Raw genomic sequence first — 115,343 nt, 5'->3', positions numbered from 1 at the left:
GGGGAAGCCCTTCTTGGGGGCTTCGGCGGCCGCTGCGGGTGCGGCGGCGGGCTTGGCGGAAGGCTTGGCAGCCATGGGCGTCTCCAGAGAGGTCTGGTCGCCCGGGCTGCAAGCCGCGTGCCGCGCCCTTGGAGGGCTCTGCGCAGGCCTGCCGGCTGGGGAGTCAATCTACCGGCGACACCGTGCGCCAAAAAACCGGCGCTTCTGTCCGACTGCCCTGACTGTGCGTGTCAGCGCCCCTCCAGCACGCCCAGCGCCAGCGTCAGCATCGCCCGCGTGCCGTGCTTCAGCGCGTCCTCGTGCAGCAGGAACTCGGGCGAATGATTGTTGGGCGCGCGCGCCGGGTGGATCTCCGGGCCGGTGCTGCCGACGAAGAACAGGAAGCCCGGCGCGCGGTTGGCGAACTCGGAGAAGTCCTCGGCCACCGTCTGCAGCGGCATCTCCTTCACCTGCTCGGCGCCCATCAGCTCGCGCAGCCAGGGCCGCACGCGCTGGGTCAGCGCCAGCGCGTTCGCGGTCACAGGGGCGGTGTTCTCGACGATGAGTTCCGCCTCGCCGCCTGCGGCATCGGCGATGGCCTTCGCAGTGCGCTCGAAGCGCGCGATCACGTCCGCGCGCACGTCCATGTCGAAGGTGCGCAGGGTGCCTTCCATCTCCGCCGTCTCGGGAATGATGTTGAAGCGGATGCCGCCGCGCACCGCGCCAGCGGTGAGCACCACTGGCGAGCTGGTGATGTCGATCTGGCGGGCGATGATGCTCTGGCTGGCGATCAGGGCCTGCGCGGCGATGGTGATCGGATCGACGCCGCCCCAGGGCCGCGAGGCGTGGGTCTGCTTGCCGCGCACCTTCAGCACCCACCGGTCGGCGCTGGCCATCATCGGCCCGCCGCGGAAGCCCACCGTGCCGACCGGCAGCTGCGCCCACACGTGCAGGCCGAACACGGCTTCCGGCTGGAAGTCGTCGAACACGCCCTCGGCCAGCATCTGCTTCGCACCGCCGGTCTCGCCGGGTGGCGGCCCTTCCTCGGCCGGCTGGAACAGGAACAGCACCTCGCCCGGCAGCTCCTCGCGCACGCTGGCCAGCGCTTCCGCCACGCCCATCAGGATGGCGACGTGGGCATCGTGCCCACAGGCGTGCATCACGCCGGTGGTCTGGCCGTTGTACTCGGTGGTGACCGTGCTGGCGAAGGGCAGGCCGGTGGCCTCGGTCACGGGCAGGGCATCCATATCGGCGCGCAGGGCGACCTTCGGCCCCGGCCTGCCGCCGCGCAGCAGGCCGACCACGCCGGTATGCGCGATGCCCGTGCGCACCTCGATGCCGAGCGCGCGCAGATGCTCGGCGACCTTGGCCGAGGTGCGGAACTCGCGGTTGCCGAGTTCCGGATGCTGATGGATGTCGCGACGCCACTCGACGACCTTGGCGTCCACCGCCGTGGACAGGGCTTCGACATCGAAGGCTGCGTGCGCCGGGGACGAGAGCAACAGGACGAGGGCGAGGGCGGGCAGCAGGCGCATGGGGTGTTTCCTTTCGGGCGTCAGTGGAGGCTGGTGCGTGCGCAGAGTGCGCCACGCGAGCTCATGGGATCTCAAGCCCAGCTTGCGACTATCCGGCCCATAGGATGAGCAAGCGGCATCCCGCTCTCGATCCCGGGTGAGCCGCACCCTGCACACTACCGGCTTCGAATCCCGAATCCCGTATCCCGGCTCTCCAATGTCCTACGTCCGCTGCCTGCGCGGCCTCGCCTCCGGCCGCGAGTACTCCGCCAATGTGCCCATGAACCTCGACCCGGTCGACGGCCGGCCAGTCGAGATGGTGCTGGATCTGGAACGGCTGGCCTTCGAGCAGCCGGGTCTCGCCTGGTATCGCCCGCAGCGCCGCGATATGTGGCGCTTCGGCGGGCTGATGGCGCTGGACATCAACGACCCCGCCGACGCCCGCCACATCCTCAGCCTGGGCGAAGGCGCGACGCCCAGGCTGCCCTTGGCACATCCCGCGGCCGACGCCGCGGGCCTCAGGCTGCAGCTCAAGGAAGAAGGTCGCGCGGTGCCGGGCCATGGCGCCAACCCGACCCAGAGCTTCAAGGACCGCGGCATGGCCATGGTGGTGGCGCAGGCGCGGCGGCTGGGCCTGACCCGGCTCGCGGTGCCGACCCAGGGCAATGCCGGCGACTCGCTGGTCCGCTACGCGCTGGAAGCGGGCATTGAGGTGCATGTGGCGATGCCGCCGGACACGCCGCTGCCGATCCTCGGCAGCGTGGCTGCGGCGGCGGTGAAGCATCCGGGCCGCGTGCATCTGAGCCTGGTCGGGCCGACGATCCGCGAGGCCGGTGCGTTCCTCAAGGCCGAGATCGTTCCACGGGGATTCTTTCTGGTCGCGACCTTCCAGGAGCCGGGCTGGCGCATCGAGGGCAAGAAGAGCCTCGGTCTGGAGCTGGCCGAGCCGCTTTACGGAGACACCCGCTGGCAGCTGCCGGATGCGGTGATCTATCCCACCGGTGGCGGCACCGGCGTGCTCGGCATGTGGAAGGCCTGGGCCGAGCTGGAAGCGCTGGGCGTGATCGACAGCCGACGTCCGCGCATGTACTGCGTTCAGAGTGAGGTCACGCCGCCGCTGGTGCGCGCCTTCGAGGCGGGCGCGCTGGACACCACGCCGGTCGAGGCTGGCCACACCCTGTCGACCGGCCTGAACGTGCCGGGCGGCGTCGGCCACTTCCGCGTGCTGGAGATCATCCGCGCCTCGAACGGTGCGGCGCTTGCGGTCAGCGAAGCCGACACGGCCGCCGAGCTGCAGCGGATCTGGCGGCGCGATCATCTGTGGATCAGCCCCGAGGGCGCGGCCTGTGCGGCGGCGATTCCGCAGCTGCTGGATCGTGGCCTGCTGGAGCGCGGCGAGCGCGTGGTGATCGTCAATACCGGCTCCGCGGAGAAGTACCTGTCCGAGCTGCGGCACGTGCTGGATTGACCCCGCCGACCGCGGGCGCCGAAGCGCTGCGGTCGGCGGGGTGCGCTGGACGCGCCTCCTCAGGGCAGGCGGTACTCGATCTTCAGCGTCGCCTGCGTGCCGCTGCCCACCCAGAGGTAGCGCGTGCTGCTCTGGTTGCCCTCGAAGCGCAGCCGCAGCTGGGTGCGGCCGCTGCGGTTGATGCTCGCCAGTGCGGCCGTCGAGAACGCCGCGCTGTCCTGGGCGCCGCTGGTGAAGCGCGGCACTTCGGCGACCGCGTCGAGGGTGCTGGCGGCACCGTGGTCGCTGGCGATGAGCGCGCAGTCGCCGCCGAAGCAGCCCTGGCGCAGATCGATCAGCAGGCGATTGCCGGCCGGGTTGGCCCAGGGGTCGCCCGAGGCGCCGCGGTGGGTGAGGCTCAGCCGCACCGAGACGATCTCGGCGCCCGCGGGCAGCTGCGAGGTATCGAAGCTCAGCAGTGCGCGGTTGAACTTCGAGTCCGAGCCACGGCCGATGGCCAGTCCGTACAGGGATTCCAGGGTGCCGACCTCGGCGCTGCTGCCCAGTGTATTGGCCTTCGTGTATCCATCCTCGATCGCCACGCTGGCGAGGCTCAGCACCGGGTTGCCGGTCGGCGGCGGTGGAGGCGGCGGTGGGGGCGGATCACCGCCTCCGCCGCTGCTGCCGCCGTCGAGGCCCCAGAAGCGCCCGACCCAGTAGCTGCTGCAGATGTTGGCATCGAGGATGTACGCGCCGGCGGTACCGCACTGCGCCTCGCCCGTGCCGGGATCGACCGCCGTGCCGTGGCCCATGCCGGTGATGCTCAGGGTTTCCACCACGGTGCGGCCGCTGGCATCGCGGTATTGCCGGCGCGGATAGCCGAGCAGGGTGTCCTGCACCTCGGCGACCTGATCGACGCCGTGCACGTTCGTCCACTGCTCCATGGCTTCGGTCAGGTTGACCGGCCGCACCACGAAGTCGGCGTCGCCGTGCCAGATCGAGACGATCGGCCATGGCCCGGTGTGCGTGCTGGCTGCACGCACCCGATCCCCCCACTGCGCGGGCGTCAGGTTGGTGCCCGGGTTCATGCACGAGAACGCCGCGCTGGTCCCGATGCCGCAGCGATAGGGCAGGCCGGCCATGATCGCGCCGCCGGCGAACACCTCGGGATAGGTCGCCAGCATCACCGAGGTCATCGCGCCGCCGGCCGACAGCCCCGTGACGTAGACCCGCGCCGGGTCGTGGCCGTGATCGCTGGCCATGCGCGCCACCATCTGCCGGATCGACAGCGCCTCGCCGCTGCCGCGGCTGATGTCGACGTTCTCGAACCAGTTGAAGCAGGCGTTGCTGTTGTTGCCGCTCTGCTGCTGCGGCAGCAGCAGGGCGAACTGCCAGCGGTTGGCCAGCGCCACCCAGCCGGTTTCGGCGGCGTAGGCCGCCGCACTCTGGGCGCAGCCGTGCAGGGCCACCACCAGCGGCCGGTTGGCCGCCAACCCGCTGGGAACCACCTTGAACATTCTCAGGTTTCCCGGGTTGCTGCCGAAGCCGGTGACTTCGCTCAGCGTTTGCGCTGGCGCAGCCGGACTCGCCAGCAGGGCGGCGCAGCCCGCCCACTTGATCAAGCGCTTCATTGTCTTTCCCCTCCCTTGGCCTGCCGTTTCCGTGCAGCAGTGCCAGCGGCGTCTCCGACGCCCGATGTCCGCACGTGGTGCGGACGCTCGTCCCGGCGGCAGTAGGGCATGCGCGGCGAAGCGCGACCATTGGCCCTTGGGGCAAGCTGCACTGCAGCAGTACAGTCGCGGCTTGGCCAACAGAGAGGCGCAGGATGAGCGAGGCACTGATCACCCACACCGGCGGCTGCCACTGCGGCGCCGTGCGCTTCGAGGTGGACGCGCCCGCCGACATCGAAGCGGTCGACTGCAACTGCTCGCTGTGCGCGATGACCGGGTTCCTGCACCTGATCGTGCCGGCCAGCCGCTTCCGCCTGCTGAGCGACCCCGCGGCGATGACCGAGTACAGCTTCGGCACCGGCACCGCCCGGCATTTCTTCTGCGCCATCTGCGGCATCAAGAGCTGGTACGTGCCGCGCTCGAACCCTGATGGTTTCGACGTCAACGTGCGCTGCCTCGACCCGGCGACGATCGCCTCGGTCCGCGCCACGCCCTTCAATGGCCGCGAAGACTGGGAAGGCCAGGCTGGCAGCATTGCCCACCTGAGCCGCGAGCCCTGAGAGCTTCCCAGCGCGGCGTCGCGGTTCAGGTGTTGTCGAAGAATCATCGTTCCGTCATCCCCGCGAAGAGCCTGTCCTCGCGAAGGCGGGGACGGGGATCCAGTGGTCTTGCGACTGGGGCGGACCGGAACTGGGCCCCCGCTTTCGCGGGGGCGACGATTCGTGGGGTCGCAAGCGTTCTGTTTCTTGAGAGCGTGCAGCCCATGGCGCGCCTATACTCCCGGAGCATGAACCGACCCCGCCTGCTCGCCCTGACCTGCGCCCTCTGCGCTTCCCTGCTTCTTGCCGCCTGCGGCAACCGCGGCCCGCTGGTGCTGCCCGAAGACGCGCCGCCGCCGATGCCCGCGCCGGCCGAACAGGCCAAGCCCGCAGACGCGGATGCCGGCAAGGACGGAGCCGGGCGATGAACCCGCACGCCGCCCTGCGCGGCCTGCGCTTCACCAAGATGCACGGCGCCGGCAACGACTTCGTCGTGCTGGATGCGCGCGCGGGTCCGCCCGAGCTCTCGCCCGAGGCCATGCGCTGGATCGCCGAGCGCCGCACCGGCGTCGGCTTCGACCAGCTGCTCAGCGTCGAACCCGCGCGCAGCGAGGGCTCGGCCCTCTACTACGGCATCTGGAACACCGACGGCAGCGCCGCGGGCCAGTGCGGCAACGGCGCGCGCTGCGTCGCGGCCTGGGCGCTGCGCGCCGGTCTGGTTGACGCATCGACCTTCCGCATGGACAGCCCCAGCGGTGCGGTCGAGGTGCAGGTGCACGCGCTGGACGACATCGAAGTGAGTCTCGGCGTGCCTGACTTCAGCGCGCGCGCCCTGCCGGCGCGCGGCGTGGGCGCACCCGACGGCGTGCTCGAGTTCGAGGGCGAGGTCTACAAGTACCGCGGCGTGTCGATGGGCAACCCGCACGCGCTGATCGAAGTGGCCGATCTCGCCAGCGCACCGGTGCCTGGCGTCGGCGCGACCCTGCAGGCCGATCGCCGCTTCCCCGACAGCGTCAATGTCGGCTTCGCCGAAGTGATCGACGCAGGCCATATCCGCCTGCGCGTGTACGAGCGCGGCGTGGGTGAAACCCAGGCCTGCGGCAGCGGCGCCTGCGCCGCGGTGGCCGTGCTGCACGCGCGTGGCCGCGTCGATGCGACGCGCGGCGTCGCGGTCGATCTGCCCGGCGGGCGTCTGCAGATCCATTGGAATGGCCCGGGCGATGCGGTGCGCATGCGCGGGCCGGCCGTGTTCGTTTTCGAAGGAGTGTTCTGCGAATGAGCGATACGACCCTGGCGCCGGAGGCCGTGGCCGCCTACCTGCGCGCGCATCCGGAGTTCCTGCAGCTGCATCCGGAGCTCGCCGCCAGCCTGGCGGTGCCGCGCGAGTCCGGCGGCGCGGCCTCGCTGACCGCCTACCAGCTCGACGTGCTGCGCGACAAGAACCGCGAGCTCTCGCGTCGACTGCAGGAGCTCTACGCCACCGCGCAGGAGAACGAGCGCCTGACCCTGCGCACCCACCAGCTCACCCTCGCCCTGCTGCGCGCATCGACGCCGCTGGCCGCGCTGCAGGCGATGGTGGCGAGCCTGATCGAGGACTTCCACAGCGACCTGCTGCGGGTGGTGCTGATCGGCCAGAGCTTCGAGCTGCCGGCCGCCGAGTGGCTGATCGAGCGTCCGCCGCAGGCGCCGGAGCTGGCCCAGTTCGCCGAGTTCCTGCGCGGCGGCGAGCCGCTGTGCGGGCGGCTGGCGCCGCAGAAGATGGAGTTCCTCTTCGGCGCGCAGTCGGCGCAGGTGCAGAGCTGCGCGCTGATCCCGCTGCCCGCGCGCGGGCTGCTGGCGATCGGTTCGCGCGAACCGAACCGTTTCTATCCCGGCATGGGCACCCTGTTCCTGCGGATGATGGGCGAGGCGCTCGCCGCTGCGCTGTCGAGGCATCCCGCCTGATGGCGCGCGCGCCGACCGCAGCCGGCGAGGCGGTGCGTGCGCCGGCACCTGCGCTGCGGCAGGCGGTCGAGGACTGGCTGGGTGCGCTGCGGGTGGAGCGCGGCGCTTCGCCGCACACGCTTGAGGCCTACCGTGCCGATGCCGACACCCTGCTGGCCTGGTGCGCGCAGCGCGGCGTCGACGACTTTGGCGCGCTGGATGCCGAAGCCCTGCGCCTGTACCTCGCCGCCGCGCATCGCGCCGGGCTGTCGCCGAAGAGCCTGCAGCGTCGACTGTCCGCCTGCCGCGGACTGTTCCGCTTCCTGCTGAAGCACGGTCGGATCGAGCGCGACCCCAGCGCCGGCGTGCGCGGCCCCAAGGCGCCGCGTCGCCTGCCGCAGGTGCTGGACGCCGACGAAGCGCAGGCCCTGGTCGAACTGCAGGGCGAGGACCCGCTCAGCCTGCGCGATCGCGCCATGCTGGAGCTGTTCTATTCCTCCGGTCTGCGCCTGTCCGAGCTGTGCGGCCTGCGCTGGATGGATCTCGACTTGAGCGAGGGCAGCGCGCGCGTGCTCGGCAAGGGCCGCAAGACGCGGCTGGTGCCGGTGGGCCGCCACGCCGTGGAAGCGCTACGCGCGCTCGCCGTGCAGGGCGCCGCGCCCGAGTCGCCGGTGTTCACCGGTCGCGGCGGATCTGCCATCGCGCCGCGTACGGTGCAGCAGCGCATCAAGTTGGCCGCGCAGAAGCAGGGCCTGTGGAAGCGCGTGCATCCGCACATGCTGCGGCACTCCTGCGCAAGCCATCTGCTGGAGTCCTCGGCGGACCTGCGCGGCGTGCAGGAGCTGCTGGGGCATGCCGACATCGCCACCACCCAGATCTACACCCACCTCGATTTCCAGCATCTCGCCCGCGTCTATGACGCGGCGCATCCTCGTGCAAAGCGGGTGCGTGGCAGCGAGTGAGTTCGCGCACGGTTCGCGGCTCCGCTTTCGAATACTCCCGAATCCCTAGAAGACCAAGGCCGACCCGCGCCCGCAAGGGCGAGGGTCGGCCTCTGCAACGCAGGGCACCGGTGCCGCCGGCTTACCTGCGGCGTCCGCGAATCGTGCTCAGAAGCGGTAGCCCAGGGTCAGGCCGACCACCAGCGGATCGACCACCGCGGTACCCACCTTGCTGCCGTTGACCTTGACGTCGGAATCGATGTCGATCCAGCGCGCATCCAGCACGAGGTCGATCGCATCGCTCATCTTGAACACCAGGCCCGCTTGGGCGGCGAGGCCAAAGCTGTTGTCGAGGCCGATCTTGGCGCCGGCGACCGGCCCGCCGGCAACCGGCTTCTCGTCGTACACGAAGGTGTAGTTCAGGCCCGCGCCGACAAACGGATTCACCCGACCCTCCGGGTTGAAATACCACTGCAGGCTGACTGTCGGCGGCAGGTGCTTGAAGTCCACCGCCTTGGCGCCATTCAGCTTGGCCGTGTGCGAGAACGGCGTGGCGGCCAGCACCTCGACGGCGAGGTTTGGCGACAGGTGGCGGCCGAGGATCAGGCCCAGCTGGGTGTTGCTGTCGATGTCGGTCTTGAGTGCGCCGCCGGCGAGCGTGCCGTTGTCGGACTTCGGCGACACCTGCACCGCGCCAACCCGGACGAACCATTCCTCGGCATGGACGGGCAGGGCGGTGACGGCAAGTGCGGCGGCGCCAAGCAGGGGGAATATGTAGTTCTTCATGGGGCAGTCCTCTGGGGGGATGTGTTCGGCGGTGGCAAGTCTGTGCCGCCGCAACACTCCGCATCTTGATAACTGTCAAGCGCGAACCTCGCGATCATGGGCGCGCGACCGGTGATTCGCCGATGGCGGTTTTGGCTATGGGGGTGAACAGAAACGCGACTGCGATTGGAGCGCCTCCCAGTCCGGCTTCGCGGACCTCGTGCACTTGAGGAAGCCAGGACTCGTCATCCGCGCGAATGCGGGCCTCCGGGATCCAGGGCCGGGCATCCGGGGCCGCTGCACGGCAGCGCGGCCGGCTTTCGCGGGGGCGGCTGCGAAGGAGGTTGGCGTGGGCGCTGACCCTACTGGACAGGCCGGCGACTCGCCTCGAACCGATGCGCCAGGCCCGACGGACCCGCGATCCTGGGTGACTCGTTGCGGAACAGGCCCGCGCTCCGGTTCGCAGTGCGGCACTCCGGATGCGGGGAATGTGATCCAGCACAAACATGCGTGGGCAAGGCCACTGCTAGCGTCGCCGCACTTCGAGTTCAAGTCGCGACGGGTCGGGGGATTCCGCGCGACGCCTGCAGGGCGAGGGATGCGTCCTGCCAATCCAGCCAAGGCGCCGGAGTGCGCCACACCACTCGAAACGGGGAGATCCAATGCGTACTTCGATCCGGCGCCTGTGCGCCGCGCTGTGCTGCGTGCTGCCGATGGTCGCAGTCGGCGGCGAGCTGCACGTCCTGCCTGCACCCGACCTCGCCAAGCTGGCGATGGAGGATTCCAAGGCCGTGGGCGGGCCATTCCGCTACGGCATCCAGATACCGGTCAAGGGCTTCAGCTACGACGGGCGCGGGCTGTCCAAGTCCTCGTGGGTCGAGGGCAAGGACGGCGTCTCGCACTTCACCTGGTCGATTGCCGCCCCCGGTGCTCGCACCCTGGACTTCCACTTCAGCCGCCTTGCGCTGCCCGAAGGCGCCAGCCTGATCCTGCGCGGCGAAGGCGAGGACAACGTCCGCAAGATCACCGCCGAGGCGCTGAGCGGCAGCGAGGGCTACTGGGCGCCCTACATCGCTGGCGAGAAGGTCAGCATCGAGCTGCACGTGCCGACCTCGCTGCGGGCGCAGGCGCGCGTCGAGCTGGCATCGGTGACGCACGGCTACCGCGGCCTGTTCGAGTCGGCAGAGCCGGCGCAGAAGTCCGGCAGCTGCAACGTCGACACCGCCTGCCCGGCCGGCGCCGGCTGGACTGATCAGATCGACTCTGTCGGCCACTACACCTTCAGCCAGAGCGGCGGCTCCTACGTCTGCACCGGCAGCCTGGTGGCCAATGCCGCCGGCACGACCATTCCCTACTTCCTGACCGCCAACCACTGCCTCAGCACGGGCACGGTGGCGTCGACGGTTGTCGTGTACTGGAACTACCAGAGCGCGACCTGCCGCACGCCGGGTTCGAGCGCTTCGGGTACGCCGCTGTCCAAGACCATCGCCACCCACACCCAGTCGGGCGCCAGCCTGGTCGCGACCAACGCGGCCAGCGACTTCGCCCTGCTGCGGCTGAATGCGGATGTGCCGACCGCGTCGAATCCGTTCTGGAGCGGCTGGGATGCCAGCGGCGCCACGCCGAGTTCGGCGGTCGGCATCCATCATCCGGCCGGTCATGAGAAGCGGATCGCCGTCGAAGACCAGGCGCTGGGTATCACTGCCTATGGCGGCGGCAGCGGCAGCACGCACTGGCGGGTCATCGACTGGGACCAGGGCACCACCGAAGGCGGCAGCTCCGGCTCGGGCCTGTGGGACCAGAACAAGCGCCTGGTCGGTCAGCTGCACGGAGGCTCGGCGGCCTGCGGCAACAACCTGTCGGACTACTACGGGCGCCTGTCGGTGTCCTGGACCGGCGGCGGCAGCGCGGCGACGCGCCTGCGCGACTGGCTGGATCCCAACGCCAGCGGCTTGACCTCGATCGCCGGCTACCGCAGCGGCTCGACGCCGCCGCCCCCTCCGCCGCCGTCCAACGCGCTCAGCAATGGGGTTCCGGTGACTGGCCTTGCCGGCTCGGCCGGCACCGAGCTGCGCTATACCCTGAGCGTGCCCGCGGGCGCCAGCAGCCTGAGCTTCGCGATGAGCGGCGGCAGCGGTGATGCCGATCTGCACGTGCGCTTCGGCACAGCGCCCACCACCACCACCTACGACTGTCGGCCTTATCTGGGCGGCAATGCCGAGACCTGCAGCTTCGCTGCGCCGCAGGCAGGCACCTACCACGTGATGGTGCGGGGCTACTCGGCGTTTTCCGGCGTGAGCCTGACCGGCAGCTTCAGCACGGGCGGCGGCGGGACGCAGCCGAGCTTCTTCCAGAACACCACCGTGTTCAACATCGCCGACAACAGCACCATCGAAAGCCCGATCACGGTCAGCGGCCGCAGCGGCAACGCACCGTCCACCCTGCAGGTGGCGGTCAACATCAACCACACCTACAAGGGCGACCTGAAGGTGGACCTGATCGCACCCGACGGCTCGGTCTACGTGCTGCACAACCGCAGCGGCGGCAGCGCCGACAACATCGTGCAGACCTTCACCGTCAACGCGTCCTCCGAACTCGCCAACGGCACCTGGAAGCTGCGCGTCAATGACAACGCAGCGGGTGATACCGGCAGGTTGAACAGCTGGAGCCTGCAGTTCTAGGCAAATTCTGACTTCTCGGGGCTCCCGGCGCGCCAGGGATGGCGCGCCCGCGAACCGAGCGCACCAGTGCTTGATCCAGCGTGAGTGAGTACGGACATGTGCCGGACTCATGGCGTTCGAGCAACTCCCGGATGGAGTTGTTCAGACCGTCCCTGGCGGACTCGGCATGCGCGTCGGACAGGAGTCCGGCGCGCAGCCCAGCCCTTCGGTTGCCGCGCCGGGGCCTTCGGGTGTCCAGCCATACGCCCATCCGAGGTGGGTAAACACCATCACAGCGCTCGATCGATTCTGGCTCTGGCCAGACCTTGCTGTTGCGCTGCCGCGCAAGCGAGTGGGTTCTTCGCGCTGCTTGCACATCCGATTCACGGAATTCCGCAGTGTGGGGCGCGCGCGCGCCTTGCAGGCCAAGGGTTTGCGCGCGATCCATCGCTTGCTCTTCACTCATGCGATGGGGCGTGCTCGTGCAGCTTGCGGTCATGCCATCGCTGCCCTATGGTTGCCGGATGGCGACCGGCTCGCCATAGGGTCAGGAATCCTTCAGCGGGGGCGCTGTCGATTTCCCGGGTGTGGCGGACGCGTACGTCACTCCGATCCCAGGGGTAGAGGCTCGGAACGCGATGTTCCGGGCCACGGGGAGGGCGGTGTCAGCCGTCGGAATCAGCATCACTGCCTACGTGTGGCTTCCCTGCCTCGATGCAGGCCGGTCGGCTGGGGTCGTTCGCGGCCTCTGGTGCCGCACTCGAATCGTGTTCCGGTACGGGGCTGCGCCCATCGATCTCCATCGACACCGCGTGCGGGTCGATGGACCTGCGTCAAACGGTCCCCGCGTGCCCGGGGGCGCGTCCAGCACTCAAGGAAGTCAGCATGAAATCAAACTCACCCAAGCTCAGGATCCGCAGCCTCGCGCTGCTGTGTGCCCTGGTCCCGGCAGCCATGCCCGCATTCGCGGAACTGCCGGTGGAAAGCCTGCTGGATGCGCCAGCGCAGTTCTCTGAAGCGGATAGCGCCGGCCGCTACGTCTACCTGATCCGCTTCGCGGAGGCAGGCTTGGCGGAACGCGCGCGTGCCAGCGGCGCGGCACTCGATGCCCGCTCGGCAGCCTCGCAGGCGATCCTGACGGAGATCCAGGGCCAGCAGCGCGTCCACGTCGAGTCGATGGCGGCAACCCTCGGACGCGGCGTCCAGCCCAGCCATTATTATCTTGCGACCCACAGCGGCGTGGCCGCGCGTCTGACCCCGGCCGAAGCGCAGAAGGTCCTGGACCTGCCCGGTGTGGTCGCAGTCGAGCGCGAACAGGTGTACGAGCTGCAGACCCGCCGTACGCCGGAGTTCATCGGCGCCAATACGATCTGGAACGGCACCAATGTTCCCGGCGGTGCGAACGTGCTCGGCCAGGGCATGATTACCGCGATCCTCGACTCGGGCGTGGTGCCAACGCATCCGTCCTTCAGCAATGACAACGCCACCTGCGGCTTTGGAACCGGCGGCATCCCGAACAAGCTGTTGAGCGCGGTCGACTGCGCCGCCACCGATGCCGGCGGTCTGTGCGCCGGCCCGAACCCGGTCGATGTCAACGGCCACGGCACCCATGTCGCCAGCACGGCTGCCGGCAACTTCGTCGGCACCGACGCCACACCGGCTCCGGTCGCGCCGATTGCCGGCATCGCGCCCTGCTCACACGTCCGCTCGTACAAAGTCTGTCCGGGCAGCAGCTGCCCCGGCGCCGACCTGACGGCCGGTCTCAACAACCTGCTGCTCGACGGCGATGCCGACGTCATGAACTACTCGATCTCGGGCGGTACCTCGCCCTGGACCGACTTCGACCGCACCAAGCTCGACCTGGTCAACGCCGGCATCTTCGTCGCCGCTGCCGCAGGCAACACCAACGCGACAATCACCAATCCGATCGGCCAGGTGAACCACCGCGGCCCTTGGGTGATGTCGGTGGCCAATACCACCCATGATCGCGTCACCAGCAACGCGGTGAGCATTTCCCTGGGTGGGCCGCAGAACGTCTATGGCCTGAAGGGCCTGATGACCATCCCTGCAGACGTGACTGGCGAAGTCGCCGACAGCCTGGCGCTGGGCAACGAGCTGGGCTGTACCGCGCAGGGCGGCTTCCCGGCCGGCAGCATGACCGGCAAGGTCGCGCTGATTCCGCGCGGTGTCTGTGGATTCGCCGAGAAGCTGGCGAATGCGCAGGCGGCTGGCGCCATCGGCGGCATCATCTTCAACAACAACCCCGGCCAGCCGCCGATCGCCATGGGCGCCACTGAGACCTCGATTCCCGCGGTCATGGTGTTCAATTCGGACGGCCTCGCGATCCGAGCCCACGTCACCGCCAATGCCGGCGCGCAGGCGACGATCTCATCCACCGCGGTCACCTCGTTCGATGCAGCCGCTGGCGACATCCTGTCCTCCGGCAGCCTGCGCGGTCCGACCCCATCGCCGCTGCAGCACCTGCAGAAGCCGGATATCGCTGCGCCCGGCAGCAGCATCTATGCTGCCTTGGCGACAGCACAGGGCAACCCGACCTACGGTGATCTGAGCGGCACCTCGATGGCCAGCCCGCATGTGGCCGGCGCGGCGGTTCTGGTGCGCCAGATCCACCCGACCTGGTCGGTGCAGGAGGTCAAGTCCGCCCTGCAGATGACCGCCAAGCGCACCGGCTTCAAGGACTTCGTCAACGGTACGCCGAACTCGGGCCCCTGGGACGCCGACGACGTTGGCAGCGGTCGTGTCGACCTGACCAAGGCGGCGCGCGCCGGCCTGGTCATGAACGAGACCACGGCCAACTTCCTGGCGGCCAACCCGGCGACGGGCGGCGACGTGCGCACGCTCAATCTGCCGGCCCTGCGCAACCTTGACTGCTCGCCGACCTGTACCTTCACCCGCACGGTGCGCAATACGCTGAGCACGCCGAGCTCCTGGGCGGTGGCCAGCTCGATGGTCTCCGGCAATTTCAACATCCAGGTCAGCCCGGCCACGTTCACCTTCAGCGGTGATCTGGCGCAGACCCAGACGATCACGATCACGGTTTCGCCGAATGGCGTGCAGAACGCGGTGACCCACTTTGGCGCGGTCACCTTCACCGAGGCGGGCGGTGCATCGCCGCAGCTGCATTGGCCCCTGGCCCTGCGTGGTCTGGAGCAGACCCCGCCGGTGCTGCAGTACACGCCAGAAGCACTGGACGCCGTGGTGGTCGCAGGCGGCAGCCGCACGCTGCCGATCACGATCACCAACGCCAATCCGACTGCTTCCCCACTGACTTTCAGCTTCGCCGAAGCGCCGGCCCGCCCAGTGGTGCTGGACCTGGAAGCCAAGCAGGAGGAGTCGGTCACGGGCGGCGTCAGCCAGCCGGTGAATCTGCAGCTGGACGGCGGCATCGCCACGATCATCGGCTTTGGCACCCAGCAGTGGCTATGGTTCAACCGCTTCTCGCCGACGCTGCTGCAGGTGCCCTTCACGCTGCAGCAGGTGCAGGTTGCGATGGCGCCCGGCAACGGCAATGTCCTCGCCGGCGACCTGTTCGACGTGCATGTATGGATCGATCCGGACCGTGACCCGTCCAACGGTGCGACCCTGGTGGCTTCCGTTACCAATCAGGCGATCACCGCAGGCGTCGGCTTCAAGCCGGTCAACCTGCCGGCGGGCGTTGAGATCACGGCAGCCAGCGGTGACGTGCTGATCGGTGTGGTCAACCGCACGGCTCGCGGCAATCCGCCCACCGCACCCAACTACAGCTCCGCCGTTGCTGATGCTCCGGGCAACTCGCAGGGCCGTTCGTGGGTAGCCGGCAACTTCCCGGGTGGTATCGCCGCGAATCCGCCGGTACTCACGGATGCTGGCACGCTGAGCCTGATCGAGCCGGCGATTCCGGGTCGCAACTGGGCCATCCGAGCGACTGGCACCGGCGGTACCAACTGCCTGGCGCCGTCCGAAGTGCCGTGGCTCTCGGTGGCTCCGGCCTCCGGCAGCGTGGCAGCCAATGCCAGCAGCACGGTGCAGGTCACGCTGAACTCCACCGGCCTGGCGCCGGGCGAGTACGACGCCCTGTTGTGCCTGCAGAGCAATGACCCCGCGCGTCCGCTGTCGGTGGTGCCGGTGTCGATGCAGGTCGTCACCAACGACCAGCTGCCGACCATCTCCGTCGCTCCCGCGTCGCTGAGCCTGCAGGCCACCGCCGGCGGCAGCGACACCGATAGCCTCGGCATCGGCAACACCGGCACCCTGCTGCCGCTGAACTGGGAACTGATCGAGGCGGGTGCTGACCAGGTGGCCGGAGGCGACATCGTCGTCGTCGACAACGTCAACTTCACCTTCCCGGCCGATGCGACCGGCGGCTCGATCAACTGGTTGACGGGCGAAACCTGCAATTGCGATACGACGCCGTTCAACTTCAACGTCTGGACCAACAGCGGCAACATCGCGTTCTTCTGGCCCGGCTCCGCGGTGCGTGGAGCGGTTGCGACCGCTGCAAGCGGTGGGCAGTACCGCGTGCTGGTGCCCGGCGATCAGATCGGCCCGAGCTCGGTGTTTGCGACTTCTGCGCTGACAACGCCGTGGCGCCAGGCCGCCAATGTCGATGGGTACCTCGGCTTCCGTTTCGTCAACACCGGAACGGGCCAGACCAACTACGGCTATGCGCGTCTGCAGACCACCGGCACCACGGGCAATCCCGCACGCATTGTGGGCTACGCCTACAACCGCGCAGGCGGCCCGATCACCATTCCCGTGCCTTCGGTCTGCGAGAGCCCGAGCAACATCGCGTGGCTCAGCACCGCCGCGACTTCCGGTAGCACGGCGGCTGGCGCAACCAGCAACGTTGGCGTGACCGCGGACTCGACGGGTCTGGCGGTGGGCACCGTGGAAGCCACGCTCTGTGTGCGCAGCAACGATGCGGCCAGCCCGCTGGTCGAAGTGCCGGTGAGCTTCGAAGTGACGCCGGCCACGCCGGAGATCTTCGCCGACGGGTTCGAGAGCGCGAACTGAGGAACTGTCTGCGGCCGGTGCAGTCCGCAAGGTCTCACCGGACCGCAGTGAACACGGGATCGCGAAGGCTGCTTCTTGCAGTGCTAGCGATCCGGATTGAACACACGAAGGGCCGCCCATGGGCGGCCCTTCGTGCTTTTGGGGGCTCAAGCCGGACCTGTGGCCGTTGACATCGCGTTCCGGGCAAACAAGGATGCGTCGCGCCGCGGTCTGCGCGCGAACAGGGGATCCATGTGAAAAGGACAATCGCCGCGGCGATCGGCGCCGTGCTCTCTGCGTGCGCGTTCGCTGCCCTCGCCGGCACGCCCCAGCAATGGCGCGCCATCGGCCCCGGCCCCTCGCACGGCGGCCAGGTCGAGAACATCACCAATCGCGAAGTGGTCGGCGCCATCAATGCCGTCGCCACGCATCCGACCGATGCCGGCATCGTCTATGTCGGAGCGGTCAACGGTGGCGTCTGGCGCACCGCCAACGCGACCGCGGCCGCACCGAGCTGGACGCGGCTGACCGACGCCCTGGGCTCGCTCTCGATCGGTTCCATCGAGCTCGACCCCACCGACGCGCAGTCGCGCACCGTGGTGGCGGGCGTGGCGCGTACGTCCAGCCTGTCCCGCGACGGCGGTGCCCTGATCGGCCTGCTGCGCAGCACCGACGAGGGCGCGAGCTGGACGGTGTTGAGCAGTCTGGCCAATCGCGAGATCCAGGGTGTGGCGCCGCGCGGTGCGGTCATCGTGGCTGCGACCGACAATGGCATCCATCGCTCCACCAACACGGGCGGCAGCTTCACCCTGCTCTCGGGGGCGGCGGGCAGCGGCCTGCCAGCGGGTGCCACCCTCGACCTCGCCGGCCACCGTGCCGCACCGGCCGTGCTGTACGCGGCGGTCACCGGCGGCAACGCGCGCGGCATCTTCCGCAGCAGCGATACCGGCGCCACCTGGACGCGCGTCTCCGACGCCGCCATTGAGGCCCGTATGAATGTGGGCACGGCCGGCACTCGACGGACCGAGCTGGCGGTGGGTGCGGCGGGGCAGGTGTTCGTTCTCGTCGTCGACGACACCGGCCGCGCCTCCGCGGTGTTCCGTTCGGCCGACGGCAGTCCGCCCTGGCTCGACCTCGGCGTGCCGCAGACGGCCGAGCAGAACGGCGTGCTGTTCGGCATCCACCCAGGCGGACAGGGCAGTATCCATCTGTCGATCGCGGCGGACCCGAGCAACGACCAGCTGGTCTACATCGGCGGTGACCGTCAGCCCTACTTCGGTGAAGGCGTGTCCGGCAGCTCCATGTTCTTTCCCAATTCGCTGGGCGCACGCGACTACAGCGGGCGCCTGTTCCGCGGCGACGCGAGCCTGCCCGCGGGCCAGCGCTGGGCGCCCTTGACCCACAGCGGCACGCCGAACAACTCGGCGCCGCATGCGGATTCGCGCGACATGGCCTTCGACGCCGCTGGCGGTCTGATCCAGGTCGACGACGGCGGCATCTACAAGCGCACCCTGCCGGCGACGGCCGATGGCATCTGGCTGTCCTTGAACGGCGATCTGCAGACCACCGAGTACCACGGCATCGCCTGGGATGCGGTGTCGAACCGCATCATCGGCGGCGCGCAGGACACCGGCACCACCCAGCTGCGCAGTCCCGGCTCACCGATCTTCGACAGCCTCTCGACTGGCGATGGCGGCGACGTGGTGGTGGAGGACCGCTCTTCAGCCACCACTTCCACCCGCTACACCAGCTTCCAGAACCTCTCGCAGCTGCGCCGTCGCACCTATGACGCCAACAATGCCGCGATCTCCAACGTTGCACCGGCGCGAACCCTGCTGAACGGCAGTCCCGCGCTGGTCGCGCAGTTCTACACGCCGCTCTCGGTGAACTACGCCAGTGCCACGCGCCTTGTCATCGGCGCCAGCAACGGCGTGTATGAGTCGCTTGATCGTGCAGACAGCATCGAGCGCGTTTCGACCGCGCGCATCAACGCCTTCAACGGCGATCCGGTGGTCTACGGCGTCGCCGGCAACCCGGGCTTCCTCTACTTCGGCGCAGGCACCGCCCTGCACCTGCGCACGCAGGACGGTGCGGCGCTCGATTCGATCGCCACCTTGCCCGCAACGGTGGTCGACGTCAGCGCGGACATCAACGATCCACAGCGCTTGTTCGCCATCACCCAGACCTCGGTGCACTACTCGAGCGATGGCGGCGCCAACTTCAGTCTGGTCACCGGCAACCTGGTCAGCGGTCTCGCGCCCGGGCGTCTGCGCAGCATGGAATACGTCCCCGACGTCGACCCGGCCCTGGTCGTCGCCGCCAATCGCGGCGTCTACATCGCGTACGAGAGCAGCGGCTTCAGCAGCTGGAGCCTGCTCGGCACCGGCCTGCCAAACGTGGTGGTCTACGAGCTCGAGTTCGACCACATCGACCGCGTGCTGGTCGCCGGCACCCTGGGCCGGGGCGCCTGGGTGCTCGACCTGCCGCAGCCCAACGAAATCTTCAAGGATGGCTTCGAATGAGCGCTATGACTGGCACGCGATCCTTCGTCAGGCCGCTCGCGGTCGCCCTGGTGCTCGCCCTGCTGACGCAGAACCAGGCGCTGGCTGCTGGGGCCCATCACGAGCTGGCGGAAGGCGTCTGGGTGGCGAACGAGGCCGACCGCGTCTATCTGTCGAATGCACAGGGCTTTCCGGAAGCGCGCGAGCTTGAGGATGGCCGCCTGCTGTGGACGGCCACGGAACCGGCGGTACTGATCTGGCACGCCGACGCGCGCTGGCTGGCGCTGGGGCAGTCGGGCAAGCGCGGCGAGGGCCGACTGCTGCTGATCGACGCCGCCTCTGGCGCTGTCCAGCAGCGGATCGACTTCGCGCTGCCCGATGCCGTCAGCGCAGCAGTGAGCGCCGAGCCCCTTCGTCGTTTCGACGTGCGCGCCGAGCGCATGGGCGATGGCGTGCGCCTGCACTGGAGCTACGTGGCCCATCCGCTGCGCGGCGCCCTGCTCGCATCGGACGGCGGTGCGGTGGCCAGCGAAGGTGTCGAACTGCAGGGCGTCGTCGATGTCGATCTGGCATCGGCCCGCCCGATGGCCCGCGCGCGCGGGGACGTCGAGACCGCTGTCGCGGGGCGAGCGCCGGATCTGCGCGGCGACGCCCGCATCGCCGAGCTCGGTGAGCGGCAGTTCCGATCGGCCGACGACGCCCACGCCATGGCGTCTGAGTCCAAGCCCGACCCGACCTTCGGCACGGTCTGGCGCTGGCAGCTCGCCAGCCGCAGCGAAGGCATCCTCGACGCGCAGCTCGACCTGCCCTTCAGCTACGCGCCTTTCCTGATCGACGAGCAGCGACTGGTCTATCGCGCGCCAGCGCTCGGCTACCGGCAGCCCTCGGGCGCGTGGCAGCACGCCGGCCTGCGGCTGGTCGTGCACGGGCTGGAGTCAGGGCGCGAGCTGTGGTCGGTGGAGGTGCTGGACCGGGAGTTCAGGGGTGTGCTGCCGCCTTGAGTGGGCGGCGGCAGCGTCAACGCGGCTGTCGTGCGGAAACTGCGTCTGTGCCGCATTCGCGCTCGCTGCAGATGATGTTCTGCAGCGTCCCCATGTCAGTGTCGCCGGTCTCGCTTTCGTCGCGAGCTGATTAGTACTCGACGGCGGTTCCGGCGATCCGTGGCCGCGGATGACGAGGGCGTACTTGGCGTGCACGCAACTTGCACATCCAAGCTCTGCAAAGCCGTGCTCAGAGTGCTTCGCGGCGGCGATTTCGCTACTGTGTAACGTTGCAAAATTTCCACACGCGTTCGGGCAGCCTCCCAACGACATCCGCAAAGCGCGATGTCGGACCCTGAAGAACCTAGCCCCGGGGGGCACCCACCATGAAGATGAGTTCCCATCACGCCGCGATGATGGTTTTCGTTGCGGCATTCTGCTGCCAAGCGTCGGCGCGCGCTGCCGACGGCACGCCCGGTCGAGCGCCTGAAGCGTCCAGCGTTCACGAGTCGGGCATGCGGGTCTATCTGGACCCGGAGACGGGCCTGCTCTCGCCTGTGCCTGTCACGCCTGAACAGATGGTCGAGGACGAAATGTTCAACGCCGGTCGCGCGCCGGCACCGATGGAAGAACTCCGGCGCGCCGACGGCACCGTAACCGTGCGGCTCAACGGCAACTTCGAGGTGGCCAGCCAGGTGGTGATCGCGCCGGACGGCCGGAAGATCTCCTTGTGTACGGACGCAGCACATGCCGGGCAGGCGCCCCATGCGCACGTTCTTCCACTGCCGACCGCCGAGGAGCGTTGACCCATGCGCCGGGAACTCAAGCCGCTTCTCGTCTCCTCCGCCATCGCACTCGCCCTGCTCGCCGGTTCAGCGCAGGCCGCGACCATTACCATCGTCAACGCTGACGGCCCGGATGAAGGGTTCAACGACCCCACGCCCGTTGCGCCATTGAACTCCAACCCCGGCACGACGCTTGGACAGCAGCGTCTCGCCGTGTTTCAGCAGGCAGCCGAACAGTGGGCCGCACTTCTCGTCAGCGATGTCGAGATCCAGGTCCGCGCGGCCTTCAACCCCTTGACCTGTAGCGGTACCTCGGCGGTGCTCGGCTCAGCAGGTGCGCGCACCGTGCACCGCAACTTCCCGAATGCGCCCTTGCCTGACACCTGGTACTCGCAGGCACTCGCGAACTCGCTGGCAGGGGAGGACCTGGATCCGGTTACCGAAGACATCAACACCCAGTTCAACACCGATATCGACTCTGGCACTTGTTTGACCGGAACGGTGGGCTGGTACTACGGCCTCGACCCGGAGCTGGATCCGCCACCTGCCGACCGGACGCCTTTGTTGCCCGTGGTGTTCCATGAACTGGCGCACGGCCTGGGCTTCCAGACCTTCACCAGCAACAGTAGCGGTGCGTTCTTCAATGGCTTCCCCGACATCTGGACGAACTTCCTCGCGGATGCGCCCAGCGGGACCACATGGAGAGCCATGGCGAGCAATGCCGAACGTGCCGCCTCGGCGCTCAGTGATCCCAACCTCGTCTGGACGGGGCCGAACGTGACGGCGGACAAGGAGCTCTTCCTCGGCCCAACGCCGTCGCTCATCGTCACATCACCGTCTTCAATCGTCGGCACCACGGCGGCCCAGCCTGCGACCTTTGGGCCTGCAGTCACGGATCCGGGCGTGTCCGGAGAAGTGGCAGCCGCCGAGCCCGCGCTGGCCTGCGATCCCATCACCAATCCCACGGCCCTCGCCGGCAAGATCGCTCTAGTCGATCGCGGCGTGTGCAACTTCTCGGTCAAGGTAGCCAATGCCCAGGCCGCAGGCGCCACCGCGGTGATCGTGGCGAACAATGCTGCGACGGGTCTTCCCGGCATGGGCGGCGAGGACCCGACGATCACGATCCCCTCCTACGGCATCCTCCAGTCCGTCGGACAGGCGATCCGCGCCGAACTCGCGAACGGTCCTGTGCAGGTCACCCTGGGCTTCGGAGCCAGCCTCGCAGGCACCAATCGCGGCTTTGTGCGCATGCACGCCCCTGCCGTGCTGGCCCCGGGATCCTCGGTCTCGCACTTCAGTGTCGACGCCTCGCCCAACCTGCTGATGGAACCCTCGCTCAACCGCGACATCTTCAGCGAGGTGGACCTCAGCATCCCGCTGTTCCGCGACATCGGCTGGCGAGACAACGGCGCGCCGGGCGTACGCGTTTTCGAGGACGGTTTCGAAACCGACTGACCGATCGCAAACTTCAGGCAAGAACGCAGCGAGGCGAGGGGAAACCCTCGCCTCGCTGCGTTTCAGGCCTTTGTCGTGACGTTCGGATGGGCTTGAACAGCACGTCCACCGACCTTCTGGAGGCGCGGTGCCACAGAGGGACGATCGCGCTGATGCACGGCCCACAGCGAGATTGATCCGCCCGCACTGTCACCTGATCGAACCCGGGCTCCTTTTGCGTGTGGGAGGGGGTCGTCGTTCCGTCCCCCGGGTTGGTTGCCGCGGTTCGAGGACCAGCCCACAGGCTACGCCCCTGTCGGGCAAGCCTTTCCAGCGCTTGGAGAACTCTATGCTCAGTCGGCTCACACGTCTTCTTTCGGGCGCGAAGTCCTTGACGCTTGGCCTCAGGACAAGGGCGCCCGAGAGCGGCGCAGTGCTGACCAGCGATCAGCAATCCGAGACACCCAGAAGTCAGTCGGATCGCAACTCGCGGACCCGCATGGCCGCCCGCCTTCTTGCGGGAGCAGCTGCGCTTGCAAGCTTGGGCATCGCAGCGGCCGGCGTATACGGACTGGACAGGGTGACCTGCCGGCTTTTTCAGGACCACCGATTAGTTGAGGGAGGCTCGGTGGGTTGATGCTTCGCTCTGCTGCTTCTGTTCGTCCTTGAACTGCTTCGGGGTCCGGTACCCGAGGCTCGAGTGGGGGCGATCTTCGTTGTAGTGACGACGCCAGCTCTCGATGATCACCCGCGCTTCGGCCCGGCTTCGGAACCACTCCATGCTCAGGCACTCGTCGCGGAACTTGCCGTTCAAGCTCTCGGCGGTGCCATTCTGCCAAGGCTTGCCGGGGTCGATGTGCGCCGTTTCGATGCCCTCCTGCTGCAGCCATTTCAACACCGCATGGCTGACGAACTCGGGGCCGTTGTCCGAGCGCAGGTAGCGCGGCGCGCCGTGTTCGCTGACCAGGCGCGACAGCACCTCGATCACGCGACGCGAGCGCAGGCTACCCTGCACGTCGATCGCGAGCGCCTCGTGGGTCCACTCATCGGTGATGACCAGACATTTCAGGGCTTGGCCGTTGGCGCAGGCATCGAACACGAAGTCGTAGGCCCAGACCTGGTTCGGCCCGGTGGCCGGTATCGACCGCGGCCTGGAAGCGGCGATTCGCCTGCGCGGCCGCTTCTTCGGCACCTGCAGCCGGGCCTGCTGCCACAGCCGGAACATCCGGTCCCAGCCCAGCTGGAAGCCCTCGCGCTCCAGATAGATATGGATCCGGCGATAGCCAAACCGCGGATACAGCGCGGCGTAGTGCTTCATGCGTTCGATGACCGCAGCATCCTTGGCAGGCAAGCGAGCTTGGTAGCGCAGCGCCGAGCGGGCCAGCCCCAGCAGCACGCAGGCACGTCGCTGGCTGATGCCACGCTCGACCATCCGAGGGATCAAGGCGCGCCGGGCAGGCGCGCTCACCACTTTTTTGCAGTGATCTCCTTCATCACCTCGATCTCAAGGTCTCGCTCGGGCAGCAACTTCTTCAGGCGCGCGTTCTCCTGCTGCAACGTCCGCAGCTGTTTGACGTCAGCGGTTTCCAGCTTGCCGTAGCGCTTGCGCCAGACGTACAGCGTCTGCTCGCTGATGCCGTACTTCTTGGCCACCTCCGCAACCGGCGACTTGTCGGCCTCGCGGAGGATCTTGACCATCTGCTCTTCGGTGAATCGGGACTTGCGCATGGGCTCCTCGCTGATGTCAGGAGCCATCCTCTCAACTTTCAACTGGTCCGAAAATCGCCGAGCAGGTCAGTTACCGCCGCCAGTCGCTTCGCACATTCTTTCGTCGATGATGCACTCGCTCGCAATGGCATTGAGTGATGGCAGCATGCCTGCTAGCAATGCAAATTTAAGGGTCTTCTTCATGATTTCGGCCTTTGGTTTCTATGGTTCGCGATTGTGGTCGGGCTTTCTGGAGTGGATCTCTTGCGCACAGGCTGGCGCCGAGTTTGCACGGTCCTCACTGATTTTGTGCGTTTGTCCTCGCTGTCTTGGGCTTGCCCCTGTTGCGTTATCGTTCTAGCTTGGCTAGTTTCTCCGCCAGTTTGGCGCAATTGGCTGCTCGGTGGTGATTGTTGGTGCCGCAGGCTCTTTCGTGCAATTCGCCAAGCACTGCTTTCTGCTCTAGCCTGCTGTTGGGGCTCCTGACGAGATGGGAGTTGCGAAAGGTTGGTTGGTTGGCCTTCGCGATGGCCTCCTCTATGCGAGCTTGAGCTAGGAGGTTTCGCAGCAGCTCCAGCATTATGTGGTACGAAAGCGGCGAGTCCTCACCGTATTGCTCCAATATTGATGCGTAAGCGGTTTCGGCCAATTCCAGCGCCTCACCCAACGATGCTGGATCACCCTTGATTCTCAGGTGTCGTGCCAGGTTGATTGAGACACGCACCGAATTGATGTGAGCCGCACCCCGCGCTCGCGTCATGGCTGAAAGGCTCTTCCTGCCGGCGCTGATTGCTTCGTCGATTCGGTCAAGGCGGGCGAGAAGTGTTGCCAGCTGAGAATTGGCCGAAGCCACCAGTATGCTGTCAGGGCCCATAACCCGCGACGCTACCTCGATCTCAGCCGACAGTTGGGCTCCGATATCGGAGGTTGGATTGGCGCGAGCCATGAGCCCCAAGAGGCTAAGTCTCGAGTCAACTAGGCGAGGGTGCTCAGGCGGTAGCTCGGTCAGCTGCCATGTGACTGTGGACGCCATCAGGGAGATGGCTTGAGGCAGGTCGCCCAGAGAAGCCAGAACGCTTGATTCCAGCCACCGGATTTCCGTCATTGCGCGGCTGCTTGGACCGATCTCCTGGAATCGGTGCCTTGCCTCGCTGAGGAGGCGCGCGGCCGGCTCGAGGCCGTCTCGCGATCTGACGATGCGCGCGCGAAGTAAAGCCCTCTCGGGCGAATCTTCGCGCTTGAGGTTCGTCAGCCGCACTTCCAGCGCCTCAGCTTGAACGTGCAAATCATCGCGCGCCCATGCAAGAGCGCCGCTGTAGAGCAGTGAGGCACTGAGCTCTGGATCCGCCACCCCCTCTTTGTCTATCGCCTCCAGACCCTGAATGGCCCATTGGACTGCTTTGGGCCGCTGGCCGAGGTCGAGTTCCACCCTTGCGAGAGTGGCGGCGAGTCTTGCGAAAACCTGAGGTTGAGTGTCTTGCAGCTCGTTCAGGCGGATCGCGGCTGCATCAAGAATCTGACGTGCCGTTACAGTATCCCCGGACGATTCGGATGGATCCGCATTCCGAAACGCCGACTCCAGAATCTCCACCACCTGCAGCGCGCGGTCGCGTTCGACCACCGCAAGATTGCGCTGCTTGCGCAGTTCAATGGCCTGCAGTACGAGGCCGCTGCCGAATGCGGTGATCGCGAGGATCAAGGCGGCCGACAGCCCGACCGCCGTGCGATGCCGGCGGATGAACAGTCGGCTCCGGTAGGCCCAGCTCGGGGCACGCGCGGTGACCGGTCGACCTTCCTGCCAGCGCTGAAGCTCGGCGTCGAGGGCATCGACGTTGCGGTAGCGCTCGCCGGGTGACTTGCGCAGGCAGGTGGCGACGATGGCGTCGAGGTCGCCGCGCAGCTCGCGGGCCCAGGGCTGGGCGCTGCGCTCGCTCATCAGCGGCGGGGCCACCTGCAGGATCAGACGCTCGATCTCGGCAGCGCGCAGGTCCTCGAAGTCGAAGGGCAGGGTCCCGCTGAGCAGCTCGTACGCCAGCGCGCCCAGGCTGTAGACATCGCAGGCGACGCCGGCGGGTTCGCCCAGCAGCTGCTCCGGCGCGCTGGCGTTGGGCGTGAAGAAGCGCTCGGCGGTGCGGGTGACGCTGGCCTGCGCGTCTTCGATCGATTTGGCGATGCCGAAGTCGAGCAGCTTGGGCTGGCCGTCGGCCGTCACCAGCACGTTGTGGGGCTTGATGTCCCGGTGCAGCAGCAGGCGATCGTGGGCGTGGGCCACGGCGGCCAGCAGCTTGCGCAGCAGTTCGACGCGCGCGCGCAATCCGAGCGCATTGCGTTGGCAGTAATCGATGATCGGCTCGCCCTGCACGACTTCCATCACCACGTAGGGCGTGCCGTCGGCGAGGCTGTCGGCGTCGATGAAGCGACAGATGCCGGGGTGGTCCAGTGCCGCCAGGTGTCGGCGCTCGGCTTCAAAGCGCGCGATCAGGCCGGCACCCGCGCGATCCGGGCGGATCAGCTTGATGGCGACTTCGCGGGCGACGGGCCCCTCGCTGCGGCGGGCCAGGTAGACGCGGCCCATGCCGCCCTCGCCGAGCAGGCGCAGGACCTGGTAGGGGCCGATCTGCGCCGGAGCGGGGTCGAGTTCGGGCAGCGCCTCGCGCAGCAGGGGCTGGATCTGGCCGGACAGGGTGGCGTCCAGTGGGCCGGTCTCGGCATCGCGCGCCAGCAGCGCGCGAACTTCCTGTTCGAGCCGCGGGGAGTCTTCGCGCAGACGCAGCAGTGCTGGCTCGCGCTCGGTCGGCGGCAGGTCGGCGATGGCATCGAAGGCGGCCAGCAGGCGGCGGCCGAAGTCGGCGCGCTCGGCGTCTGCTTCCGGCGTGGTGTTCGGGTTGTCCGGGTGCATCGGGCTAGGGACTCAGGTGCTCGGCCAGCCAGGCGCGCGCAAAGCGCCACTGGCGACCCACGGTGGCGGTGGAGCTGCCCATCACTTCAGCCATCTCCTCGATGCTCAGGCCGCCGAACACGCGCATCTCGACGACGCGCGCGCAGTCGGCGTTGATTGCTGACAGCGCCCGCAGGGCCGAGTCCAGCTGCAGCCAGTCGAGCGGGTCAGGCTGGCCGGACTCGAGCTGCTGCAGCTGGGCGTCGAGGTCGATCCGTGCTGCATCGCCGCCGCGCTTCTGGCTGCTCTTCTGACGCAGGTGGTCGACCAGGATCGAGCGGATGGCGGTGGCCGCCATGGCCTGGAAATGGCTGCGGTTTTCCCAGTCGACCTGCTGCTGACGGCGCAGGCGCTCGTAGGCCTCATGCACCAGTTCGGTGGGCTGCAGGGTGCGCACGCCCGGGAATCGGTTGAGCTGGCCGCGCGCGATCTCGCGCAGCACGGGATAGAGCGCTGCCATCAGCGCCGACTCGGCGCCGGCTTCGCCGGATTTCCACGCCTGCAGCAGTGCGGTGACTGAACTCTCGGACATGCATTCCTCGGCGCCGCGCCTGCTTCTTTCCATCCCCTCATCAGCTCTGTCCAGGCCGGCGAGCGTCTGCCCGTTTCGCCCGTCCCGTCCCCGCGCGCGTCCAAGCTCAACCCGCGGACACCAGTCGATCTGTGCCTGCGCCGCGGGCTCCGAGGCTCACGCCTGCGAAGAGTGGCAGGGTGTCCGCAGCAGAGGGCGCGAGGTTCAGCGGCCTTCACGCTTTGGCATCCAGCAGCGCCGAGGGCGCGCCATGCTAGCAGCGCCGGTGCGGGCTGCAAGTTTCTGACCGATTGCGTTCATTCCAGCCGTCCAGAGCCATGGCGTGGCTGCAGTTCGCGCCGGCCATCGCGCGTCAGGGGGCTGCCGCTGGCTTGATTCGAACACCTCGATGGCGCTTTGGTCATCCGCCCAGCGCTCTGGCATTCTCGACCGATGAACCTCGCCTACTTGCATCTTCGACGCCGCGTGCTTTGCGTGGCCGCGCTCTTGCTGTTGGGAGTTGCACTCGCGTTCGCAGCCCCCGTCATGCCACCGCCCATCGACGCGATGTGGGATCGCGACGTGATCCTTGCGGAAGCCACGTACGTCGATCAGCCTGCGCCGCACCGGCTGCGCTTCATCGACGTTGATGTCGTCCACGGCGGCGAGGCGCGCGACGAGGTCACGGTACAAGTCGATGACAACGCGCTGCCGCTGGTGCAGCCCGGCAAGCGCTACGTGCTGGCCTGGCAGGAAACCCAGCGATCGCCTTCGACCAAGAAGCTGCGGGTGATGCGTGCCGAAGGTCCCCAGCTGTTGATGAGCGCGGGCGCCAATCCGGCGCTGTTCGAGGCGCGCCCCGAGACGCGCGAACTGCTGCTGCAGCCGCCGACGCCCGAGCGCCTTGAGGGACGCGAGCATCTGCGACGCGCGATGGCTGGCCTGCGTTCGGCCGACCCGCAGATGCAGTCGCTGTTCGCAGCCGAACTGTTTGCGCGCTCGGCGCTGCGCGAGCAGCTCGGCGGGGCCGAGCGGCGCCGGCTGCGCGCCTTCGTGCTGCGTGGCGATCGCGCCTACGAGGCGCGTTCGATGATCCTGGAGGCAGCGCTGATCTACCCCGCGCACTACGGCAGCGACTGGGCGCGTGTTGCCGCACGCGTGATCCGGCATGAGCCGGTGTCGGCGTTGCCGGGTCAGCCCAATGAAGGTCTGGTCTGGTCGGCCTTCGGGCTGCTGCAGCGCGACGCTGCGTCGGTGCCGCTGGCGCAGCTGGCGCGCTGGGTGGCCTCGGGCAATGGCGCTTTGTCCGAGCTCGCGCTTCACGCCATTCGGCGGCAGGCGCCGGAACGCGAGCTGCCGCTGATCGACCAGGCGCTAGCCGACGAAGCGCTGGCCGCTGGCACGCGCGAGTTCCTGCTGGATCACCGCAGGCGTCTGCTGCTGTCGCAGTCCAGCGAAGGCTGACCGGCAGCGAGTCGATCTTGCTGTCGATCGGAATCCCGCATGGTGCAGTCGGCGCTGCAGGCCGCTCTCTGCCGGGAACGTGAAGGCGGGCTGTGGGGGCGTCTGCTGCCTTGGGGCCGGTGAATCGCCGGGGAGCTGCGTACCAGAGCCTCGCGCTGCCGCTGCGGGCGGCACATGCGCGCCGGAGCCACAGGCGTACACTCGCGGCGGCTGCGTGGGGATGCCGCAGCCGCCCAACACAACTTCCCGGGGGAACACGATGTCGTCGAGATTGCACCTGAGCCTGCTTGCGAGCGGGCTGCTGTCGCTGCTGCCCATATGGGCGCATGCGGCCACCGAAGCCAGCGAGGAAGCGCGCGTGGAGACTGCGCAGGCCGTGCGCTCCGACGTCTCCCCACCACTCTCCGAGCTGCTGCGCGCAACGCCGACGCGCGCGGTCGGGCCCACGACGGAAATCCCCAATATCCTGCTGAAGCCCTCGCCTCTGGACAGCCGCCAGCCGCAGTGGTTGGCCGAGCTCTCCGGAGTCCAGTCGGCGCCGCTGGGCAACGCACCCGTGCCTGCGCCGCTGCAGTCCTTCAATGGTCTCAGCTTGAACGGTTCGCTGCCGCCCGACACCAATGCGGACGTCAGCGACACCCATGTGATCCAGTGGGTGAACACGCAGTGGAACGTGTTCAACAAGCTCACCGGTGCGCCGATCGGCGCGCCGATGGAAGGCAATGTGTTCTGGTCAGGCTTCGGCGGCGCCTGCGAGAGCCAGGACGCCGGCGATCCGATCGTGCTGTTCGACGACGTGGCGCAGCGCTGGGTGTTCAGCCAGTTCACCGGCTCGGCCGTGCCGCGGCAGTGTTTCGCGATCTCGCAGACTTCGGACCCGATGGGCCCCTACAACCGCTACGAGTTCGTGTTTCCACAGTTCAATGACTATCCGCACATCGGCATCTGGCTGGATCGCTCGGCCCGTCGAGACGGCTATTACTTCGTGGTCCACGAGTTCCAGGGCAACACCTTCCGCGGCGCGGCATTTGTGGCGGTCGACCGCAACCGCATGCTGGCCGGCGCGCCAGCGGCCCAGGTCTCGATGCTGCGCTTCCCCGGCATCGATGCCTACGGCGCGCTGCCCGCCCACCTCGAAGGCACTACGCGCGCAGCGCCCGGGGCCTGCGCGCCTTTCGTGCATTTCGACAGCAGCACGTCCGAGTACCTGTTCTGGGATCTTTGCGCCGACTGGGCCACGCCGGCCAACTCGACCTTGAGCACGACGCCGACCCGGGTGGCCGCGAGCGCGCCGTTCTCGAACGCGATCGGACCGTCGCCGCAGGCCGGCACCACCCAGGGCCTGGATACCTTCGCCCTCAACCTCATGTATCGCGCCAGTGCGCGGGCCTTCCCCGCAGGCGCACCGACCGAGACCTCGATCGTCGTCAACCACACGGTGAACGCCGGCGGCGCCAAGCTGGGCGTCCGCTGGGCGCATTTCGACATGCGCTCGCCCGCGGCCCCGGCAACGCCGGACGTGTTCGCCGACGGCTTCGAGCCGCTGGCCCCGGTGGCGCCTGTGCTGCTCAGCAAGGGACTGGTCGAGGATGGCGTCTTTGCCCCCGACGAGCACAACCGCTGGATGGGCGCGATCAATATCGACCGCAACGGCTACATCGGCTTGGGCTACTCGGTGTCGAGCACGACGCTGAATCCGCAGGTCCGCTACAGCGGCCGCACTTTCGCCACGCCGGCCGGCATGCTGCTGGATGAGGCCAGCTGCACGGCCGGCATCGCCAACGGCTCGCAGACCAGCACCTCTGGGCGCTGGGGCGACTACGCCTCGATGAGCACCGATCCCGAGGACGAGTGCAAGTTCTGGTTCACCACCGAGTACCTGGCAACGACCTCGAACGCCGGTTGGACCACCCGCATCTGCAGCTTCCGCTTCCCCGAGTGCGGCCAGCCCGATTTCCGCCTGGTGCCGGAGTCGGCCACGCGCTTCGAGTTCTGTGCGGCAACCGCCAGCAACCCGGTCGTGCAGTTGCGCGGGGGCGTGGTGTCCGGCCAGTCCGGTAGCGCAGCGCTCAGCTTGGTGGGCCTGCCGGGCGTGACGCCAGCCTTCAGCGCCAATCCGCTGGCCCTGCCGGGAGCCGCAACGGTGACCCTTGGCGGCGCCACTGCACTGGCCTCGGGCAACTACGCGGGAACGCTCGATGCGACCGTCGATGGCAAGACCCGCAGCCTGCCGATCAGCCTCGGCGTGTCCTCGGCAGCGCCCGTGGCCCCCGTGCTGAGCGCGCCGGCAAACAACGCCGTCGGTCAGGTGGTGCGGCCGACGCTGAGCTGGGCGGCCGTGCCCGGCGCATTGCGCTATCGCGTGCAGGTGTCGACCAACTCCGGCTTCACCGCCATCGTGTTCGACCAGGTGGTGGAAACCAACAGTGCGGTCACCGGGGTGCTGTCCGCCAACACCGCGTACTTCTGGCGGGTGCGCCCCATCAACCACTGCGGCGATGGCGCGCTGTCCGCCACCTTCCAGTTCAGCACGGGCACCCCGGGCACCTGCCCGGCCGGCACCACGGCCAACCAGGTCTTCTTCGACGACAACGAGACGGCAGCGATCGTGTGGTCGACGCCCGTCGGCGTCGGCACCAACACCTGGTCGCGCCGCGCGGCGACCGGCACCGGCATGAGCTCCACGGTCTGGCGCGCCGACAACTCGAGCAATGCCTCCAACGACCAGCCGCTGATCTCGCCGCCGATCACCCTGCCCGCGGCCGCGCAGAGCCCGCTGCAGTTGACCTATCGCACCTTCCACGTGTTCGAGACCGAGGGTGCGAACCAGTGCTGGGACGGCGGTCTGCTGGACATCAGCACCGACAACGGCACGACCTGGGCGCCGATCAACAGCCAGCTGCTGACCGACCCCTATGACGGCACCAGTGCGGGCGGAGCGAACCCGGTCGGTGCCGGCGTGCCGATGTGGTGCCGATCGGTCGGCGGCGCGCGGACATCGGTTGTGGATCTGAACGGCTTTGCCGGGCAGACCATCCGCCTGCGCTACCGCGCCACCGGCGATGACAACACCGCTGCGGCACTGCCGAACGGCTTCGAGATCGACGACATCCGCGTGTTCGGCTGTCAGTAAGCCTCACGCCTCAGGCTTGGCCGAAGGGCGCGTCGAAAGACGCGCCCTTCGTCTTTTGCTGCGGTCGTGGCAGTGCGCGTGCACTGCCCCTGGGGGATTCGCGCGAGTGCCGGCGCGCCGATGATCCGCCGCGAATCGCGGAAGTTTCAGCAGCCCACCCAGGCCCGGCCTGTCATCGCCGGCTTCTCAGTCCTGTATCCCCACCATCCACTGCACGCCGAAGGGGTCGCGCGCCATGCCGAAGCGCTTCGACCAGAAGGTCTCGCCGGCAGGCATCGTGATGGCGCCGCCATCGGCGGCCAGCGCCGCCAGGGTGCGATCCACGTCTTCCGACGTGGCGACATCGAGCGACAGCGCGAAGCCGCTGGGCACGCTGGCCTCAGTGCTGCAGCCGTCGGACAGCATCAGCCGCAGCGCGCCGATTCTCAGGCTGGCGTGCATGACCTTGTCGCCCCAGTCGGCGGGCAGCATGCCCTCGGGCGGGGGGTCGGGCGCATCGCGGAAGCGCATCAGCATTTCAAGCTCGGCGCCGAGCGCGTCGCGGTAGAACCCGGCGGCGCGTTCGGCGCGGCCGTCGAAGAACAGATAGGGCTGGATCAGCATGCGGGTCTCCTTTCGTTCGAGGTGGCCGGGTTGCGCAGGGTCCGGTGCTCCCTGGTCGTGCGGGGCCGCCTCGGATCGACAGCGCGGCACGACTCGCGGGCCTGGGTGTGCGCGGCTACAGTGAACGCCCCGACGCCTGCCCCGGTCCAGTCCGTCCATGCTCAGCGCGATTCCCGACGACTACTCGGCCTACGTCAGCGCGCTGGGCCTGGGCCTGCTGATCGGCATCGTCCGCGAGCGCCAGCGCGACAGCCAGCAGAAGATCGCCGCCGGCATGCGCACCCACACCCTGGCCGCGCTGGTCGGAGCGGTCGGCTGGCAGCTGGGCCTGCCGGTGTTCGCGATCGCGCTGGCCGCGGTCGCCCTGCTCGCCTTCGGCAGCTACCGTCTGAATCCGTCGAGTTCACCTGGCCTCACCGGTGAAGTCGCGCTGGTGCTGACCACCCTGCTCGGCGGGCTGGCCCAGCCCGAGCCGGGCCTGGCCGCGGCGCTGGCCGTGCTGGTGGCCCTGCTGCTGCAGTCGCGGGCCGCTCTGCATCGCTTCAGCCGTGAGCTGATCAGCGAGGCCGAGGTGCGCGACGGGCTGCTGCTGCTGGCCGCGATCGTGCTGGTGCTGCCGCTGCTGCCGAACGCGGCGGTGGGTCCGTATGGCGTGCTCAATCCCGCCAAGCTGTGGCAGCTGGTCGTGCTGGTGATGGCGATCAGCGCTGCCGGCCATATCGCGCTGCGGGTGGTGGGCAGTCGCTTCGGTCTGCCTTTGGCAGGCTTCTTCGCCGGCTTCGTCAGCAGCACCGCCGCGATCGCCGGTTTCGGCCAGCGGCTGCGCGAGCAGCCGGCCCTGCGTCGCTCCTGCGTGGCCGCCGCCGAGGCTGCGGCGCTGGCCTCCCTGCTGCTGGCGATCCCGGTGCTCGGCACGGTCTCGACCACTTACCTGAGTCTGGTGCTGCCGCAGCTGCTCGCCTTCGGCGCGGTGCTGGCGCTGGCGGTCCTGCTCGGCCTGCGCGGCGATGGTGTCGATCCGGAAGCGGCGATGCCGACGGCGGCCTCGCGCATGTTCAGGCTCTCGCACGCACTGGTGTTCGCCGCGCTGATCGCCGGCGTGCTGCTGCTGTCGGCCTTTTTGCAGGAGCGCTTCGGCAGCGCCGGCGCGCTGCTGACCTCGGCGATCGCCGCCCTGATCGAGCTGCATGCGGCGATGGCGTCGATCGCCCAGCTGGGCGGCAGTGGTGCGCTCAACGACACGATGGCCGAGTGGGCGCTGCAGGCGGTGCTGCTGTCGAGCGTGCTGGCGCGCGCTGCGGTCGCCTTCACCGCCGGTGGGCGCGCCTACGGGCTGCGTGTGGGCGGCGTGCTGGCGCTGGCCTGGGCGGCGTCGAGTGTGGCGGTGCTGCTTTAGCGGAGTCTCTAGCGAAGCGCGCGGGCGCTGTGACCTGCAGCTGACCGGGGGGTGCGGACGCCCCTGCCGGGGGCGTCCGCACCGAAGCCGATCACTGCACGCGGAAGCTCACGTCGTCGACATAGACGTAGACGTCATAGCTGGTCTGCGCGCGGGTGATCACCACGCTGTCGAGGGTGACGCTGGTGGCGGTGATGGTGCCGTTGCCGCCGACCCAGGCCGACCACTGCGCGGCGTCGTCGAGCCGGACTTCGTGGAAGGTCCAGGTGTTGGCCGGCAGGGTCCGCGCCACCGACAGCTCGGTGCCGTCGCTGTCGTCGACCAGGTACTGCACGCTGACCCCGCTGGCGCCGGTGTAGAACCAGGCGCCGAGGCGGCCGCCGGCCTTCTGCAGGCGCGCGTTGTTGGCGGGCGTGCCGCCGCCGGACAGCAGGCGCACGAACCAGTCGGCGCTGCTGCTGACGTTGTCGCGCAGGAACACCTGCAGGCTCCAGCTGCCGTTGCGGGCCTGGATGTTCGAGCGTTGCGCGGTCGACACGGTGGAGATGCCGACCGTGCTGCCGGACAGCGTCGGCGCGCTGTTGAAGCGGCCCACCGAGGCTTCGAAGCTGTCGAGCACGCTGGCGGCAGGCGGCGGCGGAGGGGGCGGCGTCGTGCTGCTGAGGCGCTGCACCAGGGTCGGCAGCCAGGGCAGGAGCAGGCCCGGGCAGCTGTTGCTGGTGTGGCCGGACCACTCCTTGTGGCCGAGAATGTTGCTGCGGCTCTTGGGGATTCCGTAGCGGTTGACCACCCAGCGGCTGATGTCGGTCAGCGCGTTCAGCTGCGACTCGCGCGGCGAGAAGTTCACGAAGGTACCCACCACGCTGATGCCCACATTGTTGGTGTTGTGGTTGCCGACATGCGCGCCGGTGCGGTCAGGGTCGCGGCCCTCGTAGACCTTGCCGTCGATGCCCACCGTGTAGTGGTAGCCGAAGTCGCACCAGCCGTTGTTGTCGATGTGGTAGGCCTGCATCTGGCGCATGCGCGCGGCCGGCGTGATGGTGTCGTTGTTCGGCGTGGCCGTGTGGTGGACCGTGAGGAAGCGCGGGCTGTGGGTGCTGCCGCAGGCGCCGGTGGCGCGGGCGCCCCACTGCGCGCGCGAGATCACGCCCGGCGCCAGCGGCGCCTTGGCAGCCGCCGCCTCGAACGGCAGATCGCGGGCGAGCCGGCCGCGCTTGGGCAGGGCCTCGGTCAGCGGTTCTGCCTGCAGGAAGTCGATCTGCGTCTTGCCGCGCTGCAGTTCGACGCGCTGCGCCGGGCGCGGCAGCAGGATGCGGCCGACGTGCGCGGCGCCTTCCGACCAGGTGATCTCGACACTGCCGGCATCCAGCGCCTCGCCATCCGCGCCGTAGGACACCCAGCCGAGGCCGTCGACCCGCTTGCCGTCGAGCTTCAGGCCGACGCCGTGCAGCGGGGCGCCGTCGAGCGCCTCGACGCGGCCGCCATCGGCGAAGAAGGCATCAAGGCCCTCGGCCAGCGCCGAGATTTCCTCGCCGTCGACGTAGTAAGGCGTTTCCGCGGCGCGACCGCTGCGCAAGGATTCTTCGACCAGCCAGGGCATCTGCCACTGCTTGAGGCTGTCATCTGCGGTCTCGGCGGGCAGCGCCTGCGCGGTGAGCAGGGTGGGCAGGCAGAAGCCGAGGCTGATCAGGCCGAAGCCGAGCGGTCGCAAGGCCGCGCGGCGGCGCATGAAGGTCTGGAACATGGATTTGGATACTCCCCGAAAGTGGACAGGGCGACGCCACCCAGGGCGCCCCCGATTGAACGCCTGTGGCTCCGACACCGGGCCCGGCGCACTGCAGTCCTCCCTGACGGCTGCCCCCCGCAGCCTTCCCGCCGCCGGCCCAGAAACAGCCCGGCAGGCCGCGAAGGTGGCCGGGATCGCAGTGCAATGTCAATGATCGTTACGTTACACGTGGATGCCGGATGGATGACGGGCGGACCGAGCATCGAGGCCCGGGGCGCTTGCAGACCTCGCCTGCAAGCGCGAAGGGCGCGGCGCGTGACGCCCATGCCGCATGCTTGGCACGCCTCCTGCTCCCAAGGCGTAGGCAATCCGCAAATGAGGACTTCCGCGATGTCGCTGCAGTGGCGTCTGATGGCCGGCGTATTGGGTCTGTTCTGTCTGCTGGCCGTGCTGGCCTGGCTGGGCCTGCGTGGCCTGACCGGCAGCCTGCGCGAGGCCCTGGGTGAATCGGCGACCGAGGTCGGCCGCGCCGTGGTGACCGTGCTGCGCACCGCCCCGGACGGCAGCACGCTGCCGATCGCAGCCGCCGATGCACAGGCCTCTTCGGAAGCAGCCGTTCCGGGCATCGGAATGCGCGAGCTGCAGGTGCATCTGAACGGGCGCCGCCTGCGCCCCGAGGAGGTCGACGCCCTGCGCGCCGAGAGCCTGCCTGCGCCGGTGGCGCGGCTGCTGCAGGACGGCGCGCCGCTGCGCATCGTTCGCCGGCTCGACGACGACGAGGAGCTGAGCTTCAGCGTCGAAGGCTTCGGTGAGCAGCGTCGGATCGTGGTGCCCACTTCGCCGCTGGCGCGCGCGCTGGGCGAGTTCAGCGAGCGCATGGCCTGGGGGCTGGCGGGCCTGCTGCTGCTGGGGGCGATCGGTGCCGGCCTGCTGGCCCGCTATCTGGGCGCCCCGCTGGCGGCGCTGGCGCGGACGGCCGCGCGCGTGGGTGAAGGTCGGCTGGGCGAACAGGTGCGCCTGCAGGGGCCGCCCGAGGTCCGCGCCAGTCTCGATGCGTTCAACCGCATGTCCGCCGATCTCGCGCGGCTGCAGGCGCACGCCGCGCGTCAGCGCGAGGAGCGCGCCCTGGCCGAGCTGGGCGAGATCGGGCGCGGGCTCGCCCATTCGCTGCGCAATCCGCTGCATGCGCTAGGCCTCGGGCTGGATGCCCTGGCCGCCGGGCGCGGCGATGCGTCCGCCCTGGCCAGCGCCAGCCGCGCCCAGCTGCAGCGCATCGACCAGGCCCTGCGCGCCTTCCTGGCGCTGTCGGCAGCAGCCGGTGCCGAGGCCACCGAGGTCGAGCTCGCTGCACTCATCGATGACGTCCTGCTGGAGGCCAGCCAGCGCGCCGCGGGTCGTATTCGCCTGCAGCGCGAGGTCGAGCCCGCGCGGCTGTTGGCGGTGGCGGCCGAGCTGCGGATCCTGCTGCACACCCTGGTGATGAACGCGATCGAGGCCTCGCCGGACGGCGGTCGGGTCTGCGTGCGCGCACGGGCCGAGGCGGACGGCGTGGTGCTGGAAGTCGAGGACGAAGGCATGGGCGTAGATCCGAGCCTGCGGGCGCGGCTGTTCCAGCCGCATGTGACCAGCAAGGCGGCAGGTGCGGGCATGGGGCTGTATCTGTCCGAACGGCTGGCGCGCCAGCGCTACGCGGGCGGGATCGTGCTGGAGGACCGCGCGCCGCGGGGTACGCTGGCGCGCCTGCGGCTGGGGCCGCGCATCTCGGAGGACGCCGCCGATGCCCGCTGACGCTGGCGAACGCATCCTGCTGGTCGAGGACGACCCGCTGCAGCAGCAGCTGGTGACCGGCATCCTCGAACGCGCCGGCCACGAGGTCCTGCGCGCTGCTGGCATGACCGAAGCGCAGCAGCATCTGGACGCGCCCGGCCTGGCCCTGGTGCTGTCCGACTACAAGCTCGCCGAGGGCGACGGCCTTGCGCTGCTGGGCCTGCTGCGTGAACGACGGCCGGAACTCAGCTTCATCCTGATGACCGCCTACGGCTGCATCGAGCACGCCGTCGAGGCGATCCGCAGCGGTGCCGACGACTATCTGGCCAAGCCCTTCGAGCGCACCGCCCTGCTGCTGGCAGTGGACAAGGCTCTGCGCAGCCGCGCCCTGCGCGCCGAGAACCGGCGCCTGCAGTCGGCGCTGTCGGAGCAGGAAGGACTGGTCGATCTGATCGGCCGCGCGCCGGCCATGCAGCGCCTCTACCGGCAGATCCAGCGGTTGGCCCCGACCACGGCCACCGTGCTGATCGAGGGTGAGAGCGGTACCGGCAAGGAGCTGGTCGCGCGCGCCCTGCATCGGCTCTCGCGACGCGCAGCGCAGCCCTTCGTCGCGGTCAACTGCGCCGCCATTCCCGAAGGCCTGGTCGAAGCCGAGTTCTTCGGCGCTGAACGCGGTGCCTATACCGGCGCCCAGGCGGCGCGCGCAGGCTGGTTCGAGCAGGCCGACGGCGGCACCCTGTTCCTGGACGAGATCGGCGAACTGCCGCTCGCCCTGCAGCCCAAGCTGCTGCGCGCCCTGCAGGAGGGTCGGGTGACGCGGGTGGGCGGCAGTCGCGAGCAGGTGGTTGACGTGCGCCTGCTGGCTGCCACCAATCGCGATCTCAAGCGCGAAGTCGCCGAAGGGCGCTTCCGCGAGGATCTGTTCTGGCGCCTCAATGTCGTCGGCCTGAGCCTGCCGCCCCTGCGCGAGCGGCGCGAGGACATCCCGCTGCTGGTCGCGCAGTTCGCCGCGGCCGCCAGCCGCCGCCACGGCCTGGCCTTCGAGGGCGTGCCGCGGCCCCTGCTGCGCGCGCTGATCGCCCAGGCCTGGCCAGGCAACGTGCGCGAGCTGCGTAATGCGGTGGAGCGGCTCGTCCTGCTGGGCGAGGAAGACGAGGACGCCGCGCCGCTGGCGGAAGCGTCGCCGCCTACAGGCACCGCCGGCGATGGCGGACTGCGGCTGCCCGAGGCCGGGCTCGACTTCGAGCAGCTGGAGCGTTCCCTGCTGCAGCAGGCGCTTGCCCGCAGCGGCGGCCAGCGCAAGCGCGCGGCCGGGCTGCTGGGGCTGTCCTACAAGACCTTCCTGTATCGGCTCGAAAAGCACGGGCTCGGCGCGCCAGACGGCGAGTGAAGGGCAGTCCCGATACCGGGCTCGCCAATCCCCAGCTGCGGATCGGGCGCCCATAGCAGTCCGCCTTGGCGTCGCAAGACTCTGATTTTCAGGGGATTAGCGCTTGGCACGGAGGCTGCTAAGCCAGCAGTGCGACGCCGATCGGCTTCGCACCCGAACCACGACTAAGGAGAGTCCCATGAAGCAGTTCCTGTCCGCCCCCTCCCTGCTTGGCCTGGCCTTCGCAGGCCTCGGCCTGTTCGTAAGCCTCGCCACCGCGCAGGCGAGCGGTCGCGATGTCGCCCAGGTCTACCTGCAGGCGAACGGCGCCGAGCAGCGCATCGAGGTGGATCTGATCGCCCTGCAGCCCGGCCAGAGTCGGCAGCTGTTCACCGATACCGGTCTTCCGGCCGTCGTCAGCCGCAATGAGCAGGGTCTGAGCATCGAGGTGGCAGGCGAGACTCATGTGGTGCGCATGCCGAAGGTGATGCACCTGGCGGCCGATGCGGTCGCCGGCGACGGCGAAGTCCGCACCCTGGTCATCAAGCGTGATGCATCCGAAGAGGGCGCGGAGCACGCCGACGCCAAGGTGCGGGTGATCCGCCTCGCCGGCGACGGTACGGTCGACACCGAGGATCTCGACGCCCTGGTCGCCCGCGCCCTGGCGGAAGCCGAGGCCGACGGCCTTGACCTGTCCGGGCCTGAGGGCGAAGGCCGCACGCTGCGCGTGGTGCGACGCATCGACGCCAGCCCGGGGAACTGAGGCGGGCACGCAGGATCATCCTGCTTCCGCTGTTCTGCCCGAGCAGGCGAGCCCTGCCATGGCCGGGCTCGCCCTGTGCGCTCATTCGAGCCGCGAAGCTGAGGTCCGCACGCATCGATCCGGGCCGGAACGGTGCATCGAATGCGTGGTTCTGCGACGCGCTGCGCAGACCGCGGACTTGCGTGCCGCGGCGCGAGGGTCAAGCATCGGCAGCCTCCTCCGCGTCCCGCGCGGAGCCGCCGCCAGCAGAAGTGCCCGCCATGTCCAGCCCTGCCATCACGCCCTTGGGGCGAGTCCACGCCGCCGCGCTGCGCGCCTGTGTCCCTGTCGGTCTGATCGCCCATCTGGTGCTTGGCGTGCCGGGCGCAGCCCAGGCCCAGGCCAGCGGATGCTCGGATCTCTCGACGCAGGCGCCGACCCCGCGCATTGACTACTACACGCAGATCCAGCCGATCTGGGAGATCCGCTGCTCCAACTGTCACGTCAACTTCGGCAGCTCGCCGTCGGCTGACCTGAGCCTCAACGAGGAAGACTCCTGGATCCAACTGGTCGAGATGCCCAGCGTGCAGGTGCCCGCACGCCAGCGGGTGCAGCCCGGGCAGGCGGTAGCGAGCTATCTGTTCGAAAAGATCAACTGTGATCTGCCTGAAGCCGGTGAGCGCATGCCGCGCGGACGCATGCCTATTCCCTTGGCCGAGCAGGCGCTGATCCGCGACTGGATCCAGCAGGGCGCGCGTGAGTTTACGCCGCCGCTGCTGTTCGGCGATGGCTTCGAGCCTGCCGCCGGTGTCGGCCGGCCCGCGCGCTGAGCCGATCTGCCGGCACCAGGACGGCCCGCAGCAAGCCGCAGCCACCGCGACTTCCGGGACATTCGGCTAACGCGCGGGGCGCTATCGTGGGCGGCCTTCGATCCCGCCTGGAGTGCCCCATGCCCCGATCCTTCTCGTTCCGCCAAGCCCCGCTGGTGCTCGCGCTGGGCCTGAGCCTCAGTCTCGCCGCCTGTTCGCAGCCGCAGTCGGATGCGCCCGCTGCCGCTGCGGCCGCCCCAGCTGCCGCTGCGACCGCGGCGCCTGCAGCATCCGCTGAACCGGCGCGGCAGCTCTCCAGCCAGCTCGGCGCGATCAGCGTCAGCACCGTCGCCAGCGGGCTGGAGAATCCCTGGGCGCTTGCGCACCTGCCGGACGGCCGCATGCTGGTGACCGAGCGACCTGGCCGCCTGCGGATCATTGCCGCCGATGGCGCGCTCTCTGCGCCCCTGGCCGGCGTTCCGGCCGTGGTGGCCGAAGGGCAGGGCGGTCTGTTCGATGTGGTGCCCGCGCCCGACTTCGCGCAGAGCCAGCGCATCTACCTGAGCTATGCCGAACCGGGCGAAGGTCGTCTGGCCAGCACGGCGGTGGCGCATGCGCGGCTGACCGACACCGGGCTGGAAGACGTGCAGGTCATCTTCAGCCAGACGCCCAAGCTCGACACCCGCCACCATTTCGGCTCCCGCCTCGTGTTCGACGGCCAGGGCCACCTCTTCATCACCCTGGGCGACCGCGGCGTACGCCCGAGCGCGCAGGATCTGTCCAGCCACATGGGCGGCGTGATCCGGGTGAACCTGGATGGCTCGGTGCCGGCCGACAATCCCTTCCTGGGCCAGGACGGCGTGCTGCCGGAGTTCTGGAGCTACGGCCACCGCAACCAGCAGGGCGCGGCGCTGAACCCCTGGACCGGCGCGCTCTGGACCCACGAACACGGGCCCAAGGGCGGCGACGAGATCAACATCCCGCAGCCGGGCAAGAACTACGGCTGGCCGATCGCTACCCATGGCATCAACTACTCGGGTGAAGTCATTCCGGAGGCCAAGGGCGAGACCGTCGAGGGCATGGAGAATCCGCACCATGTCTGGCCGGTGTCGCCGGGCGTCAGCGGCATGGCCTTCTACAACCACGAGCGTTTCCCCGCCTGGAAGCACAGCCTGTTCGTCGGTGCGCTGGCGCAGCGCGCGCTGATCCGCCTCACGCTCGATGGCGATGCCGTGACCGGCGAAGAGCGCCTGCTGGAAGACCTTGGCTGGCGCATCCGCGACGTGCGCGTCGGCCCGGACGGTGCGGTCTACGTGGTCACCGATGAAACCCAGGGGCGCGTGCTGAAGGTCGAGCTGGCGGGCTGAGGCGAAGCCCACGTATGGATTTCGCAAGGCTGGACGGTTACTCCCGGGTTCGTCGCTTGGCGAGCGATATGGCGCGCTCGAAGGTGGGCCCTGCAGCAGTCGAGCGATGGTTGCCAGCGTTTCCTGATCCCTGTGGGTCTGCCGTGTTGGATCTGGGCTGCGGTGAAGGCGGCGCCCTCGAAACGCTCGCCCGAGCCGCAGGGCTTGCTGGTATGGCCGTGGGTATCGATCCGAGCAGCGCCTTGTTGGAGCGCGCTCGTTCTCGAACCGTGCTTGGTACACGACTCGAGCTGGTGCGCGCTCAAGCAGAGGCTCTGCCCTTTCCCGATCAGTGGTTCGGGCTCTGCTGGTGCGACCGTGTGCTCTCGCATGTCGCCGTTGTCGAGCACGCATTGTCGGAAGTGATCCGAGTGCTTCGTCCAGGAGGAAGCATGTTCATCTCGCTGTTCGACTACTGCGCGTTGCGCTGGGTTGGGCAGGCCGACAGTCGCCTGCAGGCTTTGTTGGCTCGCTATGTTGGCAGCGTCCGCCATCCGGCACTCGCCAAAACCCTTGCCGCCGACCTGCGCTCCTGCGGGATGCTCGTGCACGTCGAAGAGCGCGATCAACATTCGCTGGTCGGGTGGCGCCAGATCCTGCGTGGAACGGCGGCTCTCCACTGGGCGCGACAAGCGTTGGACGAGGGGTCACTACGCCAGGAAGATCTTCCCGGCAAGGCAACCCGATGGCGCGCGGCACCCGGGAATCCTGGCCCGCAACTTCAGGTGGACATGCTGACTGTGCTCGCGTCGCGGCCCGAGTGAGCTGACGACGGGCCGTCCAAATGGTGGGCTGACGCGGTGCGAGCTGCTGCCCGCCCCGGCTTCGGGATAGTGCTCCGGCCCCAGCAGCATCTGGGGCGCCGATGTCTCCAGGCGTCGCGGAGCCCCTGCGGATTCGGCCGTCCGGTTGTGCATGGGACAACTCGACTTCCCCGAGCGGCTCAGGCGGTAAACGTCGGCCGCCACGGATCGTATGCGCGGAGGCGCACCGCCGGTGGCGCGACACGCCAGGCGAGTATCCGTTGAAACTGGAAGCCTTGCTTCATGGCGTCGACGATCACGTCATCCGTACGGGCTTTGCCGTCCAACAGGCGGAGCTGCAGACCCGGATCCGCGGCCAGGGCCTTGGCTCTGTCCTCGATCGTGCTGTCGACTTGGGGGTCGCTTTCGTTAGCCAGATGCTCGGGCACGCCCAACAGAGCGAACAGGCCGAGGCGGGCAAGCTCGGCCTCAGGGCCGCGCAGGTGGCGCAGCAGGTGCGGCAGGACGCCCGCTGCACCTGAGGCGGCGCTGCACCAGAGAGCCTCGCGACGACGCAGACCAGCGAACAGGTTCGTGATGCGAGGGAGGCTGATCTCCGGCCTCGAAGCAGACGCTGCCGCTACCAGGACGGGTTCCGCGAGCGCATGGCTGGGCGGAATAGTCCAAGCCCGCTCATGTGCGGCAGGGGTCGCACAACCGTGGCGCATCAGAGCTACGAGGCAAGCCCAGGACAGGCACTCGATGGCCTGCAGGCCTCGTACCCGATCCCGACTGGGCAACTGGTCGCTGACAATCAGTGCCTGAGCAAGCTGGACTTCCAGCCATTCTCCGTGCGGGCCCGAGAGCAGGGACTCCAGCGGGAGTGCGGTCAGCCAGTCCAGGAAAGCGTTCTGCCCCGCGCGTGCCTGGGCCTGAAGAGCGATCATTTCAGGCTGGCCCGCATCAACCGGTTGGGCGAGCAGCCAATCGTGGGCTTCGTTGGGCAACCAGCGCACCAGCTCTGCGGGCGCGAGCCGCGACGCCAGCGGGGCGCCCACAATGGCGCATGCGTCTTCCACGCCAGAGGGGTCTTGACGCGAAAGAGCCAACCAGGCGCCCAACTGCAGCAACGAGCCGCATGGCCGCCGCCGAAGTGCCTCCCGCAGCATTGCCCATGCTTCGTCGGCGCGAAGCAGAAGGCCTTGCATGTGGGCGAGCAGGCGCAGATCGTTCGCTTGCAGATGCGGGCGGTCTGCGAAGGAGCGCTCGACCAGCGATGCCCGCTGCTGCAGGAGGTACTCGGCCTCGTCAAGGTGTTCCGCGCAGAAGCTGCGCTGGAATTCGACCTCGCTGACCGGCATGTTCAGGCAACCTCAAGGCTGGTGATCGCCAAGCCACGGGTGAGCAAGCGCTGCGCCCATCGAAGCGGTGACTCGAAGGCAGCCTCATCGACGAGGAAGATTCCTTCGAAATCGACGGCTACGCTCATCCGATCGGAGACATAGGCGCCCGCTGGAAAAGTCCCGGCGTCGCGCGGATCTCTCCCGGAGGGGGCGAATCCGCTTCGGCACACGAGTTCGCTCCATAGATCAAGGTCAGGCACCAGCTCGGCCGGGTCGAGCGCCGCTGAACCGATTGCGAGGCGAAGGCTGCGCTGGCGCAGAATGGCTTGGGGTTCGGGGGGTGAATAGCGGAATTCAGGAGCCTGGCTTCGCGGCGCCCTGGGATACGGAACCGCCAGATCCAGTGGTCGACTGTGGCCATCGGTGCCGTCGGTTTCGGTCACCATGATTGCTTCGCAACCCGGGGCACGCAGCAGATTGGCCAAGACGCGAGCGTAGCCAGGGTGCAGGTTGGCAACTTCCGCTCGCCAGCGCTGCCGAAGCGTGGAAGATTCCCAGCAAACATCCACGATTCGGAAAACCTGGGTCTCCGCGTCTCCTGCCTCCACTGCCAGTCCGCGCGCCACTGCTGATGCGAACAACGGCAGCGGATCCGACCACTCCAGGTCGCGCGCGCGAGGGGTCGATCCTTCAGACCTGCCTTCGAGATGCTTCAGGGCTTCTCCTCGTGCGTCAACGGTCCACAGCTTCATCTGCGGTCCTGAACGCAACGTGCATGTGACGGGTTCATGGGGCCTCCAGCGTCACTCGGCGCATCGCCGACGCTGCAGCGGAGGAACAACCTTCCAGCATGCTCAACCAACGTCGGCAACCGTCCAGTCGAAACTCTGCGTTCAGGCTGTGCGCCTTGATTCGGGGCAAGCGAAGACGTTGGAGTGCGTCCGCGACAAGGCAGTACTCGGGCGGAACGTCGTTCTCTGTAACATCGCCAAGGCGCGGGGTCGGTCCGGCCTGCACCAGGAGACCTTTGCCGACCGGGTGGAGTCTGATGGCGGGCATTTCTGACAACCGACGGTGAAGGGCGTCAGCCCCACCAATGAACCTGACCTGGTCTTCTGTCAGGAAGGTCAGCCAGTTGACCCGCTTGATGTAGGGCCTGCCCACTGCCTCTCCCATGAAGTCCATGTACTCGAAGCAGCGCTGGAAGAGGTCGGTTCCCACGCCGAGCGCGGTGCTCGCCGCATCCAGGCCCGGGAAGCGCAGGAGCTGCGCGCTTGCACGGTCTCTGACTGTTTCGAAGGCCGATGCGGGCGGATTGGCCAACTCGACGTTGATGGCAAAGCCGGCCGTGGCCGAAACCGTACGGGCCTCGTTGAGGATCTTCAGGCTCTGCAACCATCGAAGGAAGGCTTCCGGCGCGGCCATCGGATGGTCGAGGGGAAAAGTCACACGCACCACGGAGGTTCGCAGCCAGGGCGCGGAGTTGGGGTTCCGCCACGCCAGCTCCACTTGTGCGGGCGTCGGTCTTTCGTAACGCCGCATTGCGAAATCGATGTCGAGTGTGGCTTCGGACACTCCGCGATCACCGCCCTGCATATGGCACTGGTAGATCTTCTTGGGCGCGGGGGTCGGGGCAGCGCACCATGTTGGCACCAGCGCATCGGTGCGGGGCGAAACCGGCACAAGCTTTCGTGCACCCGCATCGGTGTGCGTCAGCAGTGCCCCCAGGGTCGACCGCGCCTTCTCATAGAAATCCAGGATTTCAGGGCCTTCGGCCCAGGCGACGTGGGCTTCGAAATGCAGGCAGGGGCGAATGAGCGGCAGACCGTCAGCATCGAAGTTCAGCATCGGCCAGAGGTGGGGCATCGGCAGAGCCATTGAAGGGTCCAAGTCTAGGGAAACGGTACGCGAATCGGCGGGAGACGAACGCCGCCCGGCATGCGTCCGGGCACCGGTGCGCGCGCAGGCTTGGGCAGCCTGATCGGGCCCAGCCGCGGGCGAAGCGGGTCGACGCGATCCGTCGAGAAGCTTTCCGAATACTGGTCGTAGAACACGCGGATCGGGGCCGTCTGCGTGCCGTTCGGTTGGTCACATCCGCACTTTTCGGGGTCCAGCCTTGGATCTCCTCCGTGCGGATCGTTGCCATCGTTCATCTGGCGGTTTATGTCTTTGTAGTCGTCCTGCTGCAGCGTTCCCGTTCCTGCGCCTGGGCGATTGGACCAGCTATCGATCGTGCCGTCCGCGCGCGTGAATTTCAGGTCCAGAACGCTGGTTCGTCCGCCCTGGTTCACGGTCAGGTCCGGTATCCGCACCTGCTGGGTGGTGCCGCCCTCGCCTCGGACATACTTCATGAAGCTGTTGATGGCATTCCAGAAGTGGCTGTAGTTGCTGTCCCAGGTGCCGTCCGTGCGTTGACCCCATGGCTTCTGGACTTCCAGATCCATGTCGTCCTGAAACGTTTCCTTGTACTTGTTCCAAGCGGCTTCGAAGCAACGCTCCTTCGGGCTGGTCATGGCGGTTGGGTGTCTGTCAGTCGCTCAGGCGATCGTGGACGAGTCGTACTCGCGGAGCTCGATGAAGTCGTCCCCGCTCTTTCCGCCGCTGTCGCACCAGCAGAAGATTCGGCAGAGGATGCCGCCCGGTCCGTTCAGATTTCCCTGAATCTCGGCCGGGCCCTGGGTGTTTGGATTGTTGCCGTTCATCATCATCGGATCCGACAGGCGAGCCGCATTGCGGCCCTCAATGAAGACGTCGCGGCTGTAGTTGGTGAACTTCGCCCACCCGCGATTGACGCCCGAGATGACGCCGCCACCGATGCCGGGCTCGTCACCAAAGCTCGGCTTGAACTCGGAGTTCTTCAGGGCGGCTGGAACACCGTTCGTGCGTACCGTCCTGCTGCCCTTGACCAGATCGCGGGAGAAAGCCACATTCACGTAAGGCACCACGCCGGCGCCAGGCGTCTTGCAGAAGTCCGGGGCCCCGCTCGTGATGCTGCCATCGCTGTCCTTGTGCACGATGGTCAGGCCATTGACGATGATGTTCGGGATCACGAGGCGACTCCGTTTCCTGATGACGGCTGCGAGGAGCCTGAATCCTGGGAGGGCAGTCCCATGGCGGATGGTTCCGGCAAGGTGAGCAACAGGGCACTTCGGGTGGGGCGGGTGTCCGCGGAGGCGCAGACAAGTGCGCTGCGATACCCACGCAGCGACTCCTTGAACTCGGTGCAGACCAGAACGGTGAGCATCGAAGCCGTTGCCGCCCCCAGATCACCCCAGTTGTCGCTCGGGTGATGCAGATCCAAGGGGTCGCGGAACTGCCTGCCATTGCGCAGGTAGGCGAACTCCCACTCGCTGCTGCGCCACACCTCGCCATTGAGGTCGGCAAAGCAAGCGTCGATCACGTTCTCCCGTTTCAGGCACTTCTGGATGGCGCAGGTGAGTCCCTTTCCTTGAGTAGGTCGCCCAAGGAACCACGGGGCGGGTTCGTTTTCGGTGGCGAAGGCCTGAAGTTCAGGCAAGAGTCGAGCCGATGCCATGCGGGACCGCAGCGCCAACACGCAGAAGGCGGCACCTTCGCCAGGCATGAGGCCGAAGGGTTGCTGGCGCGACTTCAGTCGATCACAGCCGTCGAGCCAGGCGAGATACTCAAGGTCGACTGCCGAGTCCACGCCGCCCACGAGGCAGAGATCTGCGTCTCCGGACTCCAGGATCCGCTGCGCGGTGGGGAGCAGCGCGATGAAGCCGTCATGCCCGAGTTGGACCGACGCGCATAGCGGAGCCTGTGCATTGTGGACGCTGCCCGCAATCTGTTCGGCTGCGCGCTCGATCATCCAGGCGGCAAGGCCCGGCCGCGTGGGAGGTAGTGACAGCAGAACCGCAACGCGCACCTGTTCCCACAGCGAAGCTGAGGCCCGTGACTGCATCTGGCCGATGGCCTGGAGGGCTGCCAGTCGCCCCATTTCAGCCATGCGCTGCCAAGGGTCCAGGCCCTCCTCCAGGACGGGGTAGCGAGCAACGGGCGGCAAGCGACCGTCCCGTGGAAGCGGCAGGCGCGAATCCTGGAAAAACCGCCTGCATCCTGCCTTCCAGGCAACGTGAATCTGGACAGGGTCATTGCCTAAGGAGCAGACCGCCCCGCTATCGACCACAACCAGCGCGTCAGACGAGTCCATCGCGCCGTCCCGTACGCAGGTCGAGCTTGGTGTCGACGAGCGTGTCCTGCACACAACGGGCGTCGAGACCGCAGTCGAGAGCGCCCCGCCAGGCAAGATGAAGCCGCATCGCGCGGGTGTCGACGATGACACGTTCCAGACGGACCGGGAGTCCGAGTTGGCTTGACCGCCATCGCACGCGGATGTCGAAGAAGACGCGAGGCAACCGCAGATCGAGTTCTGCAGAGCCGGCGAGATTGAATAGACGCAGGCGCTCGCCACCCTGCAGAGGGCCGTCCAACTGCTGCGAAACGGGAGCGGCAACGAAGAAGCGGGGCGAGGTGTCTTCGGGCAGCAGCGGCGCGCGTTCCCGCTGCCAACGCTCGTCTGCCGTGCCTCCGAGGGTGCAGCGGGGCGCCCAATGCGCTGGCACTGCCGCCATGCACGCCGGCTCTGGTCGATCGTTCCAATGTCGAATCAGCTGTCCTGGATCCTCCAGGTTCGGCAGTGGCAGACCGTGCGCAGCCTCCGCGCTGCTGGCGAAGCCTTTTCCGACGGGATTTGCACCGAACACCCTCCGGGTGGCGGGGCAGCATCCTCCGAAAGCGTGTTCCCAGGTCAGAGGAATCGCGGTGATGGGTGCAGGCGCACTGGGCTGCAGTCCCAAAAGGCTGCTGCGCCAATGACGATCGCCCCAGACCTCCAACGTCTTGCGTAGGCCCTCCAGCTCAAAGCCCACCTGCATCCGTTCACAGGGTCGCGAACCGAGTGGCCGCGCCTCCCCGTAGAGAGTCACCGCGACCCCGGGGTGCTCGAGCACGATTTCGCTGTCGCGCAGCAGCGTTGATGCCCCTGCCTCACCGGTGAATCGAGGGTGCCGGACGACGGGTTCCTGCTCAGCGAGCTGCAGACGACCTGCGCGGTCGAACGCATAGCTACCTTTGATGGCGACTACCCAGGCATGACCCCCGTCGCGCTGGTAGAGCACGCCGCGCTCCACTGCAAAGGGTGAGGCGTTGGTGACCTGCAGCATGGGGCTAGTTGATTTCGACCACAGTGCCGCGAATGCGTTGCGTACCGCGAGCATAGGAGGCGACCGTTCTGCCGCGCAGGACAAGGCTCCCATCACTGTTCAGAGTGATGCTGGCCTCCCCGCAGCGCAGCGTAAGAGACCCTTGCGCTTCGATCACTTGATGCGTGCCCACCATCGGCGTTGGCGCGAGCTCGGATGGCGTGCGGTCGAAGCCAGGGACGAGCCCCAGCAGCACCAATTGATTCGCCAGCCGCATCGCGGCCGCCGCCTGTCCTACATGGTGGGAGGCGAGGGTGAAACCTGCCAGGGCAAGCTCATCACCCCGTTCCTCGTCGAGGATAGGGTGAACCCATGCCCGTTCCCCGTGGACTGAGACAATGCGCACCAGGGCAATCACGGGGGCTGCGCCTTGCGCCATCGGCATCGCGGTTGAACCAGCCGCCTCCGTGGCGGTCTTGTCGAAATCGTCAAGCAGCATGGATTGCCCCTCGCTCGTCGTGTGCCTTGCGGTTGAAGTCTGCGCGAAGCATGAAACAGACACTGAAAGCATTGATGCAGCGGAACGATACATCACGGGAGGAGAGCAGGGTAGACGGGTCCAGCCGGGCTACGTCCGCTTTTTGGCGGCGAGCCAGAATGGTTGACGCTCCCGACGTCGCATGCGGTGCTCGGGGATGGGTAGCGTGGCGTCGGTCCTTCGGCTGTCGCGCAAAGTCAAGGATGTGTCTGCCACCCTTTGCATCGCTCTGGCTCCTGCCTCGAATCGTCTTGGCGGACAGTTCGAGCGAGCAGTGTTCCATCAGGTGCCTGTTGACCCGATGCCTGGACTTGCGGGCGACCGTCTCGCGCGTGACCGGATCACCGCATGGGGAGTCGGACGCCCATGCGTCCGCTTGGTCGCCCCGGCCATCCTTGGCGGGGCTTCCTTCTCAGTCAGCCAGACACTTGACTTGGCGTGCCGTCCCGCCGCTCGCCTCGTGCTGTTGATGAGTCCGGCTCAGTTCTGCGTCGAACACTTGTTCGGATTGCCGTTCGGGTCGCTGCCGAAAGCCGCTACCGTGCAGGCGATGCTGTTGCCGCGACCGACGAAGCGCAGCACCCAGCTGCCCTTGCGGCCGAAGGCGACCCAGCCGGTGCCGGAATTGACTTGGCAGGTGCTGCCCAGGTCCGCGCACTTGCTGAAGCCGCTCGGGTAGTCGCCGGTGCCGGACAGGGGAGGTGGCGTGCCACCGCTGGAGCTGCTCGACGAGCTGCTTGAGGAACTTGTCGACGGGCGAAGCCCGGGCACCGCCGGCGAGTCCGTCACCACGCCATTGGTGGTGTTCTTGATCCAGTACCAGTACTGCGTTCCAGGTACCGCGGTGGTGTCGCTGTAGCTGCGGATGGTGGAACCGACGATGCCGATGCGGGTGCGGCCCGAGGGATTGGAGTCCGTGTCGCGATACACCTCCTGCGATGCCAGGGTCAGGTTGACCGGGGTCCAGCTCAGGTTGACCGCGCTGGAGGTGCCGCTTGCCGTGAGGTTGATGGCCGCGGTTCCGCTGCTGCTCGACGAGCTGCTGGAGGAGCTGCTCGACGAACTGCTCGACGAGCCGCCGGTGCCGCACTGAGGGGCCGTGGTGGCGAGGTTGGTGCCGGCGCCCGCGGTCGCGAACACCAGGCACTTCACCTGTGCGGCGGGCGCCACCGCAAGGCTATAGCCAAGAGCCTCCGGGAAGGCGCGCGTGGTCTGCCAGTTGGTCGCGTTGACGGTGTTGCCGCCCGGCGAGGACCAGGTGATGCCCGAACCCACGAAGTTGTTTCGCAGGTCCCAGAAGCCGATCTGCGAGCTGTCGCGCGAGGTGACCGGGTTGGCCACGTTCTCGAAATAGTTGGCTTCGATCAGCGACACCCCGCCCATGCGCACGTTGATGCCCGAGGTGGTGATGCTGCCGAAGTAGTTGTTGACGATGTGGCTCAGGCCGAAGCGCTGCAGCGGCACGCGCGCCTGCACATTTTCGAAGCGGTTGCGGTAGTAGGTGGTGCGCGCGCTGTTGTGGTCGGTGAAGCTGTCGGTGTGACCGTTCAGCGCGACCTTCTGGTAGTTGTAGACGTGGTTGTACGAGACGGTGATGCGCCGCGCGCCGCGCTTGATGTCGATGCCGCCGTCAAAGCTGGCATCCCCCGCGCCCGGACAGCTGGTGAGCGAGGCGAAGATGGTGTTGTGGTCGATCCAGATGCGCTCGGGAATGCGCCCGGTTCCGCGACCTTCCACCGTGATCGAGTCGGCGCCCTCACCGCCCGGCAGCAGACCGATGGTCATGTTGCGGACGATGATGTTCTGCGAGTTGCCGACGATGAAGATGCCGAAGTTCGCACTCGAACCGTTGGCGCCCTGGATGGTGATGTCGCTCTTGTCCTTGATCTCGACGACCACCGGATCCTTGCGCCACTGTGCGCAGGGGTCGGTGATGCTGGCGAAGTTGAAGCGGCCCGTGTAGTTGAGCACCAGGCCACCGCTGCCGCTGTAGGCGTCGATGGCAGCGCGCATCTGTTCCGGCGTGCTGACGTTGACGGGCGTGCGACTGCCGCCGCCGGTAGTGCCGGCGGCATAGCCCATGGCCTGGGCGTTGGCGGTGTGGCTGAGCGCGACGCTCAGGGCGAGAGGGCTGACGGCGAGCGCAAGCGCCCGTGCCAGCAAGTGATTGCCGGTTGACATGGTATGGATCCCCGCGAATGTGATGCCCGCAGCCGGGCGAAGGCGCCGTGCTCGTGACTGATTGCCATCCCTGCGAACAGTTCGGCCTTGGCGGCGCACAGTTGACGCGTCGTGACTACCGGTGTCAAACGGCAATGCAACAAATTGCAAACGCCGTCAAATTAGTGGGTTGCACTGAGCTGCGTGTCCTCTGTGCGGCGCTGCAGAAAACACTGTTGTGAATGTCTCAGGCTGTCCTTTTGGGCGCTTCGTCCTGTCGCAGGACAAGTTGAAGCCTCTTCCGAACAGGCTGTTCGGGGGGCTGCGTGAAACCCGGACTCCGGTCGCAGAGAAGCCACCCGTACGGGTGGATTCTCTGAGGCAGGCAGGGAGGGGGGCTGCGCGCGCGCCCCGGGGATTCCACGCAGGCTAGCCAACGCTTCGGTAGAAGTGCGTCGGAAAACGGGGGCGTTGGGCCCGTGGCTAATCAGCGCGCAGGACGATGGTGTCCAGAGCGCCTGGTGGCGCCACGAAGGGGGCGGCGTCGCTGTTGGCGGCGATGAACTGCACCGGCACCCGGATCTGGCTGTCGATGGCGCGTCCGTCGGACGTCGCCGGATTGAAGGTCCAACGCTCCACCGCATCCGACGCTGCGCCGTCCAGAACGTTATGACCGGAACTGACGTCGATGTCGATCGTCCGCACCCTGCCGCTGGCATCGATGCCAAGCCTCAGCAGTGTCGTTCCTTCGATGCCGGCGGCCTTGGCTTCGGCGGGATACTCAGGTGCGCTCAGACTGCGGTAGCTGGGTGAAGCGGCTGGCGCTGCAGCAGGCGCTGATGGGGCCGCGGGCGCTACCGCTGGAACCGCCCTCGTGGGCGTTGCGGTTGAAGGTCTTGTGGTGGGAGCTTTCGGTGGCGCGGGTGGCGCCGGCGGATCTGGCAGTTGCGCGACGTTCGGGGGCGGTGGGGGCGCTCCCAGGGCAGGGGCAGCAGGTGGTGCAGGTGGTGCAGGTGGTGCAGCTGGTGCGGGAGGTGGCGGTGGCGGCGCGATCTCCGCGCCGGATTGGACGGTGAGGCCCAGCGCATAGACGCTGCTGCCGTCGGGCTTGTCGAGCGTCATGCGACCGGGCACACCGTCGCGCAGCCGCAGGCTGGGCTGGTCCGTCAGTTCACCGTCGCGGCGGATCTGGCCCGAAACCTCGAACTGATCCTGCTGCACGCGTTCGGCGACCAGGTCGAAGGACCACGATTGGCCGTCCGGTGCTTGGAGACGAACGCCGAAATCCTGTCCTGTCGGCGTGATGACTCGTGGGGTCTGGACGGGGCCTCCTTCGATGGAGAGTTCCAACTGGATGTCGAGGAGTTCGGCGTCGGCGGGCCGAGGTGCCTGCTGCGACCAGGCGATGCCAGCGAAGCCGAGACCCAGGGCGATACTCAGGGCAAGGCCGCTCAGGCGTCTGTTCAATGAGGGCAAGGGTCGAGTCAACATGGTGATGCGCTCCTTCAGAGGATGCGTGCCGAAGGCCGGACAGCCCAATGGCGCCGCGGGAAAGGCGGAGGAACTGCCCAGCAGCGCTTCGCCGTAGCTGCGCCGGCTCTGCGGATGCATGGCGAGCACGCAGGCGTCGCAGGCCAGCTCCTGATCGAGGCGGTAGGCGCGCTGGGCGAGTCGCAGCAGCGGGTTGAACCACTGCAGGGCACAAAGCAGGGCGAAGCCGAAGTTGCAGTACACGTCGCCGCGACGGACATGCACGCGCTCGTGGGCCAGCACCAGGGCCTGCTGTTGCGGCGCATAGCGGTACTCGAAGTCGGCGGGCAGCACGATCCGCGCGCGCAGACCGACCACCGCCGGCAGGCCGTCCTTGGCCGAAGCTCTCCACAGCGCGTCCTGTAGCGGTTCGAGCTTGCCCAGCGCGCGGCGGAAGCGGCGCTGCTGCTCGACCATGCGGAGGAGCGCGATGCCGCAGCCCGCCAGCCAAAGCGTGGCCAGAACAGGCCATAGCCGGGCCAGGTCGAAGGTAGTCGCCGTCGTCTCGGCGGAGAGGGCCATCGGCGAACCCGCGCCAGCGCTCGCGCGGCCAAGTTCGATCGCCGCCGGAGCGATCGAGGGCGCTGGCAGCAGCACCGCCACGATTGCTGCAGGCAGCAACCACCACAGCGCGTAGGCGACGCGGGCGCCGAACACAGTGCGCACCGGCTGCCGGACAAGCAGCACGACCAGGCAGGCGGCGCTGGTGGCGAGGCTCAGCTCCAGTGCCTCGTGCGCGACTGAGGTGAGCACTGCTGCGCTGGCGCTCATTTCCGTGTTCCCTTGCTCGAACCCTGCTCGCTGCGCTCGAGCAGCGCGCGCAGCGCGGCACGGTCCTCTTCGCTCAAGCCCTGTTCGGCCTGGAAGTGGGCGACCAGCGGCGCGAGCCGACCTCCGAACAGGCGATCGAGCAGGCTGCTGCTCTGCTGGCGCACCCAGTCCTCGCGCTTCAGCACCGGCGCGTAGAGATAGCGCCGGCCGTCGCGTTCCGCGCTGATCGCCCTTTTCTTGAGCAAGCGATTCAGCAGGGTCTTGATGGTGGGTTCCTGCCAGTCCTGCTCTCCGGCCAGGGCCGCGACCACCTCTTCGGCGCTGCGCGGGCTGCTCGCCCACAGCACCTCCATCACCACCGATTCCGCCTCACTGATCTGCATGGCGTTTACCTCTGTAATCGACAGCTTCAGATTACGCTTGTAAACGAGCAAGTCAAGGGTCCCGGCATCGAGACGAACTGTGGTACTTGGCAGCCCGCCTGAGGCAACACCGAAGCATGCAGCGTTGCCGCGCGCCATGGAGTGCACACGCCCGGATCGAGCACGCCGTGCCTGATCCAGCGTGAGGGAGCGAAGCGAAGGGGGCGCCGCGTTACGGCCGAACGGGTCCGGACCTGTGCCGGACTCGCAAGCACGGATCAAGGCCAGGAGGGCCTTGATCCGTGCTGCCTCAAGGCTCGGCAGGCCGGCGGAAGACGACGAAGATCACGAGGTCCTCGTTGCCCGACTGGCGCAGCCCGTGTCGGCTGCCGCTCCGGGTGAGGATGGCGTCGCCGGCGCCGACCTCACGGTAATCGCCGTCGAGCATCAGTTCGCCGCGGCCGGACAGGACGTAGTAGATCTCGTCCTTGTCGTTCAGATGCTCACCAATGCTGGCGCCGGGGTGCAGGGCGCGCTTGCGGAACACGAGATCCAAGCCTTCGGCCTGTTCGAAGAAGGGGAAGGCCGTGGTCAAGCCTTCCCCTTCATGCGGCCCGGCTTGCTCAACCGCGAGATCTGCTTCGCGTTCGACGTAGGAGTCGCTGCGGGGTGCGGCATGCTGCCCCGCCGCGGCCATTGCACAGGTCGGCGCCAGACAGAGCGCTGTGATGAGGGCTGTCGCGCGTGCGTTGCGCGCGCAGGCGGCGGGCACGCTCTGGTGTCGAAGCTGACCGGCGCGACCAAGCATGCGGACGTCCTCGTCGTTGCGGTATGCGGCTTACTTCAGGCCGCGCAGGTAGGACGCGATGGCCTCGTCCTGGCAGTTCGGGAAGAACAGCTCGGCGAACTTCTCGCCGGCAATCGCCGACTTCAGCAGGTCCTGATCGACCTCTTTCAGCACGGTCAGCATGTCCTTGCAGCTCGTCGCCTTGACCTGGGCGAGGATGCCGCGGTTCCTGGCCATGATCGCCGCGCGCTCCTTCGGGTAGCCCAAGCCGCGCTCGCCGTCGAACAGCTTGCGATAGCAGTCCTGCAGGTTGAGCTCGGCGGCCCAGCCGAAGCCCTTCGCGTAGGGCATCGAGATCGCGTTGCCGTCGTTAATCTGGCCGAACAGGAAGGCATCGGTCGGGTCGATCACCAGCCCGCAGAACACGCCGGGCATGGCGTTGCAGGCCAGCATCGAGCCCATGCCGGTGCCGCAGCCGGTGACCACGAAGTCGGCGGCCTTCGAGTTCAGCAGGATGCCCGCCAGCAGGCCATTCATCACGTAAGTCAGCGAGGCCTTGTCCTCGGCCGAATACATGCCGTAGTTGAACACGGAATGGCCCAGCGGCTCGGCCACGGTCTTCAGTGCGGTGTGGATGATCTCGTTCTTGGCGGCCTGGCTGTTCTCGGTGATCAGCGCGATCTTCATGGCGATGTCCTGTAGGTGAGGCTGCCCGCGAAGGCGCGGGTGTGACGGAAGTCGGTGCGCCTGTCGGCACGCCCGACGCAGGCCTGCGCCCAGTGCAAGGCTTGCGGCGGTGGAGTGTTCGACAGGCGCACGGACAGGGGTGATCGTTGTCGAGGCGCGGCTTCAGCGGGCCAGCCAGCCGCCGTCCACCGGCAGCACGGTGCCGTGCACGTAGTCGGACGCGCGCGAGGCCAGGAATACGGCAGCGCCCGCCAGATCCTCCGGCGTGCCCCAGCGCGCGGCCGGAATGCGCGCCAGGATGTCGCGGTTGCGCTGTTCGTCGGCGCGCAGCTGCGCGGTGTTGTCGGTGGCCATGTAGCCGGGCGCGATGGCGTTGACGTTGACGCCCTTGGCCGCCCACTCGTTGGCGAGCAGCTTGGTGATGCCCGCCAGGCCGGACTTGCTGGCGGTGTAGGAGGGCACGCGGATGCCGCCCTGGAAGCTCAGCATCGAGGCGATGTTGATGATCTTCCCGCGCCCTTGCGCGATGAAGTGCCGGCCCGCCGCCTGGCACAGGAAGAAAGCCGACTTCAGATTGAGGTCGATCACCGCATCCCAGTCGGCCTCGGTGAAGTCGATCGCATCGGCCCGGCGGATCATGCCGGCATTGTTCACCAGCACATCGAGGCGGCCGAGCTTCTCCAGGGTCTCGGTGATGATGCGCGGGATCGGTTCCAGCGAGGTCAGATCCGCCTGCACGAAGGCGAAGCGGCGGCCGAGCGCCTGCACCTTGGCGGCGGTGTCGTCGGCATTCGAGCTGCTGACCGCGGCGATGTCGGCGCCGGCTTCGGCCAAGGCCAGCGCAATGCCCTGACCCAGGCCCTTGTTCGCGCCGGTGACCAGGGCGACCTGGCTCTGCAGGCTGAAGGGATTGCTCATCGTCAACGCTCCTGGAATGGCGGCGCGGCCCGGATCGGATCGGCCTGGGTGATGGCGGCTCCGATGCCGATGCGCCTGAATGACTACCGGTGTCATTCTGGACGGACGCGGGGCAGGCGGCAAGCTGTGGCGCAGCAATGGGCTGCGGGAGCTGCCGAGTCGCGCTTTGCGCGGCAATGCTGCGAGGCCGAAGCCTGTGGGCCTGCACGCGGCGACCATAGCTGCAGCCCCTGGTCCGCGCAGTCGCGGTCGCAGGCTCGCAAGTGGGTGCGGCCGACCGCGCTGCCGCGAGCATGGGCGGCCAGCGCTGGGGCGCTGTCGCATGGCGCAGCAGTGCCTCGCGCCGCTATCTGGGCTCGGCGACCACCTGCAGCCAGGGGCTCGGTTCGCCCAGCACGACCCAGGGGCCGTCCTCGCTGGGCCCGTAGCGCAGGCGCAGGCCTGCGGGTCCACCGGCCTGGAAGTAGCTGAGGTGCAGGGCGTGCTCGCCGGCTTCGAGCAGGGCACGACAGCGTTGCGCTGACAGGCCGCGCTGGCCGGTGTAGGCACACACGCGGCGCTCGTTGAGCTCCAGCGCGAAGCCGTCGTCGCTCTCGATCTCGAAATGCAGCACGCGCGCCTCCGGCACCTGCACGCGCACGCGCAGGTCCAGGAAGAACTGCTCGGCGGGCCCGATCCTGCCGAGCACGGGATGACGGAGCTGGCCGGCGTGCGCGAGGTCCAGGCGGTCCACCCACACGGTCTGGCGTTCGAAGACCGTGCGATCCTGATCCAACTGCTCGATGGGTACGGAATTCCGCTCGATCGTGAGCGGAAGGCGGGCCTCGACGCCGGGCGCACGCATCAGCCAGGCCATCATCAGGGCCGCCGCTGCCAGCAGGGCCGACAGCGCTGTGTTGGCGGGATCGAGCCGCTTCATCGCACCGGCTCCAGCTTCCAGACCTGCAGCCAGGCGCGGCGCTCGACCGCGTTCTCGTCCAGCGGCCAGCCGTAGCCCAGCGGTGCGAAGTAGAGGAAGCCCGCAAGCACGAGGCCGGCATAGGCAGCCAGGTTGAGGCGCGGATGCCAGTCGCCGCGCGCCAGGGACTCGCGGAACACGTAGGCGAACACCAGGGCGAGATTGACGATCCCGAAGATCAGAGGCAGCAGGTAGTGGTAGAGGTACATCACCCGCTCGACCTGCAGCATCGACACCATGTAGCCGAGGTAGAGCGCGCTCATCAGCGCGATCCAGCCCAGCAGGCGACGGTCAGTCGGGACCAGGCCGAACACGGCCCAGGCGAGCAGCAGCGCGAAGGACAGCAGCATGCCCGCCAGCACCGGCAGCCAGACCAGCGGGTTGGTCACCAGATACGTGTAATCCACCTTGGTCTGGCCGTCGACCTCGACCTTGGCCCAGCGGTAGTTGATGGTCTTGCCGCCCAGCGGCCAGTGCAGGGCTGGGCTGCCGTTCTCGCCGGGCTTGCAGGCATCGAAGCGCGGTACACCGTCGGAGTACTCGGCGATGTAGCGCAGGTGGTCGCGCAGGCCGAGCATGAAGGTCGAAGGTGCGGCGGACCGGCCCTGCCGGAGCGCGGCGATGTACTCCGGCGAGGCCTTGTAGGTGCGGCCATCGATGACCGTCGGTGAAAGCGCGATCTGCAGCCAGAAGACGCCGAAGAACACTCCAGCAACGCCGACGATGGTGGTCGCGCCTGTGCTCACCGAGCGACCCGCGGCATGCAGCAGGCTCAGGCTGCCGCGCTGGCGCCACAGCTCCAGCCCCAGCAGCACCGGCGGCAGCAGCAGCAGCGGCGCGGCGTTGAGCTTGACCGCCAGCGCCAGGCCGATGCTGGCGCCCAGCAGCAGGTAGTGATGCAGGCGGATCGCGGTGCTGCTGCGAACGCTGCGCGCGAACAGCCATAGCGCGAGCAGCACGAAGGGCAGCTGCACGCCTTCAAGCATGGCCGCACGTCCGTGAGTGACCCAGGCGTTGTCCAGCGGCAACAGCAGGGCGAAGCACAGGGCGACGGCCCGGCTGCGGGTCGCCTCGAAGAGCAGCAGATAGAGCAGGGGAGCGGACAGGATCAGGCCCAGCACCGAGGCCAGACGTACCCCCTTGAAGCTGTAGCCCGGCGGCAGCTGCGCCTGGCTGACATGGTCGGTGTGCAGCAGGGCCGTGGTCTCGCGTCCGGCGTTGGCGCCGGTCGCGGATTCGCCCAGCGCGATCAGCATCTTGCCGAGCGGCGGGTGGTTCTCCATGTACATCACCCCGGCCAGCTGCTTGTGGGCCGAGGCGACGTGATAGTTCTCATCCCAGAACAGTGACTCCGGCTGCCAGTAGCGGGTGCCGAAGGTCAGTGTGGCGGTCAGGCAGACCAGCACCAGGGCGACGGCGTGCAGGGCGTTGCGAGTCAGCGCGGCGCGCAGCGATTGCGCCAGCCCGGCACCGTTCAAGTTCCGCATGACTGTCCCTCCAAACCCGATGCCATAAGAATCGCACATGTTGCAGTGCACGTTGACACCGGTGGCATCCGTGCAGAGGATCGCCGCCACATCGCCGCGGGAGGGTGCGCCACGCACCGGCGATGCAGATGAACCGCGCGTGCTTCTGCGCGCTCGGCAGGCCTGACGCCTGCCGTCCCCGAGACCCCATCCACGCAGATCGGGTCGCGTCCATCGCTCGGCGGCTGCGTCCCAGGGTCGGTGCTGCATCGACCCCGCACGCCGCGACACCGACCGGCCCCGGGTGCGCCATTACGCGACGCCGTGGGGGCGGACTCATGGCGAGGCCGCGGTGGCCTTGCCCTCATCCGGGGCGACGGAACAGGAACTGTTCGGCGCTCGCCCCCATGCGGAGAGCGTGCGATGCGGTTTCGATGGACTCACCCGACCCGGCTGGCGACGCTGTGCGCCACTGCGACCCTGCTGCCTGCGTTGGCCTTCGCCCAGGCCAATCTTCCCTTCGTCGAGGACTTCGACGCCGCCACCACGGCCTCGCTGACCACGCCGGATTACCGCGCCCTGCCCGGCATCGAGCCACCGCTGCAGATGTTCCATCGACTGGCCGGCACCGCGGCGGTGGTGGACGGCGCGGTGGCATTGACCGGCGCGCGCCTGAGCGTCGGCAACACCACGCCAACGGTCACCACCTCTGCCGGCAGCGGATTCACCGGCATCTTCGGCCTGGGGGCGACCTGGACCGTCTCGATGTGCGTGCGCTCGGCGGTGCTGGCCGATCCGCTGGTCGACAAGAAGTTCCAGGTCTACGTCGACAACAACAGCACGGGCCAGGCCAACTCGCCGCACGGCGGCGCCTCGCGCCTACTCAACCTCGACGTCTCCACGCTGCAGGCGAACAGCGTGGTCAGCGTGACCACGTCACTCGGCTCGGCCAACTCCTTCGTTGCCCTGCGCACCGAGAGCGGCGCCACCGTGGTCATCGACAACCTGACGATCAGCCTCGGTGATGCGCAGTCGGCAACGCTGGCCAGCTGCGCTGGCGCGTCGAGCAGTTCCAGCAGCTCCAGCGAGTCGAGCAGCTCAAGCAGCTCCAGCGAGTCCAGCAGCTCCAGCAGTTCGAGCGAGTCGAGTTCTTCCAGCTCCAGCGAGTCCAGCAGTTCGAGCAGTTCGAGCAGCTCCAGCGAATCGAGTTCGTCGAGCTCGTCAAGCTCCAGCGCGCCGGGCGAGAGCCTGTTCGCCGAGGACTTCGACCTCGCCAGCACCAGTACCCTGCTGACCGCCACCTACCGTAGCCTGCCCGATACGCCCGGCACGCCGATGTTCGTCAGCAGCGCCACCTCGCGCACCCGCGTGGTGGAGGGCGCGCTCGGCATTGAGGGCCTGGTGTTCGGCATCGGCAACCGCCAGCCGTTCACCGCCACCACCGGCACCGATACCAGCACCACTGGAATCTTCGACCTGAGCCAGACCTACACCGTCTCGTTCTGCTATGTCGGCCGTCGCGGTTCCGATGGCACGAAGCGCCTGCAGGTGCAGGTGGACAACAACACCAGCGGTGCCGCGAACTCGATCCACGGCACCGCCTCGCGCATCTTCAACCAGGCGCTGGCCGACCTGGTCCCGAACACCGTCTACAGCGTGAGCTCGCAGGTCGGCACCGCGACCTCCTTCTTCGTGCTGCGCGTGGAGAGCGGCGAGGAGGCCATCGTCGACGACGTCCGGCTGGATCGCGGCAGCGTCGGCTCGGCGACCTGCCCGCCGCCGTCGAGCTCATCGAGCTCTTCATCGAGCTCGTCCTCCAGCAGCTCGTCGAGCTCAAGCAGCAGTTCGAGCTCGAGCAGCTCCTCGTCGACGCCGCCCACGCCGGGCACGCTCACCTGCCCGCAGGCCAACACGGTGCAGGGCTTCGCCTCGCTGGGCGATGGCACCACCGGCGGTGCCGGCGGGCGCCAGGTGATCGTCAGCAGCGGCACCGAGCTGGTCGCCGCACTGGCGGCGCAGGTCAACAACCCGCAGCCGCTGACGATCTTCGTCAATGGCGTGATCACGCCGGCCAACAGCGGCGGGGTCAGCAAGTTCGATGTCAAGGACATGAACAATGTTTCGATCATCGGCATGCCGGGCGCGCTGTTCGACGGCATCGGCATCAAGATCTGGCGCGCCAACAACATCATCGTGCGCAACATCACCATGCGCTTCGTCAACATCGGCGACAAGGACCAGATCAGCCTGGAAGGCCCGGCCAGCAACATCTGGATCGACCACAACGAGTTCTACAACTCGCTGGACGTCGACATCGACTTCTACGACGAACTGGTCAGCGGCAAGGGCAGCGTCTCCAACGTGACGCTGAGCTACAACTACCTGCACGACAGCTGGAAGACCTCGCTCTGGGGCTCCAGCGATACCGACGGCTTCAATCGTACGATCAGCTTCATCGCCAACCGCTGGGAGAACGTCAACTCGCGTCTGCCCTTGTTCCGCTTCGGCGAAGGCCATGTGCTGAACAACTACTACCGGAACGTGCGCGCCTCGGGCATCAACTCGCGCATGGGGGCGCGCATCCGCATTGACGGCAACCACTTCGAGGACTCCCAGAACGTGGTGATCTCGCAGGACAGCCAGCAGATCGGCTTCTGGGACACCAATGGCGACAACCTGTTCGAGAACATCACCTGGACGCCGCTGCCGACCAACTGCAACAGCAATCCCTGTGCCTGGGGCAACACGCCGGGCACGGTGCAGAACGGCGGCCAGATCGCCTCGACGGTCAGCTACACGCCGCCGTATGCCTATGCGGCGCTGCCGGTGGCCGAGGTCAAGCCGCATGTGCTGGCCAACACCGGCGTGGGCAGGATCGACGCTTGCCTGGGCTTGCCGGGCTCCTCGTCCTCAAGCTCCAGCAGCAGTTCCACCTCCAGCTCCAGCAGCAGTTCCACCTCCAGCTCCAGCAGCAGCTCCACCTCCAGCTCCAGCAGCAGCTCGACGTCGAGCAGCAGCTCCAGCTCGTCCAGCTCCAGCGAGCCACCGCCCGTGCCCGTTGCGGTGTTCGCCAGCGGCTTCGAGGCGGATGAGGACAGCCGCATCGATGCTGCCCTCCTGCCCGTGGGCGAGCCGATGCCGCTGAACATGGGTCAGCGCAATTACTCGGCCCCGGTCGGCAACCTGCAGTACGTGGCCGTGCCGCCGGTGCCCGTGCATGTCGATCACTACCAGAACCTGCCTGCGGATCCGACCGGTGGCGCGCTGAGCTTCGAGCGCCAGGCGGCACCCGCGCTGGGCTGGATGGGCTGGAGCGAGTACGGCGCCGTGCGCGTGAGCGGCGGCTCGGCGGCCGCGGCGGAAGACATCCACACCGTGCGCACCAAGGAAGAGCTGCTGGCGGCCCTGCAGCAGTCGGGCAACCGTCCGAAGATCATCCGCGTGCTGGGGGTGATCGACTTCCGCTTCACCAACGGGGTGTATGAGGAATACACCAGCCAGGCGGACCAGGCTGCCGGCGGGACCGTGGTGATTCCCTCCAACACCACGCTCGTGGGCATCAATGACGCGCAGGGGCGCCCAGCGCGATTTGCCGGCACGCAGATCTCGGTGGGCCGCGAGTTCTCGCCGCTGCATCCGTTCTCGCCCGCGAATCCGACCCCGCAGACCAACTACCAGGCCTGGGTCAACGCGGGGCGCGATCCCGAGGAGTATCCGGGCTGGACCCGCAACGTGATCCTCCGCAACCTTGAGATCGAAACGCCCTGGGACGTGAATCCGGGTTCGGCCGATGCCGAGTACGACGGCATCGTGCTGGCCTGGGCGCAGCAGGTCTGGATCGACCACGTCACCATCGGTCCGGGCCAGTACGACGGCGTCTACACCGCGACCCGTCGCGACGGCGCGCTTGATGTGGTGCGCGGTTCCAGCTACGTCACCATCAGCAACAGCCGTTTCCACTCGAGCGACAAGACCAATCTGATCGGCAACGCCGACAGCAGCCGGCGTTGGAGCGATGCCGGTCGACTGAGAGTCAGCTTTGTCGGCAACCACTGGGAATACAACCAGGGCCGCATGCCGCGGGTGCGCTACGGCCGCGTGCATGTCTACAACAACTTCTTCTCGGGCAGCATCGCTTCGGTGCCCAACCGCAAGTGGGGCAGCGGCATCGCCGTGGCCTACGAAGGCGATGTGCTGGCGCAGGGCAACTTCTTCCTCGTGCTGGGCCTGAAGATCAATGCCAGCAACGAGATCTGCGGCAAGCTCGTGCACCACCACGGCAGTGCCACCGGCTTCCGCGGCGAGAACCTGTGGTTCCAGAGCGATCACGCCAGCGCCGTGGTGCCGCTGCCGGTGGACGCCTATCTCGCCGGCTGCAGCGGCCTGCCTGCGGGCAGCTGGCAGCCGCCCTATGCCTTCGAGGTCGAGCCGGATCCGGTGAGTCTGGGCACGCGCATTCCGGCCTCAGCGGGCGCGGGTCGCCTGCAGTAGCGCTTCGCGTCAGCCGGACACACGAAAGGCGGGCCCTGCGGCCCGCCTTTCGTGATGCATCCGTGCGCGCTTGGACGAAACGCCGCGCTTCAGACCGCCGCGCGAAGGCCGAAACCCGCATCGCCGCGCAGCGGCTGCGGGCGGTGCGGCAGCAGGTCAGGGCCCAGCAGGCGACCGATGCGCGAGAACACCTCGTCGCGCGAGAAGGGCTTCTTCATGAAGTCGTCGGCGCCGATGCGCTGCAGGTAGAACTGCTCGGTGGCCTGCTCGTTGCCGCTGATCATGATGATCGGGATGCCGCGCGTGGCCTCGGAGCGGCGCAGATGGCGCAGCGCCTCGAAGCCGCTCATGCCGGGCAGCACGATGTCGAGGAAGATCAGATGAGGGCGCTCGGCCTCGGCGATCTCGATGCCGCGTTCGGCGTCATAGGCTTCGCGCGTGGCGAAGCCGTTCTGCTGCAGCATCCGCCGCAGCACGGTGACGATCGTGGTGCTGTCGTCGATGATGAGGAAACGCGTGTCCGGGCGGGCCTGCTGGCGCGGACGGACGCGGCGCTCGACGACCTTGTCCTCGTTGCCGAAGAGGCGCTTGAACAATCCGACTCCACTCATGACCCGACCCCATGAAACGCGACTGTGACGTGGATTGTCACAATTTGTGATTCAGTGACGCAAGGGGTCTGTGCGAGACAGTTTGTGACAAAGCCCCGCAAGTCTGGCAACTCGCGGGGCCGAAACGCGCACCAGTTCGCGTTCAGCCCGGCCGCAGCGAGACCACGTCGGGGCTGAGCACCAGCCGCAGGGCATCAAGCCGCGGACGCGCCTGGGGCAGGGCGGTCAGCAGCTCTGCATGCTCGCGCTCCAGCGCTTCGACCTCCTCCGGACGCACCGCCGGATTGATCCTCGCCAGTCGCTTCAGGCGCGCGAGTTCGGCGCCGAGCAGCTCTTCGGCTTGCCCGAGCGCCGTCTCGATGCGCTGCTCGGCCTGCGTCCTCGCCAGCTTCTCGGCCGCGCCCAGCATCGGCGGCAGCAGGGTGGTCAGCAGCTTGCGCTGGCGCGATAGGTCGACCGGGCGATCGCCGCCTCCGCGCTGCGCGCGCGCGCCGGGGATGTAGTCCATGCGCGGCTGCAGACGGGTGTCGACCACCACAGTCAACGGCAGCGGCGGCAGGAAGCGGTCGACGTGCAGGTCGGCCTCGGCCACGCACTCCAGCACGTAGACGGCCTCCAGCAGCAGGCTGCGCGGCGGCAGGCTGTCGTCCACCAGTGCTGCGGCATTGCCGGTTTCCGACGACAGCAGCAGCTCCTCGGCATTGAGCAGCATCGGATGGTCAGCGCGCAGGTAGAGCAGGTCGTCGCGGGCCAAGGCGCGTGCGCGCGAGAAGGTCGCCTGGCGGGCGCCGCCCTTCAGTTCCTCGAAGGCATCGAGGGTGACGTACTCCGGGTCGAGCAGGACGATCTCGTGGCCCTGCGGTTCGTTGTGGATGCCGAACTGCTCCAGCAGGCGCAGCGGGTAGTCCTCGATGGCGGCGGCGATGTCGTCGAGCTTCAGCGCCTGCAGCAGGCGGCCGTCGCCGGCGGCGCGCTGGCTGGACAGCTCCAGCAGGCGGTCGCGGCCGCGGTGCACCTTGTCGGTCAGCTCCGCATGCACCGTGCGGGTCTCCGCGATCAGGGCCTCCACGCCGTTGTCGCTCGGCGTCTCGAACAGGTTGAGCAGCGGCGGCCCGAAGCGGCGCAGCAGCTCGCGGCCATCGGCGCAGACCTGTCGGAAGGCGTCGAGCCCTTCGTCGTACCAGCGCAGCAGCAGGTTCTGCGGGCTGCCCTCGACGGCGCAGGCGTGGAGCTGCACCGCGCCCTTCTGGCCGATGCGGTCGAGGCGGCCGATGCGCTGCTCCAGCATGTCCGGATCCAGCGGCAGATCCCACAGGATCAGGTGCTGGGCGAACTGGAAGTTGCGGCCTTCGGCGCCGACTTCGGACGCAATGAGAAGGCGCGCGCCCTCGGGATCGGCGAAGTAGGCGGCAGCGCGGTCGCGCTGCAGCAGGTTCATGTCCTCATGGAAGCGCGCCACCGGCAGACCCGAGCGCAGGCGCAAGGCTTCGTCGAGGGCCTGCACCTTGGAGCGCGAGCGGCACAGCAGCAGCACCTTGGCCGGAGCCAGCGATTCCAGCCGCCGCAGCAGCCACTCGAAGCGCGGGTCGCGGGTGTAGTCGTGCTCGGGCTCATGGTGGCCGTGGGCGCCGACATCGGCCAGGGCTTCGGCGCGGAGTCGACCGGGCAGGGCAGGGTCTTCGCCACTGTCGGCGAGACGCTCGATGTGGGGGATGCGCTCGGGGAAGCCGCCGACCGCGGCGCGGCGATTGCGGATCATCACTCGACCGGTGCCGTGGCGATCGATCAGGGCCTCGACCAGCTTCCAGGCCGCGGCCTCGTCGCCGGCCTCGATCTTCGGCAGGGCGGTGGCCAGGGTCTGCGGCTCGTCGTGGAAGAGAGCCTCCAGCAGCTTCAGTCCGGCGGCATCCGGTGCCCGCGCTTCCAACAGGGCCTCGGTGACCTGCGACAGCGCCAGATGCCGGTCGGACTCGGCGATGAAGGCATCGAGGTCGGCATAGCGCGCCGGATCAAGCAGGCGCAGGCGGGCGAAGTGGCCGCTGCGGCCGAGCTGCTCCGGCGTGGCGGTCAGCAGGATCACGCCCGGCGTGGCCTGGGCCAGGCTCTCGACCAGGCTGTACTCGCGGCTGGGCGCATCCGGCGCCCAGGAAAGATGATGGGCCTCGTCGACCACCAGCAGATCCCAGCCGGCTTCGAGCAGCTGCTGGGCGCGCTTCTTGGAGTGCGCCAGCCAGCCGACCGAGGCGATCACGCACTGCTCGTCCTCGAAGGGGTTGCAGGCGGTGTCGACCTCGGTGATCGCCTCGCAGCGCTCCTCGTCGAACAGGGCGAAGCGCAGGTTGAAACGGCGCAGCAGCTCGACGAACCACTGGTGCACCAGGCTCTCGGGCGTCAGCACCAGCACGCGACGGGCGCGGCCGGTGGCCAGCTGCTGGGCCAGGATCATGCCGGCCTCGATGGTCTTGCCGAGGCCGACCTCATCGGCCAGCAGCAAACGCGGCGTGCGCCGCTCGGAGGCCAGTTCGGCCACCTTCAGCTGATGCGGAATCAGGTCGATGCGCGCGCCCAGCACGCCCCAGCCGGGATGACGACGCGCCTCGGCGCGACGACGCAGGGCTTCACGGCGCAGCTCGAAGGCCGGGCTGCGGTCGACGCGGCCGGACAGCAGGCGCGCATCGGCCTGCGAGACTGGCTGTTCGGGGTCGAGCAGGCCCTCGTGGATCTGCGTGTCGCCGACGCCGTAGAGGTAGAGGCCGTCGACCGTGTCGACGCTCTCGACGGTGTACTCGACCCCTTCGGCGCGCAGGCGGTCGCCGACGCGGAAGTCGGCGCGCGACAGCGGAGCGGTGTCCATCGCGTATTGGCGGACCACGCCGCTGCCGGTGAAGACGATCTGCACGCTGCGGCCGATGAGGCGCATCACCGTGCCCAGGCCGAGCTCGGGCTCGGCGGTGGACAGCCAGCGCTGTCCGGGGACGAAGGGAGGATTCATCCGCGCAATTCTACGCGCCAAGCCAAGGCCGCCACAGTCGGGACAGGCCCGGCGTTCAGTGCCGCGCTTCACCGCCGGGCCGGGCTGTGCGATGCTCCGCGGCCGCCCGATGGGACCTGTCGTCCCAGGCGAGGGGCCGAAGGCTGCGCCATCCAGTGCGCGTCCGGCCCGCGACACGCGCGGCGCCCGATGGCAGGGGCCGCAGCCGTCTGATTCCGCCTCCGGCACGGTTCGCCCGCGCCCGCGCCCCTCGACGGCCCCCACAAGAACAAACGACAAGGCCTTTGAAGGAACCCCGCATGTCCCCGATCACCGTCAATGCCCGCATCTCGCCGCGCGGCGGCCTCGATGTCCTCTCGCGCAGCGAGGTCAGCCGTCTGCGCGATGCCTCCAAGGGCGGTCTGCATGAGCTGTTGCGCCGCTGCGCGCTGGCCGTGCTGACCTCCGGCAGCACCAGCGACGACCCGCGCGCCGCGCTCGAGCGCTACCCCGATTTCGAGATCGAAGTGCAGCAGCAGGACCGCGGCGTGCGCCTGGAGCTGCGCCATGCGCCGGCCCAGGCCTTCGTCGACGGCAAGATCATCGCCGGCGTCGCCGAGCTGCTGTTCGCGGTGGTCCGCGACATCGCCTATGTCTCCACCGAGATCAAGGAGTCCGGCCAGTTCGACCTCGACGACAGCCAGGACATCACCAATGCGGTGTTCGAGATCCTGCGCAATGCGCGCGTGCTGAAGCCGAACGTCGAACCCAACCTCGTCGTGTGCTGGGGCGGCCACTCGATCGCCCGCCACGAGTACGAGTACACCAAGCACGTCGGCTATGAGCTCGGCCTGCGCGACATCGACATCTGCACCGGCTGTGGACCCGGTGCCATGAAGGGTCCGATGAAGGGTGCTGCGGTGGGCCATGCCAAGCAGCGCCGCTACCAGAACCGCTATATCGGCATCACCGAGCCCGGCATCATCGCCGCCGAGTCGCCGAACCCGATCGTCAATCACCTGGTGATCATGCCGGACATCGAGAAGCGCCTGGAGGCCTTCGTCCGCGTCGGCCACGGCATCATCGTGTTCCCGGGTGGCGTCGGCACCGCCGAGGAGATCCTCTACCTGCTCGGCATCCTGCTGCATCCGGACAACGCCCACCTGCCGTTCCCGCTGGTGTTCACCGGGCCCAAGGAATCGGCCGCCTACTTCGAGCAGATCGACCACTTCCTGCGGCTGACCCTGGGCGATGCCGCCGCCGAGCGCTACAAGATCATCGTCGACGACCCGCGTGAGGTCGCCCGCTACATGGAGCGCGGCCTGGCGAAGGTGCGTGAACACCGCCTCGACACCAAGGACGCGTTTTTCTTCAACTGGGCGCTGAAGATCCAGCCGGAGTTCCAGCACCCGTTCGCGCCGACCCACGAGAACATGGCCAGCCTGAAGCTGCACCGCGACCAGCCGGTGCACGCGCTGGCCGCCGACCTGCGTCGGGCGTTCTCCGGCATCGTCGCCGGCAACGTCAAGGAAGAGGGCATGCGCGCGATCGAAGCCCACGGCCCCTATGTGATCGACGGCGAGCCCGAGATCATGCGCGCGCTGGACGCCCTGCTGCGCGCCTTCGTCGAGCAGCGGCGCATGAAGATGAGCGGGGACTACAAGCCCTGTTATCGCGTCGGCTGAGCCGACGCGACGGGATTGGGGAGTCGGGATTCGGGATTCGTCCGACGGGATGTCGGTCGAGTCCTGCCTTGAGGTGACGCTCCGCCAGACCGCCCGTAGCGCATTGAAAATGCCGGGCTCGTGGATGCTCAGGTCGACGTGTGCCGGAGAGGGGCTCCAAGGCCTCGCCGCGGCAGCTGATGCGGCTCCTGCGAATCCCGAATCCCCAATCCCGAATCCCGCCGCAAAGCGGCCTCAGTCGCCGCGGATGATCCCCGGCCCCTTGCCCGCGGTCTTCTCGTACACACCCTTGCCGATCTTGCGGTACTGGGTGAAGCCGGCCTCGCCGATCTTCTTCTCCTTCAGCAGGTGGGCGCCGCCGATGGCCAGCGCGGGCGCGCCGATCTGCTGCTGTACGGGTGTGCCGCACTTCGGGCAGTGCGCCAGCGGTGGCTCGGACAGCTTCTGCAGCTGGTCGAAGCCTTCGCGGCAGTGCGCGCAGCCGGCCTCGCCGCAGGCGCGGTATTCGAAGATGGGCATGGCACGCTCCGCGGATTCGATGGCCCGAAGGGTGGGGGCGGCGGCAGCGGCTGGCAAGCTGCGGCCGACTCACCGTCGCGCTGCGGGCACAAAAAACCCCGCTCAGTGGCGGGGTTGATTGCTTCACGCTGGCGCGGATGGTCGGGGAGACAGGATTTGAACCTGCGACTTCTACGTCCCGAACGTAGCGCTCTACCAGGCTGAGCTACACCCCGATCTTGGCACCGCGTGAGAGCCGCGCATCATACGGGCCTCACGCGGCCTGCGCAAGATGGTCGTGAGGCGAGGGCACCAAACTGGTAGCCTGTGCCGCTTCCTGCGGGCCCATCGATGACCCGCTGCACCGCCCTATGGAGCCTGCCTTGATCAAGCCCCGCACCGTGCCCGGCGTCCTGGAACTGCTGCCGCGCGACCAGATCGCCTTCCAGCGCATGCTGGACATCATCCGCGGCAACTACGAACGCTTCGGCTTCCTGCCGGTGGAAACGCCGGTGATGGAGCTGTCCGAGGTGCTGCTGACCAAGTCCGGCGGCGAGACCGAGCGGCAGGTCTATTTCGTGCAGAGCACCGGCGCGCTGGAGAAGGCCGAGGCCGGCCAGCTGCCCGAGCAGGCGCTGCGCTTCGACCTCACCGTGCCGCTGGCGCGCTACGTCGCCGAGCACGAGCACGAGCTGCACTTCCCCTTCCGCCGCTACCAGATCCAGCGCGTCTACCGCGGCGAGCGCGCCCAGCGCGGCCGCTTCCGCGAGTTCTACCAGTGCGACATCGACGTGATCGGCAAGGATGCGCTGTCGGTGCGCTTCGATGCCGAGCTGCCGGCAGTGATCTACTCCGTCTTCAGCGATCTCGCGATCGGCGCTTTCACCATCCAGATCAACAACCGCAAGCTGATGCGCGGCTTCTTCGAGGGTCTGGGCGTCGCCGACCCCGAGCAGCAGGGCGCGGTGCTGCGCGAGGTCGACAAGCTCGACAAGCGCGGCCCGGACTACGTGCGCGAGACGCTGACCGGCGAGGGCTTCGGGCTCTCTGCGGATTCGGTCGAGAAGATCCTCGACTTTGTCGGCATCCGCTCGGCCGGCCACGCCGATGCGCTGGCCCAGCTGGACCGCCTCGGGCCGGGCAGCGAGACCTTCAACCAGGGCATCGCCGAACTGCGCGAGGTGCTGGAGCTGGTGCGTGCCTTCGGCGTGCCCGAGGCCAACTACGCGATCAACCTGTCGATCGCCCGCGGCCTCGACTACTACACCGGCACCGTGTACGAGACCACGCTCAACGACTACCCGCAGATCGGGTCGATCTGCTCGGGTGGCCGCTACGAGAACCTGGCCGGCCAGTACACCAAGTCGCACCTGCCGGGCGTTGGCATCTCGATCGGCGCCTCCCGGCTGTTCTGGCAGCTGCGCGAGGCCGGGCTGATCGAATCGGCCGAGAGCAGCGTCGAGGTGCTGGTCGCGCAGATGGACGAAGTCCGCCTGCCGGACTACCTGAAGCTCGCCTCGGAGCTGCGCCGGGCCGGCATCAATGCCGAGGTGCAGCTGGAGCCGCGCAAGGTCGCCAAGCAGTTCCAGTACGCCGATCGCGCCGGCATCCGCTTCGTGCTGCTGCTGGGCGAGGACGAGGCCGCGCGCGGCGTGGTCGCGGTCAAGGACATGCGCAAGCAGGAGCAGTTCGAGGTGCCGCGCGAGGATCTGGTGCGCGCGCTCCGCGTCGAGCTGGAGCAGGCCAGGGCGATGGCCGGTCGCGGCAACCACAGCGGTTGAAGCGCTGCCGATCCGGGCCTCGCGTCTGCGAGGTCCGGATCAGGTCCAGAGGCGCGTCAGCAGGTCGACGACCTCGGTTGAAAGGAAGACCGAAGCAGTGAGGGTGGCGAGGCCCAGCGTCCACGCCACCAGCTGCAGCAGACCGTCGCGTTCGACCAGCGCGAGCGCGTACAGCACCAGCAGCAGGCCGAAGGGGTAGTTGGTCAGCGGAATCGGCAGGGCCAGCAGCACGCCGAGCAGGACCAGCTGGGCGCCGGTGAACAGGGTGGCCCAGAGGCGCGTGGCCAGACCGTTCAATCGCGGCTTGCACAGCCGCTCGATGCGGCGGAGCACCCCACCCATCTTCGCGTTGAAGCCGTCGAGGCGCGTGCGCGGCACGGTCTTCTCGCGCCAGCGCTTGGGCAGCCAGGGCTGGCGCCGCGCGAACAGCATCTGCAATCCGAGAATCGATACCAGCGGGCCGCTGATCGCGCCGACGCCGAAAGGCAGGGGCAGGAAGGCCGGCATGATCGCCAGCAGCAGGGCCGCGCCAAAGGCGCGCCGGCCGAAGGCGGCGAGCACGGCGTCGAGGCTGGGATCGAGCGGACCCGCGGCGAGCTCACGCAGGATCTGGCTGGTGCTGGGGGCGCTGGAGGGCTGCATGGGGCGCGAGACTGGCGATGCGCCACTTTACCCGCCCTGAGTTGCGTGTTCGTGATCCCGGCGCGGCCAAGGCGAGTGCTTGCGCATGTGCCGCATCTGAACGGTGGGGCGACGGTCGCCGTCGTGCGCACCGGCTTGTTGTAACGTGGCGCATCGACGCCGCGTGCGTCGCAGGACAACAAGACATCCGGCCCGCGGCGGGCCCCAAGGAGTGCAGATGTCGCTGGTAGCGGGAGGCCACACCCTGAAGAAGTACGACGAGGACCTCGCGACCCTGCGCGACCTCGTCATCAAGATGGGCGCGGGCGTCGAGGAGCAGCTGCGGCTGGGCATGCGCGCGCTTGAGCAGCGCGACATGGAGTTGGCCGAGCGCGTGGTCGAAGGCGACCGCGAGATCGATCGCTATGAATTGCGTGCCGACGAGGAGATCGCCCAGCTGATCGCGCTGCGCGCACCGCTGGGCGTGGACCTGCGCACCATCCTCACCCTGTCGAAGACGGTCAACGACCTGGAGCGCATTGGCGACGAGTCCAAGAAGCTTGCGAAGATCGCGCAGCGCCTGATGGATGCCAGCGGCGACCGTGTCGAGGTGCCGATGGTGGCCGAAATCGGCGGGCTGTCGAAGATCTCGGCGAGCATGCTGCGCGGCGCGCTGGATGCGCTGGTGCGACTCGACCTGCAGCAGGCCGAGCGCACCCGGCGCGATGACGACCGCCTCGACAAGGCCTACAAGGCCAGCGTCGGCCAGCTGACCCAGCTGATGTCGGAGAGCCCGGCGGCGGTCGCCGCAGGCGTGCAGGCGCTGTTCGCGCTGAAATCGCTGGAGCGCATCGGCGACCACGCCAAGAACATCGCCGGCTATGTGTTCTACCTGGTCGAGGGCCGCGACGTGCGCCACCCGAAAGCGCGCTTGGCGGCCGACGCCTCCCGCCCCTGAGCGCGCGCGGCCTGCAGGCCGCGCGCACGGTTGCTCAGCGCTCTCAGAACAGATCGCCACCTGCGGACAGGGCGCGCTCCATGCGATCGCCGAGTCCGCCAATCTCAAGAATGAGGCGATCGATCTCGGCCGCCGTCAGGCCCTGCAGCGGCCGGTTCTCGCAGAGCTGCAGGTAGGTCAGGCCGTCGAGCTCGGAGATCGCCAGATAGCCGACCCGCTGCTCCCAGTTGAAGGCCAGGGCGCGCTTGCAGTCGAGGCCGGTGGTCGGCGCCAGCGCCGTGCTGATGCGCAGGAACTTGCGGCCATCCTCGTCTTCCAGTTCGGTGAGGAACAGGCCCTGGTGGCGCGCGCCATTGTTCAGGGTCAGCTCGATGCCGATCAGGTAGGGCTCGCTGCGGGACACGGTGTAGTGGGGCGCGACATGGGCGCGTACCTGTTCGAAGTTCTGCATGGCGGTAAAGTCGACCGGAAAGGTGAAGGCCGTATGCTACCAGCCCCGTCACCGCCCTCGGACCCGATGCAGCGCATGGCTCGATCGCACGCGGCCTTTTCCCAGACGGATACCGATGCTGCGCTCGCGCGCACTCGGGCGATCCTTGCCGCGGTGGCTGCGATTCCTGCCGGCGAGGTGCGCTCCTACGCCGAGGTGGCACGCGCCGCCGGCTGGCCACGGCATGCGCGACTTGTCGCCAAGGTGCTGGCCTCTACCGAGCAGGACCTGCCCTGGCATCGCGTGTTGCGGGCCGATGGACGCATCGCGTTTCCGGCGGGTTCCAGCGCCTGGCATGAGCAGTGCGAGCGCCTGCGTGCCGAGGGCGTGCCGCTGGTGCAGGGCCGCGTACGCGCCGGCCGCGCGCGGGACGCTGCGCCTGCAGACGATGAGGACAGCCTCGATGCCCTGCTCTGGCGGCGTGGCTGAGGGAGCCGTGGACGAGTGCCGCTCTGGCAGGGCGCTGCACCGGTGGGCTCAGTGCGTGTGAAGAGCCCGGACCCCGTAGCGGAGGCGTCCAGAGGCGACCGCAGTATGGGGGATGGTTCTCACATGCTCTCAGTGAGCCCGCCGGCCGGTGGGCGGATCGTCCAGCAAGGAGGCCGGCGACAGGAGGTCCGGAGGAAGCGCCGACAGCACTCCGGCGACCTTGAGCAGGAACTCGGCGTGCGCCGAGGACTTGCGCCATACCAAGGCGATCTGGCGGGTCGGGCTGGAGTCGGTGAACCGGAGCAGCTTGAGGCTCTCCGAGCGCGGCACCGGCGGCTGCACGGCCAGCAAGGGCAGCAGGGTCACGCCGACGCCGGCGGCCACCATCTGCCGCAGGGTTTCGAGGCTGGTGGCGCGGAAGCCGTCCTTTTCGCTGGCGCCCGCCAGATGGCAGACATCCAGCGCCTGGTCCCGCAGGCAGTGGCCCTCGTCCAGCAGCAGCACGCGCTGGTCGGCGATGTCGTGCAGCCCGAGCCGGCTGCGGCCGGCCAAGGCGTGCTCGGCGGGTACGGCCAGCACGAAGGGCTCCTCGAACAGCAGCTCGGCGTGCAGTTGATCCTCGTGGAGGGGCAGGGCCAGCACGGCCGCATCAATGCGCCCTTCCTGCAGCAGCTGCAGCAGGATCTCGGTCTTTTCCTCGGTGAGCAGCAGCTCCATCCGCGGAAAGCGCTCGCGCAGCAGGGGGACGACATGCGGCAGCAGATAGGGCCCCAGCGTCGGGAAGATGCCGAGCTTGAGACTGCCGGCCTCCGGGTCCAGGCTGCGCCGCGCGATCGCGCGGATCTGCTCGATCTCGTTGAGCACGACCCGCGCGCGCTGGGCGATCTCGGCGCCCGCCTCGGTCAGCATCACCTTGCGCGGCGCGCGCTCGACCAGGGTCACGCCGAGTTCGTCCTCGATCTTCTTGATCTGGGTCGACAGGGTGGGCTGGCTGACGAAGCAGGCTTCGGCCGCGCGGCCGAAATGCCGGAGTTCGGCGAGGGCCACCAGGTAGCGGAGGTCGCGGAGGTTCATGGCGCGGCTCGAGGGTGAGGAGTCAAAGCAATAGTATCCAGCGATCTCGGGATCAAATTGCATTGACTGGGTGAATTATCGCGCCCGCTGCCGCCACCGCCGTCCGCAGTAGGTGGATGGCTCCCACATGCTCTAAGCGTGCGCAGACAGCAAGGCCCGCCTCAGGGGCGGGCCTTGCCGGATACCGCCTCTGACTTCAGCGTGCCGCGTTGCTGTTCATCACCGAATTGCGCGAGGCGTCCAGATACTGCGCCGGGTCGCGCATGCCGGCGGTATGGCATTGCCCGCTCGCATGCCCGCGGTTGATGCCGCCCGGCAGCTGGGCATAGGTGCGCTCGACCGTGCCGTCCTCGGGGTCGCTGAGCACCAGGTCCGAGGCGAAGTTGCAGTAGTCGTTGGTGTACCAGTTGGTTGTGCGGAAGGCGGTGCTGTAGTAGTTGACCTTGCCGCGGGCCCAGGTCGGTACGCCGGCCAGCCAGCTGGCCGCACCGCTGTAGGTCAGGTTGCTGTTGGTGCCGCAGCCAACCCCGAAGATGCCGCCGAGGGCCGCCAGCACGCCGGCCAGGTTGGTGCCCTGATAGGGCGTGCCGACCGACTGTATGAGGCGGGCGCCGGTGGCATTGTCGAGGCCGCTCCAGTAGTAGGCATACAGGTGCAGCGAGGCCGCCCCGCCCTGGCTGTGGGCCACGGTGCCGAACGAGTTCCAGCTGGATCCGAAGGTCCGGAGGCGCTGGGCGAACTGGTCGTGGGTGCGGTTCTGGTTGGCATCCAAAAAGGTCGAGGCATTGCTGAACTGGCTGGCCGGCCAGACCCCGCCAGAGCAGTAGCCGTGCACCAGGATCAGCCGGCTGCCCACCGCCTTCGAGGACAGTTCCGCCGGACGCGGGCCTTGGGTCATCAGCTCGTCGATCTCGAGATCGACGGCGGCGTACTTCTGCGCCGAGACCGTCATGCCCAGCGGGATGCGCTCGGCTTTCGCCAGGGCAACGAAATGGTCGGGATCCTCGACGCGCAGGTTGCGCAGCTCGAACGGCCCCTGTGCCCCGGCCTTGGCCACCCAGCGCTCGTCGAAGCCGAGTTCGATGGCGCCGCCGCTGACCTCCACCATGCCGCCCACCCAGGCGATCGGCAGCTCGGCGCCCTTGGCGTCGCGTCCCCAGACTTCGCCGACGGCCCGGTAGTGGCCGCCCTTCTTCGCCGCGGTCGCGGGCACCTGCAGCTGCAGCCGTCCCGGCCCACCGCTCTTGGCCATCACGGCCTGCGCCTGTCGGCCCAGACTCAGCTGGGCTTCGACCACAGGAATGACGTGCTCGGCGGTACGGATCAGCTCGACGCCGGCGGCATTGCGGCCCTTGACCAGCACCTGTGCATTCAGCAGGCCAGGCTCGCCGGCGGCGAACGCGCCGCCGTACAGGCCGTCGCCGGCTTCGCCATCGGCGTGCAGACCATCATCGAACATCGCGATCTTCTCGATCGAGCCGTCGGCGCGCGTGACCTGGATCCACGCTTCGTCGACCTGGCCAGCCTCGGGCCCCAGGACCACGCCCGACTTCGACTCGGCGCTGAGCTGCGCGGTCAGGCCGATGCTGCCGCCGGCGTGGAAGTCGAGATGCGTGGGATGCGAGCTGAGTTCGGTGCCCGAATCGCCCTCGATCAGCAGGAAGCCGCGGCGCGGGGCGTCGGCCGGCGCCGAGACCTCGAGCGACCAGCCGCCCTTCTGCAGGCGGCCGAACTGGTACAGCTCGGAGACGTGGCGCTCGCCTTCCAGGCCGAACTCGCCGGGCGCCACCTTGGCGGCGAGGTCGCGCGCCTTGTAGAGCTGCCCGGAGGGGCCGCGCAGGCCGAGTTCCCAGCCATGCGCATCGCCTGCGAGCAGCAGCACCTGCAGCTCCGCGCGCTCGACGGGAACCTGCATGCGCCAGCTCTGGCGGCCGGACTTGTCGGCGACGAGATCGACCGGGATCAAGGCCGACTTCGAGTGGATCGCCCCCGCTGCGGGCGAGGGCGCGCGCATCAGCGCCATCTCCGAGGGCGGGCCGGCCAGTTGCTTGAACATCGAGGCGTGGACGGGTGACGCCAGCGCGGCGCACGCGAACAAGGAGGCGCTGCAGAGCGCCAGAGGCTTCAACTTCATTGGTTCCCTCCCCAGGGAATGAGTCCGCCGGCAGCAGGATGGCTGCGACGGTGCCGGCGTCCCGAGGGCAGCAGCTCGATCGGCTGCGGTTCTCCTCCCCTACGCCAGCGCATGGAGGCTAGGCTGAAACCCAGGCTGAACGCATTCTGCGCTGCAGCGAAGCCCGAGCGTCTCGGCTCGCCACAGGTCGCGCGCTACACTCCGCGAATGGACATCCTGCTCGCCAACCCCCGCGGTTTCTGCGCTGGCGTCGACCGCGCCATCGAAATCGTCAAGCGTGCGCTGGAACTCTTCGGCGCTCCCATCTATGTCCGCCACGAAGTGGTGCACAACCGCTACGTCGTGGAAGACCTGCGCGCGCGCGGCGCCGTCTTCGTCGAAGAGCTCGACCAGGTGCCCGACGGCGCGACCGTGATCTTCAGCGCCCATGGTGTGTCGCAGGCCGTGCGCGGCGAGGCGGCGCGGCGCGGCCTGAAGGTGTTCGACGCGACCTGTCCGCTGGTCACCAAGGTGCATATGGAGGTGGCCCAGCACTGCCGCGCCGGGCGCGACGTGGTGCTGATCGGCCATGCCGGCCACCCCGAGGTCGAAGGCACGATGGGTCAGTGGAACGCCGAGAGCGCCGGTGGCCGCATCTATCTCGTCGAGGACGTGGGCGACGTCGCGCGGCTCGATGTGGGGCAGCCCGAGAACCTGGCCTACACCACCCAGACGACGCTGTCGGTGGATGACACCCGCGGCATCATCGAGGCCCTGCGCGAGCGCTTCCCGGCCATCGTCGGTCCGCGCAAGGACGACATCTGCTACGCCACCCAGAACCGTCAGGACGCCGTGCGCCGGCTGGCGGAAACCTGCGATCTGCTGCTGGTGGTGGGTTCAGTCAACAGCTCGAACTCGAACCGCCTGCGCGAGTTGGCCGAAAAGCAGGGCGTGCCGGCCTACCTCATCGACGGCGCCGAGCACATCGACCCCGCCTGGCTTGCGGGGCGTCAGCGCATCGGCCTGACTGCAGGCGCCTCCGCGCCGGAGCTGCTTGTGCAGGGTGTGGTCGATCGCCTGCGCGAGCTCGGCGCCAGCGGCGTCCGCCAGCTGGAGGGTGAACCCGAGAACGTGATCTTCGCCCTGCCCAAGGAACTGCGCATCACCCTGGTTGCCTGAGCGTGATCCGCGCCCTGCGTTGACCCGGTGCGCGGACCTGCCTAAACTTCGCGGCTCTTCGCCGGAATAGCTCAGTTGGTAGAGCGGCGCATTCGTAATGCGTAGGTCGCAGGTTCGACTCCTGTTTCCGGCACCAGAAAACCAGACGGCCGCCGTGCTTCGCACAGGCGGCCGTTTGTTTTTGCGCTCCGGCGTGAGCTAGCCGTCGGCGGCGGATTCGGGCGGAAATACCCGCACCCGCTGCACCACGTTGTCGCCGATTGCCTCGACGCGCATCCGCAGGCCTTCGACTTCCAGCTCGGCACCGGCCTCCGGCAGGGCTTCCAGGCTGCCCACGATGAGGCCGTTCAAGGTGCTGAACTCGTCGGTGGGCAGCTCCCAGCCGAGATGGCGGTTGATGTTGTGCAGCGGGGTGCGGCCGTCGATCAGCAGGCTGCCGTCGGCGGCGTGCTGGATGCGCCGGGTGTTCTGCCCCGGCGCGCTGACGAAGTCGCCGACGATCTCTTCGAGGATGTCCGGCAGGGTCACCAGGCCGACGATGTCGCCGTATTCGTCCACGACCAGGCCGACCCGCCGCTTGACCCGCTGGAACTCCAGCATCTGCTTGGTCAGCGGCGTGCCTTCGGGCACGAAGTAGGGTTTGCGCAGGCGCGACTCGATGAAGTCCGGAGTGATCTTCTCGGCGGGCGTGTCGATCAGGTTGCGCAGGTGCAGGATGCCGAGCACCTGGTCGACGCTGCCGCGATACACCGGTGCGCGGCTGAAGGGGAAGCGCGCCAGGCGGGCGCGCAGCTCGGCCGGGTCCGCATCGAGATCCAGCCCTTCGATCTCGTTGCGCGGGACCATGATGTCCTCGACCTTGGCTTCTTCGAGGGCGAGGATGTTGAGCAGCATCTGGCGATGCTTCTCCGGAATCATGCGGCCGCCCTCTTCGAGCAGGGTGCGCAGTTCGGCGGCGGAGAGTGCGTGGGCGTCGCCCGCGGGTTCGCGGTGGCCGGCCAGCCACAGCACGCCTGCTGCCAGACGGTTTACGAGCCATACCAGCGGAAAGCTGCACTTGAGCAGCGGCCAGAGAATGTAGGACGCCGGCAAGGCGACGCGCTCCGGACGCAGGGCGGCCAGCGTCTTCGGTGCGACCTCGGAAAAGATCAGCACCACGACCGTCAGTACGGCCGTCCCCACCAGCACGCCCGCTTCGCCCGCGATGCGAACGAAAGCGATGGTGGTGATCGCCGAGGCCGAGATATTGACGAAGTTGTTGCCCAGCAGGATCAGCCCGATCAGGCGCTCCGGCTGTTCCAGAAGCTGCTGCGCGAGCCGCGCGCCGCGGCTGCCTTCTCGCGCCAGATGCATCAGTCGATAGCGGTTGATCGACATCAGCGCTGTCTCCGATCCGGAGAAGAACGCCGAGAACACCAGCAGGATGCCGAGGGCGGAGAACAGCAGGCTTAGGGGTATGTCGTCCATGCGTCTGGTTCGGGGGCGGGCGCGCAATGCGGTCGCCGGTGCCCGCTGAGGGCTGCCGATTGTGTCAGAAAGCGGCGGCCGTCGCGCCGGCGGCCACCGGCGGCGTGGGAGCGTGCCCATGAAGCCGGGCGACCCGCCGGCTCTCATCCGATGCGACCGCGGCCTTGCTAGATTGCGCCCCGGCTCTTGATCAGGAAGCCCGCGTGGCCAAGTCGAAGATCTCCTACGTCTGCAGCGAATGCGGCGGCAACTCCAGCAAGTGGCAGGGCCAGTGCCCGGACTGCGGCGCCTGGAACACGCTCACCGAATTCGTCGAGACGCCCGCTGCCGCCGCCACGCGCCGCGCCGGCTACGCCGGTGGCGGCCTGCAGGCCAAGGTCACCCGCCTCGATCAGGTGCCGCAGGGCGTGGAGTCGCGCACCGAGGTGGGCATCGGCGAGTTCGACCGCGTGCTGGGTGGCGGACTGGTTGAGGGCTCGGTGGTGCTGATCGGCGGCGATCCCGGCATCGGCAAGTCGACCCTGCTGCTGCAGACCCTGGACGCGCTGGGCAGCCGCCTGCCGGGGCTTTATGTCACCGGCGAGGAAAGCCTGGGCCAAGTCGCCAACCGGGCCTCGCGGCTAGGGCTTTCACTGGCGGGCCTGAACTGCCTGACCGAGACCTGCGTCGAGCGCATCGTCGCGCATCTCAATGCCGAGAAGCCGCGGCTGGCGGTGATCGATTCGATCCAGACCATCCACTCCGAGCAACTGCCTGCTGCCCCCGGATCGGTCAGCCAGGTCCGCGAATCGGCGGCGCGGTTGGTGCGCCACGCCAAGGAGCAGGGCACCAGCATTTTCCTGGTCGGCCATGTCACCAAGGAGGGCGGCATCGCCGGTCCGCGCGTGCTGGAGCACATGGTCGATGCGGTGCTGTACTTCGAAGGCGAATCCGGCAGCCGCTTCCGCGTGCTGCGCGCTTTCAAGAACCGCTTCGGCGCGGTCAACGAGCTGGGCGTATTCGCGATGGGCGATCGCGGCCTGCGCGAGGTGCCGAACCCGTCGGCCATGTTCCTCTCCGGCACCTTGGCCGAGACCCCCGGCAGCATCGTCATGGTCACCCGCGAGGGCACGCGACCGCTGCTGGTCGAAGTCCAGGCGCTGGTGGACCAGAGCTCGCTGTCGAATCCGCGCCGCGTGTCGCTGGGCCTGGAGCAGAACCGTCTGGCGATGCTGCTGGCGGTGCTGCATCGACACGGCGGGCTGGCGGTGTTCGACCAGGACGTGTTCGTCAACGTCGTCGGCGGGATTCGCGTGCAGGAGACCGCGGCCGACCTGCCGGTGCTGCTGGCCGTGCTGTCGTCCTACCGCAATCGCGCGCCGGCCGAGAAAACGATCTCTTTCGGCGAGGTCGGCCTCTCGGGCGAGATCCGCCCGGTGCCGAACGGGGAGGAGCGTCTGCGCGAGGCGGCCAGCCACGGCTTCAAGCGCGCGATCGTGCCCAAGGCGAACCTGCCGCGTCGCGGCAGCATCAAGGACATGGAGGTGATTGGCGTGGAGCGGCTGGCGCAGGCGCTGGAAGCCGCCGACTGAACCGTGCGGGGCGGGTCGTGAGTCAGCCGCTCAGCTGCCGCCGAGCGACGACAGCTCGCGGTTCAGCAGTTCGGCGTTGCCGAGGTTCAACTCGATGGTGCGCTTCAGACGAAGGAAGCTGTCGAGGTCGATGCGCTCGCAGTTGAACCCGGCCACCGCGCTGTCGAGCCGCGCCAGGCTGACCGCCATCGCGATCATCGGCCCGCCTTCCAGCCGGACATCCAGCCGGTAACGGCTGCCGATCAGGCCGTCGAAACCCAGGGGGCGCGACACCAGGGCGCCACGGATCGCGAGATCCACCAGCTGCGCCTGCCACATCGCCGAACCCGAGTAGATGCGCACCTGCCCTTCCAGCGGGAAGCGGCTGTGGCGGCGGCCGCTCGCGGCGCTGGCGGAAGAATCGGGGGGTGAGCTCATGGGCGGGCGAGGATCAGTTCAAGCACCAGCTTGCTGCCGAAGAAGGCCAGCAGCAGCAGGCCCATGGCAAGCAGGGTCAGACGGACGGCGCGTTGGCCGCGCCAGCCGAAGCGTATCCGGCCGAACAGCAGGGCTGCCAGCACGGCCCACGAAAGGATCGACAGCACGGTCTTGTGGGCCAGGTGCTGGGCGAGCAGGTCTTCGACGAACAGCACCCCGGTCAGCAGGGTCAGGCTGAGCAGGACGAAGCAGACCCACAGCAATCGAAACAGCAGGTCCTCGGTCTGGATCAGCGGTGGCAGGCCTCGCGCCAGGGCGGAGGGGCGACGCGTGCGCAGGCCGCGCTCCTGCAGCCACATCAGGCTCGCCAGCACCGCGCCGACGCTGAGCGCAGCGTAGGCAAGCAGGGCGGTCCAGGCATGCAGCTGGATCTGCCAGCCCATGCTGGCGGGCGCCTGGGCGGGCAGGAGGGCGTGGGGCAGCAGGGCAAGGGCCGCGATCGGCATCATCACCACGTACAGCGCGCTTACTCGCCGCAGCAGGCTGTCGGCGAGGGTCAGCACGCCCATGCCCAGCGCGACCAGCGAGAGGGCCGCGAAGAAATGCAGTTCCGGACCGGACTCGTTCCAGGTGCGCAGGGCGTATCCGATCGCGTGCAGGTCGACCGCGACCAATGCGGCCAGGAATGGCGCACGCGGATGTGCAGGCAGCACTTCGCCGCGCGCGCGCAGGGCCAGGCCCGCAGCGGCGAGATAGGCACAGGAAGCCAGCAGGTGAAGGGTCAGGGCGAGCATGGCGCGCAAGTGTGGCATAGACCTGCGAGGCCCTACGCAGACATCCGCTCTGACCCGGGATGACCTGGCCTTTGAAGCGCATCCGCCGATGCGCGAGACCCACGGCCGTTGCGACTGGCTGCGCTTGGCTATACTTCGCGGTCATCCCGAAAGCCGGCGTTTCCCCATGTTCGAGTCCCTGAGCCAGCGTCTCTCCGCCACCGTCCAGCGCCTGCGCGGGCGCGGCCGTCTGTCCGAGGAGAACATCCGCGAGGCCCTGCGTGACGTGCGCATGGCGCTGCTTGAGGCCGATGTCGCGCTGCCGGTGGTGCAGGCGCTGATCCAGCGCATCAAGGTGCGCGCGGTCGGCCAGGAGGTGGCGAAGAGCCTCACGCCCGGCCAGGCACTGATCAAGGTGGTGCGCGACGAGTTGACCCTGGTGATGGGCGCGCAGAGCGCCGAGCTGAATCTCAACGTGCCGGCGCCGGCGGTGATCCTGATGGCCGGCCTGCAGGGTGCAGGCAAGACCACCACGGTCGGCAAGCTCGCCAAGCATCTGAAGGAGCGCCGCAAGAAGAAGGTGATGGTGGTCAGCTGCGACGTGTACCGACCGGCGGCGATCCAGCAGCTGGAGACGCTGGCCGGCCAGGTCGGCGCGATCTTCCACCCCAGCACCCCGGATCAGAGCCCGCGCCAGATCGCCGCTGCCGCCATCGATGCCGCGCGCAGGCAGTACGTCGACGTGCTGCTGGTCGACACTGCCGGCCGCCTCGCCATCGACGAAGCGATGATGGCCGAGATCAAGGACCTGCATGCCGGGGTGAGCCCGGTCGAGACCCTGTTCGTGGTCGACGCCATGACCGGACAGGACGCGGCCAACACCGCCAAGGCCTTCAGCGAGGCGCTGCCGCTGACCGGAGTGGTGCTGACCAAGACCGACGGTGATGCCCGCGGTGGCGCCGCGCTCAGCGTGCGCTACATCACCGGCAAGCCGATCAAGTTCATCGGCGTGGGCGAAAAGCCCGATGGCCTGGATGTGTTCCACCCCGACCGCGTGGCCAGCCGCATCCTCGACATGGGTGATGTGCTGTCGCTGGTCGAGGAGGTCGAGCGCAGTGTCGACCAGGAGAAGGCGGCCAAGCTTGCGGAGAAGGTCGCCAAGGGCAAGAAGTTCGACCTGAACGACATGCGCGACCAGCTGCAGCAGATGCAGAACATGGGCGGGCTCTCCAGCCTGCTCGACAAGCTGCCGGGCATGGGCGCCATTCCCGAGCAGGTCAAAAGCAAGGTCAACGACCGCGAGGTCGTGCGCATGGTCGCGATCATCAATTCGATGACCCCCAAGGAACGTCGCTATCCGGCCACGCTCAACGGCTCGCGACGCGCCCGCATCGCGCGCGGCTCGGGCACCCAGCCTGCCGACGTCAACAAGCTGATGAAGCAGTTCCAGCAGATGGAAAAGATGATGTCGAAGCTCGGCTCGGGCGGCCTCAAGGGCATGATGCGCGGCATGAAGGGCATGCTGGGCGGACGCGGGCCGGGCGGCATGCCCCTGCGCTGAACTCGACTGCCCTCCCGTCGCCGCGTGTGCGCTTTGACTTCCGGCCGCGGCCGGTTATCATTGCGCGTTCACTTGGGCGCTTTGCGTCCGACCATCACCCAGAACTACAGAGCAATCGACCATGGTCAAGATCCGTCTGACCCGCGGCGGCGCCAAGAAGCGCCCCTTCTATCACGTCATCGTCACCGACGAGCGCAACAAGCGCGACGGTCGCGCCATCGAGCGCGTCGGGTTCTACAACCCGGTCGCTTCGGGCAACGATCCGCGCCTGCAGCTGGACATCGCCCGCGTTGACCATTGGGTCGGCCACGGCGCCCAGATGAGCGACAAGGTGCGTTCGCTGTACAAGGAAGCCAGCCGCGCTCCGGCGGCGGCCTGATCTTCCGAAGGCGCGTCGCGCATGAGCGGGCAGGGCGCAGCGCCTGCCGAGTCTGCTGGGCGCCGCGTCCTGATGGGGCGTGTCGTCGGCGTATTCGGCGTTCGCGGCTGGCTCAAGATCGAGTCCTACAGCGAACCGCGCGATCGCCTGTTCAGCTACCGCCCCTGGCTCATGGGCCGAGGCGGCGTGCTCCGCGAGGTCGTTCCGGCCGAGCTGCGCGAGCAAGGCAAGAACGTTGTGGTCCGCCTGCCGGGCTGCGACACGGTCGAGCAGGCCCAGTCGCTGCTGGGCGAGGAGATCTGGGTGCCGCGAGCGTCGCTGCCGGCACCTGCAGCAGGCGAGTACTACTGGGTCGACCTCGAGGGCTTGGCGGTCGTCACCAGCGATGGCGTCGCGCTTGGCCGCATCTCGCACATGATCGCGACCGGGGCCAACGACGTGATGGTGGTACGCGGCGATCGCGAGCGACTCCTGCCGTTCACCCCCGGTCACGCCGTGCAGTCGGTGGACCTGGCGGCAGGGCGTGTGGTGGTCGACTGGGACCCGGATTTCTAGTCCTGCGCCGCTGGCGCTGCGGCGCCCACCCGTGGAGGCGGCATGCGCATCGACGTGCTGAGCCTGTTCCCCGAGTTCTTCGCGGCAAGCGCAGATGTGGGCGTCGTCGGCCGCGCCATCCGGCAGGGATTGCTTGAGCTGCACTGCCACAACCCCAGGGACTTCACCGAGGACCGGCACCGCCGGGTGGACGACCGGACCTTCGGTGGCGGCCCGGGAATGGTGATGCAGGTGGGGCCGCTGCGAGCTGCCCTCGCCGCGGTCCGCGCCCAGGCAAGCGAGCCCGGTCTGACCGTGTATTTCACGCCGCAAGGCGAGCGCTTGACGCAGCGCCGGGTGCGCGCGCTGGCGACCGCACCGAGGCTGCTGCTGCTGTGCGGACGCTACGAGGGTATCGACGAGCGTCTGGTTGGGCGCGAAGTCGATCTGGAGCTTTCGATCGGCGACTACGTGCTCTCGGGCGGCGAGCTGGCTGCCGCCGTGTTGATCGATGCGGTGGGGCGACTGCAGGAAGGTGCGCTCAACCGCAGCGAGAGCGCGACGCAGGACAGCTTCGAGGACGGTCTTCTGGACTGCCCTCACTACAGCCGACCCGAGCATGACGCCTACGGATCGGTGCCGGCGGTGCTGATGTCCGGCGACCACGCTGCCATCGAGCGCTGGCGGCGCAAACAGGCGCTGGGACGCACCTGGCTGAGGCGGCCGGACCTGCTGGCCCGGATGCAACTGGGCGCGAGGGATCGCGCTCTGCTGGAGGAATTCCGCCGGGAGCTGGCGGAAGAAAAATAATCGCGCGCGGCCCTGACATGAGCTCAGGTTTCGCGCTACACTTGTCGACTAACTTTGCCGGTGGGTAGTGTCATGAGCAAGATCAACAAGAACATCATCGCCGAGTTCGAGGCTGCCCAGGCCGAGCGCCAGCTGCCGGACTTCGGCCCGGGCGACACCGTGATCGTCAACGTGAAGGTCAAGGAAGGCAACCGCGAGCGCGTGCAGGCCTACGAAGGCGTGGTCATCGCCAAGCGCAACCGCGGCCTGAACTCCGCGTTCACCGTGCGCAAGATTTCGCATGGCACCGGCGTGGAGCGCGTGTTCCAGAGCCACAGCCCGCTGATCGACTCGGTGGAAGTGAAGCGCCGCGGCAAGGTCCGCGCAGCCAAGCTGTACTACCTGCGTGATCTGGAAGGCAAGGCCGCGCGCATCAAGGAAGACCTGGGCGCTCAGCGCTGAGGCAGCCTGCGCGAAGCTCCGGCTCCGCGTGTGACGACGAACGACGAAGGCCTGCATCCTGCAGAGGGTGCGGGCCTTTCGTCCTTTCAGCAGCGGCCGCACGCTGTGTTGGTCCAGGCTGAGAGAAGCTTTCGCTTGCCGCGTTCCGTGTGCTGATGCACCGATCAGCAAACTCAAGCTGCTAGACTCAAGCACTTGCACGTGCTTGTTGAGGACTCGTCTCATGAATCGCATCGCTTCCGTCGCGCTGGCCGTGGCTGCGCTTGGTTTCTCTGCTGCGTCCACGGCCAACGTCTGCGAAGGGACTACGTCCGGCGTGACCCGCAGTGCGCAGATGGTGGCGTGGGCGGCCGGTGACGAAGTCGCCAGCAGCGCGAGCCATCTGCTGGGGACCTCGCCCAGCGAGATGCTGTCGCTCAATGCGGTGCTGCTGCGTCGTCAGCTCGGGACCTGTGGCCCCGCCGACGAGTACGCGGGCTACGTGCCCAAGACCCAGCACGACAACACGCCCTGGCGCTTCAATGCGGACTCCGGCCGCGGCCTCAGCGCCGCCGAGTTCGATGCCTGGATGAAGAGTCGCGGTGTTCGCGTCGCCCGTGGGCGCGGTGAGGCAGCGCCGGCCGAAGAGGCGGCCGTGGTCACCCAGTAGTTCCGTCAGCGCGAGAGCATCTTGTGCAAAGGGCCCGCGCAGCGGGCCCTTTGCGTTGGTGATGCGCAACTTGAAGGTGGCGGCCGTGGCCCAGCCCGTTGACCACGCCGCCAGCCGACGCGCCGTCAATGCACCCTCAGCTTCGCGGCGGCTGCGTGGAATCGCGCACCACCAGGTGCGGGCTGACGGTGAAGGCAGCGGGCGCTTCGCGCGTCTGCGGCCAATCCTTGGCCAGCAGCAGGCCCGCGGCTTGGCGGCCAAGGTCGCGGATCGGCAGGTGGATGGTCGTCAGCGGCGGCCACAGCTGGCTGGCCAAAGGGCTGTCGTCATAGCCGACGACGGACAGGTCAGCGGGGATCGACAGGCCCATGCGCAAGGCGGCCTTGTACACGCCTGCCGCCATTTCGTCGTTGCAGGCGAAGATCGCGGTGGGGCGGGGCGACTGCCTGAGCAGGGCCTCGGCGCCCGCGACGCCGGACTCGAACGTATAGCCGCCCTCGTACACGAGCTCATCGCTGAGCTTGATGCCGCGCCGCGCCAGGCCCTCGATGAAGCCGCCACCGCGTTCGATCGAGCTGCGGTAGCGCTTCGGACCGGTGATCAGGCCGATGTGCCGGTGGCCGAGGGACTCCAGGTATTCGGCGACCTCGCTGCCGGCCCGGCGGTCGTGCGTGAGCACCATGCGGTTGGCTTCGTCGAGAGGCACCGAAGCGATGCGCGCATAGCGCACGCCGAGTTCCTGCAGGGCCTCGGCCAGCGCCTGGTCTTCGGACACGCGCGGGATCAGGATCACCCCGTAGAGCTTCTGACGCTGGACGAAGCGCTTGATGCCCTCGATGTAGTCGGCCTGCTTGCTGTCGCAGGGATGCACGACCAGTTCGAAGCCGGAATCGCGCAGCGCGTCGAGCGCGCCGTACTGCATGTTGACGATGTACTGCGCGGTCGGATTGTCGAACACCAAGCCGATCAGGAAGGAGTGGCGAAAAGCGAGGCCGCGCGCCTGCGGGTCGGGCGAATAGCCGAGCTCGGTCATCAGCGACTGCACGCGCTCGCGGGTCTCGGGATGCACCAGCTCGGAGCCGTTGATCACCCGCGACACCGTCTTCTTCGACACCCCGGTCAGGCGCGCGATGTCGTTGATCGTGGTCTTGCCGCTGCTCCCTTTGGCCCGCGCGGAGGCCGGCGCTGCGGCTGCATCGGTCGTAGTTGCTGGGCGTGTGCTGCGGTCGGAGCTGCGACGGGCGCTCATGCGTGGCCTGCGGTGGACATCGACTCCGGATTCTAGCCCCTGGCCCGCCGCTCAGCGCTCACTTGAGCGCCATCGGCAGCCACAGCGACAGCGCCGGGAACAGGGCTACCAGCAGCAGCACCAGAGCCGAAGCGCCGTAGAAGGGCCAGATCGTGCGCAGGGTCTGGGCGATCTCGATGCGGCCAATGGCCGCCCCCACGAACAGCACCGAACCCACTGGCGGCGTGATGAGGCCGATGCCGCCGGCGAGGATCATCACCACGCCGAAGTGGATGGGGTGGATGCCATAGGCCTTGGCCACCGGCAGGAAGATCGGCGTACAGATCAGGATCAGCGGGGCCAGGTCCATGAAGGTGCCGAGCAGGAGCAGGGCGATCACGATCATCAGCAGCACGGTCAGGGGCTCGCTGGCGATCGCGCGCAGGAACTCGACCGCGGCCGCAGGGACTTCCAGATAGGCCAGCAGCCAGCCGAACAGGCCGGCCGCGGCGATCACGAAGAGGATGCTGCCGGTGGTGCGCGCCGCGTGCATGCAGGCGTCCAGCAGGGCCGGGCCGCGCAGGGCGCGGTAGGCGAACACGGTGATGATCAGGGCATAGACCACGGCGATCGCCGCGCTCTCGACCGCGGTGAAGATGCCTGCGCGGATACCGACGAAGATCAGGATCACCAGCAGCAGGCCGGGCAGGGCCGAGACCAGCCGCACCAGCACCATGCGGAAGCCGGGGAAGGCCTCGACCGCATAGCCGCGGCGGCGCGCGATCAGCCAGCCGGTCACCATCATGGCGAGCGTCATCAGCAGGGCCGGCACGATGCCGGCGGCGAACAGGTCGGCGATCGAAAGCCCGCCGCCCGCTGCGGCCGAGTAAAGGATCAGATTGTGCGAAGGCGGCACCAGCAGGGCGACCAGGGCCGCGCTGACGCTGACGTTGACCGCGAAGTCGCGGTCGAAGCCGCGCTTCACCATCTGCGGGATCATCGCCCCGCCCACTGCCGAGACATCGGCGATGGCCGAACCCGACACGCCGCCGAAGAACAGGTTGGACAGCACGTTGACCTGGCCGAGGCCGCCGCGGATGTGGCCGACCAGGCTGCCGGCCAGTCCGATCAGGCGCTCGGAGATGCCGCCGCGCAGCATCAGCTCACCGGTGAAGATGAACAGCGGAATCGCGATCAGCGAGATCGCGCCGGCGCCGGCCGCGAGTTGCTGGGCGGCGAGGATCAGGGGCAGATCGAGATGCAGCACCACAACGACCGCCGCGGCGGCCAGCGCATAGGCCACCGGCACGCCGGCCATCAGCAGCAGGGCGAACACGCCGAACAGCAGGGCAATCGCCATCACTCGTTCTCCAGCGGTGCGCGCAGCAGCTGCGGCAGCGCGAACAGGCTCATCAGGGCGCCGCCCAGGGCGAGCGGGAAATAGACGCTGCCCTGCGGCAGCGGCGCGCCGGCCAGGCGCACGTCCAGGCCATCCACGCCGAGCTGCAGGCCGTACACCGCCAGCAGCAGGCCGATTGCGATCACGATGAGGGCCGACAGTCGGGCGAAGGCGCGCTGGCCCGCTGCGGGCAACAGCATCACCAGCAAGGGGAAGCGGAAGTGGCTGCGCGCATGCACGCCAGCGGCGGCGCCGAAGGCGAGGGTGGTGGTGAGGCAGATCAGGGTCAGCGGCTCGGTCCAGCTGGGTGAGGCGTTGAGCGCATAGCGCGCCAGAACCTGCCAGCCCTGGGTGATGACCATGCCGAACAGGCCCAGCGCGGCCAGCACGGTGGATGCGCGTGCGACTGGGGCGAGCGCGCGTTCGAAGGCGGAGTCAGGTGATTGAGCGGCGTTCATGCCGCGGCCTCCGCTTCGATACGGTCCACCAGCGGCGCGACTTCGGGGTGGGCGCGATAGCGCGCCAGCACCGGCGCCGCCGCGGCGCGGAAGGCATCAAGGTCGACAGCGTTGACTTCGACGCCGGCGGTGAGGATGGCCTCGCGGGCGCGCGCCTCGCTGGCGTCCCAGTGCTCGCGCATCACCGCCACCGAGCGCTGCGCCAGCGCGCGCAGCAGGGCCTGGTCGTCACCACTGAGCGATTCGAAGTTGCGCTTCGACATCAGCAGGATGTCCGGTGCATAGGAATGCTGCGTTTCCGACCAGTAGCCGGCGATCTCGAACTGGCGGCTGCTGTGGAAGCTGCGGATGTTGTTCTCGGCACCATCGATCAGCCGCGTCTCCAGGGCCGAGAACACTTCGCCGAAGGGCAGGGGCGTGGGGTTTGCGCCGAGCGCGCGCATCAGGTCGAGGAAGATGTCGGACGGCGGCACCCGCAGCTTGAATCCGCGCAGGTCGGCGGGTGTTCGTAGCGGCCCCCGCGTGTTGTAGACGCTGCGCGCGCCGCAGTCGTAGATCGCGAGACCCACCAGTCCGCGCGCTTCGAAGCCTTCGAGAATGCGTGCGCCGACTTCGCCGTCGATCAGTGCGCGCAGGTGACTCTTGCTGCGGATCAGATAGGGCAGGCCGAGCGCGATGGTGCGCGGCCAGCCGTTGTTGAGCGCGCCGGAATACACGCGGGTGATGTCGATGGCGCCGTGCCGGGCCATGTCGATCTGGTCGTTCTCACGGCCGAGCTGACCCGAGTGGTAGACCCGCAGGCGCAGGCGGCCGGCGGTTTCCGCTTCCAGCTGTTGGCCGATCCAGCGCACCGCCTCCACCGTCGGATAGTCGCTGACGTGCACGTCGGTGGCGGTGAGCAGGCGTCCGTCGTCCGCAAGGCTGGGCCGCATGCAGGCAGCGCCGAGCGCGAGGCCGACACCGGCGAGCATCTGCCTGCGCGTGAACTGCAAGGTCATGGCGTCCCTCCGAGGGCATGCGGAAGTGCCGGCAGGGCATGTGCGCGCAGCTCGGCGATGCCGTCGAACACCAGCCGCGCGCTCTGGCCGGCACGGATGTCGTGGATGCCCGTCGCGGCACCGGTGGACACGATCATGCCGGCCTTGAGTGGATGGCCGCGGCGCGCGCCGCGGTTCAGGGCAAAGGCCAGCGCCGCCAGCGGGCCGCCGGGCAGCTGCAGGGCGCCGCCCCGACCTGCAAGCGTGTCCTCGACCCAGGTCGCGCAGGTGTAGCGCGACCAGTCGCCGCTGCGCCAGCTTTCGATCACCGGCCCGAGGAAGACGCCGGCGTTATTGCCGAAGTCCGACACCACCACCGCCGGCCCCAGCGCATTGATCGTCGCCAGGGGGCTGCCCGCCAGCTCGATGCCCACGCGCAGTTCGGCGGCAAGGGCTGCCGCCGATTCCGCGCCATAGTCTGTGCGGCCGATCTCGGCATCCGCGCCGAGCACGAAGACGTACTCGGCTTCGACCGCCGCGAAGCCGCCGGTGATCACCCGCAGCTCCGCCGATTCATCGGGGCCCAGACTGCGGCACTGGCGGGCAAAGATCGGCCCCATCAGCCGGTCCTCGCCGAGACGCGGCAGCCAGGCATCGGGAATGCGGCCGACTTTCCAGCCGACGAGCCGGTCCGGCCAGCGCGCGATCGCTGCATCCTGACGCGCATAGGCCGCGTCCAGCCCGACAGGCAGCGGGCCCGGATAGCCGGGCAGGGCGCGCGCGGACAGGCGCGCTTCTACGAAGCGGGCGGCGATGTCCCGGCTCAGTTCGGGGGCTTCGAAACACACGGGTTCTGGGTTCACTCAAGGCTCCGCAGATGGCCAGTCGCAGTGCCCGCAGGCGCGCGACTGGCGATGGATGTTGTATAAGGGAAACCGGTGTCATTTACAACGAGCGCTGCAACAGCGCCATGCTGTCCACACGAAGGAGGGAAGCCATGCGAACCACGCCACCCCGGGCCAGGGGTCACGTCATCGCCGCCGTCTGCTGCCTGTGCCTGCTGTTCGCCGGCGCGCACGCGGCCGCGGAAGCCCAGCGCGCGGCCTTTCCCGGCGCCCAGGGCTGGGCCGCGCATACGCCGGGCGGCCGCGGCGGCCAGATCCTGCGCGTCACCACGCTGGCGGCGGACGGTCCGGGCTCGCTGGCCGAAGCCCTGCGCACGCCGGGGCCGCGCATCGTGGTCTTCGAAGTGGCCGGCGTCATCGACTTCGGCCTGCGCGAGCTGCGCATCGACCAGCCCTACCTGACCGTGGCCGGGCAGACTGCGCCCTCGCCGGGCATCACCCTGATTCGCGGCGGCCTGACCATCGCCACCCACGACGTGGTGATCCGTCACCTGCGCATCCGTCCCGGCGAAGGCCATCTGCAGAAGGACGCCGGCTTCGACATCGACGCCATCACCACGGTCGGCGGCGCGCGCGACGTGATCATCGACCACAACTCGATGACCTGGGCTACCGACGAGAATCTGTCCGCGTCGGGCGCGCGCTTCATCGGCGAGACGCCCGAAGAGTGGCGGCGCAACGTCAGCCACCGCATCACCTTCAGCAACAACCTGCTGGCCGAGGGCCTGGCCCATGCGACGCATGCCAAGGGCGAGCACAGCAAGGGCAGCCTGATCCACGACAACGTCAGCGACATCCTGATCGTCGGCAACCTCTACGCGCACAACTACGAGCGCAGCCCGCTGTTCAAGGGCGGCGCCCGCGGCCAGGTCATCAACAACCTGATCTACGATCCCGGCCAGCGCGCCGTGCACTACAACCTGATCGCCGAGGAGTGGGTGGGACGCGAGTACCTGACCGGCCAGGTGAGTCTGCGCGGCAACGTGCTGCGCGGGGGGCCTTCGACCGAGCCGCTGGCCTTCTTCATGTTCGGCGGTTCGGGCGATGTCGAGCTGTTCATGGAGGACACCATCGCGGTCGACCGCATCGGCCAGCCCCTGCCCTTGATCGGCCGCTACAGCACCGGGCGCGCGCGCATCATCGAGCTGAAGCGTGCGCCGGACCTGCCCTATGGCGTGCAGCTGCTGCCCGCGATCGATGTGCAGGACGCGGTCATCGAGAACGCCGGCGCCCGGCCCTGGGATCGCGACGACATTGATCGACGCATCGTCGCCAACGTCATCGAAGGACGCGGCGCGATCATCGACAGCGAGAGCGAGGTCGGTGGCTATCCTTTGGTACCAGAAGTGCGCGCCCCCTTCATCGAGACCGACTGGGACCTCGACACGATGGAGCCGCTGAAGCCCCTGCCGCGGCGACCACCGCCGCGCTGAAGCATCGGGGCGCGCCGCACGCTGCGGTGTGCCCCCTACGCAGGACTGCAGCGCAGTCGTGTTCATGGCCCGGGCGCGGCCAGCCACACGGCAAGGGGGTGCGTTTGCGCGCGCAGCGCCCCGGCGATGGCGGCTGCCACCGCCATCGCGCCGGCTGGGGAGAAGTGAGTGTCGTCCTGCAGCCCCTGCGGATGGTTGGGGTGTTCGCCAGGCAGGAGGTGCAGGAAGAGGTGCCGCGAGGCGCCCGGCCCTGCCTTGATCAGCAGCGCCGAGCTCAGGGCTTCGGCGTCGACCAGGGGCACGGCAAGCTCCTCAGCCAGCGCGCGCACGGCCTGTGGATACGCGCCATGACTCGACTGCAGCTCGCCTGCCGCGTCGAAGCGTCGGCGCGCCACCGGCGTCAGCAGCAGCGGATGCAGGCCCGCCGCGCGTGCTTCGAGCACGAAGCGCCGCAGGTTCTCGCGGTACTGAGGCAGCGGCGTGTAGCGGTCGGCTTTGTGTTCGGACGCATCGTTGTGGCCGAACTGCAGGAAGACGTGGTCGCCGGGCACGGCGTCGTCGAGCAGCGCCTGCCACCGCCCTTCCTCGATGAAGGTCCGCGTGCTGCGCCCATTGCGTGCGTGATTGATCACCCGCACCGAGCCCGCTGCGAACAGCATGGCGAAGGGCTCGCCCCAGCCGGTCTCGGGGCGCTTCTCGGGCAGCTTGTCCGCCAAGGTGGAATCGCCCGCCAGATGCAGACGGATGGGCGGTGCAGCGCGTGGCGCGCTGGCCGCCTGTAGGCAAAGCAGAAGGAGCCCCAGTCCCAGGAACCATCGCGTCATCGAATCACTCCAGCGGGTCCGCAGTCGACCGGACAACCCGGCCGGTGGCGCCGTCGCGGCGCGCTGCGCGGGCCTGACGCCATGCACACAGCCGGCCCAAAAGAAGAGGCCGCCGCAGCTGCGGCGGCCCGGTGGCGGACCCGGACGGGGAAGCCGGGCCTCAACTCGCGTCGATCCAGCGATGGCGGGTGCAATCGGCACCCGTGTTCTGCTGCACCCGGGGAGGGAGACGCGAAGTGCCGAATCGATGCCGGGAAGAAGCCCGGCACCGACATTGATGGCCACGGAGGGGAGACAGCCTCCGTGATCATCGCAGTTGCGGAGACCTCAGAACTTCACCCGCACGCCGAGGATGTAGACCCGGCCCGTCTGGTGGTAGACGTTCACGCGGTCGCCGGTCGCATCGACCCACTGGTCGTTCCACTCGTTGGTGAGGTTCAAGCCTTCGAGGGTGAACTCGACCTGCTCGTTGAGCTTGAACGAGGCCGACATGTCCACCGTGGTGGTGCCCTTGGTGCCTTCGACATCGTTGCCGTCGCGGCCGGGCACTGTCGTCAGGTAGTCGTCGCGGTTCGACACCGACACGCGCGCGCCGAAGCGTTCGTCTTCGTAGTAGAGGGTCGCGTTGTAGGCGTTCTTCGAGAGCCCGGTCAGGTTCTGGCGCGCGGCCAGCGCGCCGGTCGCCGTGAGGTAGTCGATGGTCGACTCGACGTGGGTGTGATTGAGCTGGATGCCGGTGTTCGAGAGCAGTCCCGGCAGACCGCTGAACGGCTTCTGGAAGGAGATCTCGTAGCCCTTGAGTGGGCCTCCGGGCGTGTTGACCGGGAAGGTGAACTCCCAGCTGTCCTGTGGCGAGGTGGTGGTCGGCCGCAGGCTATCCGGAATGCCGAAAGGGTTCTCGCCGAACAGTCCGGTCTGGCGTGTCGTCTGCACGAAGCTGTCGATGTCTTTGTAGAACAGCGCCAGCGACAGCAGCGATTCCTCGGCGAAGTACCATTCCAGGCCCAAGTCATAGGTCTTGGCCCTGAACGGGTTCAGCAGGGGGTTCTGGCCGCTGATGGTGCGCGCAGAGCCGGACACGGAGATGTTCACGCCCGGGCTCAGGCTGCCGAGGCCAGGCCTCGACATCACCTTGGCGGCGCCAAAGCGCAGCAGCAGCTCGTCGCTCAGCTCCCAGCTCAGATTCATCGAGGGCAGGGTGTCGTTGTACGAGCGATCCACCGTGATCAGGGTCGGCACGTTGGCGACCAGGCCGATGCCGGTCGAACTCTGGTCGGTCTTGACGTGGCGCACGCCGAAGCCGCCGGAGAAGTTGCGGCCGAGCAGCTCGGTGTTGAAATCCGCCTGCAGATAGCTGCCCAGCGACTCCTCGCTGACCGTCCCGTTGTTGCCGCGGGCGGGATCGGTCGACAGCGCGAAGGTCCCGCAGCGGCAGTAGATGTCGAACAGGTTGGCGAACGCGTCCACGTCCGGGATCAGCCAAGTGCTGGGCGTGTTGGCATTGAGGCCGGCAAAGCTGATCGAACGCGTCAGGCTGGCCAGCGAGGTGCCGGCCGGCAGCGCGGGGACGGCCGTTTCCGAGGCCCGGCGCAGCTCGGTGGTGGTGAAGTCGTAGTCTTTCCAGCTCATGCCGCCGCGCAGCGACCAGGTGTAATCCACATCCCAGGTCAGATCGAAACGCAGGGTCTCGAAGTCGTTGTCGGCGGTCTGCGGGCGCAGGCGGATCTCGGAGCCCTGGCTGGCGGGCGCGGTGTTCAGCCAGCCCCAGCTGGCGGGGTCGTTGACGTCGAAGCCCGGTGTGATGGCTGGCAGGCGGTCGTTGCCGCGATAGTCCCAGCTGTAGCCGTTGGAGTTCGCGCGATCGAGGGTGATGGTGGTCTGGATAGGATTGCGGAAACGCGAGCTGGACGTTCCGTACATGGCATCGATACGGAAGGTGTCGGTGAAGGCGTGGCCCAGCTCCAGGTTGTACTGGTTGAAGCGCGTGGTCAGCTCGTCGTAGCGCGACTCCGAGCGCAGGTCGACATTGTCGAACACGCCATAGACAAGATTGCCGCGACCGTCGACCGCGCCTTCGCGGACGATGCTCTGCGGCTTGCCGTTGCCGGCGCGCGAGAAGCTCTGGGCCTGCAGGAAGTTCTCGCTGCGGGTGGCATCGAACTTGGCATGCAGCACATCAAGGTTCAGCAGGGTGTCGTCGCTGACCTGCCACTGCAGGGCCAGTGTGGCGCCGAGGCGCTCCTGGCTGTGCTCGATGACGCCGTAGCGCGGCAGGCGCGGATGGAACACGCTGGCGCCGCGCGCTTCGGAGAAGGGGGAGCTGGCGGCGAAGTTGCCGTTGGCGGTGGAAGGGCTCCAGCGCACCGTGCTGTGGCCCTCTTCGACCAGATCGCGCTCGCTTTGTGCGATCGACAGCAGGGCGCCGAAGCGACCATCGCCCCAGGTGTTGCTGAACAGGGCTGCGGTGCGCGGGTTCACGTCGCCTGACAGGTCGCCATAGCTGGCCTGGCCGGAGGCCACGGCGGTAAAGCCGTCATAGTCGAAGGGGCGCGCCGTGCGCAGGTCGACCGTGGCGCCCAAGGAACCTTCGTCGACTTCCGCCGAGCTGGTCTTGCGCACGGTGATGCTGTTGAACAGATCTGAGGCGAAGACGTTGAAGTCGAAACCGCGGCCGCGGTTGGCGCCGCCGGATGAGTCGGTACCGCCGCCGGTGGCAAGCGCCTCCATGCCGTTGATGCGGATGCGGGTGAACTGCGGCCCGAGGCCACGCACCGAGATGTTGCGGCCCTCGCCGGCGTCACGGGTGATCGCCACGCCGGGGATGCGCTGCAGCGACTCGGCGAGGTTGAGGTCCGGGAACTTGCCGATGTCCTCGGCGACGATGACGTCGACCTGGCCGACCTCGGCGCGCTTCATGTCGAGCGCCTTGTTGAGGCTGGCCCGGTAGCTGACGACAATGGCGTCAAGTTCCTTGGCGTCTTCGCGCGGCGGCGCAGCCGGACCTTCCTGCGCCAGCAGCATCGCTGGCAGACTCACGAAGATGGCGGCGGACAGCTTGGCCAAGGCCAAGCGACGGTTCCCCTGGGCACTCTTGTTCACGAATCTCCCTCCGCTTGGCGGTCGAGGGCAGCGTCGGCCCTCGCTCTGGATGTCTTTGACACCGGTAGCATTCGGCGTGAGAAGATGGCCGTGACACCGGTGGACAGCAGGCTAACAAGCATCGCGCCGCAGCAACAAGACGGCGTTTGCACGGCCTGGCTCGCCCACGCATTTCCGGGGTCGCGAACAGCAAGTCAAGAAAAATCAGTGCACTGGGGAGGCGATTCATGAACAGACTTTGCATGTTGCGGTGCAGCAGGCGTGGTGCGAGGGGGCAATGAGCGGACCGATCGTATTCTTCGGCGAGATTCTGCTGCGCCTGTCGGCGCCGGGGCAGGAACGCTTGCTGCAGTCGCCGCGCCTGCAGGTGCATGTCGGCGGCGCCGAGGCCAATGTCGGCGCCGCGCTGGCGCAGTTCGGGCATGCGGTAAGCCTGCTGGGAACGGTGGCTGACAACGCCCTGGGGCAGGCCGCGCTGGCGGAACTGCGGCGGCTCGGTGTGGACACCTCGCGCGTGCGCAGGGCCGCCGGTCGCATGGGCCTGTACTTCTTCGAGCAGGGCGCGATCCGACGCTCCAGCGAGGTGGTCTACGACCGCGCCGGCTCCGCGTTCGCCCTGGCCAGGGCCGCGGAATACGACTGGCCGCAGCTGTTGCGCGACGCGGGTCGGCTGCACCTCTCCGGGGTGACGCCGGCGCTGGGCGCGGAATGCGCGCGTGCCGCCCGTGAGGCCGCCGAGGCCGCCAACACGCTCGGCTTGCCCGTGTCTTTCGACGGCAATTTCCGGGGCAAGCTCTGGGAGGCCTGGGGCGGCGATCCCGCCGCCCTGCTGCGGCCACTGATGGCCAGTGCGGATGTGCTGTTCGCCAATCACCGCGACATCGCCCTCGTGCTGGGCGAGCGCTTCGACGGACTCAGCGGGCGTGCCGCTTTCCGTGCCGCCGCGGAAGCCGCATTCACCGCATTCCCGCGCCTGCAGCACTTCGCGGCCACGCTGCGCCTGTCCGGCGGCGTGCAGCAGCAGGAACTGGGCGCACTGCTGGCGCTGCGCGATGGCCGTCTGTTCGAGTCCGCGCCCTATCTGCTCGATGGCATCGTCGATCGCATCGGAGGCGGCGATGCCTTCGCGGCCGGCCTGCTGCACGGCCTGCACACCGGCATGGAAGCCCAGGCCGCGCTCGACTTCGCGCTGGCCAGCGGTGCCTTCAAGCACACCGTGCCGGGCGATATCAGCCGCTGCAGCGTGGCGGACATCGAGGCCTGGCAGCTGGGCGAAGGTGCAGACGTCCGCCGCTGAGGGCGCGCGCCATCAGGTTTCCATCGCGGCATGGGGTGCCGGGATCAGGTGGGCTGGACGGGCGCCGAAACCGGCGCTGCCGCCCTGCGCCAGGCCGCGGCGATCACGCCGCGAGCCGGGCAGGGGCGGCGCATCCGGGCCTACAGCAGGGCCTGGAAGCAGAACGCGTTGGGGTAGGAAATCAGGTAGCTCCCGCCAGGGTTGGTCAGGCGCACGCTGAAGGCAGTGGTCGAGCGCGACACGACCACAGGGACGTTCGGATAGCTGATGCCATCTGTGAAGGGCAGTGGCGTCAGCGCAGTCACCATCACCACCGGCGCGTTCGCGAAGGCGCTGGAGAAGGTCACGGTATAGACCGTGCTGGTGTCGCTGTTGACGGTGTTGTCGCAGTCGCCGGTGCAGCTCGAAGTCCAGTCCGCGCTGCCTGCGGACAGCACGCTGCCGGTGTTCTGCACGCAGCCGTGGGCGATCCGCGAGGCGCCCGCGGCCACGCCCGGCGCACCCGTGGCTCCGGTGGCACCTGTCGCGCCCGTCGCACCGGCTGCACCTGCAGGCCCCGTCGCACCCGTCGCACCGGTCGGTCCCGCCGCGCCGGCGGGGCCGATCGGACCAGTGGGCCCAATCGCGCCCTGCGGTCCTTGCACGCCGGTAGCGCCAGTAGCGCCGACAGACCCCTGCGGACCGGTAGCGCCCGTGGCGCCGTTCGCGCCCTGCGGACCGGTGGCGCCAGTGGGTCCGATGTCACCCTGTGCGCCCGTGGCGCCTGCCGGGCCGGTGGCGCCAACCATGCCCTGCGGTCCTGCCGCGCCGGTGGGACCCATGGCGCCAGTCGGGCCCATGGCACCGGTCGGACCAATCGCACCTGCAGCACCCGTAGCTCCGGTGGGCCCGGCAACGCCCTGTGGACCCTGCAGACCCGTAGCTCCGGTGGCGCCAGGCGCGCCTTGAGGCCCTGCAGGGCCAGCCGCTCCGGCCGGACCCGTGGGGCCGGTGGGACCTGCGGGGCCCTGCGGACCCACCGGGCCCTGGTTGGCGCCAGGATCGCAGCGCAACAGGCGGCCGCTAGCGTCGTGGCAGACCCCGTTGGCGGCCGTCGGCGCGCCGGGAAGTGCTGGCAGGATCACGCTGCCATCGTCGTTGACGCGCAGCCGCTCGGTGCCGCTGCCCGACTGCCGCACCACGACGCCGTCGCCGGCCGGTGGGATCAACTCGATGTCGGCAGCCAGCGCCGGGCCGGCGGCAAGCGCGGCCAGCAGGGCGGACAGCAGGGGCGTAGGGGCAGGCGTCCTGGACATGGAAATTCCTTGTGGGGATCAGTGGCGGCGCAGGCGGAAAGCGGCGACGGCGGCGGTGAGCAGCGCCAGGATCAGCAGGCTGGTGGAGCCGCCCGCGGGAATGACCTGGGGCCGCGGTGCCGGCGGCGGGCCGATGCCGAGCAGATGGACATTGCCGGCGCGCAGGTTGACGTGGTCCAGCGCGAGCGCGGCTCCGGCAGCCAGGCGGACGTAGCTCGGCTCAGCGATCGGGTCGCTTTCGACGCGCACGTTCTGGCCGTCGACGCCGGAGATCTGCAGGGCGGCGCTGATCTGCAGCGTACGGCCGGCGACCAGCAGGAAGCGCTTGCCGAGGCTGCTCTGGATGCTGAGCGCGTGGAAGCCGTCGACGCCGACGATGCGGCTGCTGGCGGCGCAGTCGTCGCCGAGTTCGGCGCGGCCGGTGCCGGCCGAGAATGTTCCGGCGTTGAGCAGATCGCCACCCATGCCGAGCGTGGCGCTGCCGAGCGCGAACTGCCCGCCCGGATCGACCAGCAGGCTGTCGAGAATGCCGACACGGCCGCTGCCCGCGTTGAACACGCCTGCCACCGAGAGGTCCGCGCAGCCGACTCGCAGCTCGCCGCCAGCAAGCTGGACCTGCCCACCTGCGGGTACATGGATGCCGGCGACCTGCGCCTGGGCCGCGGAGGCGATGAGCGCGCCGACAAGGATTTCTGCGCAGCGCAGGCGGAACAGGGTGGAAGTCACGGCGCGGGATTCCCGGTTGTAGGGCGCTTGCGGAGCAGTCGCCCGCCTCTGCAAGCCATATGCCTCGTTTCTTGACGCTGGCTTGACGCGTCGCCGGGGGCTACCAGACGAGGTCATCCGGCACGCGGAACCGGCTGTAGAACTCGTCGTCCGGGTCGGCTGCGGATGGCGGGGCGGCGGTCGTCCCGTGGTCCAGGTGGATGACCGCGGGATCGATGGCGCGCAGTCGCTCGGCGGTGTCCCGGTTCACCAGCGCATGGCTGTCGCCGAGCCCAACGATGACCAGGGCGCCGCGCGCCAGCAGCGGGCGCTGCGCATCGGCGATGCGCAGACTGCGGATCGCGCCGGCGTGTTCGAAGCGGTAGTCGCTGTCGTCGCCCGGCTTGATGCGATGCGCTTCGATGATCTGCTTCAGCTGCGCCGCGCGCTCGCTGGCCGCGCGCTCGGCGCGCCGCTGGGCCTCCAGCTGGCGGTCGCGCTCGGCGCGCTCGGCCTGCAGCCGCTCGGCGTCGACCGCGTCGGCCTCGACCCCGGTCGCAGGCGCCTGTTTGCCGCTGCGCGCCTTCTGCTGCTGGCGCACCACCTGGTCGAGCTTGTTCTTGTTGACCAGGCCGGCCTTCAGCAGCTGTTCCTGCAGCGGATTGCGCGCCATCAGTCGTCCTTGCGGGTGAACTTGTCGAGCAGGCCCATGCCGACCGCCGAGACCACGAAGGTCAGGTGGATGATGACGTACCAGTAGAGCTTGTCGTTGTCGGTGCGGTGGGTGTCCATGAACACCTTCAGCAGATGGATCGAGCTGATCGCCACGATCGAGGAGGCGACTTTGTTCTTGAGGCTGCTGTAGTCCATCTTGCCCAGCCAGCCGAGCTTGTCGCCTTCGGCGGCGGCATCGAGGCGCGAAACGAAACTCTCGTAGCTGGACAGCATCACCATCACCAGCAGGCCGCCGACCAGGGCCAGGTCGATCAGCGACAGCACCACCAGGATCAGGTCCGCCTCGGTCTTCTCGAACACCTGCGGCAGCAGGTGGAAGACCTCCTGGAAGAACTTCAGACCCAGCGCCAGCACCGCCAGCGAGAGCCCAAGGTAAATCGGTGCCAGCAGCCAGCGCGCGGCATACAGGCTGCGTTCGATGACGCGTTCGAGCATGGTGCGGTCCCTCGCGAAGCCAGGAGTAAGGGGCGCGCACGATAGCAGGCGCTTGCCGTGCCCGCGCGTGCAGGCGGCACGGCCGAACGGGTGGATCACGCGATCCGCCGGAGTCGGCGCCCCGACAAAGACGAAGGCCCGGGTCGCCCCGGGCCTCCGTGGTTTCACGCGGGGTGGTTCAGCTCAGGGAGCCGCCACGCACTGCTGCACGCTGACGTTGTCCACCATCCAGCCATTCGGCCGGTTGACCGAGCTGTCCGAAGTCAGGCGGAAGCGGAAGCGCACGCTCTGGCCGGCATAGGGCGCGAGATCCACCGCGGTGCGGACATAGTCGCGCGTGCCGCACCAGGCCGCCTGCGGTGCGCCCGGGTTGCCGCTCTGCAGCGCGCCGTCGTAGGCGGGGTTGGCGACGCCGGCGTTGACCGCGGTGAATGCACCGCCGTTGACAGAGGCCTCCAGGAAACCGCCGTCATAGCAGCCGCCCGCGCTGCGCGGCTCGAGGTCGTGACGCTGCCAGAACACCAGTGAGCTCGCGCCGCCGCTGGCCGGGATCGCGATCGCCGGGGTCTCGATCCGCTGGTCGGAGGTGGTCGTCGGCGCGATGCCCTGCAGCCCGCGCAGCCCACTCTGCGGCGCGAAGGTGTTCAGGGTCCAGCTGTTGGTGCCGGTGCCGGCACTGCTTGTCCAGCCGGTCGGCAGCGGGCCTGCCCCGGTTTCCATGTCTTCGCTGTAGATCAGGCTGGAGCTCGTGCCGATCGGACAGTCGCCCGGCAGTGCCAGCGTGGTGAAGCTGCCCGTAGCCGATATCGTGCTGCCGCCGCCCAGCCCGCGGGTCGCCGCCTCGAAGCCATCCGCGAACACGCCGATCGAGGTCGTGCAGGCGTTGCGGGAGATGACGCGCCAGTACAGGCGGGTGTTGCTGGGCAGCGCCTGCGCCGGAGTGAAGCCCGGATCACGCGAGGTGCTCTGGGCGACGATGTCGGTGAACTCCGGGTCGCGGGCGATCTGGACTTCGTAGTCGTAGGCCTGGGTCGCCGCCGACCAGCTGAAGGACGCATCCAACGCCACGCCCTGGGCGCCATCCGCGGGGCTGCCGAGGGTGGCAGCGCCGGGCTGCGAGTCGGCGACGAACAGACTGCGGCTGAGGCTGCGGACGATGTCACCCGAGGTGCCGGTCAGCAGCAGGGTGTGCGCGCCGGGCGTCACGCCCGTGGTGTTGATGCTGACCGCGGTCGAGCCGGGCAGGCTGGTGACGATGGCGGGGCTGAAGCTGACCGTGCCGCTGCCGGGCAGGCCGCTGGCGCTCATGTTGACCGGTGCGCTGAAGCCGAGGATCTGGCCCAGGTCGATCGAGGTCGCGATGGTGTCGCCGGCGCAGAACGAGGCATCGAGCGCAGCGCCCGCCAGGGTGAACGAGGCCTCCTCGGCGCAGTTGCTGCAGACCAGGGCGAAATCCTGGTCGGTGGCGTCGCCGGAGTTGGGCACGCCGTCGCCGGGCAGGGTGGTGGCACGCACGCGCACCAGTACGTCGCTGACACCTGCGGGCAGGAACACGTTCTCGGTCACCGCACGGTTGTCGGCGCTGCCGCCGCTGGCCGACACACCGGCAGTGAACACGTTGCCCAGATAGGTCTGGCCGCCGGCGACCACTTCGAGGTCGAGGTTGTTGACCAGGGCCGGGTTGGCGCCCGCTGCGCCGGGCGCGTCGGTCCAGGCGAGGGTGATGCGCACCGGCTTGCCGGCATCGGGCACGCCGAAGCTGCGTTCAAAGACCTCGCCCGCCGCATCGAACACGTGGTTCTGGTCATAGCGCACGCTTTCGACGCCGAGCCCCAGGCTGCCGGGCAGATGCACGCGTCCCCAACCCTGCGCATTGTTCGGGACCGGTGCCGCGGCGCCACCGATGTCGACCGCACCGTTCACCAGCAACGCCTTGAGCATGGCCGGGCTGGGATCGGCGCCGTCGTTGGCGTCGCGCCACCATTCGGTCAGCAGCACCGTGAGCCCGGCGACATGCGGCGAGGCCATGCTGGTGCCCGTGCAGAAGGCGTAGTTCTGCAGCACGCCCGCGCCGATCGCGGTGCCGCACTGGCTGGCGCCGGCGACGCGGCGGGTGGCGGCGATCTGCGAGCCGGGCGCGGCGATGGTGGGCAGGATGCGTCCGTCCACTGCAGGGCCACGGCTGCTGGAGGTGGCCACGGTATTGATCGAGCCGGCGCGCTGGTTCAGCGAGTTGCCGGTGGTGATCATGTTTTTGGCCTCCTTGGGCGCGGTGATCGTGCGCGCGCCGCTGCCGGAATTGCCGGCGGAGAACACCAGCACGAAGGGCTCATTGGTGGTCGGTGTATCGAAGTCGCCGTCGCGCACCATGAAGTCGTGCGTGCGGGCGGACGCGTTGTAGCCGATGCCGGTGCCCTCGCCGGAGGTCCAGCTGTTGTTGCTGCCGATCGCGCCGAGGCTCAGCGCGCGCTTCGACAGCTCCTGCCAGCCGCCGGCCGGCGGCCAAGGGCCGCTGCCGCCGCAGATCGGATTCAGTGCCACCAGCCGCGTGGCGGGAGCGACGCCGATCCCGTAGTGGTAACCGTTGGCGTCGACACCGCCGCTGACCACGCCCGCGCCGGCCATGATGCCAGCCACGTGGGTGCCGTGGCCGCCGCTGGCCTTGTCGTCGCCCGGCCGACCCGCGGGCGAGGTGCAGCCTGCGTAGTCAAAGCCGCCGACGATGCGGCCGGCGAATTCGGGATTGTCGTAGTCGATGCCGGTGTCGGTCACGGCGAAGGTCACGCCGGCGCCGCTCAGGCCCAGCGACTGCAGGAAGCCGAGGTAACCGGTGCCGATCACCTGGTTGGAGGCGTTGTAATTGCCGGCCACGATCTGGCTGGACAGCTCGTCGTCGAGAATCGGCTTGGGACTGGAGTATTCGGTCCACAGCACCTGGGGCAGAGCGTTCAGGCTGTCGAGGCGGTCGGCCTCGATCGCCAGCACGACCGTGTGGATCGCGCCATCCGGCTGGGCCGGCGCATGCGAGCGGATCGCTCCGCCGAGGCTGGCGATGCGCAGCAGCAGCTCATCCAGCTTGCCGTCGTTCACCACCAGCGTGGCGACGTTGTCGATGCGGCCGTCGCGGCCCTTCAGCTCGGGGGCGAGCTTCCAGTCGACGCTGAACTCGCCCTGCCAGCGCAGGCCCTCGATGGTGGCGGCACGCCCTGCTGCCGTTTGGTCGGCCCACACCAGGTAGGCATTGTGCGGGTAGTACTGCAGCACCCTGGCGCCGGCCGCTTGCAGCTGGTCCAGAGCGCGCTGGCCCGGTGAACGCTCGAACTGGACCAGACGCAGGGCGTGCCCTGCCGGCGTCCGCGTGCCTGGCCGGAAGGCCAAGGCTTCTGTCATTGGATCGAACTGCTGGCCGCCGAACGAAAGCAGGCGTATTTCGTCCACTGCGGCCGCTGCAAGTGAACTCATGCCGATGGCCAGCGCGGCCAGCAGACCCTTGCGAATCCTCATCTTCCAGTACTCCCCGAACACGCCCCCACGGCGTCGCCGGGGAGGGTACACCGTAGACGCGCGGGCGTGGGACGGGCGCCACGGGTTCCGCGATGCTGCCCGTCCGGGGGGCACCGATGCAGGCGTGTCACTGGAGCGTGCGCGCCACGACGCGCTGGCCGTGGCGCGCACGCTGCTTCACTCTGCGTGGCCGCCTGCGGCTGCGGTCCAGCGCGAGCCGTCGGGACCCTGCGCGATCAGGCCCGAGGTCGTGCGGCGCTGTCCCGCATGCGGCTGCTGGACGGTGAAGTTGGCGAGTACGCCGGGCAGTCCGGTCGCCGCGAAGCTGCTCACCCACAGGCCCAGCACCGGCAGGCCGAGCAGCACGTTGTCGCCGCCATTGGCCGCCCCCGGCGCATCACCGCTGAAGAGGAACTGGTGCGCCGCCTCGGCCTTCAGCTCGGCTCGGCCTTCCGCGAACTGCGCCACGCCCTGCGCACATCCGCCGGGAGCCCCGACGCCGCGCTCGGCGCAGGTCACCAGGTTGTGGTTGAGCCGGCTGCCGAGGATCGACGAAGCCGCGTTCGAGCCGTCGGCCTGGCCCGCCTGGTTGAAGCTCCACACCTGCGAGGCGTGGCACAGTCGCGGCAGGTTGGCATTCGAGTTGGGCGGGGGCGTGCCGTTGGTCAGCACCGCGAGCTCGCGGTTCTCGCGATCCCAATAGCGCAGCCGGACGTCCTCGCAGGCGCCTTCGAGCTGGGTGCTGGCCGGGTTGAAGGGCTGTCGCAGCGATGCCGTGGACGCGCCCAGGTGCAGGCCGCGGGTCGGCAGGGTCAGTACCCACTCCGTGCGGGCATCGAGGTTGCTGGAGGTGCGCGTGTTGTACTCGTTGCCGATGCTGGCCTGCATCAGTGCGGCCGAGACCGCGCGCAGGCCTGCGCCCTCACCTTCGAAGGTGTACACGTAGTCGCGGCCGTCGCGATGGAAGCGAGCGCTGCTGCCGCCGCCATCCAGATTGCGCGCGCTGGCCAGGTTGGGGGCGAGCGGGATGGGCAAGGCGTGCAGGTTCTCGCCGGCGACGCCAACGCAGGGTGCGGCGCAGTCGGAGCTGGCGCGGAAGAAGTCCTGCAGCGCGGTGGCGCGGTAGGAGAAGCTGCTGCCGTTGGCGGCGTCGACCAGGATGGCGCTGCCGCTCAGGCCGCCTGCCGGCGGCGCGATCGCCACGCTGGGGTTGATCTCAGTGTTGTTCTGTCCCCAGGGACCGTTGGACCAGGCGTTGTTCAAGGCGACGCAGTTGCGCTGGTTGGCATGGTTGGCCGCGAACACCGGGCGATCTCCAGGCGCATTGTCCAGTTCGCCCGCTTCGATGACCTCGATGAAGCCCTCGCGGGTGCGCGCCAGCGTGCCGGGGCCCACCGCGGCCGGATCGCCCACCGCGTACTCGAAGTTCAGGAAGGGCTGGCCGGCGGTGGGCAGGGCCGGCACGGTGCAGGTCGTGTCCGAGCTGACGATGCGCGCCGGTTCCTCGTCGCCGGCGCCAGCCACCACCGCCGCGGTCCATACATCGTGGGCGCCGAGATAGATGTTGAAGGTCAGCGCGCGCGCGCCATGGCGTCCTTCGCGGAAGGTGATGCGCAGTGCCTTGGGGCGATCGCGGTGGTTGCTGATCGACAGCAGGGTGCTGTGGCCGCCATTGACCGTGTAGTAAGGAAACAGAAGCACCTGGCCCTGGCCGTCGGCAGAGACGTGGACAGCGTGGCTGGGTGCAAAAGGCATCAGGGCAAGCGCGCCGGCAGCGGCGGCACGGGTGAACGCGGAAAATCGCATGGAGCTCTCCAGAATGCGCACGGAAAGTGCCGCTGCAGAGTACGCGCACGGCCATAGCAGTTCATGTACGTGAATGTGGGGTTTTTGTAGCCGCCGGAAGCGACCGCAGGCCGGAACTCGCGCCTGCCGCACCACGCGCGCGGTCCCGATGCGGATCGCGATGCACGCGGCATCAGGCTCCACGCGCGAAACGCCTGCATCGAGGGCGAAGGCGTCCCGGTCCCGTTATCGGACTCGCCCGATGGTCGAGGGCTCTGCCAAGCCATCGGTGCAAATGCGAACGGCCCGGTTGCCCGGGCCGTTCGCGTCCAGCAGTCACCGCGTTGCGCTGACGCTTACCAGATGGCCACGCGCTCCTCGCCTTCGCGACGCATGCGGTCGCCGGGCTGGCAGCCGAAGGCCTCATGGAAGGTCGGCATGTTGGAGGGTGCGCCGACCGCGCGGAACATGCCCGGCGCGTGCGGCCCATTGGTGATCTGCAGCTTCATCGCCTCGGTGGTGAAGCCGCGGCGCCAGACCGTGGCCCAGTTGAGGAAGAAGCGCTGGCTCTGCGACAGGCCCTCGACCATCGGGTCGGTGTAGCCCTCGCCCTGGGCGCGACGCATGGCCGCATAGGCGACCGTCAGACCGCCCAGGTCGGCGATGTTCTCGCCCAGCGCCAGCCGGCCGTTGACGTTCAGGCCGGGCAGCGCCTCGTAGGCGTTGAACTGCGCCACCAGCTTGTCGGTGCGGGCGTTGAAGCGCTCGCGGTCCTGGTCGGTCCACCAGTTGGCGAAGTTGCCTACGGCATCGAACTTGCTGCCCTGGTCGTCATAGCCGTGCAGCATCTCGTGGCCGATCACCGCGCCGATGCCGCCGTAGTTCAGCGCGTCGTCCGCGTTCGGATCGAAGAACGGCGGCTGCAGGATCGCCGCCGGGAACACGATCTCGTTGGCCGAGGCGCGATAGTAGGCATTGACCGTCTGCGGGCTCATGCCCCATTCGGTCTTGTCGACCGGCTTGCCGATCTTGTCGAGCATGAAGCGGTAGTTGAAGGCGGCCGCCGCCTCCAGGTTGGCGACATAGCTGTCGCGACCCACGTTGAGGCCGTCCCAGCTGCGCCACTTGTCGGGGTAGCCGATCTTCGGCGTGAAGCTGGCCCACTTCTCCAGGGCCTTGGTCTTGGTCTCGTCGCCCATCCAGTCGAGGTTCTGCAGGCGCTCCTTCAGGGCCTCCGAGAGGTTGGCGACCAGCTGCTGCATCTTGGCCTTGGACTCCGGCGGAAAGGCCACGGCCACGTAGAGCTGGCCCAGGGCCTCGCCCATGCTGCCGTTGACCGCGCCGAGCACGCGCTTCCAGCGCTCCTGCTGCTCCTGCTGGCCGCGCAGGGTCTTGCCGTAGAGCGCGAAGTTGGCCTCCTCGAAGGCCTTGCCGAGATAGGGAGCGGCGTCGTTGAGCGTGCGGAAGCGCAGCCAGGTCTGCCACTGCTGCACCGGCACTTCGGCCAGCATGCGATCGAACTCGCGGAAGAAGTCCGGCATGGCCAGCGAGAACATTTCGGGGCGCGCCACGCCAACGGCGTCGAAGAAGGCGCCCCAAGGGAAGTTCGGCGTCACCTCGTCGGCCTGTTCGATCGAGACCGGGTTGTAGCGGGTGGCCGGGTCGCGCAGGCTGACGCGATCCAGCGAGGCCCTGGCCAGCAGGGTTTCGAATTCCAGGATCTGCTGGGCCTGCGCCTTGGCGCTGGCTTCATCAGCGCCGGCCAGCTGCAGCACGGTGGCGGCGTAGGTCAGCAGCGCCTCGCGCGCAGCCACGAAGTCCTCGCGGTCCTCCAGGTAGTAGCTGCGCTCCGGCAGGGACAGGCCGCCCTGGCTGGTGTAGCCGATCACCATCTCGGAATTCTTGAGGTCGGCATTGGCGTAGAAACCGAACAGCGGACCCTGGCCGACCGCATAGGCCTCGCGCAGGTAGGCGGCGATGCCGGCGCTGTCGGTGATGGCGTCGATCTTGGCCAGGCGCGGCTTCAGCGGCTCGATGCCTGCGGCTTCGATGGCGGCTTCGTCCATGCCCGAGCCGAAGAAGTCGCCGACCTTCTGCTCGATGCTGCCGGCCACAGCGTTCGACTGCGACGCCGCCTGCACGATGGCGTGCTGGATCTCCAGCGAGCGCTCGCCCAGCACCTCGAAGCTGCCCCAGCTGCTGCGGTCGGACGGCACCGGATTGGCGGCCAGCCAGGTCTGGTTGGTGTGCAGGTTCAAGTCGGTGCAGGCGGTGACCTCGGGGTTGAGGTCGGCGGCACGGAAGCTGATCGGCTGGGTCTTGATCGCGCCCATGTCGATGGCGATCGGCTTGGGCGCAGCGGGAGCCGCGGCGGCAGGCGCGGTGTCTGCAGCGGGCACGGTGGGCGCACTGTCGCCGCTCGGGGCGGAGCAGGCGGCCAGCGCGGTGAGAATGGCTGCGGACAGCAGCGAGCGGAAAGGCAGGTTCACGGTAGGGGCTCCTCGGGCGCGCGGCCCGTCAGGCGTCGTCCGGGGATCGGATCGGAACCGCGCACCCTAAGCGCTGGCGCCCCGCCCCGGATGTGGCGGGAGTCACGCGAGCATGCTCGCGTGGGCGCGCGGAGCGCGCGTGGGCGAGGACAGTCGCGTGGGCGAGGCACTCGCGCGGGCGCCGCCCGCCCACGCGGCCACGCCCACTGGCACGGCACGGTAGTACGCCACGCGGCCGCCTGAATCGCCGCATCCACCCAAAGGTGCCAGGCCCCGCAGCCCCCCTAGTCAAGCGCGCGCGAAATCTCCACTCTTTCCGCCAGCGCGCGGCAGGCACTGCGTCGCGCGCAGCGCAGCACCCGTGCTGGCCCGCAAGGGTTCAGGACGAGACCGGTCCACAGGGATCGGCACGCAGCGGTCGCGGGCTCCGGACGGAACCGGTGCGCGCCGCCGCAGGGGGCAGGCACCACGTCCTGCCTCCGCAGCGCCTGCTCCCGGGCAGGCGTCATCGCGCGGCCCGAGCGCATTCCAGTGCTGCTGTGTCAGCGCTATCCGGCGCGGGAGACCCCGTGATCCACCCCAGTTCGGAGCTTCGTTTCATCTCGTCCGAGATCGGCTACGGCGTGTTCGCCACCGAGTTCATCCCCCGTGGCACCTTTCTGTGGGTGCTGGATGCCTTCGACCGCATCCTGACCGCTGCCGAGCGCGAGGCGCTGCCGCCGCTGCTGCGCCAGCAGGTCGACCGCTACGCCTACCAGGCCGCCGACGGCGACTTCGTGTTCTGCTGGGATTTTGGTCGCTACATGAACCATTCCTGCGCGCCGGCCAGCCGCGGCATTGGCGACGCCTTCGAGATCGCCGTGCGCGACATCCAGCCGGGCGAGGAGCTGACCTGCGAGTACGGCACCCTCAATCTGGTGCAGCCGATGCGCTGCCGCTGTGGTGCCCTGAGCTGCCGCGGCGAGATCCGCCGCGACGATGCCGAGCGCTACTACGAGCGCTGGGACGCCGAAGCCCGCGCCGCCTTCGCGCTGGCCGCCAAGGTCGCACAGCCCTTGCTGCCCTATGCGAAAGCCGGTCCGCGCGATCTGCCCCTGCTGGCGGCCCTGCATGCCGGCGGCGAAGTCGAAGTGCCCTCGGCCCGCGCCTACCACGTGCCGGCGGCGGAGGGTCAGAGCCGATGATGCACCCGCATACGCGCCTCGTGCCGATCAACGAGGTGGTGGGCGAAGGCGTCATCGCCACCCACACCATTCCGCGCGGCAGTCTGGTCTGGGTGATGGATGCGCTCGACCAGGCCATGCCCGAATCCGAGATCGCCCAGCTGCCGGCCAGCTGGGCGCCGCTGGTCGATCGCTGGACCTTCAGCGACGGCCGCCGTCATCGCGTGCTGCTGTGGGATCACGGCCGCTACGTCAACCACAGCTGCGCGCCCAACTGCGGCGGCACCGAATTCGGCTTCGAGATCGCGCTGCGCGACATCGAGGCCGGCGAGCAGCTGAGCAACGATTACGCCACCCTGTTCATGGGCCCGAGCGAGGGCTTTCACTGCCAGTGCGGCGCGCCGAACTGTCGCGGCGCGATCGATCACCGCCAGGTGCCGGAAGCAGTCGCCGCGGTGCGCCGCGCGCTGACCCAGGCGCTGGACTTCATCGAGTCCGCACCACAGCCGCTGTGGCCCCTGCTCGACCCGCAGCGCCTGCAGTCCGCGCGCCTGAGCCTCACCCAGAGCCTGGCCGATGTGCTGAACGCCAGGGGCACGCGCCGACGCCGCGCTGTCAGCGGCTGAGGAGTGTCGGCAGCTCGGAACCGTCGCGACGCATAGGGTGGGCCCTGGCCCACCGAAGCCGAACACTGGCCGCGTGGATCGGACATGCCTTGAAGCGATGGGACCTCGCAGATCGACCGAGACCGCCTCGTGCCTTCGCTTTGTCAGCAGACTGCCGATGCGGACAACACCGTCCGCCGAGAGCCTCAAAGACTGCCCGGCACGAACTCCAGCGACACCTGCGCCGGTCGGCCGGGAAGATCCAGCGCGCTGCGCCGTTCAGGCGTGCGTGCAATCACCCGCCCGCTGCGTACCACCGCCAGTCGCGCCGCCTTCAGGCGGATCGCCTCGAAGGGGTCTGCCGCCTGCAGCAGTACGAAGTCGGCCGGGCCGCCCTCGCGCAGGCCGTAGTCGTCGAGGCCGATCACCCGCGCGGCGGTGTCGGTGACGCCGGCATAGCAGGCGCGGATGCCCTCCTGCGAGGTCATCTGCGCCAAGTGTACGGCCATGCTGGCGACTTCGAGCATGTCCGCGCTGCCGAAGCTGTACCAGGGGTCCATGCAGCAGTCCTGGCCCAGGGCGACGTCGACGCCCGCGGCCAGCAGTTCGGGCACGCGGGTCATGCCGCGGCGCTTGGGGTAGCTGTCGTGGCGGCCCTGCAGGGTGATGTTGATCAGCGGATTGGCGACGGCCGAGAGCCGCGCCTCGGCCATCAGCGGCAGCAGTTTGGACACGTAGTAGTTGTCCATGCTGTGCATCGAGGTCAGGTGCGAGCCGGTGACCCGACCCTGCAGGCCATGGCGGATCGTTTCGGAGGCGAGCGTTTCGACGTGGCGCGAGTGCGGGTCGTCGCTCTCGTCGCAGTGCATGTCCACGCGCAGACCGCGCTCGGCGGCGATACGACACAGCCGCGCGATGCTGTCGGCGCCGTCCGCCATGGTGCGCTCGAAATGCGGGATGCCGCCGACCACGTCGACGCCGCGGTCGAGCGCGCGCTCAAGGTTGTCGATGGCGCCTGGCGCGCGCAGATAGCCGTCCTGCGGAAATGCGACCAGCTGCAGGTCGATGTAGCTGGCGACCTGTCGCTTCACGTCCAGCAGGGCGTCGACGGCCAGCAGGCGCGGGTCGCAGACGTCGACATGGCTGCGGATGTGCAGCAAGCCCTGCGCGGCGGCCATGTCGCAGTAGGCGAGCGCACGCCGCACCACGGCCTCGACCGCGAGATCGGGCTTCAGCTCGCCCCACAGCGCGATGCCTTCGAGCAGGGTGCCGCTGGCGTTGAGCCGCGGCAGGCCCAGCGAGAGCGTGGAGTCCATGTGGAAGTGGGCATCGACGAAGGGCGCGCTGAGCAGGCGACCGCGCGCTTCGATCACTTCGGCCGCGTGTTCGGTTGGCAGGGCGGGCGCGATGGCGACGATGCGACCGCCGCGCACGCCGACATCGACGCCTCGCCGACCATCGGCCAGCGCGGCGTCGCGCACCAGCAGGTCGAAGCTCATCCCAGCAGGGCCTTCAGCGCGCGAGTTGCACGCGCGTTCTGCGTGGCATCGGCCTGCGGCGCATGCGCGGCCCAGGCCAGCAAGGCGACGCGCGCGTCGGGACGAGCTGCGCCGCTGCCCATGCGTTCGGCCAAGCGCTGCATCTGCAGTTCGCGGCGACGTGCTGCAGCATCGGCAGGGCTGTCGATACCGGCGTCGAGCTCAAGGCCGATCAGCGCGTCCTCCGCGTTCTCGCCGGAGACATCACGCAGGCGAGCGGCGGCCAGTTCGCGGCGTTCGGCGTCGCTGAGTGCTGCGTCCTGCGTGGCGTCGATAGCGGCGTCCAGCAGCGACTGCAGGGCGTGCTTCGCGCGCGCCTCGCGCTGCGCTTTCTGGGCGGCGCGCAGGCGTTCGACCGATTTCTCGAACTCGCGTTCCAGGCTGCCTTCGGCGGCGCGCGGCGGACGCGGGCGGCGCTCATTGCGCTCACCACGCTCGCCGCCGAACCGGTCGCTCTGCGAACGATCGCGCGGCGGCCGGCCGGGCCGGGCGTCGCTGCCGGCGTCTTCGATCTGCGGCTGCTGTGCCTGCCAGCGCGATTCCAGCTCGGCCAGTTGGGCGTCGATCTGGCCGAGGTCCTCGGCTTGGGCCAAGGCCTGCACCGCCTCGACCAGGCCCCGGCGCTCGGCCTCGACTGCAGCCAGCGCTTCCGTGCGCGCCTGCGCACCGGCGCGCGCGGCCTCGAACAGCGGGTCGACGATGCCGCGCAGCTCGGCCCACAGGCGATCCTCGGTCTTGCGGTCGGCGCGCGGTGCGTTGCGCCACTCCTGCTGGATCGCCTTGGCGACGTTGATGGCTTGAGTCGCGTCGCCGCGGGCAGCGAAGCGCAGGCGCTCCAGCAGGGCCTGCTTGCCTTCGACCGCCGCCTGGTTGCGCGCATCGCGCAGGGCGTCGAGCTGGTCGAGCAGGGCGCGCAAACGCTTGCCCAGCGCGGCGCGGGCGCGCGGCTCGACCTCGTCGAGTTCGCGCAGGGCGGCGACAACGCGCTCGCGCAGGGGTTTGAGATCGTCCGGCGCCTGCGCGATCTCGGCGGCCAGCACGCTGATTGCCGCGTCCACCGCCTCGGCCTTCTGCGAGCGCAGGGCGCGGCGCTGCTCGAAGTAGGGCCGTGCCGGCGCCAGTGCGCGATGGCAGAGCGCTCTGAAGCGCTTGCTGATGCCGGTCGCATGCTCGCCGTGGTCGGGCTCGGCGGCCTCGACCTTGGCCCACTCGTCCTGCAGCTCCTTGACCCGGTTGGCGACGGCATCGGGATGCAGGCCCGAGCCGATCAGGGCCTCGACCTCGTCGCACAGGCGCGCGCGCACCTTGTTGCCGGCCCAGCGCTGCCAGCGTTCCATCTCGGCGACGCCGGCCTCCAGCTCGCGCAGCTTCTCGCGCTGGCCGGGCGTGGCCTTGATGCCAGCGGCGAGCCGCGCGCGGGCGGCCTCCAGCGCCGGCTTGGCGACGCCGAGGCGCTGTTCTTCGACGCCGGCCAGCCCCTGCTTGAGCGCGTCGCGCAGGGCTTCGTCGGGCTGCTGGGCAGCGGGCGCGGCTGCGGGCGCTGCCGCCTGGGTGTCCGTTGCAGCGCCGAGGGTCTCCATCGCGTCGACTGCGGTCACTGTCGCGGGGGCGGCTGCCGCGGTGTCGCTCGCAGCCCCGGCCGCAGGCTCGGCCATCGGCATCGCCGTATCCGCTTCCGCGGGATCCACGGCGGCAGCGTCGACCGACGCGGCTTCGATCGCAGCGGGCTGCGGCGTCGGCTTGGGCAGGTGCGCGGTCTTGAGCGAATCCACCGCAGCGCGCGCGCTGATGGCATGGCCCTGCAGGCGGCGCAGCAGCGACGCATCAAGGCGCGGCGACAGCAGTTCGACCTCGGCATCCAGTGCCGCGAGCTGCGCGTCGGCATCGGCCGGCAGGCTGCGCGCCAGTGCATCGAAGGCGCTGCCCAGCTGCAGTGCGCGGTGGGTGATGGCGCCGGCATCGCCGCGCGCGAGCTTCAGCGCATCGGCCTTGTCGCGGGCGCGGCGCGACAGCGCCTTGTCCTGGCCGCGCGCGGCCTCGGCGATGCGGTCCAGCGTGGCCTCATCGCTGATGTGCTCCAGCAGGCGCAGGCGCAGGGCAGGGTCGGGATCCTTCAGGCAGCGCCGCTGCAGCAGGCCGGGCTTGTTCAGACGCAGCACCGCCGCTTCGCGCAGCTCGGGCTCGGGCGCGGATTCCGCCATCGTCTCGGCCAGCTCGGTCGGCAGGGCGGCATGGCGGGCGAGCTGCTGGCGTTCGGCGGCAGGCACCCGGGCGTCCAGCAGGCGGGCGCGCACGCGGCCGAGGATGGCTTCGCGGCAGCCGCTGTCCTTCTCCGTAGCCAGGAGTCCCAGCAGGGTTTCGGCGCTGTCGATGCGGGCGATGGCTGCGCGCCGCACTTCGGCCGCAGTGTCGCTGGCGGCGATCTGCGGCAGCAGGCGGATCAGCTCGGGCGCGGTGTCTGAGCGCACGGCCTCGGCGCGACGCAGGGTTTCGGGGTGTTCCCACAGCGGGCGGCGAAAGCGGGCGAACAGCTTCATGCAGGGTCTCGGCGGTTGGTCAGCGAAGGGCCGCACGCGGCGGCACTCCGGATTATGGCGCCTAACGCGTGCCGCGGACGCCCTGCTGGAACGCCTGAGGCCCCGCTCGCGGGGCCTCAGAGGGATTCATTGCGGTGGCCGGGCTCAGAGCGCGGGGGGAGGCGGCGGCGCGGCCGCGGGCGTGCCTGGCACCGTCTGCGGCGGCGTCAGCCCGGCCTTGTCCTTCAGTTCCTTGAACTTGTCCGACATGCCTTCGAGCTTGGCTGACCACTGCGGGTCGGGCGTCTGCCCTTCGGTGACCTT

At 68.6% G+C, this 115,343-nt stretch carries 88 protein-coding genes, 2 tRNA genes and 2 pseudogenes (2 of these 92 running past the window's edge); 39 read left to right on the top strand and 53 right to left on the bottom strand.

Going from position 1 to position 115,343, the window contains the following annotated elements; translation table 11 throughout:
- Both Q0654_RS03980 and Q0654_RS03975 read right to left on the bottom strand, forming a co-directional pair.
- A protein-coding gene (locus Q0654_RS03980; RefSeq protein ID WP_298850675.1) for a flagellar basal body-associated FliL family protein crosses the window boundary here: on the bottom strand, positions 1-75 show its beginning. Its footprint begins 459 nt before the window's first position; 75 of the gene's 534 nt are visible here — the first part of the coding sequence; the start codon lies at positions 73-75; its stop codon lies beyond the left edge, outside the window.
- 155 nt (positions 76-230) lie between these two features.
- Positions 231-1,514 (bottom strand): amidohydrolase, encoded by a 1,284-nt coding sequence (locus tag Q0654_RS03975; RefSeq protein ID WP_298850674.1) that lies wholly within the window; start codon positions 1,512-1,514, stop codon positions 231-233.
- 196 nt (positions 1,515-1,710) lie between these two features.
- Here Q0654_RS03975 and Q0654_RS03970 point away from each other — a divergent pair, with 196 nt between their 5' ends.
- Positions 1,711-2,961, top strand: coding sequence for a threonine synthase (locus tag Q0654_RS03970; protein ID WP_298850673.1), 1,251 nt, complete (start codon positions 1,711-1,713; stop codon positions 2,959-2,961).
- Positions 2,962-3,020: 59 nt separating this feature from the next.
- Here the strand turns inward: Q0654_RS03970 and Q0654_RS03965 are convergent, their stop codons facing one another.
- Entirely contained in the window at positions 3,021-4,571 is a 1,551-nt protein-coding gene (locus Q0654_RS03965; protein WP_298850672.1) for a PHB depolymerase family esterase, read from the bottom strand.
- A gap of 194 nt (positions 4,572-4,765) precedes the next feature.
- On the opposite strand from Q0654_RS03965, the gene Q0654_RS03960 reads away from it, so the two are divergent.
- The 5 genes and pseudogenes from Q0654_RS03960 to xerC all read left to right on the top strand — a co-directional run bounded on the left by Q0654_RS03960 (position 4,766) and on the right by xerC (position 8,034).
- Positions 4,766-5,170, top strand: coding sequence for a GFA family protein (locus tag Q0654_RS03960; protein WP_298850671.1), 405 nt, complete (start codon positions 4,766-4,768; stop codon positions 5,168-5,170).
- 227 nt (positions 5,171-5,397) lie between these two features.
- Positions 5,398-5,493: pseudogene (locus Q0654_RS22355) on the top strand (lipoprotein); the annotation flags it as partial.
- An 80-nt stretch (positions 5,494-5,573) separates the two neighbouring features.
- Positions 5,574-6,428, top strand: a complete 855-nt coding sequence (dapF, locus tag Q0654_RS03950) for a diaminopimelate epimerase (RefSeq protein WP_298850668.1) — start codon at positions 5,574-5,576, stop codon at positions 6,426-6,428.
- Positions 6,425-7,093 (top strand): DUF484 family protein, encoded by a 669-nt coding sequence (locus Q0654_RS03945; RefSeq protein ID WP_298850667.1) that lies wholly within the window; start codon positions 6,425-6,427, stop codon positions 7,091-7,093. The genes dapF and Q0654_RS03945 overlap by 4 nt, the downstream gene beginning before the upstream one ends.
- Complete coding sequence (gene xerC / locus Q0654_RS03940) at positions 7,093-8,034, top strand: tyrosine recombinase XerC (protein ID WP_298850666.1); 942 nt, start codon at positions 7,093-7,095, stop codon at positions 8,032-8,034. The genes Q0654_RS03945 and xerC overlap by 1 nt, the downstream gene beginning before the upstream one ends.
- 147 nt (positions 8,035-8,181) lie before the next feature.
- On the opposite strand, the gene Q0654_RS03935 is transcribed toward xerC, so the two are convergent.
- Positions 8,182-8,799 (bottom strand): OmpW family outer membrane protein, encoded by a 618-nt coding sequence (locus Q0654_RS03935; RefSeq protein ID WP_298850665.1) that lies wholly within the window; start codon positions 8,797-8,799, stop codon positions 8,182-8,184.
- 641 nt (positions 8,800-9,440) lie between these two features.
- Between Q0654_RS03935 and Q0654_RS03930 the strand changes: the two genes are divergently transcribed.
- The 6 genes from Q0654_RS03930 to Q0654_RS03905 all read left to right on the top strand — a co-directional run bounded on the left by Q0654_RS03930 (position 9,441) and on the right by Q0654_RS03905 (position 22,151).
- Positions 9,441-11,459, top strand: a complete 2,019-nt coding sequence (locus Q0654_RS03930) for a proprotein convertase P-domain-containing protein (RefSeq protein ID WP_298850664.1) — start codon at positions 9,441-9,443, stop codon at positions 11,457-11,459.
- Positions 11,460-12,323: 864 nt separating this feature from the next.
- Positions 12,324-16,451, top strand: coding sequence for a S8 family serine peptidase (locus Q0654_RS03925; RefSeq protein WP_298850663.1), 4,128 nt, complete (start codon positions 12,324-12,326; stop codon positions 16,449-16,451).
- A gap of 233 nt (positions 16,452-16,684) precedes the next feature.
- Positions 16,685-18,952 (top strand): hypothetical protein, encoded by a 2,268-nt coding sequence (locus tag Q0654_RS03920; protein WP_298850661.1) that lies wholly within the window; start codon positions 16,685-16,687, stop codon positions 18,950-18,952.
- On the top strand, positions 18,949-19,932 hold the full coding sequence (locus Q0654_RS03915; protein ID WP_298850659.1) for a hypothetical protein: 984 nt from the start codon (positions 18,949-18,951) through the stop codon (positions 19,930-19,932). Before Q0654_RS03920 ends, Q0654_RS03915 begins: the two co-directional genes overlap by 4 nt.
- Before the next feature lie 365 nt (positions 19,933-20,297).
- Entirely contained in the window at positions 20,298-20,717 is a 420-nt protein-coding gene (locus Q0654_RS03910) for a hypothetical protein (protein ID WP_298850657.1), read from the top strand.
- A 3-nt stretch (positions 20,718-20,720) separates the two neighbouring features.
- Positions 20,721-22,151: a PA domain-containing protein gene (locus tag Q0654_RS03905; RefSeq protein ID WP_298850655.1), complete on the top strand. Its 1,431-nt coding sequence runs from the start codon at positions 20,721-20,723 to the stop codon at positions 22,149-22,151.
- Positions 22,152-22,740: 589 nt separating this feature from the next.
- On the opposite strand, the gene Q0654_RS03900 is transcribed toward Q0654_RS03905, so the two are convergent.
- The 3 genes from Q0654_RS03900 to Q0654_RS03890 form a co-directional block, all read right to left on the bottom strand.
- Positions 22,741-23,858 (bottom strand): IS3 family transposase gene (locus tag Q0654_RS03900; protein WP_298850653.1). Its coding sequence is split into 2 segments (ribosomal slippage): positions 22,741-23,612 and positions 23,612-23,858, totalling 1,119 coding nucleotides; the frame shifts between segments, so codons are not numbered across the junction.
- Between the two features lie 328 nt (positions 23,859-24,186).
- Positions 24,187-26,736, bottom strand: a complete 2,550-nt coding sequence (locus Q0654_RS03895) for a serine/threonine-protein kinase (protein ID WP_298850649.1) — start codon at positions 26,734-26,736, stop codon at positions 24,187-24,189.
- A 4-nt stretch (positions 26,737-26,740) separates the two neighbouring features.
- Positions 26,741-27,307, bottom strand: coding sequence for an ECF-type sigma factor (locus tag Q0654_RS03890; protein WP_298850647.1), 567 nt, complete (start codon positions 27,305-27,307; stop codon positions 26,741-26,743).
- Between the two features lie 525 nt (positions 27,308-27,832).
- On the opposite strand from Q0654_RS03890, the gene Q0654_RS03885 reads away from it, so the two are divergent.
- Both Q0654_RS03885 and Q0654_RS03880 read left to right on the top strand, forming a co-directional pair.
- Entirely contained in the window at positions 27,833-28,750 is a 918-nt protein-coding gene (locus Q0654_RS03885; protein WP_298850645.1) for a hypothetical protein, read from the top strand.
- Between the two features lie 259 nt (positions 28,751-29,009).
- Positions 29,010-31,883 (top strand): hypothetical protein, encoded by a 2,874-nt coding sequence (locus Q0654_RS03880; protein ID WP_298850640.1) that lies wholly within the window; start codon positions 29,010-29,012, stop codon positions 31,881-31,883.
- A 186-nt stretch (positions 31,884-32,069) separates the two neighbouring features.
- On the opposite strand, the gene Q0654_RS03875 is transcribed toward Q0654_RS03880, so the two are convergent.
- Positions 32,070-32,486: a glyoxalase/bleomycin resistance/extradiol dioxygenase family protein gene (locus Q0654_RS03875; protein ID WP_298850638.1), complete on the bottom strand. Its 417-nt coding sequence runs from the start codon at positions 32,484-32,486 to the stop codon at positions 32,070-32,072.
- Positions 32,487-32,643: 157 nt separating this feature from the next.
- Between Q0654_RS03875 and Q0654_RS03870 the strand changes: the two genes are divergently transcribed.
- Positions 32,644-33,882 (top strand): DUF4010 domain-containing protein, encoded by a 1,239-nt coding sequence (locus tag Q0654_RS03870; RefSeq protein ID WP_298850636.1) that lies wholly within the window; start codon positions 32,644-32,646, stop codon positions 33,880-33,882.
- A gap of 91 nt (positions 33,883-33,973) precedes the next feature.
- Here the strand turns inward: Q0654_RS03870 and Q0654_RS03865 are convergent, their stop codons facing one another.
- Positions 33,974-35,626, bottom strand: coding sequence for a peptidoglycan recognition family protein (locus Q0654_RS03865; RefSeq protein ID WP_298850634.1), 1,653 nt, complete (start codon positions 35,624-35,626; stop codon positions 33,974-33,976).
- Between the two features lie 372 nt (positions 35,627-35,998).
- On the opposite strand from Q0654_RS03865, the gene Q0654_RS03860 reads away from it, so the two are divergent.
- From Q0654_RS03860 to Q0654_RS03835, 6 genes are all read left to right on the top strand, one after another.
- Positions 35,999-37,396 carry a HAMP domain-containing sensor histidine kinase gene (locus tag Q0654_RS03860; RefSeq protein WP_298850631.1) on the top strand — a complete coding sequence of 466 codons (1,398 nt, stop codon included), beginning with the start codon at positions 35,999-36,001 and terminating at the stop codon, positions 37,394-37,396.
- The gene (locus Q0654_RS03855) at positions 37,386-38,765 is read left to right on the top strand and encodes a sigma-54 dependent transcriptional regulator (RefSeq protein ID WP_298850629.1); all 1,380 of its coding nucleotides are present in this window, start codon (positions 37,386-37,388) and stop codon (positions 38,763-38,765) included. Before Q0654_RS03860 ends, Q0654_RS03855 begins: the two co-directional genes overlap by 11 nt.
- 178 nt (positions 38,766-38,943) lie before the next feature.
- Positions 38,944-39,507: a hypothetical protein gene (locus tag Q0654_RS03850; protein WP_298850627.1), complete on the top strand. Its 564-nt coding sequence runs from the start codon at positions 38,944-38,946 to the stop codon at positions 39,505-39,507.
- A 260-nt stretch (positions 39,508-39,767) separates the two neighbouring features.
- Positions 39,768-40,316 (top strand): hypothetical protein, encoded by a 549-nt coding sequence (locus Q0654_RS03845; RefSeq protein WP_298850625.1) that lies wholly within the window; start codon positions 39,768-39,770, stop codon positions 40,314-40,316.
- 119 nt (positions 40,317-40,435) lie between these two features.
- Positions 40,436-41,662, top strand: coding sequence for a PQQ-dependent sugar dehydrogenase (locus Q0654_RS03840; RefSeq protein WP_298850623.1), 1,227 nt, complete (start codon positions 40,436-40,438; stop codon positions 41,660-41,662).
- A gap of 14 nt (positions 41,663-41,676) precedes the next feature.
- Positions 41,677-42,465 carry a methyltransferase domain-containing protein gene (locus tag Q0654_RS03835; RefSeq protein ID WP_343230116.1) on the top strand — a complete coding sequence of 263 codons (789 nt, stop codon included), beginning with the start codon at positions 41,677-41,679 and terminating at the stop codon, positions 42,463-42,465.
- A 179-nt stretch (positions 42,466-42,644) separates the two neighbouring features.
- On the opposite strand, the gene Q0654_RS03830 is transcribed toward Q0654_RS03835, so the two are convergent.
- The 16 genes and pseudogenes from Q0654_RS03830 to Q0654_RS03755 all read right to left on the bottom strand — a co-directional run bounded on the left by Q0654_RS03830 (position 42,645) and on the right by Q0654_RS03755 (position 59,147).
- Positions 42,645-43,805 carry a hypothetical protein gene (locus Q0654_RS03830; RefSeq protein WP_298850621.1) on the bottom strand — a complete coding sequence of 387 codons (1,161 nt, stop codon included), beginning with the start codon at positions 43,803-43,805 and terminating at the stop codon, positions 42,645-42,647.
- A gap of 2 nt (positions 43,806-43,807) precedes the next feature.
- Positions 43,808-44,539 carry a hypothetical protein gene (locus Q0654_RS03825; protein ID WP_298850619.1) on the bottom strand — a complete coding sequence of 244 codons (732 nt, stop codon included), beginning with the start codon at positions 44,537-44,539 and terminating at the stop codon, positions 43,808-43,810.
- 34 nt (positions 44,540-44,573) lie between these two features.
- A complete protein-coding gene (locus Q0654_RS03820; RefSeq protein ID WP_298850617.1) occupies positions 44,574-45,665 on the bottom strand; it encodes a type VI immunity family protein in 1,092 nt (363 codons plus the stop codon).
- A gap of 14 nt (positions 45,666-45,679) precedes the next feature.
- Entirely contained in the window at positions 45,680-46,300 is a 621-nt protein-coding gene (locus tag Q0654_RS03815; RefSeq protein ID WP_298850615.1) for a hypothetical protein, read from the bottom strand.
- A 24-nt stretch (positions 46,301-46,324) separates the two neighbouring features.
- Entirely contained in the window at positions 46,325-46,837 is a 513-nt protein-coding gene (locus tag Q0654_RS03810; RefSeq protein ID WP_298850613.1) for a DUF4150 domain-containing protein, read from the bottom strand.
- Positions 46,834-47,958 carry a hypothetical protein gene (locus Q0654_RS03805; protein WP_298850611.1) on the bottom strand — a complete coding sequence of 375 codons (1,125 nt, stop codon included), beginning with the start codon at positions 47,956-47,958 and terminating at the stop codon, positions 46,834-46,836. Before Q0654_RS03805 ends, Q0654_RS03810 begins: the two co-directional genes overlap by 4 nt.
- Positions 47,945-48,970 (bottom strand): DUF2169 domain-containing protein, encoded by a 1,026-nt coding sequence (locus tag Q0654_RS03800; protein ID WP_298850609.1) that lies wholly within the window; start codon positions 48,968-48,970, stop codon positions 47,945-47,947. Before Q0654_RS03800 ends, Q0654_RS03805 begins: the two co-directional genes overlap by 14 nt.
- Before the next feature lie 4 nt (positions 48,971-48,974).
- Complete coding sequence (locus tag Q0654_RS03795; RefSeq protein ID WP_298850608.1) at positions 48,975-49,448, bottom strand: hypothetical protein; 474 nt, start codon at positions 49,446-49,448, stop codon at positions 48,975-48,977.
- A 1,143-nt stretch (positions 49,449-50,591) separates the two neighbouring features.
- A pseudogene (locus Q0654_RS03790) lies at positions 50,592-51,668 on the bottom strand (pectate lyase); the annotation flags it as partial.
- A gap of 462 nt (positions 51,669-52,130) precedes the next feature.
- Positions 52,131-53,948 carry a TonB family protein gene (locus Q0654_RS03785; RefSeq protein WP_298850606.1) on the bottom strand — a complete coding sequence of 606 codons (1,818 nt, stop codon included), beginning with the start codon at positions 53,946-53,948 and terminating at the stop codon, positions 52,131-52,133.
- Complete coding sequence (locus Q0654_RS03780) at positions 53,945-54,331, bottom strand: BlaI/MecI/CopY family transcriptional regulator (RefSeq protein ID WP_298850730.1); 387 nt, start codon at positions 54,329-54,331, stop codon at positions 53,945-53,947. Before Q0654_RS03780 ends, Q0654_RS03785 begins: the two co-directional genes overlap by 4 nt.
- Before the next feature lie 289 nt (positions 54,332-54,620).
- Positions 54,621-55,118, bottom strand: coding sequence for a cupin domain-containing protein (locus tag Q0654_RS03775; RefSeq protein WP_298850604.1), 498 nt, complete (start codon positions 55,116-55,118; stop codon positions 54,621-54,623).
- A gap of 30 nt (positions 55,119-55,148) precedes the next feature.
- The gene (locus Q0654_RS03770; RefSeq protein ID WP_298850602.1) at positions 55,149-55,784 is read right to left on the bottom strand and encodes an RpiB/LacA/LacB family sugar-phosphate isomerase; all 636 of its coding nucleotides are present in this window, start codon (positions 55,782-55,784) and stop codon (positions 55,149-55,151) included.
- A gap of 162 nt (positions 55,785-55,946) precedes the next feature.
- Positions 55,947-56,702, bottom strand: a complete 756-nt coding sequence (kduD, locus tag Q0654_RS03765) for a 2-dehydro-3-deoxy-D-gluconate 5-dehydrogenase KduD (protein ID WP_298850600.1) — start codon at positions 56,700-56,702, stop codon at positions 55,947-55,949.
- A gap of 346 nt (positions 56,703-57,048) precedes the next feature.
- The gene (locus Q0654_RS03760) at positions 57,049-57,621 is read right to left on the bottom strand and encodes a hypothetical protein (RefSeq protein ID WP_298850598.1); all 573 of its coding nucleotides are present in this window, start codon (positions 57,619-57,621) and stop codon (positions 57,049-57,051) included.
- On the bottom strand, positions 57,618-59,147 hold the full coding sequence (locus Q0654_RS03755; RefSeq protein ID WP_298850595.1) for a phospholipid carrier-dependent glycosyltransferase: 1,530 nt from the start codon (positions 59,145-59,147) through the stop codon (positions 57,618-57,620). The genes Q0654_RS03760 and Q0654_RS03755 overlap by 4 nt, the downstream gene beginning before the upstream one ends.
- A gap of 402 nt (positions 59,148-59,549) precedes the next feature.
- Here Q0654_RS03755 and Q0654_RS03750 point away from each other — a divergent pair, with 402 nt between their 5' ends.
- Complete coding sequence (locus Q0654_RS03750) at positions 59,550-63,617, top strand: polysaccharide lyase family 1 protein (protein ID WP_298850593.1); 4,068 nt, start codon at positions 59,550-59,552, stop codon at positions 63,615-63,617.
- Positions 63,618-63,706: 89 nt separating this feature from the next.
- Here Q0654_RS03750 and Q0654_RS03745 read toward each other — a convergent pair whose 3' ends face one another.
- The gene (locus Q0654_RS03745; protein WP_298850591.1) at positions 63,707-64,213 is read right to left on the bottom strand and encodes a response regulator; all 507 of its coding nucleotides are present in this window, start codon (positions 64,211-64,213) and stop codon (positions 63,707-63,709) included.
- A gap of 157 nt (positions 64,214-64,370) precedes the next feature.
- Positions 64,371-67,220 carry an RNA polymerase-associated protein RapA gene (gene rapA, locus Q0654_RS03740; RefSeq protein ID WP_298850589.1) on the bottom strand — a complete coding sequence of 950 codons (2,850 nt, stop codon included), beginning with the start codon at positions 67,218-67,220 and terminating at the stop codon, positions 64,371-64,373.
- 299 nt (positions 67,221-67,519) lie between these two features.
- Between rapA and ppnN the strand changes: the two genes are divergently transcribed.
- Positions 67,520-68,884 (top strand): nucleotide 5'-monophosphate nucleosidase PpnN, encoded by a 1,365-nt coding sequence (ppnN, locus tag Q0654_RS03735; protein ID WP_298850587.1) that lies wholly within the window; start codon positions 67,520-67,522, stop codon positions 68,882-68,884.
- A 234-nt stretch (positions 68,885-69,118) separates the two neighbouring features.
- On the opposite strand, the gene Q0654_RS03730 is transcribed toward ppnN, so the two are convergent.
- Together Q0654_RS03730 and Q0654_RS03725 are read right to left on the bottom strand one after the other, a co-directional pair.
- Positions 69,119-69,403: a zinc ribbon domain-containing protein gene (locus Q0654_RS03730; protein WP_298850586.1), complete on the bottom strand. Its 285-nt coding sequence runs from the start codon at positions 69,401-69,403 to the stop codon at positions 69,119-69,121.
- A gap of 138 nt (positions 69,404-69,541) precedes the next feature.
- Positions 69,542-69,618, bottom strand: a tRNA-Pro gene (locus Q0654_RS03725).
- Between the two features lie 147 nt (positions 69,619-69,765).
- Here Q0654_RS03725 and hisS point away from each other — a divergent pair.
- The gene (gene hisS / locus Q0654_RS03720) at positions 69,766-71,163 is read left to right on the top strand and encodes a histidine--tRNA ligase (RefSeq protein ID WP_298850585.1); all 1,398 of its coding nucleotides are present in this window, start codon (positions 69,766-69,768) and stop codon (positions 71,161-71,163) included.
- A 39-nt stretch (positions 71,164-71,202) separates the two neighbouring features.
- On the opposite strand, the gene Q0654_RS03715 is transcribed toward hisS, so the two are convergent.
- Positions 71,203-71,805 carry an exopolysaccharide biosynthesis protein gene (locus tag Q0654_RS03715; protein ID WP_298850582.1) on the bottom strand — a complete coding sequence of 201 codons (603 nt, stop codon included), beginning with the start codon at positions 71,803-71,805 and terminating at the stop codon, positions 71,203-71,205.
- Positions 71,806-72,022: 217 nt separating this feature from the next.
- Here Q0654_RS03715 and phoU point away from each other — a divergent pair, with 217 nt between their 5' ends.
- Positions 72,023-72,742, top strand: a complete 720-nt coding sequence (gene phoU, locus Q0654_RS03710; protein WP_298850581.1) for a phosphate signaling complex protein PhoU — start codon at positions 72,023-72,025, stop codon at positions 72,740-72,742.
- A gap of 43 nt (positions 72,743-72,785) precedes the next feature.
- On the opposite strand, the gene Q0654_RS03705 is transcribed toward phoU, so the two are convergent.
- Positions 72,786-73,193, bottom strand: a complete 408-nt coding sequence (locus tag Q0654_RS03705; protein ID WP_298850580.1) for a hypothetical protein — start codon at positions 73,191-73,193, stop codon at positions 72,786-72,788.
- Positions 73,194-73,268: 75 nt separating this feature from the next.
- Between Q0654_RS03705 and Q0654_RS03700 the strand changes: the two genes are divergently transcribed.
- Complete coding sequence (locus Q0654_RS03700) at positions 73,269-73,661, top strand: MGMT family protein (protein ID WP_298850579.1); 393 nt, start codon at positions 73,269-73,271, stop codon at positions 73,659-73,661.
- 129 nt (positions 73,662-73,790) lie between these two features.
- Here the strand turns inward: Q0654_RS03700 and Q0654_RS03695 are convergent, their stop codons facing one another.
- Together Q0654_RS03695 and Q0654_RS03690 are read right to left on the bottom strand one after the other, a co-directional pair.
- Positions 73,791-74,735 carry a LysR substrate-binding domain-containing protein gene (locus Q0654_RS03695; protein WP_298850578.1) on the bottom strand — a complete coding sequence of 315 codons (945 nt, stop codon included), beginning with the start codon at positions 74,733-74,735 and terminating at the stop codon, positions 73,791-73,793.
- A 196-nt stretch (positions 74,736-74,931) separates the two neighbouring features.
- Positions 74,932-76,869 carry a choice-of-anchor X domain-containing protein gene (locus Q0654_RS03690; RefSeq protein ID WP_298850577.1) on the bottom strand — a complete coding sequence of 646 codons (1,938 nt, stop codon included), beginning with the start codon at positions 76,867-76,869 and terminating at the stop codon, positions 74,932-74,934.
- A 207-nt stretch (positions 76,870-77,076) separates the two neighbouring features.
- Here Q0654_RS03690 and ispH point away from each other — a divergent pair, with 207 nt between their 5' ends.
- Positions 77,077-78,027, top strand: a complete 951-nt coding sequence (gene ispH, locus Q0654_RS03685) for a 4-hydroxy-3-methylbut-2-enyl diphosphate reductase (RefSeq protein ID WP_298850576.1) — start codon at positions 77,077-77,079, stop codon at positions 78,025-78,027.
- Between the two features lie 60 nt (positions 78,028-78,087).
- Positions 78,088-78,163 (top strand) — tRNA-Thr (locus Q0654_RS03680).
- A 62-nt stretch (positions 78,164-78,225) separates the two neighbouring features.
- Here Q0654_RS03680 and Q0654_RS03675 read toward each other — a convergent pair.
- Complete coding sequence (locus Q0654_RS03675) at positions 78,226-79,494, bottom strand: HlyC/CorC family transporter (RefSeq protein WP_298850575.1); 1,269 nt, start codon at positions 79,492-79,494, stop codon at positions 78,226-78,228.
- Between the two features lie 203 nt (positions 79,495-79,697).
- On the opposite strand from Q0654_RS03675, the gene radA reads away from it, so the two are divergent.
- Positions 79,698-81,065 (top strand): DNA repair protein RadA, encoded by a 1,368-nt coding sequence (gene radA / locus Q0654_RS03670; protein WP_298850574.1) that lies wholly within the window; start codon positions 79,698-79,700, stop codon positions 81,063-81,065.
- Between the two features lie 30 nt (positions 81,066-81,095).
- On the opposite strand, the gene Q0654_RS03665 is transcribed toward radA, so the two are convergent.
- Both Q0654_RS03665 and ccsA read right to left on the bottom strand, forming a co-directional pair.
- A complete protein-coding gene (locus Q0654_RS03665) occupies positions 81,096-81,482 on the bottom strand; it encodes a PilZ domain-containing protein (RefSeq protein ID WP_298850573.1) in 387 nt (128 codons plus the stop codon).
- Positions 81,479-82,267, bottom strand: a complete 789-nt coding sequence (ccsA, locus tag Q0654_RS03660; protein WP_298850728.1) for a cytochrome c biogenesis protein CcsA — start codon at positions 82,265-82,267, stop codon at positions 81,479-81,481. The genes Q0654_RS03665 and ccsA overlap by 4 nt, the downstream gene beginning before the upstream one ends.
- A 175-nt stretch (positions 82,268-82,442) precedes the next feature.
- Between ccsA and ffh the strand changes: the two genes are divergently transcribed.
- The 6 genes from ffh to Q0654_RS03630 all read left to right on the top strand — a co-directional run bounded on the left by ffh (position 82,443) and on the right by Q0654_RS03630 (position 86,629).
- Positions 82,443-83,816, top strand: a complete 1,374-nt coding sequence (gene ffh, locus Q0654_RS03655) for a signal recognition particle protein (protein ID WP_298850571.1) — start codon at positions 82,443-82,445, stop codon at positions 83,814-83,816.
- Positions 83,817-83,937: 121 nt separating this feature from the next.
- Positions 83,938-84,195, top strand: a complete 258-nt coding sequence (gene rpsP, locus Q0654_RS03650) for a 30S ribosomal protein S16 (RefSeq protein ID WP_298850569.1) — start codon at positions 83,938-83,940, stop codon at positions 84,193-84,195.
- Between the two features lie 21 nt (positions 84,196-84,216).
- Complete coding sequence (gene rimM, locus Q0654_RS03645) at positions 84,217-84,750, top strand: ribosome maturation factor RimM (protein ID WP_298850567.1); 534 nt, start codon at positions 84,217-84,219, stop codon at positions 84,748-84,750.
- Positions 84,751-84,792: 42 nt separating this feature from the next.
- Positions 84,793-85,539, top strand: coding sequence for a tRNA (guanosine(37)-N1)-methyltransferase TrmD (gene trmD / locus Q0654_RS03640; protein ID WP_298850565.1), 747 nt, complete (start codon positions 84,793-84,795; stop codon positions 85,537-85,539).
- A gap of 72 nt (positions 85,540-85,611) precedes the next feature.
- Positions 85,612-85,980 carry a 50S ribosomal protein L19 gene (rplS, locus tag Q0654_RS03635; RefSeq protein WP_298850564.1) on the top strand — a complete coding sequence of 123 codons (369 nt, stop codon included), beginning with the start codon at positions 85,612-85,614 and terminating at the stop codon, positions 85,978-85,980.
- Positions 85,981-86,203: 223 nt separating this feature from the next.
- Positions 86,204-86,629 (top strand): hypothetical protein, encoded by a 426-nt coding sequence (locus Q0654_RS03630; RefSeq protein WP_298850562.1) that lies wholly within the window; start codon positions 86,204-86,206, stop codon positions 86,627-86,629.
- A 136-nt stretch (positions 86,630-86,765) separates the two neighbouring features.
- Here Q0654_RS03630 and Q0654_RS03625 read toward each other — a convergent pair whose 3' ends face one another.
- The 5 genes from Q0654_RS03625 to Q0654_RS03605 all read right to left on the bottom strand — a co-directional run bounded on the left by Q0654_RS03625 (position 86,766) and on the right by Q0654_RS03605 (position 91,554).
- Positions 86,766-87,878: a LacI family DNA-binding transcriptional regulator gene (locus Q0654_RS03625; protein WP_298850560.1), complete on the bottom strand. Its 1,113-nt coding sequence runs from the start codon at positions 87,876-87,878 to the stop codon at positions 86,766-86,768.
- A 58-nt stretch (positions 87,879-87,936) separates the two neighbouring features.
- Positions 87,937-89,217: a TRAP transporter large permease gene (locus Q0654_RS03620; protein WP_298850558.1), complete on the bottom strand. Its 1,281-nt coding sequence runs from the start codon at positions 89,215-89,217 to the stop codon at positions 87,937-87,939.
- Positions 89,217-89,714, bottom strand: a complete 498-nt coding sequence (locus Q0654_RS03615) for a TRAP transporter small permease (RefSeq protein ID WP_298850556.1) — start codon at positions 89,712-89,714, stop codon at positions 89,217-89,219. The genes Q0654_RS03620 and Q0654_RS03615 overlap by 1 nt, the downstream gene beginning before the upstream one ends.
- Positions 89,711-90,646, bottom strand: a complete 936-nt coding sequence (locus Q0654_RS03610; protein ID WP_298850726.1) for a TRAP transporter substrate-binding protein — start codon at positions 90,644-90,646, stop codon at positions 89,711-89,713. The genes Q0654_RS03615 and Q0654_RS03610 overlap by 4 nt, the downstream gene beginning before the upstream one ends.
- A gap of 62 nt (positions 90,647-90,708) precedes the next feature.
- The gene (locus Q0654_RS03605) at positions 90,709-91,554 is read right to left on the bottom strand and encodes a 2-keto-4-pentenoate hydratase (RefSeq protein ID WP_298850553.1); all 846 of its coding nucleotides are present in this window, start codon (positions 91,552-91,554) and stop codon (positions 90,709-90,711) included.
- Positions 91,555-91,688: 134 nt separating this feature from the next.
- On the opposite strand from Q0654_RS03605, the gene Q0654_RS03600 reads away from it, so the two are divergent.
- A complete protein-coding gene (locus Q0654_RS03600; RefSeq protein WP_298850551.1) occupies positions 91,689-93,029 on the top strand; it encodes a hypothetical protein in 1,341 nt (446 codons plus the stop codon).
- 62 nt (positions 93,030-93,091) lie between these two features.
- Here the strand turns inward: Q0654_RS03600 and Q0654_RS03595 are convergent, their stop codons facing one another.
- Both Q0654_RS03595 and Q0654_RS03590 read right to left on the bottom strand, forming a co-directional pair.
- Entirely contained in the window at positions 93,092-93,853 is a 762-nt protein-coding gene (locus Q0654_RS03595) for a rhamnogalacturonan acetylesterase (protein ID WP_298850549.1), read from the bottom strand.
- Positions 93,854-94,180: 327 nt separating this feature from the next.
- Positions 94,181-96,874 carry a TonB-dependent receptor gene (locus tag Q0654_RS03590; RefSeq protein ID WP_298850724.1) on the bottom strand — a complete coding sequence of 898 codons (2,694 nt, stop codon included), beginning with the start codon at positions 96,872-96,874 and terminating at the stop codon, positions 94,181-94,183.
- 355 nt (positions 96,875-97,229) lie between these two features.
- Between Q0654_RS03590 and Q0654_RS03585 the strand changes: the two genes are divergently transcribed.
- The gene (locus Q0654_RS03585) at positions 97,230-98,249 is read left to right on the top strand and encodes a sugar kinase (RefSeq protein WP_298850547.1); all 1,020 of its coding nucleotides are present in this window, start codon (positions 97,230-97,232) and stop codon (positions 98,247-98,249) included.
- A 140-nt stretch (positions 98,250-98,389) separates the two neighbouring features.
- Here Q0654_RS03585 and Q0654_RS03580 read toward each other — a convergent pair whose 3' ends face one another.
- The 7 genes from Q0654_RS03580 to Q0654_RS03550 form a co-directional block, all read right to left on the bottom strand.
- Entirely contained in the window at positions 98,390-99,544 is a 1,155-nt protein-coding gene (locus tag Q0654_RS03580; RefSeq protein WP_298850545.1) for a hypothetical protein, read from the bottom strand.
- A gap of 18 nt (positions 99,545-99,562) precedes the next feature.
- Positions 99,563-100,270, bottom strand: a complete 708-nt coding sequence (locus Q0654_RS03575; RefSeq protein ID WP_298850543.1) for a hypothetical protein — start codon at positions 100,268-100,270, stop codon at positions 99,563-99,565.
- Between the two features lie 100 nt (positions 100,271-100,370).
- On the bottom strand, positions 100,371-100,922 hold the full coding sequence (locus Q0654_RS03570; protein WP_298850541.1) for a DUF2058 domain-containing protein: 552 nt from the start codon (positions 100,920-100,922) through the stop codon (positions 100,371-100,373).
- Positions 100,922-101,419, bottom strand: coding sequence for a TIGR00645 family protein (locus tag Q0654_RS03565; protein WP_298850537.1), 498 nt, complete (start codon positions 101,417-101,419; stop codon positions 100,922-100,924). Before Q0654_RS03565 ends, Q0654_RS03570 begins: the two co-directional genes overlap by 1 nt.
- A 183-nt stretch (positions 101,420-101,602) precedes the next feature.
- Positions 101,603-104,923 (bottom strand): S8 family serine peptidase, encoded by a 3,321-nt coding sequence (locus Q0654_RS03560; RefSeq protein ID WP_298850535.1) that lies wholly within the window; start codon positions 104,921-104,923, stop codon positions 101,603-101,605.
- A gap of 177 nt (positions 104,924-105,100) precedes the next feature.
- On the bottom strand, positions 105,101-106,729 hold the full coding sequence (locus Q0654_RS03555; protein WP_298850533.1) for a hypothetical protein: 1,629 nt from the start codon (positions 106,727-106,729) through the stop codon (positions 105,101-105,103).
- Between the two features lie 335 nt (positions 106,730-107,064).
- Entirely contained in the window at positions 107,065-109,191 is a 2,127-nt protein-coding gene (locus Q0654_RS03550) for a M13-type metalloendopeptidase (RefSeq protein ID WP_298850722.1), read from the bottom strand.
- Between the two features lie 575 nt (positions 109,192-109,766).
- On the opposite strand from Q0654_RS03550, the gene Q0654_RS03545 reads away from it, so the two are divergent.
- Entirely contained in the window at positions 109,767-110,381 is a 615-nt protein-coding gene (locus Q0654_RS03545) for an SET domain-containing protein (protein WP_298850531.1), read from the top strand.
- Complete coding sequence (locus tag Q0654_RS03540; protein ID WP_298850529.1) at positions 110,381-110,986, top strand: SET domain-containing protein-lysine N-methyltransferase; 606 nt, start codon at positions 110,381-110,383, stop codon at positions 110,984-110,986. The genes Q0654_RS03545 and Q0654_RS03540 overlap by 1 nt, the downstream gene beginning before the upstream one ends.
- A gap of 185 nt (positions 110,987-111,171) precedes the next feature.
- Here Q0654_RS03540 and Q0654_RS03535 read toward each other — a convergent pair whose 3' ends face one another.
- From Q0654_RS03535 to Q0654_RS03525, 3 genes are all read right to left on the bottom strand, one after another.
- Entirely contained in the window at positions 111,172-112,464 is a 1,293-nt protein-coding gene (locus Q0654_RS03535) for an amidohydrolase family protein (protein ID WP_298850527.1), read from the bottom strand.
- Complete coding sequence (locus tag Q0654_RS03530) at positions 112,461-115,040, bottom strand: DUF349 domain-containing protein (protein ID WP_298850525.1); 2,580 nt, start codon at positions 115,038-115,040, stop codon at positions 112,461-112,463. The genes Q0654_RS03535 and Q0654_RS03530 overlap by 4 nt, the downstream gene beginning before the upstream one ends.
- Before the next feature lie 144 nt (positions 115,041-115,184).
- A protein-coding gene (locus tag Q0654_RS03525) for a hypothetical protein (protein WP_298850523.1) crosses the window boundary here: on the bottom strand, positions 115,185-115,343 show its 3' portion. Its footprint extends 834 nt past the window's final position; only the last 159 of its 993 coding nucleotides appear in the window; its start codon lies beyond the right edge, outside the window — the gene reads right to left on this strand; its stop codon occupies positions 115,185-115,187.

The organism is uncultured Aquimonas sp. (assembly GCF_937888285.1).
Taxonomy (GTDB): domain Bacteria; phylum Pseudomonadota; class Gammaproteobacteria; order Xanthomonadales; family Xanthomonadaceae; genus Aquimonas.
The sequence above is the reverse complement of the archived record's forward strand: the minus strand, read 5'-3'. Positions and strand labels throughout refer to the sequence as shown.

Coding starts and splice junctions, on each gene's coding strand:
- Q0654_RS03620 (WP_298850558.1), bottom strand. CDS start 89,217: ATGGCGATTGCCCTGCTGTTCGGCGTGTTCGCCCTGCTGCTGATGGCC.
- Q0654_RS03755 (WP_298850595.1), bottom strand. CDS start 59,147: ATGCGGAACTTGAACGGTGCCGGGCTGGCGCAATCGCTGCGCGCCGCG.
- Q0654_RS03560 (WP_298850535.1), bottom strand. CDS start 104,923: ATGAGGATTCGCAAGGGTCTGCTGGCCGCGCTGGCCATCGGCATGAGT.
- Q0654_RS03555 (WP_298850533.1), bottom strand. CDS start 106,729: ATGCGATTTTCCGCGTTCACCCGTGCCGCCGCTGCCGGCGCGCTTGCC.
- ffh (WP_298850571.1), top strand. CDS start 82,443: ATGTTCGAGTCCCTGAGCCAGCGTCTCTCCGCCACCGTCCAGCGCCTG.
- Q0654_RS03945 (WP_298850667.1), top strand. CDS start 6,425: ATGAGCGATACGACCCTGGCGCCGGAGGCCGTGGCCGCCTACCTGCGC.
- Q0654_RS03815 (WP_298850615.1), bottom strand. CDS start 46,300: ATGACCAGCCCGAAGGAGCGTTGCTTCGAAGCCGCTTGGAACAAGTAC.
- Q0654_RS03850 (WP_298850627.1), top strand. CDS start 38,944: ATGAAGCAGTTCCTGTCCGCCCCCTCCCTGCTTGGCCTGGCCTTCGCA.
- Q0654_RS03905 (WP_298850655.1), top strand. CDS start 20,721: ATGCGCCGGGAACTCAAGCCGCTTCTCGTCTCCTCCGCCATCGCACTC.
- Q0654_RS03570 (WP_298850541.1), bottom strand. CDS start 100,922: ATGGCGCGCAATCCGCTGCAGGAACAGCTGCTGAAGGCCGGCCTGGTC.
- Q0654_RS03915 (WP_298850659.1), top strand. CDS start 18,949: ATGAGCGCTATGACTGGCACGCGATCCTTCGTCAGGCCGCTCGCGGTC.
- Q0654_RS03610 (WP_298850726.1), bottom strand. CDS start 90,646: ATGCGGCCCAGCCTTGCGGACGACGGACGCCTGCTCACCGCCACCGAC.
- rimM (WP_298850567.1), top strand. CDS start 84,217: ATGAGCGGGCAGGGCGCAGCGCCTGCCGAGTCTGCTGGGCGCCGCGTC.
- Q0654_RS03930 (WP_298850664.1), top strand. CDS start 9,441: ATGCGTACTTCGATCCGGCGCCTGTGCGCCGCGCTGTGCTGCGTGCTG.
- Q0654_RS03835 (WP_343230116.1), top strand. CDS start 41,677: ATGGATTTCGCAAGGCTGGACGGTTACTCCCGGGTTCGTCGCTTGGCG.
- Q0654_RS03615 (WP_298850556.1), bottom strand. CDS start 89,714: ATGAACGCCGCTCAATCACCTGACTCCGCCTTCGAACGCGCGCTCGCC.
- Q0654_RS03935 (WP_298850665.1), bottom strand. CDS start 8,799: ATGAAGAACTACATATTCCCCCTGCTTGGCGCCGCCGCACTTGCCGTC.
- Q0654_RS03975 (WP_298850674.1), bottom strand. CDS start 1,514: ATGCGCCTGCTGCCCGCCCTCGCCCTCGTCCTGTTGCTCTCGTCCCCG.
- Q0654_RS03700 (WP_298850579.1), top strand. CDS start 73,269: ATGGCTCGATCGCACGCGGCCTTTTCCCAGACGGATACCGATGCTGCG.
- Q0654_RS03625 (WP_298850560.1), bottom strand. CDS start 87,878: ATGAGCGCCCGTCGCAGCTCCGACCGCAGCACACGCCCAGCAACTACG.
- phoU (WP_298850581.1), top strand. CDS start 72,023: ATGTCGCTGGTAGCGGGAGGCCACACCCTGAAGAAGTACGACGAGGAC.
- Q0654_RS03800 (WP_298850609.1), bottom strand. CDS start 48,970: ATGCTGCAGGTCACCAACGCCTCACCCTTTGCAGTGGAGCGCGGCGTG.
- Q0654_RS03880 (WP_298850640.1), top strand. CDS start 29,010: ATGTCGTCGAGATTGCACCTGAGCCTGCTTGCGAGCGGGCTGCTGTCG.
- Q0654_RS03870 (WP_298850636.1), top strand. CDS start 32,644: ATGCTCAGCGCGATTCCCGACGACTACTCGGCCTACGTCAGCGCGCTG.
- Q0654_RS03585 (WP_298850547.1), top strand. CDS start 97,230: ATGAGCGGACCGATCGTATTCTTCGGCGAGATTCTGCTGCGCCTGTCG.
- Q0654_RS03630 (WP_298850562.1), top strand. CDS start 86,204: ATGAATCGCATCGCTTCCGTCGCGCTGGCCGTGGCTGCGCTTGGTTTC.
- Q0654_RS03540 (WP_298850529.1), top strand. CDS start 110,381: ATGCACCCGCATACGCGCCTCGTGCCGATCAACGAGGTGGTGGGCGAA.
- Q0654_RS03840 (WP_298850623.1), top strand. CDS start 40,436: ATGCCCCGATCCTTCTCGTTCCGCCAAGCCCCGCTGGTGCTCGCGCTG.
- trmD (WP_298850565.1), top strand. CDS start 84,793: ATGCGCATCGACGTGCTGAGCCTGTTCCCCGAGTTCTTCGCGGCAAGC.
- Q0654_RS03535 (WP_298850527.1), bottom strand. CDS start 112,464: ATGAGCTTCGACCTGCTGGTGCGCGACGCCGCGCTGGCCGATGGTCGG.
- Q0654_RS03760 (WP_298850598.1), bottom strand. CDS start 57,621: ATGAAGCGGCTCGATCCCGCCAACACAGCGCTGTCGGCCCTGCTGGCA.
- Q0654_RS03910 (WP_298850657.1), top strand. CDS start 20,298: ATGAAGATGAGTTCCCATCACGCCGCGATGATGGTTTTCGTTGCGGCA.
- Q0654_RS03965 (WP_298850672.1), bottom strand. CDS start 4,571: ATGAAGCGCTTGATCAAGTGGGCGGGCTGCGCCGCCCTGCTGGCGAGT.
- Q0654_RS03750 (WP_298850593.1), top strand. CDS start 59,550: ATGCGGTTTCGATGGACTCACCCGACCCGGCTGGCGACGCTGTGCGCC.
- rplS (WP_298850564.1), top strand. CDS start 85,612: ATGAGCAAGATCAACAAGAACATCATCGCCGAGTTCGAGGCTGCCCAG.
- Q0654_RS03785 (WP_298850606.1), bottom strand. CDS start 53,948: ATGAGCGCCAGCGCAGCAGTGCTCACCTCAGTCGCGCACGAGGCACTG.
- Q0654_RS03925 (WP_298850663.1), top strand. CDS start 12,324: ATGAAATCAAACTCACCCAAGCTCAGGATCCGCAGCCTCGCGCTGCTG.
- Q0654_RS03565 (WP_298850537.1), bottom strand. CDS start 101,419: ATGCTCGAACGCGTCATCGAACGCAGCCTGTATGCCGCGCGCTGGCTG.
- Q0654_RS03580 (WP_298850545.1), bottom strand. CDS start 99,544: ATGTCCAGGACGCCTGCCCCTACGCCCCTGCTGTCCGCCCTGCTGGCC.
- Q0654_RS03885 (WP_298850645.1), top strand. CDS start 27,833: ATGCCACCGCCCATCGACGCGATGTGGGATCGCGACGTGATCCTTGCG.
- Q0654_RS03845 (WP_298850625.1), top strand. CDS start 39,768: ATGTCCAGCCCTGCCATCACGCCCTTGGGGCGAGTCCACGCCGCCGCG.
- Q0654_RS03530 (WP_298850525.1), bottom strand. CDS start 115,040: ATGAAGCTGTTCGCCCGCTTTCGCCGCCCGCTGTGGGAACACCCCGAA.
- Q0654_RS03875 (WP_298850638.1), bottom strand. CDS start 32,486: ATGCTGATCCAGCCCTATCTGTTCTTCGACGGCCGCGCCGAACGCGCC.
- Q0654_RS03770 (WP_298850602.1), bottom strand. CDS start 55,784: ATGAAGATCGCGCTGATCACCGAGAACAGCCAGGCCGCCAAGAACGAG.
- Q0654_RS03595 (WP_298850549.1), bottom strand. CDS start 93,853: ATGACGCGATGGTTCCTGGGACTGGGGCTCCTTCTGCTTTGCCTACAG.
- ispH (WP_298850576.1), top strand. CDS start 77,077: ATGGACATCCTGCTCGCCAACCCCCGCGGTTTCTGCGCTGGCGTCGAC.
- Q0654_RS03590 (WP_298850724.1), bottom strand. CDS start 96,874: ATGCTGCTGGCGCAGGAAGGTCCGGCTGCGCCGCCGCGCGAAGACGCC.
- Q0654_RS03830 (WP_298850621.1), bottom strand. CDS start 43,805: ATGCCGGTCAGCGAGGTCGAATTCCAGCGCAGCTTCTGCGCGGAACAC.
- Q0654_RS03820 (WP_298850617.1), bottom strand. CDS start 45,665: ATGGCTCTGCCGATGCCCCACCTCTGGCCGATGCTGAACTTCGATGCT.
- Q0654_RS03715 (WP_298850582.1), bottom strand. CDS start 71,805: ATGCAGCCCTCCAGCGCCCCCAGCACCAGCCAGATCCTGCGTGAGCTC.
- Q0654_RS03675 (WP_298850575.1), bottom strand. CDS start 79,494: ATGGACGACATACCCCTAAGCCTGCTGTTCTCCGCCCTCGGCATCCTG.
- Q0654_RS03960 (WP_298850671.1), top strand. CDS start 4,766: ATGAGCGAGGCACTGATCACCCACACCGGCGGCTGCCACTGCGGCGCC.
- Q0654_RS03825 (WP_298850619.1), bottom strand. CDS start 44,539: ATGAAGCTGTGGACCGTTGACGCACGAGGAGAAGCCCTGAAGCATCTC.
- Q0654_RS03780 (WP_298850730.1), bottom strand. CDS start 54,331: ATGCAGATCAGTGAGGCGGAATCGGTGGTGATGGAGGTGCTGTGGGCG.
- Q0654_RS03860 (WP_298850631.1), top strand. CDS start 35,999: ATGTCGCTGCAGTGGCGTCTGATGGCCGGCGTATTGGGTCTGTTCTGT.
- Q0654_RS03690 (WP_298850577.1), bottom strand. CDS start 76,869: ATGAAGTTGAAGCCTCTGGCGCTCTGCAGCGCCTCCTTGTTCGCGTGC.
- kduD (WP_298850600.1), bottom strand. CDS start 56,702: ATGAGCAATCCCTTCAGCCTGCAGAGCCAGGTCGCCCTGGTCACCGGC.
- Q0654_RS03775 (WP_298850604.1), bottom strand. CDS start 55,118: ATGCTTGGTCGCGCCGGTCAGCTTCGACACCAGAGCGTGCCCGCCGCC.
- Q0654_RS03970 (WP_298850673.1), top strand. CDS start 1,711: ATGTCCTACGTCCGCTGCCTGCGCGGCCTCGCCTCCGGCCGCGAGTAC.
- Q0654_RS03695 (WP_298850578.1), bottom strand. CDS start 74,735: ATGAACCTCCGCGACCTCCGCTACCTGGTGGCCCTCGCCGAACTCCGG.
- Q0654_RS03855 (WP_298850629.1), top strand. CDS start 37,386: ATGCCCGCTGACGCTGGCGAACGCATCCTGCTGGTCGAGGACGACCCG.
- Q0654_RS03665 (WP_298850573.1), bottom strand. CDS start 81,482: ATGAGCTCACCCCCCGATTCTTCCGCCAGCGCCGCGAGCGGCCGCCGC.
- Q0654_RS03705 (WP_298850580.1), bottom strand. CDS start 73,193: ATGCAGAACTTCGAACAGGTACGCGCCCATGTCGCGCCCCACTACACC.
- xerC (WP_298850666.1), top strand. CDS start 7,093: ATGGCGCGCGCGCCGACCGCAGCCGGCGAGGCGGTGCGTGCGCCGGCA.
- Q0654_RS03805 (WP_298850611.1), bottom strand. CDS start 47,958: ATGGACTCGTCTGACGCGCTGGTTGTGGTCGATAGCGGGGCGGTCTGC.
- Q0654_RS03895 (WP_298850649.1), bottom strand. CDS start 26,736: ATGCACCCGGACAACCCGAACACCACGCCGGAAGCAGACGCCGAGCGC.
- Q0654_RS03600 (WP_298850551.1), top strand. CDS start 91,689: ATGCGAACCACGCCACCCCGGGCCAGGGGTCACGTCATCGCCGCCGTC.
- dapF (WP_298850668.1), top strand. CDS start 5,574: ATGAACCCGCACGCCGCCCTGCGCGGCCTGCGCTTCACCAAGATGCAC.
- Q0654_RS03730 (WP_298850586.1), bottom strand. CDS start 69,403: ATGCCCATCTTCGAATACCGCGCCTGCGGCGAGGCCGGCTGCGCGCAC.
- rapA (WP_298850589.1), bottom strand. CDS start 67,220: ATGAATCCTCCCTTCGTCCCCGGACAGCGCTGGCTGTCCACCGCCGAG.
- ppnN (WP_298850587.1), top strand. CDS start 67,520: ATGTCCCCGATCACCGTCAATGCCCGCATCTCGCCGCGCGGCGGCCTC.
- rpsP (WP_298850569.1), top strand. CDS start 83,938: ATGGTCAAGATCCGTCTGACCCGCGGCGGCGCCAAGAAGCGCCCCTTC.
- Q0654_RS03795 (WP_298850608.1), bottom strand. CDS start 49,448: ATGCTGCTTGACGATTTCGACAAGACCGCCACGGAGGCGGCTGGTTCA.
- Q0654_RS03865 (WP_298850634.1), bottom strand. CDS start 35,626: ATGTTCCAGACCTTCATGCGCCGCCGCGCGGCCTTGCGACCGCTCGGC.
- Q0654_RS03890 (WP_298850647.1), bottom strand. CDS start 27,307: ATGTCCGAGAGTTCAGTCACCGCACTGCTGCAGGCGTGGAAATCCGGC.